We start from the raw sequence: 113,898 nt of genomic DNA on the forward strand, positions 1-113,898 counted from the left end.
GGCCCGGGCCCCGCCCCCCCCCCCCACCCCGCCCCCCCCGGGCCCACCCCCCGGCCCCCCCCCCCCCCCCGGCCGGGGCCCCGCGCCCCCCGGGGGGGCGCCCCCCCGCTTCGGCATGCGGGCCTTCCAGCAGGTGAGGCGGTTCAGCGGGTGAGGCGGTTCAGCGGGAGAGGCGGTGCAGGCGCAGGGCGAGCTGGAGTTCGAGGGCCCGCTCGGGGGTCTGCCAGTCGTCGCCGAGGAGGCGGGCGATGCGGTCGAGGCGCTGGCTCACGGTGTTGACGTGGATGTGCATGCGCTCGGCCGTCCGCGACAGGCTGCCGCCCGTCCCGAAGTAGGCCTCCAGGGTCTGGACGAGGGCCGTGCCGCGCCGCTCGTCGTAGTCGAGTACGGGCCCGAGCGCGCTCCCGAGGAAGCCGGTCACGTCGCGGTCGTCCCCGATGAGCAGGCCGACGAAGCCCAGCTCGGACGCGCCGGCGCCGTCGCCGCGGCGCCCGAGGGACAGCAGCGCGTCGGCGCAGCGCTGCGCCTCCCGGTGGGCGGAGGCGACCCCGCCCGGGTCGCGGACCGGGCCGGCCGCGCCGACCGTCGCGGGCCCGCCGAGAGAGGCGCCGAGCTCCTTGGCCACGCGGCGCGCGGCGTCGCCCGGCCGGTCGCCCGGCAGCAGCAGGACGATCTCCTCCGCGCGCGAGGCGGCCAGGCCGTGCTCGACGGCCGCGAAGGACGAGGCCCAGAAGGCGGCGCGGGGACGGTGCTCGCGGGAGTCGTACTTGGCGCACAGCAGCACGTGCGGGGCGCTCAGGTCGACGCCGACGCGCCGCGCCCGGGCCGTCAGCGCCTCGGCGCCGGTCCGGCGGCCGGACAGCAGGTCGTCCAGCAGCTCGCCGCGCACCCGCCCCTCGGCCTCGGTGGCGCTCCGCTGGAACAGCAGCAGCAGGGCGGTGACGAGGGCCGCGCGCTCCAGGATCCGCTGGTCGGCGTCGTCCACCTCTTCGGCGGTGCGCAGGACCAGCGTGCCGAGCATCTCGTCGCCGGTGGAGACCGAGGCGATCCACAGGTCGCCGCGCCGGACCGTCCGGCCCTGCGCGCGTGCGGAGTGCGCCGAGGCGGAGACCCCGTCCAGCTCGTCGTCGGTAAGGGGCTCCGAAGCGGCGCCGGTCGTCGCGAGCCGGCGGCCGTCGGCGTCCAGGACGTGGAGGGTGCCGCCCAGCAGCTCGGTCACGACGGCGCCGACGTCTTCCACGCCGCCGCCCCGGACCACGACGGCGGTCATCCGGTCGTGCGCGCGCGCCGCCCGCTCCACGGCCGCGCTGCGCGCCTTGACCTCCTCGTTGGCGGTGCTCAGCTCGGCCAGGGCGGTGCGGGTCTCCTCCAGGAGGCGCGCGTTGTCGATGGCGATGGCGGCGTGCGCGGCGAGCGAGCCGAGCAGCGCCACCTCCTCCTGGTCGAACGGGCGCTCGCTGCGGTTCGCGGCCGTCAGCACCCCGATGACCCGGCTGCCCAGCCGCATCGGCACGCCGAGGATCGCGACCAGGCCCTCCTCCGCGACCGCGTCGTCGATGAACCCGCGGTGCTCGAACTGCGCGTCCCCGAGGTAGTGGGCGCTGTTGTAGGGCATCGCGGTCTGCGCGACCAGGCCGACGAGCCCGGTGCCCATCGGCAGCCTCAGCTGCCGGAACGCCGCCGACACCGCCCCGTCGGTCACCCGCATGTAGGTGTCGCCGCGCTCGTCGTCGTTCAGCGTCAGGTAGGCGATGTCGGCGCTCAGCAGCCGCCGCGCCCGGCGGGTGATCGCCTCGAGCACCGAGTCGAGGTCGCGCAGCCCGGCGAGGTCGCCCGCGGTCTCGAACAGCGCGGCCAGCTCGGTCTCCCGCCGGGCGTGCCGCCGCATGATCATCCGGACCCGCAGCGCGGCCAGCTTGGCCGCCTCCAGCTCCTCCAGGACGGCGGGGGGCGCGCCCTCCGCCCGCGCCTGGACGAGGGGACCCTCGAACTCGACGGGGGAGGCCTCCCGGGCCAGCAGTTCGAGGAAGACGCCGCAGGTCATACGGCCCATTCTCAGTGCGCCGTCCAGCCGCCGTCGAGTGCCAGGGACGTGCCGGTCACCATCGAGGCGGGCGGCGAGCACAGATAGGCGACGAGTTCGGCCACCTCGTCGGGCTCGATCAGCCGCTTCACGGCGGCGTGGTCGAGCATGATCCGCTCGACGACCTCGTCCTCCGGCAGGCCGTGCGTGCGCGCCTGGTCGGCGATCTGGTTCTCCACCAGCGGGGTCCGGACGTAGGCGGGGTTGACGCAGTTGGACGTCACGCCGTGCGGGGCGCCCTCCAGCGCGATCACCTTGGACAGCCCCTCAAGGCCGTGCTTCGCCGTCACGTAGGCCGACTTGTACGGCGAGGCCCGCAGGCCGTGCACGGACGAGATGTTGACGATGCGGCCCCAGCCGCGCTCGTACATGCCGGGCAGCGCGTCCCGCACCAGCCGGAACGGCGCCTCCACCATCAGCCGCAGGATCCGCGCGAAGGTCTCCGGCGGGAAGTCCTGGACGGGCGCCACATGCTGGATCCCGGCGTTGTTGACCAGGATGTCCACACCGGCGGCCAGCCCGTCGAGCGCGTCCACGTCGGCCAGGTCGGCCAGGAGCGGGACGCCGTCGAACTCGGCCGCCGTCCGCTCCGCCGCGGCCCCGTCTATGTCGGCCACCACCACCTCGGCCCCCGCCGCCGCGAGCCGCCGGGCGCAGGCGCGCCCGATCCCGCTCGCGCCGCCGGTGACCAGGGCGCGCCTGCCCGCCAGATCCAGCGTCCCCGAAGTCCCCGCGGCAGGCCGCGGTGTCACGCTCGTCATGCGCAGAACCTATGGAGCGCGGCCCCGCGCTCCCATGTGGCCCGCGCACACAATCCACCGCCGGACGGTATGGGGCCGCCGGATTCAGCCGTTTCCCCGCCGTTTCCTCACCCGAGTCCGGGGCCCCGGTCCGGGGGGCTACCGTTGGGCCCGCACGGGCCGCCCATGCCGTGAGGGGTATGAATGCACGAGATCACGCACCGCTACGTCCGGTCGGAGAGCGGCCTGCGCATGCACGTCGCCGAGGCGGGCGAAGGGCCGCTCGTGCTCCTCCTGCACGGCTTCCCCGAGTGCTGGTACTCGTGGCGGCACCAGCTCACCGCGCTCGCCGAGGCCGGGTTCCACGCCGTCGCGCCCGACCAGCGCGGCTACGGCCGGACGGGCGGCCCCGCGGAAGCCGACCAGTACTCGATCCTGCACCTGGCCGGGGACGCGGTCGGGCTCGTCGACCGGCTCGGCGCGGACCGCGCCGTCGTCGTCGGCCACGACTGGGGCGCCCCCGTCGCCTGGGCTGTCGCGCAGATGCGCTCCGACAAGGTGCGCGGCGTGGTCGGCCTCTCGGTGCCGCACCGGCCGCGCAGCAGCAGGCCGCCCGTGGAGTCCATGCGCCGGATGTTCGGCGACGGCTTCTACATGGTCCACTTCCAGCAGCCGGACGTCCCGGAGGCCGAGCTCGACCGCGACCGGGCCGCCACGTTCCGGCGGATGCTGTACGGGGTGTCCGGCGACGGCCCGTGCCCGCCGCTGATCGCTCCGGAGGGCGGCGGCTTCCTCGACGGCCTCCCCGACCCGGAGAAGCTGCCCGCCTGGCTGACCGAGGACGACATCGCCGCCTACGTCGAGGAGTACGCGGAGAGCGGCTTCACCGGCCCCGTCAACTGGTACCGCAACCTCGACCGCAACTGGGAGCTCACCTCCGCCTGGCACCGCGCCCCCATCGGCCCGCCCGCCCTCTACATCGCGGGCGACCGCGACCTCGTCGCCGTCGGCGCCCGCGACGCCGTCGACTCGATGCGCGACTTCGTGCCGAACCTGCGCGAGACCGTCTGGCTGTCCGGATGCGGCCACTGGACGCAGCAGGAGCGCCCCGCCGAGGTCAACGAGGCCCTGATCGCCTTCCTCCGCACCCTCTAGGAGCGCGAGGACCGCCGTACCGGGAGGGACGATCACAGGGACGGCGATATCGTTCCCAAGATCACAACCGGATGAGTACGGGAGCGCTCTGTGGACGCGCTGCGCGACGGCGACCCGCGCCGGATCGGCCCGTACCGGCTGGAGGGGCGGCTCGGCTCCGGCGGGATGGGCGAGGTGTTCCTCGGCGTGTCGGCGGGCGGCCGGCGGGTCGCGGTGAAGATCGTCCGCGCCGAGCATCTGGACCGGCCGGAGTTCCGCGCGCGGTTCGCGCGTGAGATCGAGGCGGCCCGGAAGGTGGGCGGCTTCTACACCGCGCAGGTGGTGGACGCCGATCCGGGGGCGCCTGAGCCGTGGATGGCGACCGCCTACATTCCCGGCCCTTCCCTGCGGGACGTCGGCCCGCTGCCCGCCGCCGAGGTGGCCGGGCTCGGTGCCGCGCTGGCCGAGGGCCTGGCGGCGATCCACGCGAGCGGGCTGGTGCACCGGGACCTCAAGCCCGGCAATGTCATCATGTCGCCGGACGGCCCGCGCATCATCGACTTCGGCATCGCCCGAGCCGCCGACGCGAGATCGCTCACCGCCGACGGCGCCGTCCTCGGCACCTACGCCTACATGTCGCCCGAGCAGGTGCGGGGCGAGCCGTCCGGGCCGCCCACCGACGTGTTCGCGCTGGGCTGCGTTCTCGCCTTCGCCGCGACGGGGCGCAGCCCGTTCGACGCCGCGACGATCCCGGCCATCGTGCACCGCGTCCTCAACGAGCCGCCCGGGCTGGACGGGCTGGCGGAGTGGCTGCGCCCGCTCGTGACGGCCTGCCTGGCCAAGGACCCGGCCGGCCGTCCGGGCACCGATCGGATCCTCGCCCACCTCGCCGACCCGGACGCCGTCCCGCCGGCCGCCGCACGCCCGGCGGCCCGGGACGCCGACCGCACGGTGGAGCGCCGCACGATGCTGTTCACGCGGGTGGCGGATCAGGTCCGGCCCGCCATCGGGACGCCGCGCCGGACGGTGCTGGCCGGCGCGGCGGCGGCCGCCGTCGGGGTGTCGGCATTCCTGCTCGCCCGGGGCGGCGGGCGGTCTCGGGCAGCGCCGTCCGCACCGCCCGGCGACGCCATGCGGCCGCCCACCACGACGCTCACCCGGGACGGGCAGCCGATCGAGGCATTGGCGTTCGGCCCGGACGGCCGCATTCTGGTCTGCGGCGGGACGCGGGGGGAGACCCTGTACCTGTGGGAGTTTGCCGCAGGCCACGTCATCCACGAGCTGCGTGCCCCCACCGGAGTGGACGCCCTGGCGTTCAGCCCGGACGGAAAAGTACTGGCCGTTGGCCATACGAACGCCACCGTCCGCCTCTGGGACGTCGGATCGGCGGACACGCGGCCGCCCCGCCCACTGCGGACGCTCCGCGCCGAGGGCACCCGCGCCAACGCTCTCGCGTTCAGTCCGGACGGCGGGATCCTCACCGGGCCGGACCGGCTGTGGGACGCCGCGACCGGACGCGTCCTCGGCGACCTCCCAGGTGCCGACGGTGTGAACGCCGTGGTGTTCAGCCGGGACGGCCGCCGGGTCATGGCCGGGATGAACGGCTTCCAAGGCCGCGCCGAACCGGGTTCCGTGCGGGTGTGGGACGTCCGCACCCGCAGCCCGATCGCCCACGTCGCCGACCGGGGGAAGAAGACCAGTTCGCTGGCCCTGACCCCGGACGGCCGGACCCTGGTCACCGCAGGGGGCGGGGGCACGATCCGGCTGTGGGACGCCGCTCGCGTCCGCGTCACGGGCGTCCTCGACTCCGGCCTCACCGGGGACGTCGCCCAGGTCGCCGTCAGCGCGGACGGCGGGGTGCTGGCCGCCGCCGGCACCGACCTCACGGCCCGGCTGTGGGACCTGGCGACGCGGCGGGTGACCGCCACCCTGGCCGGGACCGGCGGGCGGATCACGGGACTCGCGCTCTCCCCGGACGGCCGGACGGTGGCCGGCGGCAGCGATCGCCGCGGAGAGGCAGCCGTGAACCTGTGGAGGCTGCGCTGATGGACCCCCTGCGCGACGGCGACCCCCGCCGGATCGGCCCGTACCGGCTGGAGGGCAGGCTCGGTGCGGGCGGCATGGGGGAGGTGTTCCTCGGCGCCACCCCCGGTGGCCGCCGGGTCGCGGTCAAGGTGATCCGCGCCGAGTACGCGCAGGATGCCCGTTTCCGGGTTCGGTTCGCGCGTGAGGTCGAGGCGGCCCGGAAGGTGGGCGGTTTCTACACCGCGCAGGTGGTGGACGCCGATCCGGAGGCGGCCGAACCGTGGATGGCGACCGCCTACGTCCCCGGCCCGTCCCTGCGCGAGGCGGCGCCGCTGGACGTCCCCGCCGTCCGCGCGCTCGGTGCCGCGCTGGCCGAGGGGCTGGCGGCGATCCACGCGAGCGGGCTGGTGCACCGGGACCTCAAGCCCGGCAATGTCATCATGTCGCCGGACGGCCCGCGCATCATCGACTTCGGCATCGCCCGAGCGGCCGGCGCCACCGCGCTGACGTCCACCGGCGCGGTCGTCGGCACGTACGCGTTCATGTCGCCCGAGCAGGTCCGCGCGGACACGGCGGGCCCGGCGTCGGACGTGTTCTCCCTGGGCTGCGTCCTGGCCTTCGCCGCGACCGGGCGCGGGCCGTTCGACGCCGAGAACGTGCCGGGGATCGTCCACCGGATCGTCAGCGCCCCGCCGGACCTGACCGGCGTGCCCGCCGAGCTGCGTCCCGCGATCGTGGCGTGCCTGGCCAAGGAACCGGACCGGCGGCCGGCGCCCGCCGAGGCGGCCCGGCTGCTGGCGGCGCCGCCCGGCCGGACGGGGCGCCGCACCGTCCTGGCGGGGGGAGCGGCGGCGGGCGTCGCGGCCGTCCTCGGCGTGCCCGCGCTGCTGTGGCGGCGGTCGGAAGAGGACGCCGCGCCGCTGAAGGACCCTCGGCCGGTCGTGCTCGCCGGCGGACCGGTCGCGACGTTCCGGCTCGCCTTCACTCCGGACTCGAAGACGCTGGTCTGCGCGGCGGCGGAGCAGATCTGGCGGTGGACGGTCGCGACCGGCCGCGGAACCGTGCACGAGCTGGGCGACGATGGCGCCGACCAGCTCACGGCGCTCAGCGGGGACGGGCGGCTGCTGGCGACGCTGCGCGGGAAGGGCCCGATCCGGCTCTGGGACGCGGCCACCGGCGCCCGCCTCCGGACGGTGATGCCCGCGGGCAGGGCGTTCACCAAGGCGTTGAGCGAGGACGGCCGGGCCCTGGCCACCGTCGGAGCGAACGGCGTCGAACTCTGGGACACCGCGACCGGTCGCCGCACCGGCGTGTTCGCACCGCGCAACGATGCCACCCGGCTGACGTTCGACGCGACCGGCGACCGGATCGCCGTCAGCGGCGGCGGCGACGTCCAGGTCCACGACCTGCGGGCGGACCGGGACGTCGCGAACGCCGTCGCCGGCACCATCAACGTGCTGTTCGCCTTCGCCCCGGACGGGCGGACCGCCGCGACCGACATCTGGGACAGGACGCATCCGGACCGGGCCACATGGGCGATCCGGATCCTGGACCTGCGAGCCGGGAAGCGGATCCGGGACCTGGAAGGACACGAGGGGACCGTCCAGGCACTGGCGTTCAGCCCCGATGGCCGGGCCCTGGCCAGCGCGGCCCAGGACGGAACGATCAGGCTGTGGGACACGCGCACCGGCGACGGGTTCGCAACACTCGAATGGGAGAGGTCGGACGGGACGGCCCTGGCGTTCAGCCCGGACGGCCGGCTCCTGGCCGCCGGAGCCGGCAGCTCCGACGGGAGCGTTCGCCTCTGGCGCTTCTCGTAGCCGGGAATTGTCGGACCCGGGGCGTACGGTCGGCGCGTGAACCGCACCGACCGCTTGTACGCCCTGGTGGAGGAGCTGCGCGCGTGCGCCCCGCGGCGGGTCAGCGCGCGGGAGCTGGCCGCGCGGTACGAGGTGAGCGTCCGCACGATCGAGCGCGACATCGGCGCGCTCCAGCAGGCCGGGGTGCCGATCTTCGCGGACGTCGGCCGGGGCGGCGGCTACACCCTCGACAAGAGCCGGACGCTGCCGCCGCTGAACTTCACCCCCGCCGAGGCCGTCGCCGTCGCGATCACCCTGTCCCGGGCCGGCGGGTCCCCGTACTCCCGGGCCGCCCGCACCGCCCTGCACAAGATCGTCGCCGCTATGTCGGCGGCCGACAGCGCCTCGGCCCGCGAACTGGCCCAGCGCGTCCGCTTCCTGACCCCCGCCGACGGCGACGACCCGGCGTCCGTGCCGAGCGTCCTTGAGGAGGCCATCCGCACGCGCCAGGTGGTCCGCCTCACCTACGTCGACCGGGCGGGCACCGAGACCGAGCGCGACGTCGAGCCGGTCGCCTTCACCGCGTCCGGCGAAGGCTGGTACCTGACGGCCTGGTGCCGCATGCGAGGCGAGCGCCGCGTGTTCCGCACCGACCGCGTCCGCCGCGCCGCCCTCCTGGAGGAGACCGCCCCCGAGCGCCCCGTCGAGGCGATGCACGACGACATCCCGTCCGACTACACCTTCCGCCCCCTGGAACTCATCTGAGCGTCCGTCGCCGTGGTGCGGCCGCCGAAGGATTCCCGGCCCGTCATGTAATCCGCTGCGGCCTTCTCCGACTTCTCGGCGTACCGGTTCCGAGAAGAGAGGAGGTGGCGTGGACGAGCAAGAGGCCCGATTCACCCGCCTCTACGAGACGTACTACCGCAACGTCTTCGGCTACGTCGTGCTGCGGGCCTCCCCCCAGGCCGCCGAGGACCTGACGGGCGAGGTGTTCACCGTCGCGTGGCGGAAGATCGATGAGATCCCCGACCAGGCGCTGCCGTGGCTGCTCGGCGTGGCCAGGAACCTGGTCCGCCAGTCGCACGGCGCGGCGGGCCGGGCGCGCGGACTGGTCGACCGGCTCGCCGGCCTCAGCACCGACGCCGACCTGCACGCCTGGGACGTCGCCGAGCACCTCATCGCCCGCGACCAGGCGCTGGCCGCGCTGCGCGCCCTTCCCGCCAAGGAGGCCGAAGCGGTCACCCTGACCGCCTGGCACGGGCTGGCCCCCGCGGAGGCGGCCCGGGCCGCGGGCTGCTCCCGCACCGCCTTCATCGTCCGGCTGCACCGGGGACGCCGCCGGCTGGCCAGGGCGATCGAGGCGTCCCAGGAAAGCACGACGCGAGCGCACGGACGCGCCCCGCGCCCGCGAGTCATCCAGGAGAAGCAATGAAGCAGGACGATCTCGACAACCTGATCGTCGCCCTGAAGCCCGCGGCGGCCGACGAACTCGCCGACGACGCCTTCGCGCGGCGTCCCGACGTGGCGCAGGTCCGTGCGCGCGCCGCCGCCTCGGCCGAGAACCCGCGCGCGGTGCCGGCGCGGCGGCCGGTCCGGCGGCTGGCCTTCGCCGCCGGCGTGACCGCGGTGGCGGCGGCCGCGACGGCGGTGGCCGTCGGCATGCCGTCGGACGGCCCCGGCGACGGCCCCCGCTCCGGCCATGACGAGGCGATCGACACCCGCGCATTCCTGCTGGCCAGCGCGAAGACGGCCGCCAAGCAGCCCGCCGCCCACGGGACCTGCTGGTACAAGCGGACCCGCATGTGGCAGGACATCATGCCCTTCAAGCCCGGCCCAGACGTACCGACGCCCAAGGGCAAGCCCCGGGGCAGGTCCCAGAACTTCCAGGCGCGGACCGCGAGCAGCTTCGAGGACTGGGCGTGCACCCAGGCCGGCACCGGCATGCGGTTCCGTTCACACGGACCGCTGGACATCGAGCTCACCTTCCCCACGAAGAAGGACGAGGCCGCCTGGAAGGCGGCGGGCTCGCCGGCGCTGGACGTCAACGGCGGCACGACCGCCTCGAAGCCGAGCACGGTCACCTACCGCAAGCGCTCGCACCTGGTGAACCCCGTCATCGGGTCCCATGAGATCGAGTGGAAGACGCTCGCGAAGCTGCCGGCGACCGACACCGCCCTGGAGAGCTACCTGCGCCGGCTGTGGCAGCAGGACCGCCGGGGCGGCGCGCACGGCTACACCGCCCCGGCCGACTTCGGCGAGTACGTTTTCGTCAGCGCCTGGGACCTGTTCATGGCCCCCACCACCCCCGGCACCCGGGCGGCCCTCTACCGGATCCTGGCGCGCACCCCGTCCGTCCGCGTCACCGGACAGATCAAGGACCGGATGGGCAGGCTCGGCATGGCCATCACCGTCCAGGGCACCGGCGCGCGGCTCGTCGTGGACCGCACGAGCGCCCAACTCCTCGACTACGAGGAGCAGGGCGCCGCCCTTCCCGGCAAGGCGGCCGGAGGCGAGTACCTGGCCTTCGAGCGCCAGGGCTGGGTGAACGAGATCGGAGGCGTCCCCGCCCCCTGACCGGACGGCGGCGGGCCCGCACGACAAGAGACGTGCGGGCCCGCGGTCGCGGTCAGCCCGTGTAGTTCGGCATCTTGGGGATGGCCTTGCCGGGGGGCTGGGCGACCGGCGGCCGGCTGGGCGCCGGGGCGCCGGGGCGCGTGGGCGGGAGCGTGGCGCCGGGGCGCGTGGGCGGGGCCGAAACGCTGGGGCGCGGGGTCGGGGCGCTGGGGGAGGCGGACGGGCGGGGAGTGGCGGTGGCGGCCTCGGCGGCGGCCATCCCGGTGCCCGCCAGGCCGACGCCCAGCGCGACGGCCGCGACGAGTGACTTCAGGCGCATCGATGTTCCTTCCGGTGTTGTTTCATTTCTTGACGACGACAGGCGTGCCGATCGCCAGGTTCTTGGCCATCCAGGTGATGTCGTCGTTGCCGACCCGCACGCAGCCGTGGCTGACCCTGCTGCCCAGCGCCGACGCCTTGTTCGTGCCGTGGACGGCGAGCTGCCCGGGGCCGCCCGCGAACGTCTTCAGCGTCGGCGAGAAGCCGCTCAGCCCGAAGGCGTACGCGCCGTAGGCGCCGCCCGGGTTCGGCGGTTTGACCAGCTCGGTGAAGTAGTAGCGTCCGGCCGGGGTCGGGGTGCCGCCCTCGCCGGTGGCGACCTTGCCGGTGCGCAGCACCCTGTCGCCGTCGAAGACGGTGAACGTGAACGCCCTCGGGTCGATCTCCACGCGGTGGGACGTCGACGACAGCGTGACGTCGGACGCCTTGACCCAGCCGGTGCTGCCGTTGGGCCGGACCGGCAGCAGCACTTTTAGCCAGCCGCCGTCCTTGGCCTCGACGAGGAAGACACGGGTGGCGCCCATCGCGTTGGGGCTGGCCAGCGTCTTCCAGGCCGCGCCGTCGCCCTTCTGCTTGTGCACGGCGATCTGGCGGCCGCGCACGGTCGCTATCTCGGCACGCTGCCGCCCTGACCGCTGCGGCTCGGCGGCGACCGGCCGGCCCGTGCCGGACGGGCGGGCCCCCGATCCGCCGCCGTCCGACGAGCCGCAGCCGGCAAGTCCGGCGATCAGCCCGGCAATGAGGCCGGCGGCCAGCAGGGTGCCGGTGTGGATCTTGACTTGGCGCATGCCGCGAGATGCTGGCCGAGGACTGTGAAGAACCTGTGAGGCCGATGTGATGATCCCGTGGTGCCGGCCGGGGTTTGGCTACGCTCACGAGCCATGTGCGCGAATGTCCTGGTCGCGGAGGACGACACGAAGCAGGCGGAGCTGCTGCGCCGCTATCTCCAGCGAGAGGGGCATTCGGTGGTCGTCGTCCACGACGGGCGGGCCGCGCTCGACGAGGCCCGCGCGCGCCGCCCCGACCTCGTGCTGCTCGACGTGATGATGCCGGAGGTCGACGGCCTCGACGTGTGCCGCGGGCTGCGCGCCGAGTCCGACGTCCCGGTGCTCATGCTGACCGCCCGCTCGACCGAGGACGACCTGCTGCGCGGCCTCGACCTCGGCGCCGACGACTACGTCACCAAGCCGTACAGCCCGCGCGAGCTGATGGCCCGGGTGCGCACGCTGCTGCGGCGGACCGGGCGGGGGAGCGGTGAGCCGGTGTACCGGGTCGGCGGCATCACCGTGGATCCCGAACGGCACACGGTCCTCGCGGACGGGCGCGAGGTCGAGTGCACGCCCGCCGAGTTCCGCATCCTGGAGGCGCTGGCCGCGCGGCCCGGCCGGGTCCTCACCCGGGCGCAGCTCCTGGAGCATCTGCACGGCTTCGACCGCTTCATCACCGAGCGCACGGTCGATGTGCACGTGAAGAACCTGCGCAAGAAGATCGAGCCGGAGCCCCGGCGGCCGGTCCGGCTGTGCACCGTGTACGGCGTCGGGTACAAGCTGGTCGGCGACCGTGCGCCATAGCCTGCTCGTCCGGCTGGTCGCCAGCTCGGTGCTGATCGCGGTGTGCTCGATCGTGGCGACCGCGTGGCTGGCGGCGCGCAGCACGTCCGGCGAGATCCGGCAGCGGCGGGGTCAGACGCTCGCCCGCGACGCCCGGATCAACGACGCGCTCCTCGGGTACGCGGCGAGCCACCCGCGCTGGGACGGCGTCGGGGAGACCGTGCGCGGGCTGGCCCGGCAGAGCGGCCAGCGGGTCGCGCTGGCGACGGAGGGCGGCGCCCGGATCGCGGACTCGGCGACCGGCCGTCCGCCGCTGCCGGCGCGGCCCTCGGCGGTCGTCGACCCGCTCGCCGTGGACGTCTCACTGGGGCCGGGCGCGGCCACAGACCGGATCGACGCGCGTGCGGCCGGGCCGTTCCGGCTGCCGGACGCCGAGCGGGTGCGGCTGCGCCGGGAGGTCGACGCGCAGGCGGCGTGCCTGCGCCGCGAGGGCCAGCGCGCCGCGGTCGTCGTCGGGCCGGGCGGCCGCCCGTACCTCCGCCGCGAGGGCGGCCCGGCACCGGGCCAGACCCGTCCGGGCGCACCCGTCGGCGCGCCTTCCGGATACGTCCCTTCCCCGCCGCGAGCGGGGCTCGATCGACCGTCCGGCGGCGGGGCGGTCGTCGTCGCCGTGGAGCCGCCGGCCGGGACCCGTCCGGGTGCACCCTCCGGATACGTCCTTTCCGCGCCGCGAGCGGAGTCTGCACGGTCGTCCGGTGGCGGAGCGGTCCGGCTGGTCGACGCGGTCGTGACGTCGCCGGGCGCGCTCTCGCCGACACCGAAGCCCTCCTCTCCGCCGACCCGGCCGGTGGAGGAGTCGCAGCGGCCGGGGGCCACGCCCGGTGCCACGCCCGGCGTGCCGACCACCGTGCCCGGCCTGCCGAGCAGCGCGCCCGGCGGGCGGCCGGCGGACCGGTCCACCCCGGTGCCGGAGCCCTCGGCGCCGCCCGTGTCGTGCTCGCCGGACGCACCCGGTCCGACCGCCACCGAGAGGCGCGCGCTCGACCAGCTCGCCGCCCTGGTCCGGCGGTGCCGCGGAGGCCAGGTCGACGTGTGGCTGGACGAGACCGGCACGCCGGCCGCTCCGGCGTCGGCCGCCGAGTGCCTGGCCACCGCGCGCCGCACCCAGCTGAAGCCGTACGTCGCGCCGGCCGCGCTGCTCTACATCGGCTCGTCGGACGACCGTGCCCCGGCCATCGACCCGTACGGCATCGCGGGGGTCACCGCGGTGATCCTCGTCCTGGCGGTCGGGGTCAGCGTCCTCGTCGCCACCCGGCTGGCGCGGCCGGTGCGGGCGGTCACCGCGGCGGCCCGGCGGATGCGGGCCGGCGACGGCTCGGCGCGGGTCGCGGTGCGCGCCAAGGGCGAGGTCGGCGAGCTGGGCACCGCGTTCAACGAGATGTCCGAGCACCTGGACCGCCTGGAGCGGCAGCGCAAGGCGATGGTCAGCGACGTGTCGCACGAGCTGCGCACGCCGCTGAGCAACATCCGGGGCTGGCTGGAAGCCGCCCAGGACGGCGTGGCCGACCTGGGCCCGGCGCTGACCGCCTCGCTGGTCGAGGAGGCCACGCTGCTGCAGCACATCGTCGACGACCTCCAGCAGCTCGCGCTCGCCGACGTGGGCAAGCTGCGGCTGCACCCCGAGCCGGTCGACGTGGCCGACCTGGTCGAGCAGATCGCGACCGTCTACCGGGCCGCGGCCGAGGCCGCCGAGCTGGTGCTGACCGCCGAGGTGACCGGCCGGCCGCACCTGGAGGCCGACCCGGTGCGGCTGCGGCAGGCGGTCGGCAACCTGCTCGCCAACGCGGTCCGCTACACCCCGGCGGGCGGGCGGGTGAGCCTGCGCGCGCACGCCGACGGCGACGACGTCCTGATCGAGGTCGCCGACACCGGGCCGGGCATCGCGCCCGAGCACCTGCCGCACGTCTTCGACCGGTTCTGGAGGGCCGAGAAGTCGCGCAGCCGCCAGACCGGCGGCAGCGGACTGGGCCTGGCCATCGTGCGGCAGCTGGCCGAGGCGCACGGCGGATCCGCGGCGGTGCGCAGCGAACCGGGCCGAGGCGCGACGTTCGTCCTGCGACTGCCGGGCTCACCGGACCGCGCCTAGGCGCCGGGCGGCTTCAGCCGTTCTGGTCGGATGCGGTCATGTCGCCCGTCTCGGGTGTGCCTTCGGCGAGGCCGTAGCGCAGGTACACGGTGCCGTTCGGGCTGGCCGCCGGCGGTTCGAGGAGCGTGACGTTCGTGGGCACCTCGCCGCCGTCGAACACCTTCTTCCCGACGCCGAGCACGATCGGGTGGATCCAGAGGTCGAGGCGGTCGAAGAGCTTCTCGTGCAGGAGTGTCTGCACGAGGTTCAGGCTCCCGACGACCTTCACGTGCTCGTGCCGGTCGCGGATCTCGCGGACCGCCCCGGCCAGGTCCGGGCCGAGCTGGGTGGACCCCTCCCACGACAGGTCGGGCCTGCCGCGGGAGGCCACGTACTTCGGAATGCTGTTGAACAGCTTGGCGATCTCGTCGCCCTCGCCGTCCTGGTGCGGCCAGTAGGCGGCGAAGATGTCGTACGTCCGCCGGCCGAGCAGGAGGGCGTCCGTGCCCTCGTACGCGGCGAGGATCTGGCCCCCGGTGACGTCGTTCATCAGCGGCGCCTGCCAGCCGCCGAACGGGAACCCCAGCGGGTCCTCCTCGGGGCCGCCGGGCGCCTGCCCGACGAGGTCGAGGGTCGCGAACATCTCGATATGGATGAGGCCCATGGCTGCTCCCGATGGGTTGCTTTTCTCGGTCATGAGGTAGACCCGCGGGCGCCGCCCGACTCATCGCCGCCCCGGTATCCGGCTTCGTACCCCGCCGGGGTCACTCCGAGTGCAGGACCGCCGCCGTCTTGATCCGGGACGCCCGGCCCGCCGGGATCAGGGCGCCGAGCAGGGCGATCACGACGCCCGCGAGGACGGACAGCAGCATCAGCGGCCAGGGGAAGATCTCCATGAGTCCGTAGGGCAGGACGAGGCGGCCGGTGTCGGCCATGGCCGGCATCACCACATGGTGGGCGGCGAGGCCCAGCGGCAGTCCGATGAGTCCGCCGACCAGGCCGAGCACGGCCATCGAGGCGAGCACGACCGTCAGGACCTGCCTCGGGGTCGCGCCCAACGATTTCAGGACGCCGAAGTCGCGCGCCCGGTCCTGGGTGTTGAGGATCACCGTGTTGAACACCCCGAGCCCGGCGACCGTGGTCAGCCCCAGGGTCAGCAGGGTGAGGAGCCCGAAGAAGATCACCTGGCCGGCCTCGATGCCCTCGGAGGCGGGCTCGGCGAAAATCCCGTCCGTCCTGAGCGCGGCGGCGTAGTCCTCCGGGGAGGTGCCGGGGGTGAGGGTGACCTCCAGACGGGAGGTCACCAAGCGGGTGCGCGGGCCGGACGGCTCCGGGGAGTCCGCCGGCTTCTCTCGGTCGAGGAGCGAGGTGAGGGACGCCCAGTCCGTGAGGACGGTGTCGCCGCCGTCCACGAGCGCCGTCCCGACGATCCGCAGGGCGGCCTTCCTGCCGTCCACGGTCACGACCACGGTGTCACCGATCTTCTTGCCGCCGTTCTTCAGGAACGGGTCGCCCACGACGGCCTCGCCCGGCCCGCCGAGCCAGCGGCCGTGCACCATCCGGTAGCCGTGCCGGTCGGTGATGTCCCCTTGGTAGGCCTTCACCTCCACCGGCCGGTCGAACCCCGGCACGTGGGCCTGCTCGAACCGCGTGACGGCGACCTTGGCGGTGCCGGGCCGGCCGGCCAGCGAGACCGGCTTGCCGTCGTCGAGGGGGACGATGACCTGGACGGTGTCGGTGAGTTCCGAGTCGGCGAGGTAGGCGGTGAGGGACCGGTTGAGGCCGGCGGCGAACGTCACCGCCGCCACTCCGAACGCGACGGCGGTGACGGTCATCGCGGTGCGGCCCGGCCGGGCGAACGGCAGGCCCAGGCCCAGGCTGACGGGGCGCGGCAGCCGCGTCCGGGCCAGCGCCCGCTGCACCCGCAGGGCCCGGCCCCGGCTCGTCGCGGCGCCCGCGCTGACCGCGACCGCCGTCGGGATCCGGCCCGCCCGGACGGCCGGCACCAGTGCGGTGACGACGGCGACGGCGAGCACGCCGGTGAAGGCCAGGACGTCCACCCAGGCCGAGATGCCGCTGGCGGTCGGCAGGTCGAACGAATCACCGAGCGTGGTGGAGAGCATCCCGGCCAGGACGTTGCCGATCACGATCCCGGCCAGGCTGCCCAGCACTCCCGGCACCGCGGTCATCACCACATAGACGCAGGTGACCTGGGCGGGGGTGAATCCGAGGGACTTGAGGACGCCGATGTGCCGGAAGCCCGACACGACCGCGCCGCTGATCACGTTGCCGATGATGAGCACCGAGACGATCAGCCCGGCGATCCCGAACGCGATGAGGAACGGGATGATGGTCGTCCCGGCCTCGGTGGCCTGGCGGCGGGAGACGAGGTAGCTCTGGCTCGCTGTCGCGGGCAGGCCGGCGGTGACCGTGCCGGCCGGGGCGGACGGGTCGGCGAGCCGGTAGAGCATCTGCAGGCCGTCCGGGGCGGTCAGCTGCCCGGGCGCCACCCACGCCTGCGCGGACCGGGTGATCGACCTGCCGATTCCGACGATGGTGAAGCTCCGCCCGTTGCTGAAGGTCACCTTCCGCCCGATCGGGTCGAACGGGAACCGCGCGTAGTCGGTGCCCAGTACGATCTCGCTGGGAGCGGTGGCCCAGCGGCCCTTCCGGAGGGCCAGCCGGTCGACCGGGTCGTCGTCGCGGACGCTCCGCTCGACGACCGTGAGGGGGCCGGGCGGAAGCAGCTCGGGCCCGTCCTCGCGCGTCTCGGGGACGTTCACGACCTGCGAGCGGAACGGGCCGCCCGCCGCCGTCACGCCCGGCCGGGACGCCGACGCCGCGACCTGAGCAGCCGTCGCCTTCGCGGGGTCGTAGGAGACCGTCAGATGGGCGCCGTGCTGCCGCGCGAACGCCTTGTCGTAGGGGCCGTCCACGGTGGCGAGCAGGCCCAGCGCGAGCACGACCGTCCCGGTCGACACCAGCAGCACCAGCGTGATGATGGTCGTCTGCAGCCTGCGCCGCCGCACCGCGAACCGCGCGGCCTGCCACACGGCCCTCACCGGGTCACCTCGGCGGCCACGCGGCCGTCCTCGAACGCCACGACCCGGTCGGCGACCCGGGTGGCGAGCCGCTCGTCGTGGGTGACGATGAGGAGGGTCTGGCCGATCTGGTTGAGGTCCATCAGCAGGTCCATGACCTGCTCCCCGGCCCGCGAGTCGAGCGCGCCGGTCGGCTCGTCGGCCAGCAGCAGGGCGGGCCGGTTCATCAGCGCGCGGGCGACGCCGACCCGCTGCCGCTCCCCGCCCGACAGCACCACCGGGTAGGCGTTGCGGCGGTCGGCGATGCCCAGCTCGTCGAGCAGCTCCAGCGCGCGGCTCTGCGCCTGCTTGCGCGAGGTGCCGAGCAGCTGGGCCGCCAGCATCACGTTCTCCAGCACCGGCAGGTCGTCGAGCAGGTTGAAGAACTGGAAGACCATGCCGATGCGACGGCGCCGGTACCGGGCCAGCTCGGCCTCGCCCATCGCCGTGATGTCCTCGCCGCGCACCACCACGGTGCCCGAGGTGGGCCGGTCCAGGCCGGCGATCATGTTGAGGAGGGTCGACTTGCCCGACCCCGACGGGCCCATCACCGCGACGGCCTGACCGGCCTGGATGTCGAGGGTCACCCCCGCGAGCGCGGCGGTCTCGCCGTACTCCTTGCGTACGTCCATCAGCTGGACCATCGGTTCCATGGCGGTGACGGTACGAGCCCCGCCCCCGCACGCGCGTCGGGTCCTGGAAGTAAGTCCGGGGCCGGGTCAACCGAGGGATGTACGGCTGTGAACCGCCAGAATGATGCGCTCCGTCCGGGTCTGGCGGCAGGATGGGCGGATGCTGCCCGCGTGGCTCGTGCCCCTCCTCGCCGCGATCCCGTCCACATGGGCCCTGTGGGAGCGGCGCAGGCGCCGCGCCGAGCTCGGGGCGCGAACCTGGCTGCTGGAACGTGAACGCGAGGGCGCCGCGCGCCGGGCCGTCGAGGAGGAGCGGGCCCGGGTGGCCCGGGACCTGCACGACATCGTCAGCCACAGCGTCAGCGTGATGGTCGTGCAGGCGGGCGCGGCCCGGCACGGCGTCGACGGCGAGGCCGAGGACGCGCTGCTGGCCGTCGAGCGGACCGGCCGGGAGGCGATGACCGAACTGCGGAACCTGCTCGGCGTGCTGGCGCCCGCCCCCGACGGCGACGGTGAGGCGTTCGCCCCGCAGCCGTCGCTGGCGCACCTGGGGACCCTCGTCGACCGGATCGCGTTCGCGGGCCTGCCGGTCGATGTGACCGTGACCGGCGAACCGTGCCCGCTGCCCACCGGGATCGACGCGACCGGGTACCGCATCGTCCAGGAGGCGCTCACCAACGCCTTGAAACACGGCACCGCCGGGGCGACGGCGGAGGTGACGGTGACCTACGGGAGACGGAACCTGCGGCTTGAGGTGCTCAACACCGGGCCGAGCGTGCTCACCGGAACCGGCCCCGCCCCACCCGAGAACAAGGGCGGCCGGGGCCTCGCCGGCCTGCGCGAACGGGTCGCCGTCTACGGCGGCGACCTCGACGCGCGCCGGCGCCTGGGCGGCGGCTACCGCGTGCGCGCCCGCATTCCACTGGAGCGGCCGTGACCAAGGTGCTGATCGCCGACGACCAGACACTGGTGCGCGGCGGCTTCCGCATGATCCTCACCAGGTCCGGGATCGAGGTCGTCGGCGAGGCCGCCGACGGACTGGAGGCGGTGACCGCCGCACGTCGCCTCCGGCCGGACGTGGTCCTCATGGACATCCGAATGCCCGGAATGGACGGCCTGGAGGCCACCCGCCGGGTACTCGCCGACGATCCCACGTGCCGGGTCCTGATCCTGACGACGTTCGACCTCGACCAATACGTGTACTCCGCACTAGCCGCCGGCGCGAGCGGCTTCCTGCTGAAGGACGTCACCCCCGAACACCTGGTGGCGTCGGTGAAGCTCATCGAGACCGGCGACGCGCTGCTAGCCCCCTCCATAACCCGCCGCCTCGTGGAGCGATTTGCCCGCCCCGCCCCGACGCCCCAGGGCCTGGACGTCCTGACCCCACGCGAGAAAGAGGTGCTCCGCCTGGTAGGCGGCGGCCTCTCCAACACCGAACTGGCCGCCCACCTCCACCTGAGCGAGGCAACGGTCAAAACCCACGTAACCCGAATCTTCGCCAAACTAGGCCTACGCGACCGAGCCCAAGCCGTAGTGGTCGCCTACGAGTCAGGCCTGGTAGTCCCCGGCACCCCCGACTGACCGAACAAGCGCAGAAGGCCTCGATCAGAGTCGGGAAGCCAGACGGCTGAGAGACGGCGAAGCTCCGCCGAGCGAGGGTGAGAGCGAGCTCGCACCGAAATAGATCGCCGTCTTCAACACCGGCCGGGTCTCGTTCCGAGATGCCCGGTTCGCGCGCGGCACGGTCGACTTCGCCACGCCGGTTCGAGGGCGCCACTGCCGCGAGATCTTCCAACTATCTACTCACGTAGAGTCATTAACCAAGTTCGGACGGTCACTAGAGGGGTGTCCCCCGCCCCCAACCCCGAAGAACCATCTCTCCTCAAGGAGGACCCCCATGAACCCCGATCTCCGCACCCCCACAAAGATCCGCCGCGGGACACGGCGGGCATCGGCCGCCCTGGCCGCCTCCGCCATCCTCACCGCGCTGCTGAGCGCCCTCGCCGCCGCACCCGCCAGGGCGGACACCACTCTGAACTGCGAGAAAGGCGACATCGGCGTCAACTACTACGAGCCGTTCTTCGCCGAAGGCTGCACCCACCAAACGTCCGGGGACAGGAGCCCCTACGTCTTCACCGTGAAGACCCTTCGAGTCGGGGGCGTCCCGCACTACAACGTCAAGCTCACCTGCCAGATCGCCTACCTCATCAACCTGAACAGAAAGGCCTGGCAGGGAAGCATCTGCGACCACTGACACCCTCGCCCTGGTCACCCGGCCAGGAAGTCCAGGCCAGGGTGACCAGGGCCCCGACCAAGCAGCGGCAGCGCGAACCCGCGCGGTGAGCGCGCAGGTCTCAAAAACCAACGTTTCTCAACACTGGGACGAGGTGAGTCGGGGGTCGACCAGCATCGGAACGAAAAGTCGCGTTAGCGGGCGTGGCTGGGCCGGGATAGCGCGGATGGTCGTTCCGATGCGTCAGGCTGGCAGGCCCGGGAACTGCTCGGCGGTGGTATCGGTCTGATCTGGTGACGACTGTCGGGCGGTTTGGGGCCGCAGACGCCACAGGGGGAGCCGATGACGCAACCAGAGCCCACGCCGGCACCACCACCCGGCCCGGACGCGGAAACACCGTCCGAACAGACGGCCGCCGGCCCGGTCCCGCCGCCCGTCGCGTACCGCAGACGGTGGCGGCGATCGCGCCGACAGCGTCCGCGGGTGCCTGAGCCGACCGCGGCCGATCTGGCCGCCCTGCCGGTCAAGGACCGCCTTGACCTGCTCAATCAGCAGCGGCAGGCCCGGCACCTGACATGGAACAGCGTCGGCATCCTGTTCGGCGCGGTGTTCACCGCCGCCAGCCTGATCGCCACCGCTCTGACCCTGCAAGCCACGCAGGAAGGGCAGATCACCGACCGCTACGCCAAGACCGTTGAACAGCTCGGCTCCGACAAACGGGAGGTGCGCACCGCCGCCGTCTACGCGCTGGAACGCATCGCCCGCGACTCGGCCCGCGACCGGCCCGCCATCACCGACGTTCTGGCCGCCTACGCCCGCGAACGGGACCCCAAGCCTGCGGCCGAGGACGACAAGCTCCCGTCCGAACCGGACACCGACGTCGCCGCCGCCCTCACCGTCCTGGGACGCTTGCCCCGCCCTCACGCCGGCCTTGGGATCGTCCCTAACGCCCTCGACCTTCACGCCATCCGTGCCCCCGGCAGCCGGCTGGGCGCCGCGAACCTGAACGGCGCGAACCTGAACGGCGCGAACCTGAAGGCTGCGGAGCTGGACCGCGCGAACTTGAACGGCGCGGACCTGCGCGACGCGGACCTGCACGAGGCGGGGCTGGTCGAAGCGCACCTGGTCGGCACGTACCTGATCCGCGCGGATCTGCGCGACGCGAACCTGGTCGGCGCGAACCTGGACGGCGCGCACCTGAACGACGCGGATCTGCGCGAGGCGAATCTGAGCGGCGCGGACCTGTTCGGCGCGGATCTGCACGGCGCGGACCTGCGCGGCGCGGTGGGATTCACGCCGACTGAGCTGAAAAGGATGGCGGACATCGACGAGACCACGCGCTTCTCCTGAGCGGCTGGTCGGCGGCGGTGCGGGTGGTCTGTTGGTCGGTGTAGCCGAGCATGCGGGCGATGGCCAGTGCTGGGGCGTGGAGGACGTGGCGGCGGAGGACGGATGTCCGTCCGTTAGCGCGGATTTTCGCTCCGATGCTCGTCAACCCTTACGACCGTCGTACGTCGCCCCGCGCGGTGGACCGGCGCTCACAGCGTCCACTAACGATGGCGGTCTCAGTGGATCAATGCATCGACCTGGCCGCAAAGGTCAGCGTAAACCTCGTTGGGTGTTCGGTAGCCGTGGATTTTGCGAGGCCGGTGGTTGAGGTCGGCGGCGATGGCGTCCAGGTCTGCTTGGGTGAATGTGCGCAGGTCGCGGTTCTTGAGCCGGTTCATGGCCGACCCTCGGCAGGTGCCGGCGGGGGTGGCCGAGTACCTGGCGGAGCAGTTGGACATCGCGGATGCGTCATGTCTGAAGCTGTACGGGGAGCGTGACGGCACGGCCCGCACGCACGCTGGGGAGATCCAGAAGGCCGAGGGGTGGCGGGACTTCGCCGAGGTCGCCGAGGACCTGCGGGAGCACCCCGAATCCCGACCGTCCGGTCGGCGGGTCGGTGACCTGGTGCTCCTCTACCTGGGGTGGGCGTCGCTCAGGCGGATGCCCCAGCGGCAGGCGGCCAGGAAGGCGTCGCGGCCCGCCGGGAACGACCCGCCTTCTTGCAGGCCCTTCCGGTAGGACTTCTCGCAGTAGTCCGACGGCATTCTCTTTCCCATGATGGCCCGCATGCTCGCGGACGCCTGCGCCATCTTCGTGAACGTGTAGCGCTTGCCCTCCGGATCGATCATCACGATCTGCTTGCTCCGGGGGAGGTCGGAACCGGTGGGGCTGCCCTCCGGGGTCGCGGGAGCGCTTGTGGTCGGCGTGGTGGTGGGCGGCGTCGGCGCGCCGGTGGCCGCGGAGGGCGTGCCCACCGTCGGCGGCGCGGACGGCGGCCGGTCCGCCGTCTTCTTGCCGTCGCCGTTGCACGCGGCGGCGCCGACGAGGAGAAGGCCGCCGAGAGCGAGGCGGATCGCGATCGTCTTGGACACAGGGGCTCCCGGGGGCAAGGAGGGATAACGGGCGGACAGCCACAGAACACGCGTTTGTGTAGACGGCCGTGAACAGGGGATTGTTCGCGCCGCCCGTCAGGGTTTCCGGGTCCGCCGCCAGGCCGACGTTGAGGGGACGCGGGTGCGGGTAGCGGGAGGCCATGGACAGACTGACGCGCGGACGGGCCGCCGGGGCCGCCAGGACCACCGCACTCAACTTGCGTCGTCTCGGTGGCTGGCCGGCCGGCTGTTTCTAGTCGTCTGGTTGGTCGCCGCGGGTGGCGATGGCGTGCACCTCGGGCGGGGTCAGCAAAACCTTGAAGGCGCGGCCGCGGCGCCGCTCGGGGGCGTGGCGCCGACGCGCGGACCCTCGTCCGGGGGCTGGGCGGTGCGCCCCCGAGGCCAGCAGCCTCCAGGCAGCGACGGACCCCCGCGCTGCCTCGGAAACGTTGGCGGTCTCAGTGGATCAATGCATCGACCTGGCCGCAAAGGTCAGCGTAAACCTCGTTGGGTGTTCGGTAGCCGTGGATTTTGCGAGGCCGGTGGTTGAGGTCGGCGGCGATGGCGTCCAGGTCTGCTTGGGTGAATGTGCGCAGGTCGCGGTTCTTGGGCAGGTACTGGCGCAGGAGGCCGTTGGTGTTTTCGTTGGTTCCTCTCTGCCAGGGGCTGCGACGTTTGCAGAAGTAGACGGGCATGGCGGTGTCGGCGGTGAAGCGGGCGTGTTCGGCCATCTCGCGGCCGCGGTCCCAGGTCAGCGTTCGCCGCAGGTGGGGTTCGATCTGCAGAGCGGCGCGGGTGAGATGCGGCCGGACCTGGTGGGCTTTGATCCCGTCGGGGAGCGCGACGAGGCAGACACGGCGGCTGGTGCGTTCGACCAGCGTGGCGATGGCTGAGGGCCGGGTTCCCATGACCAGATCGCCTTCCCAGTGGCCACCGGTCTTGCGGTCGTCCGCTTCGGCGGGACGCTCCCCGATGGGCAGCATGTCGCGGATGCGGCCGCGGCCGCTGGGCTGGCGGGCCTTACGCGGGAGACGCATCAGGCGGCCGGTGCGCAGTTGACGGGACAACTGGCGGTTGATGGCCCGGCGCCTGGGGTCGAACAACGCCAGGTAGATGGTCTCGTGGGAGATCCACATGGTGGGGTCGTCGGGCGAGTCCAGGCGCAGTCGGCCGCTGATCTGCTGTGGTGACCAGCGTCGTGCGAGCAGTTCTTCGACCACGACTCGCAGATCCGGGCGCTCGGCCAGTTTCGCCTTCTTGGGGCGGCGGGCTCGTTGCTCGGCGGCTGCATCGGCTGTGCCGGCGCGGTAGGCCTCACGGCCGCCGTTACGCGCGATCTCCCGGGAGACCGTCGAGGCCGGACGGCCCAGCCCGCGGGCGATGGCTCTGCCGGACATGCCCGCGGCGATGCCCCGGGAGATCTCCTCACGCTCTTCAGCCGTCAGGTGCCGCAACGACCGGCATCGCGGCGGACTCTTCAGTCCACCGGTCTGCAGCAGGAACCGCCGCACATGCTGCAGCTGCGCTCCCATGCCCCTGGCGATACAGCCCAGCGACTCACCACTGCGCCAACGACTCCACAGCTCCTCCTGCCGAGCCGTCGAGAACCCATAGTCCCGCACTCGCACCTCCGAAACGATCAAGATCATCTTCGGTGATGCACTGACCCCTTGAACCCAAGATCAGTTCTCGACAGGCACCGGTGCGCGAGACAAGATCCGTCACAGAAGAGACGGGCCAGGCGACGGCGCGGGACGAGCGGCAGCGTCGCCGTGCCGCTGGCGCGCGTCCGGGCCGGGCCGCGCCGCTAGATGCGAGGACGCCACTCAGGAGCCCGTGAGTCGCTGGTGGGGCCACTCTCTTCGCGGCGGGACGCCAGGTAGGCCCGCGCGGCCTCATCCACCAGATCCTTCTTGGTCGTCCCAAGGAAGTGGGCGCCATCAGTGATCAGCTCATCTTTGGCCCGGTCCGCGATCACGGCTGTGATGCCAGATGGGCCACGAGGCTGGTGAAGTTTTGACGCGTTAGGGTGACGTGTCCGGCCGCCGGGTTCTTCCTGTCGCGGATGCCGATGCGGTTGTTGAGGTCGGCGATCTCGACGCAATTGCCTTCGTCGCCGCCGCTGTGGCTGCTCTTGCGCCAAGCGGGCTGAGGCAGTTCGGGGGTGCTCATGATTGCGACGCTATCTCGTCGATGAGTTCCAGCGAAGAGGTTCTGTTCAGTGCTGCCGAGCGCAACAGTTCGAACGTCTCCTCATGGGCCGCGACCTGTTCCTCGTCCTCCACGAAGATGCTCTGGGCGAACTGATCGACCACGGACACGGTGAGCCGGCCGGGCGGACGCAGGGAGATGAGAAGGTGCGGGCTGCCAAACCACAGGTATTGGCTAGAAGTGCAGGGGAGTACGCGCAGGTCCACGTGGTCAAGCCGAGCGACTTCGGCCAGCCGTTGGAGCTGTGCCCGCATGATCGCGGGATCACCGCCGACCTGGTCGTGGAGAACCGCCTCCGCGATGATCGGCATATAGCAAGGCGGGTCTGAACGGCTGAGTACCCGCTGGCGGGACAGCCGGAAATCAACCAGCGTCTTGGCGTTGCGCGAATGCTTGGCAGGGCCGACGGCGATGAGTTCCCGCATGTACGCGGGGATTTGGAGAAGCCCAGGGACGATGCTGGGCTCGAAGGTGCGGATCTCGGCGGAGTCCTCTTCGAGGCTGGCGAGGTCCAGAGCGGCGGCGGAGATGCGCCCCTTGCGTTCTCGTACCCATGTGCCGGGCTTGTGGGTGGCGAGGTGGAGGAGGGATTCGCGGAGGGGGCCGTCCTCGATCTCGTAGAAGTCGAGTAAGTCGCTGAGTTCCTCTGGGGCGACGAACTGGAGGCCGTTCTCGACCATGCTCAACCAGCCCTGGGAGCGGCCGAAGAGGCGGGCGACGGTGGCGACGGTCAGGTTGTGGCGGTCGCGGGCTTTGCGGAGCGCCGAGCCGATCCGGCGCTGGCGAACGGTGGGGGCGTTCCCGGAAGGCATCTTTCAAGAATGTCACCGAGTGTGGCGGCTCGTGTACGGAAAGGCGGCCCGCTGAACGTTCAGTGGGGGAATGGCGGGGTGATGAGCGGCGACCTGGTCGTGGTCGGCGCGATCACGTTGCCGGGCGTTCCCCGGTCGGTGGCGAACGCGCGGCGGTTCCTTCGGGACATGCTGCCCGGCCCATCCCGCGCTGGACGACCTGATGACGGTCGGGAGCGAGACCGTCTGCAATGCCATCCTCCACACGGCCTCGGGTGACGGCGGCTGGGTGACGGTCAGCCTCCTGGCCGGACGGGGCGTCCACCGCCTGGAGGTAGCCGATGACGGGGCAGACGGCGGGCGTCCCCGCGTCAAGGCGGAGGACGGCGCCGAGAGCGGGCGCGGGATGCGGATCGTCGAAGCGCTCTCGGACCGCTGGGGATACCGGACGGACGGGGACCGCACGATCGTGTGGGCGGAGTTCCGGTTCGCGAACTCGTTCGGAAACTCCGACATGGGGCTGTCGCGGGTCTCTTCCACGCTGATGGCATCAGCGTTCCAAGGAGGAGACCAATGACTGTTCCCGCTTTCAACACCGTCACGTGGTTCCAGGTCGGTACCGACGCGCCGGAGGAGGCCCGCCGCTTCTACGGCGACGTGTTCGGCTGGAAGTTCGCGCTCGACCCCTACAGCGACGGCTACGACCTGGTCACCTACCCGGGCGCCGACATGCCGTCCGGGGGCATCTCCCACGAGCCGGACGCGTCCCGCAACCACGCGATGTTCCTGGTGCTGGTGGAGGACGTCGAAGCCGTCTGCGACCAGACCGTGAAGTCCGGCGGCAAGGTCGCCATGCCTCCGCTGAGCAACGGCAACGGTCTCGAGTTCGCCTACTTGCAGGACCCGTCCGGCAACACCTTCGGCGTCTTCACCCCGCCCGCGCCCTAGGCCTCATCGAGCGGTACGGGGCTTCGCGTGCCGCCCGCGGCGCTCGACCGGTGGATGAGCCGTGCTCAGGCCACGGGAGGCCAGGGGGCCGTCCAGTCCCATGGCGCGGCCTCTTCGAACTGGGCTGACAGCCGCAGGACGACCGCGTCGTGGCCGTGCGGTGCCGTGATCTGGACGCCGATCGGCACGCCCGCGGCGTCGCGCCCGAAGGGGAGGGACGCGGCGGGCTGCCCGGTCAGGTTGGCGATCCGGGTGAACACGGTGTACCGGGCGATCGCGTCGGCCGTGCCGGGGACGGCGGTGTCCAGGACGCCCAGGCGGGGCGGCGGTGCGGGCACGGTGGGGCTCAGCCAGATGTCGTGATCCGCGTAGAACCCCGCGACCGTGCGGTCGAGTTGTTCCGTCTCCTGCAGGGCGTGGAGGACGGCGCTGCCGGTGACGCCGGCCGCCTCCTCGTACTGCCGCCGGGTCATCGGCTCCAGTTCCTCGTCGCCGAGGGCGCGGCCGCGGGCACGGACCACGGTGTCGACCAGGCCGCGCAGCCCGGCGCCGAACAGCACGTCCAGGGCCCTGCCCGGAAGGTCCGGATCGAACGAGGGCCCGGCGGCGCGGACCTCGTGCCCCAGGCGTTCGAACAACGCGGCGGCCTCCTCGACGGCGGCGGCGATCTCGGGATCGACGGGGGTGCCGTCGGGAGCGACCGTGGTGTAGCCGATGCGCAGGCGCGCCGGCGGCCGCCGCACCGCCGCCGAGAAGGGCTCCTCCATGGCGGGGGTCGCGAACGGCGCGCCGGGGACGGTTCCGGCGGTGGCGTCCAGCAGGGCCGCGCTGTCGCGCACCGTCCGGGTCACCGCGTGGGAGACGGCCATCGGGACGGACAGGGCACTGGCCCGCGGACCGTTCCAGACCAGGCCGCGGGACGGCTTCATGCCGAACAGCCCGCAAGCGGAGGCCGGGATGCGGATGGACCCGGCGGCATCGGTGGCGTGCGCGGCGGGCAGGATGCCCGCCGCGACGGCGGCGGCCGCCCCGCCGCTGGAGCCGCCCGCGGAGTAGGCGGGGTTCCAGGGGTTCCTCGTCGGCCCGTGCAGCGCGGGCTCGGTGCTGGCGCTGGCGCCGAACTCCGCCGTGTTGGTCTTGCCGAGGACGGCGAGCCCCGCCGCGCGGTAGCGGATGACCAGGTCGGCGTCCCGCTTCGCGACCGCGTGCTCGAACATCCGGCTGCCGTGGGTCGAGGGCAGGCCGGCCACGTCGCAGTAGAGGTCCTTGATCCCGATCGGGACGCCGCGGAGCGGCCCGTCCGGCAGTCCCCGTGCCACCTCGTCGCGCGCCTCGTCCAGGCGGGTGGCGACGAGGGCGTTGATGTCCGGATCGCGCGTGGCGATCCGGTCGGCCACCAGTTCGAGGACCTCCTTCTCGCGCAGGTCGCCGTTCCTGATCAGTTCGGCGAGCCCGACCGCGTCATAGATGTCGAGGGGCGTGTCGAGGGGGGCCGGTCCGGGTTCCGGTGCCCGGCCCGGGGAACGGTTCGTCATCTCTGCTCTTTTCTCATCTGAGGGGCTTCGGGGCGTGGCGCGGGGGTCAGGCGCGGGGCGCGCGACGGTTCCGCCGCTGCCGGAGCTCCTCGTCGTCCACCAGCGTGAGCATCGGCCGGCCGGGGACGCACATCATCACGGCGACGAACCGGCTCCACCCGTCGGTGAGGTTGTTGGCCGCCTGGTAGTGGATGACGTCGCCGCCGGGTTCCCAGAACGTCTCGCCGGCGCGGACCACCCGCTCGGGCTCGCCTTCGAGTTCGAAGACCATCTCCCCTTCGAGCATGTAGCCGAACACCGGGCCCGCGTGGCGGTGCGGCGGGGTGCCCGGATCGCCGGGAGGCAGTTCGATGAGGACCGTCATCGCGCAAGCCCCGTCAGGGATCGACGGCTGCTGCTCCGCGAGCACCGTCAGGACGGTGCCCGACTCTTGCGTGCTTTCCATGCCCGGCACGCTAGGACCTGATCGGCCCCATCGGATGGGCCATTCGGCGGTCAGATCGTTGGGCCGCTTGGTGTCGCGGAGCCGGGCGCTCCCGTCCGGTCAGCCGGCTCCGAGTTCGCTCAGGCGGCCGACCAGGGCGTCGATCGCGGGCCGGTAGGCGCGTGCCGGCGGGCTGCCGTACCCGACGACCAGCGACGGGGGCCGCGGTTCCCGGTCGAGGGGATCGCGCAGGTAGGCGCCGAGCGCGTGCACGTCGACCGACGCGAGTCGCAGGGCGGCCGTCAGCGCCGCCTCGTCGGGCGGGCCGGACGGCAGTTCGAGGATGGCGTGCAGGCCCGCCTCGATCCCGCGCACCCGCGCGCGGCAGCCGGGAGGCCACCGCCTCGGCGAGCAGGTCGCGGCGGTGGCGGTACGAGCGGCGGACCGTGCGCAGGTGCCGGTCGTAGCCGCCGGAGTCGATCAGGCGGGCGAGGGCGAGCTGTTCGAGCGGGCTCGTCGGTTGCGCCCGGCGCTTGGCCTCGACCAGCGGTTCGAGCAGCGGCGGCGGGCAGGCGATCCAGCCGAGCCGCACCGCCGGGCCGAGGCTCTTGCTGGCCGACCCGGCGTACACGACGCGGGACGGCCGGCGGGCCTGCAGCGCGCCGACGGGCTTGCGGTCGTAGCGGAACTCCCCGTCGTAGTCGTCCTCGACGATCCAGCCGAGGTCCTCGTCCGCCCACGCCAGCAGGTCGGCGCGGCGCGCGGGCGCCATGCTCATCCCGAGCGGGAACTGGTGCGCCGGCGTGCACACGGCGACCCCGGCCCCGGAGGCGGACAGCTCCGCGCAGGACATCCCGTCGGCGTCCACGGCGATGTCGGCCACGTCCAGACGGGAGGAGACGATGCGGACATGGTCGCCGATCGCCGGGTTCTCCATCGCGACGCGGTCCGTCCCGAGCTCGGCGAAGACCTCGGTGAGCAGGGTGAGCGCCTGCGTGAACCCGGAGCAGACGACCACATGGGACGGGTCGACACGGACCCCGCGCACGCGGCCCAGATAGGCGGCCAGCGTCGTGCGCAACTCCAGGCGCCCCCTGGCGTCGCCCCGGGCGAAGGCGTCGGCCGGCGCCTCCCGCAGGACGTGGCGCATGGCGCGGCCCCAGGAGTCGCGGGGGAAGGAGCTGCTGTCCGCCTGGCCGGGACGCAGGTCATGGCGCGGCGCCGCCGGGACCGGGCGCTCCGGCGCGGTGGAGGCCGGCGTGGAGGCCCCGGCCGCGACGCGCGTGCCGGATCCGGAACGCGAGGTGAGCCAGCCCTCGGCGACCAGCTGCTCGTAGGCGGCGGCCACGGTCCCGCGGGCCAGCCCGAGCTGGTCGGCGAGCTCCCTGCTGGAGGGCAGTCGCGTCCCGGCCCTGAGCCGCCCGTCGCGGATCGCGGACCGCAGCGCCTCCTCGACCGCCCGCCGCCGGCCGCCCCGGGGCGGGATCTGCAGGAGCAGCTCCGGACCGAAGCCGGGCCCGAGGGGAGGCGTGAAGCTGTCCAATCTTTCGTCCATGCAATGGCCCAGCCTAGTGGGCTGTTCCGCTCGTAGGTTGGCGGTGCCCGGAGGCCGGGCGGTTCGACCGCCCCGTCATGCCCGGCCACCGGGCTCCATCGAAGATCCGCAGAGAAAGGAGCCCGCCGTGCGCGTCTTCGTCGCCGGCGCCACCGGCGTCGTGGGCCGGTTCTTGGTGCCGCTTCTCCTGGAGGCCGGACACCAGGTCACCGGTACCGCCCGGACCCGGGCAGGGCTGGACCGGTTGCGCACGCAAGGCGCCACTCCCGTCCAGGTCGACGTGTTCGACGCCGACGGCCTGGCCGGGGCGGTCGCGGCCGCATCCCCCGACACCATGATCCACCAGCTCACCGCGCTGGCGAAGGGCACGCCCGCCGACAACGGGCGGATCCGCAGGGAGGGCACGCGCAACCTCGTCGACGCCGCGGTGCGGGCCGGCGTGACCCGCATTGTCGCGCAGTCCGTCGCCTGGGCCTACGCACCCGGGGACTCGCCGGCCGGCGAGGACGTCCCCCTCGACCGGTCGGCCCCTCCGCCGCGGGCGAACATGATCGGCGGCATCACGGCCCTGGAGGAGACGGTCGCCGAACTGGACGAGCACGTCGTCCTGCGCTACGGCACCTTCTACGGGCCGGGAACCTGGTACTCGCCGGACGGTCTCGTCGCCGATGTGCTCCGGGGGGAAGGGGACACCGGCCGGGCCGCCGCGTTCGTCGGCCGGTTGCAGGCCGACGACGGCGTCACCTCCTTCGTCCATGTGGAGGACGCCGCCAGGGCCGCGGTCGCCGCCCTCAACTGGCCGAGCGGCCCGGTCAACATCGTCGACGACGAGCCGGCGGCCGCCCGGGACTGGTTGCCCGTCCTGGCCGCCGCGTTCGGGGCTCCGCCCCCGTCCCCGGGCACCGGCCGCGCGGGCTGGCAGCGCGGAGCGAGCAACGCCCGCGCCAGATCGTTCGGCTGGCAGCCGCGCAATTCCAGCTGGCGGACCGGCTTCACCGCGATGGAGGGGGCCGGGAGGACCTGAGGAGCGGGATCGCTCGGATCGAATTCGTTCGGAAACTCCGACATGGGGCTGTCGCGGGGCTCTTCCACGCTGTTCGGCAGCAGTGTTCCAAGGAGGAGACCAATGACCGTTCCCGCTTTCAACACCGTCACGTGGTTCCAGGTCGGCACGGACGCGCCGGAGGAGGCCCGCCGCTTCTACGGCGACATGTTCGGCTGGAAGTTCGCGCTCGACCCCGACGCCGACGGCTACGACCTGGTCACCTACCCGGGCGCCGACATGCCGTCCGGGGGCATCTCCCACGAGCCGGACGCGTCCCGCAACCACGCGATGTTCCTGGTCCTCGTGGAGGACGTCGAAGCCGTCTGCGACCAGACCGTGAAGGCCGGCGGCAAGGTCGCCATGCCGCCGCTGACCACGACCAACGGCCTCAAGTTCGCCTACTTGCAGGACCCGTCCGGCAACACCTTCGGCGTGTTCACCCCGCCCGCGTCCTAGACCCAGGACATGGCGAGGGCCCCGAGGCGAACCTCGGGGCCCTCACCACGCCGGGGCCCGGCGATGATCGCGGCCTACACCTCCGCGATCACCGTCACCGACACGGCCCTGGCCTCAGCCACCGCCGCGGGTCGGGCGGCTGGAAGGCGCTCTGAGCGCCTGGAAGTCGCACGACCCGCCGAGCCGGGCGACCGCAGCGACACGACGCGAACCCGCACGGGCACGGAAACCTGCACCGTGGCGTGAGGATCGCCCGGCTCGCAACGGGGGGTTCCAGGGGGGTCGCTCCCCCTGGGCAACACAGCTCACGCGTCGCCGCCCGTGTTGCTCTCGGCGCTGCCTACGCCGCCCGCGAAGACGTCGCTGACCTCGGCGTTCAGCTTGTAGCGCTGGATCGCCTCCGTCAGGGTCTCCGGCTTGATCTCGCCGTGGCGGGCGAGGCGGGTGAGCACCGCGAGGACGATCGACGCGGCGTCCACGTTGAAGAACCGGCGGGCGGCGGCGCGGGTGTCGGAGAACCCGAACCCGTCCGTGCCGAGCGAGGTGTAGTCACCGTGGACCCAGGGCGCGATCTGGTCGGGCACGGCGCGCATGTAGTCCGACACCGCGACGATCGGCCCGGCGACGTTGTCGAGGACCCTGCTGACGTACGGGACGCGCTGCTCGGCGTCGGGGTTCAGCAGGTTCCAGTCGTCGCAGGCGCGGGCCTCGCGGGCCAGCTCGTTCCACGAGGTGGCCGACCACACGTCCGCGGCGACGCCCCAGTCCTCGGCGAGGAGCCGCTGCGCCTCCAGGGCCCACCGGCCGCCGACGCCGGACGCGAGGATCTGCGCCCGCGGGGCCTCGCCGTTCCCGGAGGCGACCTCCGGGGCGGCCTTGTGCCGGTACAGGCCCTTGAGAAGCCCGTCGACGTCGAGGTTCTCGGGCTCGGCGGGCTGCTGGTACGGCTCGTTGTAGACGGTGAGGTAGTAGAAGACGTCCTCGCCGTTCGGGTGCTCCTCGGACGACCCGTACATGCGGCGCAGCGCGTCCTTCACGATGTGGGCCAGCTCGAACGCCCACGTCGGGTCGTAGTGGACGCACGCCGGGTTGGACGCCGCGAGCAGTGGGGAGTGGCCGTCGGCGTGCTGGAGGCCCTCACCGGTGAGCGTGGTGCGGCCGGCGGTGGCGCCGAGCAGGAACCCGCGGCCCATCTGGTCGCCGAGCGCCCACATCTGGTCGCCGGTCCGCTGGAACCCGAACATCGAGTAGAAGATGTAGACCGGGATCATGTGCTCGCCGTGCGTGGCGTACGCGGTGCCCGCGGCGATGGTGGACGCCATCGAGCCGGCCTCGCTGATGCCCTCGTGGAGCATCTGGCCGCTTTCGGCCTCCTTGTACGACAGCAGCAGCTTGCGGTCGACCGCGTCGTAGGTCTGCCCGTGCGGCGAGTAGATCTTGGACGTGGGGAACAGCGAGTCCATGCCGAACGTGCGGTACTCGTCCGGGGCGATCGGTACGAACCGGGCGCCGATGTTCTCGTCCTTGATCAGGTCCTTGAGCAGCCGGACGAACGCCATGGTCGTCGCGATGTTCTGCTTGCCGGACCCCTTCTTCAGCTCGCTGTAGACGGGGTCGCCGGGCAGCTTGAGCGGCTTGGCCCGCACGACCCGCTTCGGCAGGAACCCGCCGAGGGCGGCGCGGCGCTCGCGCATGTACTGGATCTCTTCGGAGTCCTCGCCCGGGTGGTAGTAGGGCGGCAGCGGCTGCTCCAGCGCCGAGTCGGGGATGTCCAGGTAGAGGCGGTCCCGGAACTCCTTCAGCTCGGCCTTGGTGAGCTTCTTCATCTGGTGGGTGGCGTTGCGGGCCTCGAAGTCGGAGCCGAGCGTCCAGCCCTTGATGGTGTGCGCGAGGATCACGGTCGGCTGCCCGACGTGCTCGCGGGCCGCCTTGAACGCCGCGTAGACCTTGCGGTAGTCGTGCCCGCCGCGCGACAGCTTGCGCAGCTCGTCGTCCGACAGGTGCTGGACGATCTTGCGCAGCCGGGGGTCGGCGCCGAAGAACTTCTCCCGGATGTACTCGCCGGACTCGACGGTGAACGTCTGGAACTGGCCGTCGGGCGTCGTGTTCATCTGGTTGACGAGGACGCCGTCGACGTCCTGCGCGAGCAGCGGGTCCCAGTCGCGGCCCCAGATGACCTTGATGACATTCCAGCCGGCGCCGCGGAAGAACGACTCCAGCTCCTGGATGATCTTCCCGTTGCCGCGCACCGGGCCGTCGAGCTGCTGGAGGTTGCAGTTGACGACGAAGGTGAGGTTGTCGAGCTCCTCGCGGGCGGCGAGGCCGATCGCGCCGAGCGACTCGGGCTCGCCCATCTCGCCGTCGCCGAGGAACGCCCACACGTGCGAGCGGGACGTGTCCTTGATCTTGCGGTTGTACAGGTACCGGTTGAACCGGGCCTGGTACACCGAGTCGATCGCGGTCAGGCCCATGGACACCGTGGGGAACTCCCAGAAGTCCGGCATCAGCCGCGGGTGCGGGTAGGACGACAGGCCGCCGCCGGGGTGCGAGTGCTCCTGGCGGAACCCGTCGAGCTTCTCCTCGGGCAGTCGTCCTTCGAGGAACGCGCGCGCGTAGATGCCGGGCGCCGCGTGGCCCTGGATGAACACCTGGTCGCCGGACTCGCCGTGGTCCTTGCCGCGGAAGAAGTGGTTGAAGCCCACCTCGTAGAGCGAGGCGGCGGAGGCGTAGGTGGCGATGTGGCCGCCGACGCCGAGTTCGGGGCGGTTTGCCCGCGACACCATGATCGCGGCGTTCCACCGGATGTAGGCGCGGATGCGCCGTTCCACATGCTCGTCGCCGGGGAACCAGGGCTCCGACTCCGGCGGGATCGTGTTGATGAAGTCGGTGCTGCGCAGGCCGGGTACGCCGACCTGGAGTTCACGCGCCCTTTCCAGGAGCCGCAGCATCACGTAGCGCGCCCTGCCGCGGCCCTCGGTCTTGATGACCGTGTCCAGCGACTCCAGCCACTCCCGGGTCTCGTCCGGGTTGATGTCGGGCAGCTGGCTCGGCAGCCCGTCGCTGATGATCGAAAAGCGTTGACGTCCGGAAGCCACGGGGTCCCCTCTGTCCTTACCGTCTGTGCTGGTCAGACCTGGGCCGCCGCGCGGGAGGCCACCGGTCCCGGCAGACTGTTCGTCGCCTCGGTTCGTGATCCATCGTCGCCGCTAATCTCGGCTAACGCATCTCTACCAACCAGTAACCATTGTCCCCGGTCAGCGCGGGGGCCGACCCGGTGCGACCACCTTTTTCACGCTGCCGGGAGATTCCCTCCGGCCGGGTGCGGGGAACGTATGAGGCGGGGAACGTTTGAGGTGGGCAACTTGCGAGGCGGGGAGCGACGAGCGCCCTGGGCGCGAACGAGCGCCCACCCGCCCGGCACGGTCCGCCCCGGCGGCGGACGGGTGAGCTTGGGGGAAGTATGAACGGAAAGATCGGAGACCGGCTGCACGTCCACGGCAACGTGGTGGGGCAGCCCGACCGCATGGGCGAGATCGTCGAGGTGCGGGGCAAGGACGGCGGCCCGCCGTACCTGGTCAGGTTCGACGACGGCCACGAGGCCCTCGTGTACCCGGGGCCGGACGCGGTCATCGAGCCGCGCGCCAAGGCGTCCCGCTAGCCGCGGCGCCCGGCCCCGGATCCGTCCCTCGTGCGGTTCTGTCTCGGCGCGGATGCGTCCGGTGCCGCGGATGGGGTAGACACGGGATCATGGAGAGCACCGTGGTCCGGGTGACCACCGGTACGGGCGAGGCCGTGCACGACATCACGGCGGAATGCGAGCGTTTCGCCGCGTCCGCGGGTGGTGACGGGCTTCTGCACGTCTTCGTCCCGCACGCGACCGCCGGCGTGGCGATCATCGAGCTGGGCTCCGGCAGCGACGACGACCTGCTGGCGGCCCTGGGCGACCTGCTGCCCGCGGACGACCGCTGGCGGCACGCGCACGGCTCCCGAGGCCACGGCCGGTCGCACGTGATGCCCGCCCTCGTACCGCCGTTCGCGACCTTGCCGGTCGTGGGCGGACGCCTCGCGCTGGGCACCTGGCAGTCGGTGGCGTTGGTCGACCTTAATGTCGACAACCCTGATCGGCAGGTTCGGCTGTCGTTTCTCAAAGGATGAGCGGCGCGAACCGGGGGGTGTGGGGGGTCGTCCCCCCACATGGTGCAGGGTTGAGCGGCGCGAACCGGGGGGGTGTGGGGGTCGTCCCGCTACATTCTGTAGGAATGAGCACGGTAAACCGGGGAGTGTGGGAGGTCGTCCTGCCACATGGTGCAGGGTTGAGCAGCGCGAACCTCAAGGTGCGGCCGGACGCCTCTCTGCGGGGTGCGGAGTTGGGCGGGCCGGTATCACGGTCGGTGGGCGTCCGGTGACCGGGATCTTCGTAATCGGGCCAATGGGGTCACCAAAAGCCGGGAAGACACTTGCGCAAGGGGCCCTCACTTGTGTGGACTGTCCCGCAAACACCGCACAGGTGCGGGCGGGCCGCCCGTCCAGGGGGGCCGAGAGCGACAAGGGCTCGAACCGTGCGGACTGACGACAATGGGAGGACTTTCGTGAGCGCGACCGCGGGTCAGGCGCAGTCTGAGCGCAGCCTGGCCGAACGGCTCGGCCTCAAGCCGGGCCAGGTGGTGCAGGAGATCGGCTACGACGAGGACGTCGACGAGGAGCTCCGCCGCTCCGTCGAGGAACTCACGGGGAACGAGCTGGTCGACGAGGACTACGAGGACGTGGTCGACATCGTGCTGCTGTGGTGGCGCGAGGAGGACGGCGACCTGTTCGAAGGCCTGACCGACGCGATGATCCCGCTCACCGGCGGCGGCAACATCTGGCTGCTGACGCCGAAGGCGGGCCGGGACGGGCACGTGGAGCCGAGCGATATCGGCGAGGCCGCGCAGACCGCCGGCCTGTCGCAGACCAGCAGCGTCAGCGCGGCCCGGGAGTGGTCCGGCACGCGGCTGGTCGCCCCCAAGGTGCGCAAGTAGCGCCGGGGCTGGAGAGATCTTGGCGGTCAACGTAGGCGACACCGCACCGGACTTCGAGCTGAAGGACCAGCACGGCACTCCGGTGAGGCTGTCGGACTTCCGGGGCGGCAGGAACGTCGTCCTGGTGTTCTATCCGCTGGCGTTCAGCGGCGTGTGCACGGGCGAGCTGTGCGCGCTCCGCGACGAGCTGTCCAGCCTGGTCGCCGGGGACGGCGCCGGCGACGACGTGCAGGTGCTCGCGGTCTCCGTCGACTCGATGTTCGCGCTGCGGGCCTGGTCCGACCAGGAGGGCTTCCCGTTCCCGCTGCTGGCCGACTTCTGGCCGCACGGCGGGACGGCCCAGCGCTACGGGGTGTTCGACGAGGTCAGGGGCGTCGCGCAGCGCGGCACCTTCATCATCGACACCGAGGGCGTGGTCCGCTGGAAGGTCGTGAACGCGATCCCGGACGCACGTGACATCGACGAGTACCGCAAGGCGCTCGCCGGGCTCTGAGCGAACCGGACCGGTTCCGGCTCATTTCGCGGCCATCCGGACCGGATGGCCGGAACCGGCCCCCGCACCCCTGGAGGTGTGATGCCCTGCTTTCGCTGCGGGGCGCGGCAGACCGACCCCGTGCGCGGGGCGAGCCCGTGGAAGCGCGGGGTCCGGGCGGACCACCAGGTCCTGATCTGCCCCCGGTGCCAGGTCGTCCACGACTGGGCGGACGAGCTGGACCACTGCTCGGAGTGCGGCTCGGCCGCGCTGGTCTGCCGGCTCGGCGAGGTGGAGTGCCGTGACTGCGGCCATACCCGCGACGCCGTCCGGGAGGAGCCCGACCAGGCCGACCTGGTGCACTCGGGCGCCCAGCCGCCCGCCGACGGCGGCCTGTCCGAGGAGGTCGCGGCGGCGCTGTCGCGCGTCCTGAAACGGGGTCCCGCGCTCTGAGGAGACCGGCCGGATCCGGACGCGGACCCCCACTCCGGGCCGACCTGGGGCAACTCCGGATCGTCCAGGCTTGACGCGGCATTTTGCCTGGTGGGACTCTTCGCGGATGCCGATCGTGCTGATGCGCCTGGTGCACCGGATCACCGGGCGGACGTGGCGCGTGCCCGCGCTGGTCCTCCTCACCGCCTTCGTGGCGGGCTGGCTGCTCATCGCGGTGTTCGAGGAGCCCGGCGCCGAGATCAAGAAGCCGCACCAGTACATCTGGTACTTCCTGGTCAGCGGCACGACCACCGGTTACGGCGACCTGGCCCCGGCCACGGTCGGCGGCCGGATCGGCGGGGTGCTCGTCATGATCGCGGGGCTGACCGCGGGGCTGGTGATGTTCGCCGAGCTGACGCTCTGGATGGGGAAGGGACGGGCCATGAGGGCCAACGGCCAGGCGCGGCTGCACAGGCGACGGCACATCGTGATCGTCGGGTACGAGCGCGAGGGGCTGGTCGGCATCATCCGGCAGCTGCGCGCCGATCCGCAGTTCGCGAAGACGCAGGTGGTGACGGTCTTCTGGCCGGGCGAGCTGGCGGGGGAGAACCCCGACCCGGAGCTGTACGACGTGGTCGTGTTCGACGACACCGCCTTCGAGCGGGCCTGCCTGGAGCACGCACGGACGGTCATGGTCGTCGGCCGCAGCGACGACGAGACGGTCCGGGTGATGCTGACCGTCGAGGCCTACCTGCGGCGCAACGGCGACCCGTCCGTCCACCTCCTGGCCGGGGTGCGCGACGGCGGGCGCCGCGCCGAGATCACCGAGGCCCTCCGGCTGGTCGGCGAGAACATCGAGCCGGTCGACATCGACGATCCCGCCGTGACGGCGGCGGCGATCCGCAACCCGGGCATCGCCGCGATCTACCACGACCTGGCGAGCACGCTCGACAGCGACGGCACCCTGTACCGCGTCGACGTCCCCGAGGACGCCGGCGAGTGGACCCGCATCGACGTGGCGGTCTTCCTCCTCCGCCGGGGGAACACGCTCCTTGCCGTGGGCGACTCGCACCGCCCGGACGCCCGCTTCCGCCTGGCGCCCGAGCCCGACGAGAGGATCCGGGGCGGCCAGTCGCTCGCGGTCGTCGCCATCGACCGCCCCGAGATCCCCTGGCACGAGCTGTAGAGAACCGGGAGGGCGCCCCTCGCGCCCGCTTAGGACGCCCTCCCGGCGGCCGCGGACGTGCGGCCCGGGGCACAGGTCCAAGGCCCCGGGGCCTCCCCGCACGCACGCGGAGTCTCAAGCGTTTTGCTTGTGGGGGGCGACCCCCCACACCCCCCGGTTCGCTTCGCTCATGCGTGTTGCTTGTGGGGGGCGACCCCCCACACCCCCCGGTTCGCTTCGCTCATGCGTGTTGCTTGTGGGGGGCGACCCCCCCCCACGCCCCCGTTCGCTCCGCTCAAGCTGCTTGGCGGTGGTCCGCGTCGAGCAGGTGGTAGAGCAGGAGCAACTGGGTGATGGCGAGCGGGTCGCTGGTGCCGGTGTCGCCGATGCGGCCGAGAGCGTCCGGATCGGACAGGGCCGCCCCGGCGCGGGGGCCCAGGCGCTCCCAGATGGCCTTCTTGACGACCTGCGACTCCTCGGGCGAGACGTACCCGTGGACGTGCAGCGCGTCCACGGGACGCCCGTCGGTGTCGCGGTGGAGGCGCAGGTGCATGGCGGTCTCGCCGTCGCCGGGCCCGCTCTCCAGGACGTCGGCCAGCTCCGGGTGGTCGATGGTGGGGCGCAGCAGCAGCTCGGCCGACAGCGGGGTGCCGGGAGGGTCGAGGCGCCCGGCGACGGGCGCGAACCGGACCACGATGTCGGCGTGCTTGCGCTGCGGGCGGATGTAGGCGGCGCTCTCGGGCTCGCGCCGGGCCAGCTCCGCCATCACCTGCTCGGGGCTGTAGCCGCGCTTCTCGCAGTCGCGCCGGACCTTCCAGGATTGCCGCAGCGGCTCGGGCGGGTCCAGGTAGACGGTGATGTCGAAGCAGGCCCGCGCGAGCCGGGTGTGCAGCGGGAGCAGCCCCTCCACGATCACGAAGTCGCGGGGCTCGACCAGCTCCGGCCGGACGAGCTCGCCGGTCGCGTGGTCGTAGACCGGCTTCAGGATCGGCTCGCCCATCGACAGCAGCTGGAGGTGCTGCTCCATGATGTCGATGTGGTTGCAGTCGGGGTGCAGCGCCGTGAACGGCTTCCCGGCGCGCTCGGCGCGGTCGTAGCGGTGGTAGTCGTCCACGCAGACCGCCGTCATCCGGTCCGCCCCCAGGCACCGCACAAGCCCCCTGGTCAGGGTGGTCTTGCCCGCCGCGCTGTCCCCCGCGATGGCGAGCATGACGGGGCGGCGGCCCGACCCGCGCGCCCGGAGCATATGCACGATCCGATGGGGCACTGGCTCCTCCGTCCTGCGGAATTCAGTTTTCGCTGTGCAGCGTAGGCCGGTCGGTGCGGCGGCTCGTCCCCCAATCAGGGGAGAGCGGGGGTGAAACGCGGCACGCCTTCCCCAGTGGGCTACTGGTGAGTAGACCACTGGTTGTTATCGTGCCGGAATGGGTGTCCCCGTACGAGTCGTCCTGGTTGACGACCACGAGATGATCCTCGCCGGGCTGACGGCGATGCTGGCCGGGTTCTCCGGCCGGGTGCGCGTCGTCGGGCAGGCGGGGACGGGGGACGAGGCGACCCGGCTGGTCACCACGCTGCGCCCGGACGTCGTCCTGCTGGACGTGCGGCTCGGCCCCGAGAGCGGGCTCGACCTGTGCCGCCTCATCACCGGGCGCGTCCCGGAGTCCCGGGTGGTGTTCCTGTCGGTGTACGACGACGAGCAGTACGTCTTCGAGGCGCTGCGGGCGGGGGCCGGCGGCTACCTGCTCAAGCGGGTGGACGGCCCGGAGCTCGTCCGGCGGCTGGAGGAGGTCGCGCAGGGCGAGACCGTCGTCGACCCGACGCTCGCCGGGCGGATGGCGGTGACCGCGGCGCGGCTCACCCGCGGCGAGTTCTGGCCCGGCGCCAACCGCGGCCTCACCCAGCGCGAGAGCGAGGTGCTGTCGCTGCTGGTGGGCGGCCTGTCCAACAAGGCGATCGCCGCCCGGCTCGTGCTCAGCGAGGAGACGGTCAAGAGCCACCTGCGCGCCCTGTACCGCAAGCTGGAGGTGGCCGACCGGTCGGCCGCGATCGCCGTCGCGCTCCGCGAGGGGCTGTTCCGGTGACCGGTGTCCGGCCGCTCGAACTCCTCGCCGAGCGGGGGAGCGACCTGCTCGTCCGCGTCGCGGGCGTGGCCTGCTCCGACCGCGAGCTGCCCTGGATGGCCGACAAGCTCGCCGAACTGGTCGTGCGGTCCGCGCGGACGCTGACCTTCTGCGACGTGTACGTCCTGGACGACGAGGAGCGCGTCCTGGAATGGCCCGGCGAACCCGTCCCGCTGGGGGAGGGCGAGGTCGGCTGGGTCGCGGCGCACGGCCGGGCCCGCACGCACCCGGACGGGCGGGGCGCCGCGATCCCCGTGCACGCCGACGGGATCGTGATCGCCGTCGTGGACGTCCGGTCCGCCGGCCCGTGCCCGCCCGACGACGTCGCGCTCGTCACCGCGCTCGCCGGGCTGTTCGGGCCGGTGCTGTCTTCGTGCCGCCGGCTCCGCACGGCCCGCGAGCGCGAGCACGCGGCCGAGCGGTTCGCCGAGCGGGCCGTCGAGGCGCAGGAGGCCGAGCGGTCGCGGCTGAGCCGGGAGATCCACGACGGCATCGCCCAGCGGCTCGCCAGCCTCGGCTTCCACCTGTCGGCCGCCGAGCGGGCGCTGCCCGAGCACCATCCCGAGGGGCTCGCGCAGATCATGATGGCGCGGCGGCTGTGCGAGCTGGCCGCGGCCGAGACCCGCGCGGCGATCGGGGGGCTGCGCCCGCCCGTCCTGGACGACCTCGGCCTGTCGGCGGCGCTCGCCACCCTCGCCCGGGAGGCCGGGGACGGCCCCGGCCCCCTCGACGTGACGGTGACCGTCGAGGGCGAGCTGGAGGACGAGCTGCCCGACCACGTGCAGACCGCGCTGTACCGGATCGCGCAGGAGGCGGTCGGCAACTGCCTGCGGCACGCGTCGGCGAACCGCGTCGACCTGCTGCTGGAGCACTCCAGTGACCGGGTCCGGCTGAAGGTCGCCGACGACGGGGTCGGCTTCTCGATGGGCGACGTCCTCGCGCGGGGCGGCCGGGGCCGCCGTCCCGACTCCTACGGGCTGCGAGGCATGCGGGAGCGCGCCGAGCTGCTCGGCGGCCGGGTCGCGGTGACGAGCCGCCCCGGCGTCGGCACGACCGTCGAGGCGATCATCCCCATCCCCGGCCGCCGCTCCTGAAGTCGGGGCTCAGCCGGCGTCGAGGACGCGGAAGGTGATGCCGGCCTTGACGAGCCGGTCGATCAGCGCGTCGCCCATCGCGGTGGCCGTCGTGACCTGGCCGGACGTCTCGGGCAGGTCGTCGTGGGCGAGGCACAGCGCCGACTCGGCGAGCATCTTCGCCGTCTCGGTGTAGCCGGGGTCGCCGCCCGCGACCTCGGTCACGACGCGCCTGCCGCCGCCCTCCCCGACGAACTTCACGCTGAACCAGTTGCGGGCGCGCCGCTCCTCCGACGGGCCGTCGCCGGGCGTCCGGAGCCGCAGCAGGAGGCTGCGGGTCGGCGGCAGCGTCGCGAGGGCGAGCAGGGCGCCCGAGCCCGCCGCCATCCCCGCCGCCGTGGCGAACCGCTTCACCGCGACGTAGTGGCCGTAGGAGAAGTCGGGGCCGTAGCGGTCGAGGGCCGCAGCCGACCGGACCACGATCTGCGGGTCGATGGTGGGCAGCGGGAGCGTCCAGCCGTCGCCGATGCGGGCCTTCGGCGCCGGGCGGCGGGAGATCCGGACGGTGCGCCCGGCGGGGCGGTCCTCCACCTGGCGGCGCTCGCGCTCGGCGCGGATCATGCCGGCGGTGTCGCCGAAGATGCCGACGGCCGAGTGCAGGGTGCCGCCGGAGGCGTCCCCGCGCACCCGCAGGAACCCCTCGACGTGCAGGGGGACGCCTTCCGGGAGCTGCTTGACCGTGTAGTACGCCCCGAGGTCGTGCGGGATGGAGTCGAACCCGCAGGCGTGGACGATCCGGGCCCCGCTGCGCACCGCGGCGTCGTGGTACTTCACGTACATCCGGTCGACGAACGTGGGCTCGCCGGTGAGGTCGACGTAGTCCGTGCCGGCGCGCGCGCACGCCGCCACCAGGGGCTCGCCGTACTTGACGTAGGGGCCGACCGTCGTGATGACGACCCGCGCCGACTCCGCGATCTCCTCGATGGACGCCGCGTCGGTGGTGTCGGCGTGCAGCAGCGGCAGGTCGGCGCACGCCGGGTCCAGCTCCGCCAGCCGGTCGCGCACGGCCGCGAGCTTCGCCTGGTTGCGCCCGGCCAGCGCCCACCGCGTGCCCGGATCGGCGTTCCGGGCGAGGTACTCGGCGGTGAGGGCGCCGGTGAAGCCGGTGGCGCCGAACAGGACGATGTCGTACGGGCGGTCGGCGGTCATGGAGGCCCCCTTTCACGAGTCCGAACACGATTCTGTCGTGTTCGGGCGCGTTCATGCGCGCGGGCCCGCCGATGTGAGGGACCGCACTCCTCTAGGGTGGCTCCGATGATGCGATTGGTGTGGGTATGACCTGGCTTGCCGTGGCGATGGACGTGGTCGCCGCGGGCTTCCTAGTGGCGCTCGCGGTGCTTGTGAGGCGCCGGAACGAGGCCCCGTCCGGCGAGGGCGGGCGGTCCGTCGCGATGATCCTGATCGCCGTCAGCCTGGGCCTGCTGTCGGTCTCCCTCTGGAGCCTGCCGTAGCCACTGTGCCTGCCGTAGCCACTGCGCCTGCCGTAGCCGTCGCGTCCGCCGTGGCGGGGCGCCAGCCGGGGGCCTCCAGCAGGTGCCGGACGAACAGCAGCGTCGTCGCGGTCGGCGCGGCGCCCGCGACCGCGTGCCACGGCCGGTCCAGCGGCATGCCCGGGGCGTCGACCACCACGAGCCGCCCGGCGTCCAGCTCCGCGCCGACGGCGTCCCGCGAGACCAGCGCCACCCCGAGCCCCGCCGCCGCGCCCGCGATCACCGCGCCGTTCGAGCCGAGCACGAGCCGCGGCGGCGCCGCCTCGCGCTCGGCCAGGTAGGCGTCCGCGCTCGCCCGCGTCCCCGACCCGGGCTCGCGCATCACCCATGGCGTCCGGGCGAGGGCGAAGCCGGCCGCGAGGTCCGGCGCGCCCACCACGACCAGCTCGTTCGGCCGCCTCGCCAGCACGGTCGCCGCGACGTCCGCGGGCGGGCGGCCCGCCAGCACGAGATCGGCCTCGTGCGCGGCGAGGCTGCTCCACACCTGGCGGCGCGGCCCCACCTCAAGGGCCAGCTCAACGTCCGGCCAGCGCGACCGGAACGAGGCCAGCAGCTCGGGGAGGATCTGGTCGGCGGCCGTCGTCACCGCCGCCAGCCGCAGCGGCCCGCGCCCCGGGTCGGCGGCCCCGCGCGCCGCCGCCCGCCCCTCCTCCAGCAGCCCGAGCACCTGCCGCGCGTACCCGGCGTAGACCGCGCCCGCGCCGGTCAGCCGGACGCCGCGCCCCTCCCGCCGGACGAGCGGGACGCCCAGCTCGCGGGTCAGCGCCGCGACCGCCGCCGACACCGCCGACTCGGTCACGTACAGCCGCCGCGCCGCCGACCGCACGGACCCGGTGTCGGCGAGCGCGACGAGCGCCCGCAGCCGCGCCTCCGTCACGTCCGGCCTCCTCGTTCAAACGAATGCTCAACGGTCACCGTAGAACACTTGATGGACATCGCAAGTATCGGGAGGTGAAGCTCGGACGCGTCACGGTTCCACGTGGCCGGGACGCGGCGCTCCACTCCATCCCCTGGGACATGCCGTCCTCCACCGGGGCGGCGCGCCGCGTCCCGCCCATCCAACGCTTCGGCTGAAGGAGAGCGGCGATGAGCGCGGGCAGATGGTCGGCGGGCGTGATCCCCTACGCGGAGATGGGCTACTGGCGTCCGGACTACGAGCCGAAGGACAGCGACATCCTCGCCGCCTTCCGCATCACCCCCCAGCAGGGCGTGCCGCCGGAGGAGGCCGGTGCGGCCGTCGCGGGCGAGTCGTCCACCGCGACCTGGACGGTCGTGTGGACCGACCGGCTCACCTCCTACGAGAACTACCAGGGCAAGTGCTACAAGGTGGAGCCCGTCCCCGGGCAGGACAACCAGTTCATCGCCTACATCGCCTACGACCTCGACCTGTTCGAGGAGGGGTCGATCGCGAACCTGACGTCGTCCATCATCGGGAACGTCTTCGGGTTCAAGGCGCTGAAGGCGCTGCGCCTGGAGGACATGCGGATCCCGACCCACTACGTGAAGACGTTCCAGGGCCCGGCGCACGGCATCGTCATGGAGCGCGAGTACCTCGGCAAGTTCGGCCGCCCGCTGCTGGGCGCGACCGTCAAGCCGAAGCTCGGCCTGTCGGCCCGCAACTACGGGCGCGTCGTCTACGAGGCCCTCCGCGGCGGCCTGGACTTCACCAAGGACGATGAGAACATCAACTCCCAGCCCTTCATGCGCTGGCGCGACCGCTTCCTGTACTGCATGGAGGGCGTCAACCGGGCGCAGGCCGCGACGGGCGAGGTCAAGGGCCACTACCTCAACGTCACCGCCGCGACGATGGAGGACATGTACGAGCGCGCCGAGTTCGCCAAGGAGCTCGGCAGCGTCATCGTGATGATCGACCTCACCATCGGCTACACGGCCATCCAGTCGATGGCCAAGTGGGCGCGCAGGAACGGCGTCATCCTGCACCTGCACCGCGCGGGCCACTCCACGTACACGCGGCAGAAGACCCACGGCGTGAACTTCCGCGTCATCGCCAAGTGGATGCGCCTCGCGGGCGTCGACCACATCCACGCCGGTACGGTCGTCGGCAAGCTCGAAGGCGACCCGAACAGCGTCCGCGGCTACTACGACACCCTCCGCCTGGACAAGGTGGAGGCCGACCCGGTGAAGGGCCTGTACTTCGACCAGGAGTGGGCGTCGATGCCGGGAACGATGCCCGTCGCGTCCGGCGGCATCCACGCCGGGCAGATGCACCAGCTCCTGCACTACCTGGGCGAGGACTCCATCCTCCAGTTCGGCGGCGGGACGATCGGCCACCCGATGGGCATCGCCGCCGGGGCCGCCGCCAACCGCGTCGCGCTGGAGGCGATGATCAAGGCGCGCAACGAGGGCCGCGACTACCTCGCCGAGGGGCCCGACATCCTCCGGGCCGCCGCCAAGCACAGCCGTGAACTCGACATCGCCCTGTCCACCTGGGGCGACATCACCTTCACCTACGAGTCCACCGACACCCCCGACGCCGTCGAGACCCCCGTGAGCGTGTGACATGCGGATCACCCAAGGCACCTTCTCCTACCTGCCCGGCCTCACCGACGAGGACATCGCCAAGCAGATCGCCTACGCCCTGGACCAGGGCTGGCCCTGCTCGGTCGAGTTCACCGACGACCCCCACCCGCGCAACTCCTACTGGGAGATGTGGGGCCTGCCGATGTTCGACCTCACCGACCCGGCCGGCGTCCTGTACGAGGTCAACGAGTGCCGCAAGGCCTACCCCGGCCACTACGTCCGGCTGAACGCCTACGACGCCCGCTACGGGCGGCAGACGACGGCGCTGTCGTTCATCGTCCAGCGCCCGGCCGAGGAGCCCGGCTTCAGGCTCGACCGCGCGGAGACCTCCGACCGGCGCGTCCGCTACACGATGCATCCCTACGCCCTCGACCGTCCCGAGGGCGATCGGTACGGAGCGGGACGTTGAGCGAAAGCCCCGGCGCCGGGACGCGGCAGGGCTTCGGCATGCGGCGGAACGGCTCCCCGGTGGACCTCCAGGAGGCCCCCGCCGCGGAGCCGCTCCCCGCCGACGCCCGCGTCGACCTCGCCAAGGAGCGCGCCGACTCCCAGGTCGACTCCGTCCTCGAGGCCCTCGACGCCGAGCTCGTCGGCCTCGCCCCGGTCAAGACCCGCATCCGGGAGATCGCCGCGCTGCTGCTCGTCGACCGCGTCCGGGCCCGGTTCGGCATCGACTCGGGGCGCCCCAACCTGCACATGTGCTTCACCGGCAGCCCCGGGACGGGCAAGACGTCCGTGGCCGTCCGGCTCGCCGAGCTCCTGCACCGCCTCGGCTACATCCGCCGCGGCCACCTCGTCTCCGTCACCCGCGACGACCTCGTGGGCCAGTACGTCGGCCACACCGCGCCCAAGACCAAGGAGGTCCTGAAGCGCGCCATGGGCGGCGTCCTGTTCATCGACGAGGCGTACTACCTGTACCGGGCCGAGAACGAGCGGGACTACGGACAGGAGGCCATCGAGATCCTCCTCCAGGTCATGGAGAACCAGCGCGACGACCTGGTGGTCGTCCTCGCCGGCTACAAGGACCGCATGGACTCGTTCTTCGCGTCCAACCCGGGAATGAGCTCCCGCATCGCCCACCACATCGACTTCCCCGACTACGAGCCCGCCGAGCTGGAGGCCATCGGCCGCCTCATGATGGACCGCGAGGGCTACACCCTCGCCCCCGAGACCGAGCCGGTCTTCCGCGAGTACCTGGACCGCCGCCGGGCCCGGCCCCGCTTCGCCAACGCCCGGTCCGTCCGCAATGCGATAGAACGCGCCCGCCTGCGGCACGCCAACCGCCTCCTGGCCCATCCCGGCGAAGTGGACCGCGAGGCCCTGACGACCCTCCACCCCGAGGACTTCCTGACCAGCCGAGTCTTCAAGGAAGCCACCTGAGCCGACCGCCGGCCCGCCTTCCCCTCCGCAGCGGGACAGGTGCCGGACGCCCTGACGCCCCGGCACCTGTCCCACCCCAATGGATACTCTTGGGCTGAGGCCAGTAGAGGTGGGGGAGAAGTTGCTTAACCCTGAGGATCTGTACGAGCTCGACTCCGACGTGCCGGAGATGACGGGTCCGGTGCTTCTGCACAGCCTGGACGGCTTCGTGGACGCGGGGTCCACCGGGCAGCTCGTGCGGGAGCACCTCCTGGAGGCACTGGAGCACCGGGTCATCGCCCGCTTCGACGTCGACTCCCTGATCGACTATCGGGCGCGCCGGCCGCCGATGACCTTCGACCGCGACCACTGGGCCACCTACGAGGCGCCCGAGCTGGTCGTCCGGCTGCTGCGCGACGAGGTGGGCAGCCCGTTCCTGCTGCTGTCCGGCCCGGAGCCCGACCGGCTGTGGGAGGGCTTCACCGCGTCCGTCCTGCACCTGGTGAAGCGGCTCGGCGTCGAGCTGGTCGTCGGTTTCCACGGCATCCCGATGGGCGTCCCGCACACCCGTCCCGTCGGCACCACCTCGCACGCCACCCGGCCCGAGCTGATCACCCGCAACTCCTGGTTCGACAAGGTGCAGGTGCCCGGCAGCGTCGCGGGCCTGCTGGAGCTGCGGCTCGGCGAGGCCGGCCACGACGCCGTCGGGTTCGCCGTGCACGTCCCGCACTACCTGGCGCAGTCCGCCTACCCGGCCGCGGCGGTGGCCGCCATGGAGGCCGTCATCGCCGCGACGGGGCTGGTGCTGCCGGTCGACCGGCTCCGCGAGGCCGCCGCCGCCACCGACGCCGAGATCGCCGAGCAGGTGGACGGCAACGACGAGGTCGAGAAGGTCGTCCGGGCGCTGGAGCAGCAGTACGACGCCTTCGCGGGCGCCGCCGAGCGCGACAACCTCCTCGCCGAGTCGCAGGACATGCCGACCGCCGAGGAGCTCGGCGCGCAGTTCGAGCGCTTCCTCGCCGAGCGGGAGGGCCCTGACACACCCGCCTAGCCGGCACGAACATATTCCCGCCCGCCGCTGGGTACGCGAGCCTTCGAGGGAGCCGGGGGAGGAGGTCTCGCATGTCCCAGAGGGTGAACGAAGTGATGACGCCCGTGCCCGTGGCGGTGTCCCCGGACACGAACCTGGTCGAGGTCGGAGACCTCATGCGCCAGCACGGCATCGGCGACGTCCTGGTGGTCCACGATGGGCGGCTGCTGGGCCTGGTCACCGACCGCGACATCGTCGTCCGCGCCGTGGCGGAGCACCGCGACATGGCCCGCACGGCCGTCTCCGACGTCTGCAGCACCAACATGATCACCGTCGAGCCCGCCGCGGACGCCGAGGAGGCCGTGCGGCTGATGCGGGCGCACGCCGTCCGCCGGCTCCCGGTCGTCGACGGCGACCGCCCGATCGGCATGGTGTCCATCGGCGACCTGGCCGTCCAGCGCGACGAGCGCTCGGCCCTCGCCGACATCAGCGCGGAGCCGCCGAACATATGATCACGCTGACGCTGCCGGACGCCGAGCTGCCGGGCGATCTGGTGATCCCGGACGGCGCGCGGGGCGTCGTCCTGTTCGCGCACGGCAGCGGCAGCTCCCGGCACAGCCCCCGCAACCGCGCGGTCGCCGAAGGCCTCAACGCGGCCGGGATCGGGACGCTCCTCATCGACCTGCTCACCGAGCCCGAGGAGGAGGCCGACCGGGTGACCGCGGCCCTCCGCTTCGACATCGACCTGCTCACGCGGCGGCTCGTCGGCGCGGTCGACGGGCTCGCCGAGGGCCTCGAAGCCGCCCCGCACACGGCGGGCCTCCCCATCGGCCTGTTCGGCGCGAGCACCGGCGCGGCCGCCGCCCTCGGCGCCGCCGCGGCCCGTCCCGAGAAGATCGCCGCGGTCGTCTCCCGCGGCGGGCGTCCCGACCTGGCGGGGCCGTCCCTCCCGCAGGTCCAGGCCCCCGTACTGCTGCTCGTCGGCGGGCGCGACACCGAGGTGCTGGAACTGAACGAGCAGGCGCACCGCAGCCTCCCCGTCTCCGAGGTCCATGTGATCTCCGGCGCGACCCATCTGTTCGAGGAGCCCGGAGCGCTCGAAGAGGTCACCGCGCAGGCCGCCGACTGGTTCAATCGGTACCTGTGATGCACGACGTCATCGTGGTGGGCGCGGGCCCCGCTGGCTCGTCCGCCGCGACCCATCTCGCCCGCTCCGGCCTCGACGTCCTAGTGCTGGAGAAGACCTCGTTCCCGCGCGAGAAGGTGTGCGGTGACGGCCTGACGCCGAGGGCCGTCCAGGAGCTGAAGTCCCTCGGTGTGGTTACGACCGGCCCCGGCTGGTTCCCGACCAAAGGCGTCCGCTTACTCGGCGGGGACCGCCGCCTAGAACTCCCCTGGCCGAACGGCGGCCTAGGCCTCACCCGCACCCGGGCCGACCTGGACGAGATCCTGGCCCGCAACGCCGTCCGCGCCGGCGCGACCCTCCGAGAGAACACCAAGGTTACGGCACCGCTGACGGCGAACGGCCGTGTGCAAGGCGTCCGCACCTCCACCGGAACCCACAAGGCACGCCTGGTCATCGCCGCCGACGGAGCCTCGTCCCGCCTCTCGGTAGCGCTCGGCCTGCGTCCACGCCGCGACCGACCCATCGGCATCGCGGGCCGCCGCTACTTCCGCAGCCCCCGCCACGATGACGAGTACCTCGAGATCCAACTCGACCTGGCGCCAGCCGGATACGGCTGGATCTTCGGCATGGGCGACGGCACCTGCAACGTCGGCGTCGCGTTCCTGCGCACCGACCACCCCGACTACCACCAGCTCTGCTCCCGCTGGCTAGCCTCCCTACCCCCGTCCTGGGGCTTCACGGAGGACAACGCGGTCGGCCCCCTACGCGGCGCGGCCCTCCCCATGGGCTTCAGCCGCCGTCCCCACTACCTACCGGGCGTCCTCCTCGCGGGCGACTCCGGCGGCATGGTCAACCCGTCCAGCGGCGAGGGAATCTCCTACGCCCTGGAGGCAGGCCGCCTGGCCGCCGAAGTGATCACATCGGCCTTCCGCTCCCCGTTCCCCGAACACGTCCTGCGGAAGTACCCGGCCGCCGTCAACCGTGCCAACAGCACCCCCTTCGCCCTAGGCCGAGCCTTCACCCGCGCCCTGGAAAACCCCCACCTCATGCGCCTGGCAACCCACCAAGGCCTCGCCCACCCACCCCTGATGCGCACGGCCCTACGCCTCCTAGGCGGCCTACCCACCTGACCCTGACCGCGCAACCAAGGCACTCTGGGACGCTGGGCCGGACAGACTCGTCGACACGGGAGACACCACATGAGCGAGGCATACGACATCGTCAAGGCCCACTACGAGGCCTCGGCCCGCGGCGACCTGGCCGGCATGGTCGAGAAGTTCGCCGAGAGCGTGGCATGGACCGAGATGGCCGGTTTCCCCTACGCGGGCACCTATGTGGGCACGGAAGCCATCAAGGCCGGCGTGTTCGGCCGCCTCGCCAAGGAGTGGAAGGGCTTCCGCGCCGACCCCGACGAACTGATCGACGGCGGCGACGGAACCGTGGTAGCGATCGGCCACTACTCGGGCACCTACCGCGAGACCGGCAAGGGCATGCGCGTCCGCTTCGTCCACGTCTGGCGCGTCCAGGCCGGAGAGATCACCGACTTCGAACAGTTCACTGACACCCACCTGGTCCGCGAGGCCATGGCCTGACCTGCCCCGCCCCCCGCCGCTTCGCGATCGCCCCCAAGAACCAGGTACGCTTTCCCGGCAACGCGGGCGCGTAGCTCAGGGGTAGAGCACTCGCCTTACAAGCGAGTGGCCGCAGGTTCGAAACCTGCCGCGCCCACCAGCCAGAAGACCCCGTTTCCGATCATGGAAACGGGGTCTCGTGCCATTAGCGTGCCATTAGCCCACGATCGCGAGCGCTCCGGCCGCCCCATCGTCGTCATCCGAGTCGGCTTTGTTGATCTTGTCGTCCATCGCTCGGGACGGCCGTGCCGCGCCGGGCCGGGCATCGTGCCGCCGCCGCTCCGTCCGCCAACTGCTGGCGGTCACGGGCCACGCGCCGCCGCTAAGCCGTCCAAGTCAGCGCAAAATCACCGTCATCGAAACCGACTGCAACCCCCTCCAGGAGGCCAGGCCAAGACTGCTCGGGAGCCAGAGAGCGGACGAGGCCGGCCACATACGCCAGCATCGCGTCAGCGCCGTCTTCTGCACGCTCGTTCAAGCCAGTCAGGAATAGGTAGCGCCCCTCTGGCCACCAAGCAGGCTCAGCGGCCCAGTCGCCTGTGTCATCCTCCCGAGCGAACTCCCGACACCCGCCCACATACAGATTCCAACTGGCGCCCTCGGTCCCCGCCAACTCCACGATGCCGAACCACAGCGCCCGGACCGTGGTCACCTCCCGAGCCTGATCAACCAATGAGCGCCACCAGGCACCCAAGACCTCAGCATCGCTCATCCTTGCCCCGTCTCTATCGATCGGCCATTCTGCCTCCGGCGGGGGGCACTCCGGCTCCGGGAAGTAGGGGCGTGTCCGTGACGGTCGCCGCGGGTTGGGGTGTGGGCCTGAGCTTCCCGTCTGCCGTCGTCCCGATCGGGGATCTACCAGACCAGGGCCAGGGGGTGAAGGTCGTTCGTCCGGTGGGGCGCTCCACCTTCACCCCCTTGGCCCTGGCCCGGCGGCGCGGAGCGCGGGACGACGACAGACGGGAAGCTCAGGCGGGGGAGTGGTGTGCGTGCCATGCGGGAGGACGGCCCCGTGCCGCTTGCGTGCCAGACGGGAGCGCAGAAGCTGTGAGGCGTAGCATCTCAGAACCTTGATCAGCCTGTGTGATCTTGCCGTGCGTCCGTGCCATTAGCGTGCCATTAGGTCTGTGGGCAGAGAGCGTGCACCGTCCCGGACGGGTTGTGAACGCCCAGGTGAGCGCCGTCCAGTTGATGATCACGGCTCCTTGCAAGCGAGGAGTCGGCGGTTCGAAACCGTCCGCGCCCACCCACGTCAAGGCCATGATCCGCCCCCGCGGATCATGGCCTTCGATCTTGTGGGTGACCAGCTGAGTGACCAGCCCGGAGAACAGGAACGTTCTTCGGGCCCGGGCAGCCGGACTGAGTAGCCTGCTGCCCGTGACCACCGACGATGAGCGCGACCGTCTGGCGCAGGACTTGCTCCGCCTGAATCTCCCCGAACTGGTCGACGTTCTCCGCCGTGTGCTGCCAGCGCATGGAGAACAAGGCAGCATCACGTCCTCGGTCCTCCTGCTCGCTGAAGTCTCCCGCCCGTCAGTCGGAGAGCCATCGTCGACGCAGCCGTTGATCGAGGCCGTCGCTTGGCCCGACCGTGACTTCTACGACGGCGGCTTCGGCCCCGAGTCGGCACTGTACGAACAGGGCCACTGCCCCGACTGCGGGTTGGACGTCACTGCGACAGCCAAGCGCGCCTTCTGTCCACTCTGCGGGACCCTCTGCCAGCTCACCTAGGATTCGGGGTGAAGAAGGCGTCCATGGAGGCAGCGCCCTTTTTCATTACCGCCCGGGCCTGCAACTGGTGGACGGTCGTGGTCACGGCCGGTCAGCCACGCGACCTGAGTAATACGCACGTCCGGTCCTGGCAAGTGCGGCAGCGTCCGCCTCATACTGCGAGTTCACAGCGTCGTGCGGTGGTCAACGCCGTCAGCGCAGTGAAGGGAGGACGCCTGCCGTCCCGGACGTGTTGCCGAGGTCCAGGTCAGTGCCTCCAGGTTCCATGATCACCTCGCTGCAAGCAAGGAGTCGGCGGCTCGTGCGCTTGCTCAGCCTTCCTTGTCGCGTTCCTTCTCGTCGGCGCGTAGGCGGCGAGCTCGCTCGGCGATGCTGTCCTTTACCGAGTTGGCCCGCTCGAGGGTCTCATTGCCGCGGCTTCTGGCGGCATCGACGCCCTTTGCTCCTGTTTCCAGCGCCCTGTCCCTCACCTCCGTGGCCGCGGCCACCCATCGCCTCGCCTCCGACGACTGGCGACCTGACTCGATCCCGAGCCGCCCCTGAAAGTCATGGACGCTGGTCGCGACATGGTTGCTCGACTGGACTACGGCCGGGGACTTGGTCGGGTGCAGCAGCACCTTCGCGTTGGCCGCGCCGGCGGCCGCATTCATTCGGGCCACCAGATGCTCGGTGCACCGCGAGATGTGTTCCAGCCGGTGCTGCCGGGCGGCCTTCAGTCCGAGGCGATGCCCGTCCAACTCCTCCGGAGACGCGTCCAGCACCCGGTCGAGTTCGAGTACGGCGATCGCGTCCTGCAGTTGGAAGCAGCGAGCCAGAACAGCGAGCCACTCCCGAACCATGGACTCGGCTTCCTTGGCCGTCTCGGCGAGATCACCGATCTTGGTCTTGCGCTCCAGCTTCTCCGCGAGTGCGTCGAGTTGCCGCAGGGCGTACGCCTGGGTCTCCGCGATCGTCGCCGGCGCGGTCTGCACCTTCGACCACGTGACCTCGTCGACCCTGCCCCTCTTCTCTCGGATGGTCATGGCCTCCTCGATGACGAAGCCGACTCCGATCATGCGGGCCAGCACGGCGTCCTTCTGGGCGCGCAGCACGTCGTCGACCTTCTCGTCGATCGTGGCGAGATAGTCGGTGATCTCGTCCATGGTCTGCTGCATCGCGATCTGCGCCATGATCCCCGCAGCGCCGGCAAGGACCGCCGGGTTGGTCAGAAGTGAGCGGGGTGCCTTCACGAATTCGACGAAGCCCCTGATCTGACCCTTCTGGCCCTTCACCACACCCGTGCTGAGACCCGACTTCGAGCTTTCCCTCAGCCCGTACTTCTTGGCGAGTTGTGCCGACTCCCGAGTCAGCTTCACCCAGCGACCGGAGTTGGCGGCGATCTCCGAACCGGCCTGCGCGACCACGGCCCCCGTGCCGACGACGGACTTGAGCCGTTGCAGTCCGAGGTCCTTCGATGGCAGGCCCTCCGAGACGAGGAAGCGTTCGACCTCCGCCGCATCCCCGATGACCGCCAGTCCATCACCGTCACTGATCAGCTGAATCTCGTTGTCCATCGCCTGCTCCTGGAGGATTTGTTGACAGCGGGGTGCGCGCAGCGGTTGCCGGAGTGGAGGGGGATTGTGTTCCAGCGCCTGCTCGCCTTCGTTTATCAGTGGGACAGCATTTGAAGGACTTCCTTGAGTTGGTCGTACATGGTGTTGCCGGCCACGCCGAGGAAGAGTCCTTCACCTGCACGAATCATGACGTTAAGTGCTTGACGCGCCCGGGGGGTGCGGACGTCCCCTTGGAGTATCGCCGCTTGGAGAACGTCGGCCGCAGCCACCAGTTCGGCGGTGTAGTCCGTGAATCTTTGCAACTGCGCCTCGTTTGCGCGGATCAGAGATATGGCTTGCCTGAGCACCTCGTCGATCTCGGCTGAACTATTGTTGATGTACGTGGTCTTGTTGACGTCCCCCGTCACGGATGACTCGGTGAACGAGACGTCGCCGAAGAAGTTGAAGTGCGGGCTGTTGTCGTTCTCCGAGTCCTTCATGTCATTTCCTTTGGGGTGCCGGTCTACTTGGATCCATGCCGTTCCTCGCTCGGTCAACTCCAACTTGCGCAAGGGGAGCGGGTGGAAGCGGTCTGTGAGATGGGCCAAAGAAACAGATTCGTGGAGGGCTCGCTTCAGGGTCATAGGGCGTTTCAGGAGCCCTGCGCTCAGGGCCGCCCGGAGGGCCTGCCCGATCTCGGCCGCGCTGTAGTCGCCGTTCAAGGCATCTATGATCTCCTCTTCGGGTCTGGTGTCGCCTTCCACCAGGTAGAGGAGGTCGGAAAGGCAGGCCGCCATGCGCTCAATGCTTCGCTTGAATTGAGTCCTTCTGGGGCGGCGTTCGAACGCTTCGTCCGGCGCATACGGGCGGAGTTCGCCGTGGGGGGTCGTAAATACCAGCCTCCCGTCCTTCCTGCGGGCCACGAAAAGAACGCAATGGTATCTCTTCCTGGGCTTACCTTCGGGGAAGTAGAATGGTTGGCGATAGAAGTTGCGCTGATCGCCCCATGTCGATTCGTATTGGCGTCTCCGCTCCTTCTCCTTCATTTCATGTTCCTTGAGCGCTTCGGCTCTTCTTTAGCTGTGCTCTTCGAGGGCCAGGCGATGGTCCTCCAAAGAGTGAATGCAGTCACCGGCCACGATCGCTTCGGCTCGCACCTTTTCGCGATTTCCTTGATGGCGGAACAGTCTGTTCGGAGCAGGAAAGCGTGCGGCCACCTCGGCGCCTGCCTGCAATAGATTTTCGCCCGCGGCCTCCCATGCGAGCGCTATGCCGACAACGAGGCCGAACAACAGCGAGTAGTCATGGAACAAGGGGCCCAGAATTATCGCCGTCAGGATGGTCGCAGCGAAGCCGAATATGCCCTTGGTCAAGAAGTGACTGGCCGGCGTTTCGGCCATGACATGGGCTACTATAATTCGCGGATCCAGTCTGAGGTCGTTTTTCTGGTAACGCACCGAAACAGCTTCGCCGACCGCGGGTGCGCAGGTCGCCGGAAGGCGCATACCGGCCGCGACCGCTTTCGGCCAGTTCTTATGTAGTTGGGAGTGCCGCCGAATTGGGCTGGTCGGAGCGAGGGGCCGCCGGCGCTCGGGCGGCTGTCCCCCCGGGGCGTGGGTGCCGGTCGCCGGACGGGTCGTCGGGCCGCGCTTCATACCGCCTCCGCCCTGCCCGCCAGGTGTCACTGGGGCCGCGCTGTTTCTCAGTGCTTTAGTGTTCAGACAAGCCAGCAGCCGAAGCGTGGAGTCGTCGGTGTCCGATGAGCATGCCGTCTTCTTGAACTTCGCCCTGAGCGGCGACGGCTTCGGTGAGGAGGCGGAGCGGGAAGCCGTCTACGCCCTCGAAGACCATCTTGAAGCCGTCCTTGAGGCGGCTGGAAGCGGTGAGGTCGACGGCCACGAGTTCGGCGCCGGGGCTGCGAGGATCTACCTTTACGGGCCGGACGCCGATGCCCTGTTCAGGAGCGTTGAGCCGTTGCTTCGAAGGGCCGGCCTCCCGCCGACCGACGCCGTGCTTCGCTTCGGGTCCGTTGACGATGAAGACTGCCGCGTCGAGGTCGTCCGATTCGGAGAGGAAGACGGCTCCCACGAGGGTCTCTGACTCCCCGGGTGGTCCAGCAGAGGCGCTCTGCCGCTGGGTGGCGGCGCATCCCGTCCTTCATTTCGGACACGATGGCAGGCCAGTTAGGCGATTTCCTTGATTACTGCGTTGCCTGCGGTAGCGGCGCGGGCGTAGAAGTCGCGGACGGTGTCGAAGGCCTTTGCCAGGACGCCTTGTTGCACCATGTCGCCGTCCTCGCCGCTTGGGAGGCGGCCCCAGCCTTCGAAGGAGTAGGGCTGGAGTTCCTTCAGGTGCGCGTGGCGTTCACGGATCAGGGTGTCGCGGTCTAGGTCGCATAGGAAGGCGTCTACCGCTCGTACCCGGTCGGGGCGTAGGAGGCGCGGGACGTGTAGGAGGGAGCCTTTCCCGGGTTCGTTCATGACCAGGCCGCCCATCACCACGTCGCATGCGGGTGGGGCCCCTGAGGCTTGCTCGTAATCCTCGTTCGGGTGGCCGGTCAGCAGGACGTGCAGGGCGTCCCAAGCCCTGTGGGTGTCCACCGCCTCGAGCTTCCTCAAGGAGCCGGACGGGTCGTATCCGAGGCCGACGGGCAGGTCCTCCCAGACGTTGAACAGCCGCTCGAGGCCCGCGTGCAGGCCGTGCGGATGATCTAGCACAGCCGCGACCTCGGCACCGTCGTACCTGGTCAGCCACATCCATTTGCCCATGGTCCTCAGGTCTCACACGCGGAAGCACAGGAGGTCCGCATCATGCCAGGGTGACGCTCATCCCACGCTCGGCCAGGACATCGAGGACTACCGAGAAGAGGCTGTACTCCTCGCCCTCAGGACTCAGGGTGCGGGACAGATGCTCCCGGGCGGTCGCAGCGTCGCGCCAGAGCAGGGTCGAGGGGGCGGTGTAGCCGAAGCCGCCGTACAGGCAGTCGGCCAGGGCGGGCAGGCAACCGCCGAAGTAGCCGCCCGGGCCGTTCACGGCCTCGCCGAGCGCGAGGTAGAGGCCGGGTTCGTCGGTGACGTGCCGACCGTCGAGTTCGTAGGTGTGGCCGGCCGGCCGGGCACGATGGGTGATCTGGCAGCCGCGTTGGCGGACGAGGGTGAGCCAGTCTCCTCGGGGCCCGGTGTCGAGGCCGGTCCAGGCGCCCTTGGAGGCCGGCGGGCCGGTGAACCATTGGTCCCAGAGGGGCCGGGCGCGTTCGTGCACGGGCGTGAAGGTCCCTTCGGCGAGATGGAGGTCGATCAGGCCGGATCCGGGGAACGAGGGCGCCCAGGCACTGATCTTGGGCCACAGCACTTCTTTGAGGAGTAGGGCTCCGTGGTCAGCCCTTACCTCCAGGGTGGCCTCTCCCAGGTTCAGTGCTCGGCGGGTGCCCGTCGCCAGCGCCGTCAGAAGCCGGTCGCTTGGAACGAGGCGCCGCAGGACGAGCGCGGGCACCTCCTCGGCGGGCAGGATCCGGGTGAATTCTCGGCAGGAGCCCAGCCAGCGGTGACCGTTGTGTACTCGGACCGGGCCTCTGTATCCCTCGGGTGGGCCTTCGAATTCGTCCAGGCCCCTCATCACGAGGCTGTCGGCTCCCCGACACCGCCCTAGGTTCTCCACGTCATCCAGGCGCCAGGGGTCAAGCGCCTTGTCGTCGGGCACCAGCCACACCCCGTTGCCAGGCCGGTCTGGAATCTCAGCGCATTCCGGGATCCAGCCGAAGAGTTCGTAAGTCCCGCGTTGGTGGTTTCCGAAGAAACCCTCCACCGTCGGGCATGCTCCCCACACGTGGCCGTTCTCGTCGGTCAGCGTGTACCGCCCGCGATGGTCGCCGTTCTCATGCACGGTGGGAAGCATGCCCGGCCTCGCGCTTCACGTCGAAGCCTTTTCCAGGAGGCCGCGGCGTGTCAGGCGTCCTGGCCGTAGTTGGCTGCTATTTCTTCGGAGCCTGCCCAGCGGGTGTAGGTGGGGGACTGGGGCCAGCCTTCGGGGGCGTCCTGCCATTCTTCCTGGCGGCCGTAGGGGAGCAGGTCGATCAGGGGGAAGGTGTGGCTGAGCTGCTCGGTGCCCCGGCCGTTGGTGTGCCAGGTGCGGTAGACGGTGTCGCCGTCGCGTAGGAAGACGTTGACCGCGAAGCCGCCGCCGGGAGGGGCGCCCACGTCGGTGCCGAACGAGCTGTTCGCGGTGGAGTACCAGGTCATCTTGTTGCCGACGCGCTTCTTGTAGGCGAGGGCCTCGTCGATCGGGCCCTGGGTGACGATGACGAAGCGCGCGTCGTAGGCGTCCAGGAACTCCAAGCGGGTGAACTGGGACGTGAAGCCTGTGCAGCCCGGGCACTGCCACTTCTCGCCAGGGAACCACATGTGGTTGTAGACGATCAGCTGGGACCTCCCGTCGAAGATCTCGGCCAGGCTGACCGGGCCCTCTTCGCCTTCCAGGGTGTACTCGGGCATCTCGACCATCGGCAGGCGGCGGCGCTGGGCGGCGATCGCGTCGAGTTCGCGGGTCGCGGCCTTCTCGCGGGCGCGCAGGTCGTCGAGCTGGCGACGCCAGGTCTCGGCGTCGACGACGGGTGGCAGGGCCTTGGCGGTCATCGCTCCTCCAGGGTTGCGGCAGGGTCTGTACGTGTGGACTCCGCTCGACCGCCGAACTCATCGCACAGAGGCCATGGTTCGCCCCCGCGGACCATGGCCTCTGTGGATGGTGCCTCTTACGGGCGCAGGTAGCGGCCCGGGTGGTGGTAGGTGAAGGACGGGGTCGTGGGGTGCATGCCGGGCTCGGGGTCCATGTCGAACACCGTCTGGTAGTCAGGCGCAAGCGACCCCGCGAAGCGGTTGAGGGTCGCCGGTCGCGTGTCCGGCCAGCGGTGGGTGTTCATCCGGGTGAGCAGCGTCCGCAGCGTGGCGATCTCTTCGGAGGCGGTGAAGGAGCAGTGGTAGCCGCGGTCGACGTAGAGCTGCCTCAGGTTCGCCGGGTTGCGCACGTGTTCGGCGTACCACCGCTGGTTCTCCGGCGGGACGTTGCCGTCGCCCGTCGAGTGCAGAGTGACGACCGGCGAGGGCGTCCGGCCGGTGGGGGTGCCGTACCGGTCGAGGTAGCGGACGGCGGCGGGGTCCGCCTTGACGCGCGGTGCCGCGTTCAGGCGGGCGAGGTCGTCGCGCAGGCTCAGGCCGGCCTCGCGGTAGGCGCGCTTGACCAGGGCCTTCTGGCTGGAGCGGGCGAGGAGCGCCCGGTAGTTCACACCGGTGTTCCAGGACGGGTTGCCGCCCGCGCGCTTCTCGATGTCGGCGCGGTTGGCGCCCCAGAAGGCGCCGCGGTCGTAGGCGGCGTAGTAGACCTGCTGCTCCACCTGGCCGGCGACCGTGTCCGGCGCCGGTGCCCGCGAGGTGTAGCGGCCGGGGATGTCCGCGAGGGCGGCGGCGAGGGCGAGGCGGGCGCGGCCGCCGGGGTCGCCCAGGGCGGTCCCGAGCGCGCGCCGGGCGCTGGATGTGTTGGCCTGCGGGTCCTTGATGCGCACCAGCTCCAGGTCGGGCGCCAGGAGCGTCTTGACCGCGAAGTTGGTGTCGAGGGCGCTGTTGAAGTGGCCCGTCGTGCCGCCGAGCACTCCGCAGAGGGAGGCGACGCCGGCGAAGCGGCCGGGGTTGCGTTCCGCCAGGAGCACCGAGGTCAGGCCGCCGGCGGACGAGCCCGCCGACACGGTGCGCCGGGGCTTTCCGACGTTCGCGGTGAACCAGTCGAGCAGGTCGATCTGGTCCTTCAGCCCGGACTCGACCACCCCCCAGCCCTGCGCGACGCGGAACTGCGAGGCCGCGAGCGCGTACCCGTGGTCGAGCAGCCACTGCCGGGTGGCCGGGTGGTTCGTCAGCGAGATCTCCGAGGGCGCCGGGAACTCCAGGCTGTACGCGCCGTGGCTCCACAGCAGCAGTGTCCCGTTCCAGCGGGCGGGGACCTCGACGCGGTAGGGGACCCCGTTGATGTCGCCCTCGCGGACGCTCGTGCCGTCGTCGGCGCGGACGGGGAGGGCGACCGCGGCCACGGCGGCGAACACCATCAGCGGAACGGCACGGCAGAACAGGCGGAGTCGATTCATGCCCGCACCTTCCAGCACGTTCCGCGCCGGGTGCAATGATTTCAGAAATAGGTTAAATGTCGTATTCTCCGACCCATGCTCCGGCTCTGGCTCGACTATGAGGACCTCACCCGGATTCGCATCACCCCCGGCCTCTCGCCGATCGCCCAGACCGTTCTCGGGGCCCAGGCCCTGCGCGCCGTCGGGCCGGAGCCGATTCCCGGCGGCTGGCGGTCGCGGACGCGCGCCGGGCTCACCGGCCCGTCCCGCCTGCTGCTCGACCTGGTGCCGCCCGGACGCTGGTTCCCCGACTTCCTGACGCCGTACACGGTGGTGCCGGGGTTCGAATCGGAGCTGGACGCCGTCGCCTCGACGCCCGTCCGGCGGATCCGCGACGAGCTGGAGCGCTCGCACGGCCCGCGGCCGCCGGCCTCGTGGCTGCCCCGCCTCGCCGGCGGGGACGGAGAGACCATGCGGGCGCTGGTCCGCGGGCTCCGCGACTTCCACAGCGCCGCGCTGGCCGACTCGTGGTCCGACCTCAGCGACCACCTGTGCGCCGAGGCGTCCCGGCACGCCCGGACGATGGCCCGCGACGGGATCGGCGGCCTGCTCGGGAGCCTGCATCCCGCCATCCGCTGGACGGCCCCGGTGCTTGAGGTCGAGACGTTGCGCGACGGGGACGTCCGCCTCGGCGGGCGCGGGCTCCTGCTCATCCCCTCGGTGTTCGTGACCGGGCCGCGCGTCATGGTCGCCGGCGCCGGCCCCGCGACCGTGGTGGTCCCCTCGTCCCGGCCGCTCACCGGAACGGGCGACACCCTGCCGCAGGTGTTCGGGCGGACCAGGGCCGCCGTGATCCGGCTGGTGGGCGCGGACGGGGAGCTCACGACCGGGACGCTGGCGGCCCGGCTCGGGGTCAGCGCGGCGTCCGCCTCCCAGCACGCCACCGCCCTGCGCGGCGCCGGGCTCCTCACCAGCGAGCGCCGGGGCAAGACGGTGCACCACGCGCTGACGCCGCTCGGGGAGCGGTTCCTGCGCGGCGGAGGCCCGCCGGAGTGAGAGGACCCCGCTCCCGGGTACGGGAGCGGGGTCCTGCCAGTGGCGTCTCCGCTCAGTGGTGGTGCCTGCAGAGGTGGCGCGGGTCCGAGGTCCGGCACTTGTTGTCGCGGAAGCGGTTGGTCCTGCTGCCGCTCCTGTCGACCAGGTCGAACGGAGCGTTCCGCAGGGCGACGTTGTCCTCGATCAGGTTGTACCGGGCAGGGCGGGCGTGGCCGTTCCTCTGGGGCTCGCCCGGAAGGAGGACGATCCCGCCGGACGAGGGCAGCGCCCCGCGGTTGCCCTTCACGACGTTCTTGGCGATCGTGTTGTGCTCACCGCCGATGAGCAGGATGCCCGTGCCGCCGAGCGCGGGGACGTCCTCGTGCGCTTCGCAGGTCCGGTTGTTCTTGACGACCTTGTTCTTCCAGACCGCGTTGTGGCCCTGGCCGCCCACCTGGCCGTCGTCCACCAGGGCGATGCCGACGCAGTTGCCGGCGACCTCGTTGTCGCGGACCACGACGTGGTGGGCGTGACGGACGAGGACGCCGAGGGTGTTGCCGAGGCTGTGGTTGCCGGCGACGACGGTCCCGCGCGCGTCGGGGGTGTCGCCGACGTACAGGCCGGCGTCCTCGCGGTTGTCGATGGTCCAGTTCCAGAGGAACCGGCCGCGCGTGGAGCGGAACTCGGTGATGCCGTACTCACCGTTGTTCTTGGCCAGGACGGCCAGGACGCTGAGGCGGTCGGTGTGCATGCCGTAGACGCCGGTGTTCTTGAAACCCCACACGGTCAGGTTCCGGATCGTCACGCCGTGGACCTTGTGCCGCGGCGTGCCGACCACGCAGATCCCCATGCCGGGCGCCTTGGCCTTCGCGCAGTGGTCGTGGCGGCCCGGGCGCAGGATGGTCCGGTTCCCCTCGCCGCGGATGGTGAGGCGCTTGCGGACGAGGACGCCGCCCTCGTAGCGGCCCGCCTTGAGCAGGATGGTGTCGCCGGGCCGGGCGTGGTCGACCGCCCGCTGGATCGAATGGCCGGGCTTCACCACGTGGACGTGGTGCCTGCCGCCGTCGGCCGCCTGGCTCGCCGGCGCCATGGAGGCGAACCCCGTCACTGCGACGGCCGTGCCCACTGAGGCCGCGAATACTCGCTTCATTCTCTTCCCCCGTTCTACGGCTCCTTGATCGGGACCTTTGCTACGGATCCTCGCTCATCATGAACCGAACTGATCATGCGGCCGGTGTGGAGGAGTTAAAGAAACATGCGAGGGTTCAGCCTGGGCGGGAGATAAGTTTTAGTAAATGGTGGAAAATTGCCTTATTGTCGTGTATCGGATGCTTGGGGGCGCTTCGGTGGGGTGTGTGGGGCGTTCTGGGACGCCCGGGCCGACGTGCGGGCACGTCGTGTGAGGAACGTCTCAGCAGGTCGCGTTGCGTGTTACATGCCGTTCACAAAAGGGCAACAGGTGCGAAATGCCCAGTTGGCACGTTCTGTGAGGCCGAACCCGCAAGGCCCGGCAGCGACGAAGGGACCGACGTTGAGCTACAAGGCCGAGTACATCTGGATCGACGGCACCGAGCCGACCGCCCGGCTGCGGTCGAAGACGAGGATCCTCGCCGACGGGGCCGACCTGCCGGACTGGGGGTTCGACGGGTCCAGCACGAACCAGGCGCCAGGCGACCACTCGGACTGCGTGCTGAAGCCGGTCTTCTCCTGCCCCGACCCGATCAGGGGCGGGGACAACAAGCTGGTGCTGTGCGAGGTCTACCTCGTCGACGGCACGCCCCACGAGACCAACACCCGGGCCAAGCTGCGGCCCGTGGCCGAGCAGTACGCGGCCCAGGACTCCTGGTACGGCATCGAGCAGGAGTACACCTTCTACAAGGACGGCCGCCCGCTCGGCTTCCCGGAGCGCGGCTACCCGGCCCCGCAGGGCTTCTACTACTGCGGCGTGGGCGCGGACGAGGTGTTCGGCCGCGACATCGTCGAGGAGCACCTGGACGCCTGCCTGGCCGCGGGCCTGAAGATCTCCGGCATCAACGCCGAGGTCATGCCCGGCCAGTGGGAGTTCCAGATCGGCCCGGCGGGCACGCTCGAGGTCGGCGACCACCTGTGGGTCGCCCGGTGGCTGCTCTACCGCATCGCCGAGAACCACGACGTGTCCGCGACGCTCGACCCGAAGCCGGTCGAGGGCGACTGGAACGGCGCCGGCGCGCACACCAACTTCTCCACCAAGGCCATGCGCGAGGGCTACGACGCGATCATCGCGGCGTGCGAGGCGCTCGCCGAGAAGGCGCAGGAGCACGTCGCCGGGTACGGCGCCGACATCGAGCGGCGGCTGACCGGCATGCACGAGACGGCCCCGTGGAGCGAGTTCAGCTACGGCGTGTCGAACCGCGGCGCCTCGGTGCGCATCCCGTGGCAGGTCGAGGTGGACAAGAAGGGCTACATCGAGGACCGCCGTCCGAACGCCAACGTCGACCCGTACGTGGTGGCCCGCCTGATCACGGGCACCTGCTGCGCGGCGCTGGAGAAGGCCGGCCTGGTCTGACGGGCCCGCGGGTTCGGCCTGCCGGAACGGACTGAACGGGCCTGGTCCGAGCGGCTTCGGAGCCCCGGGGAGCACCGCGCTCCCCGGGGCTCCGCCGTGTTCTGCCATACGGGGGAACGCGGCCAAACATCTGCAAAATGGTGACGTTGCGCGAATTCCTCCCTAGGGCCCCGGGTAGCACTCCTACGTTCGCACCGGGGGAGGCACCATGCCCGACTCATCCTTCGGGCGGAACTCCGGTGGCCTGCCGGGCAGGCACGCCGGCCGCCCAGCGCCGCGGCCGTGGGAACGCTCGTTCCGCTGTCCCTCCGCGGCGCGGCGGCGCCCGATGGAAGCGCCGCCCAAACGGTACGAGGACTTCATCGCGCTCCACGAGGAGGTCTCCAGGGAAGGGGCCGGACCGCCGCTGCGCCCGCTGTGGTGGACGGGGATCTCCGCCGCGCTGGTCGGCGGGGGCCTCTCGTTCGCCGTGGTGATCGGGCTGCGGTCGGCGTTCGGCGTCGAGGTGCCGGTGTTCGCGGGCGGCCACACCGCCGCCGCGCCCGCCGCGACCAGCTACGCGCTGTGCGCCTCGGCGGCGACGATCCAGGCCACCGCGCTGATGCACCTGCTGCTGTCGTCGGCGGCGCGCCCGGTCCGGGCGTTCGCCTGGATCGGCGGGATCGCGGTGGCGCTGCTGACGATCCTGCCGCTGACGCTGCACGGCAGGCTCGACGCGGCGCTCGCGACGTCCGGGATCAACCTGGCCGGCGGGTCGGCCGTGGTGGCGCTGCTGTGCGCCGTGGTCGCGGCCTCCACCCGGCAGTTCCCGTGGGACGGCCCGTTCAGACGCGCCCGACCATGATCGTCAGCGGGTCGGGGGCCGCCGAGGAGACGACCCGGACGTGCCGGAGCCGCCGCCGCACCTGCACGTCCACCGGCTCGTCCGGGGCCGTCAGCCGAAGCTCGCGCGGGAGGACCTCAGGGCACGACGGTCACCGGCCACCGCCCCGCCTTGACCAGCCGGACGGCGACGGACCCGATCAGCCGGTGCCCGGCCTGCGCCGACGCGCCGACGATCACGGCGTCCGCGCGGGACTCGTCGGCGACGCGGGCGAGCACGGTGTAGGGGTCGCCCATCTCGGTGACGAAGTCGTAGCGGACCTCCCCGCGTCCCGCGGCGGCCTCCAGCTCCCGCTGGATCTGCGCGGAGATCTCGTCGGCGGTCTCGCGCAGCGCGGCGGCCCCGCCCGGGGTGAGGCTGCCCATCGAGGCGACGTGCGCGACGTGCACGACGACGAGCCGGGCGCCGCCGCGGCGCGCGAGCCCCCACGCGTACGCCCCGGCGCGCAGCGACGTCTCGGAGCCGTCCACCCCCGCCACGATCACTTTCGGCCCGTCGACGCCGTACTCGAACGCCTTCATGTGATCACCACGGCACCAGCGTAATCGGGGGTTCAGGGGCGGACGAAGCGGGCCAACAGGTCGTCGAGGCCGAGGGCGCCGGTGCCGAGCGCCGCGTACATCGCGTCGGCGTCGGAGTAGCCGAGGTCGCGGGCGACGGCGAGGGAGTCTCCGCGCGCCTCGGCGGCGAGCAGGTCGACGTCGCGTCCCGCCAGCGCCCGGACGAGGCGGCGCCGTCCGGCCTCGGCGTCCTGCTCGGCGCGGCGCAGGGCGAGGCGCCGCTGGATGTGGAGGCGCGCGGGCACCGAGACGGCGAAGCCGAGCCAGTCCTCGGAGGGGGCGCCCGCCGGGTCGGTGAGGATCTGCACGACGTTGCCGCTGCGGATCTGCACCGACATGGGCGCGAGCCGGCCGTTGACGAGGGCGCCGATGCAGCGGTCGCCGGTGCCGGGGCCGAGCGCGTAGGCGAAGTCGAGCGCGGTGGCGCCCGCGGGGAGCGGGACGATGTCGCCCCGGGTGGTGAACGCGGCGACATGGCCGGCGGCGAGGTCGGCGCGCAGCCGGTCCAGGAACTCCGCGGACGGCGCGCCCGACTGCCAGGCCAGCAGCCGGCTCAGCCACACCAGGTCGCGGCGCTCGGCGACGGTGGGGCCCGTGTCGCCGCCCGCGTCCCTGATGTGCGCGACGATGCCGTACTCGGCGACCGGGTGCATCGCCTCGGTGCGGATGATCACTTCGAACGGGTCGCCGTCCGGGCTGATCACCCGGGTGTGCAGCGAGCGGTAGAGGTTGTCCTTCGGCGTCGCGATGAAGTCGCGGACCTGCCCGGCCACCGGATGCAGCGCGGCGTGGACGGCGCCGAGCGCGATGTAGCAGTCGGCAGTGGAGCCGTCCACCAGCAGCAGGAGCCGCGCCGCCTCGCACGGCCGCAGCCCGGCCAGGCCGCCGCCGAACGCCTGGTGCACCGCGTACAGGTGGGACGGCCTGACCCCCACCCGCGCCTTGACGCCGTGCTCGGCGAGCGAGGGGCGCAGCAGCGCCGTCGCGGGCCCGAACGTCGGGCCCGCCCGGCTCAGCGCCGCCCGGACGGCGAGCCGCGTCGCCTCGTGCTCCGCCGGATGCCGGGCGGCGAAGGCGAGGTCGTCCATCTCCCGCGTGAGCACGTGGATGCCGAGCCGGTCCGCGAACGGGACCAGCAGCTCGTGGGACGCCTGGGCGTAGCGGGCGCGCTTGTGCTCGGGCTGGTGGCGCAGCGTCCGCAGGTTGTGCAGCCGGTCGGCCAGCTTGATCACCAGGACCCGCAGGTCGGCCGCCGCGGCCAGCACGATCTTGCGGAACGTCTCGGCCTCGGCGCGGTCGCCCCAGCGGCTGCCGTCCAGCTTGGTGACCCCGTCCACCAGCACCGCGATCTCGTCGCCGAAGTCGGCGCGGAGCTCCCCGAGCGTGTACGGGGTGTCCTCGACGGTGTCGTGCAGGAGCGCGGCGACCAGGGTCGTGGTGTCCAGGCCCATGCCGGCGAGGATCAGCGCGACGGCCAGCGGATGGGTGATGTACGGGGCGCCGGACTTGCGGAGCTGGCCGCGGTGCATGCGCTCGGCCACCGCGTAGCCGCGCAGCAGCTCGGCCTCGGCGGACCGCGCGGGCAGGCCGCCCGGTCGGCCGGGCCCGGCCCTGTGGGCGGCCCTGTGGGCGGTGCGGTGGGCGGTGCGGTGGGCGGCGAGCAGGGGCGCGAGGGCGGCCCGCACGGGGTCCGGGCCGCCGCCCGCCGCCGCTCGTCGCCGCGCCGGGAGGCGGAACCGTCCCGTCGCCGGATTCAGCGTCGCCATCGCGCCCCCGCCTGGCCCGTCCGCGGCACACCGCCACGGACTGTGATCGCCATTATGCGATATGTGGCGGCGCGGGGGCGAGACCCGCGCAGGGCCATCTCCGGCCCATGCCGTGTCAAGGGACGTTCCAATCTCCTTTGCCGCGCCGCCATACGACCGTTCCCGGGTGTGTCGCCTCCGTGATCGGCAGGTCGCCGACCGTAGTGTTGCGGACCGTTGTTGCGAGCCGCGCCGGTCACGCGCCGGGCCGCGCGGGACGTCGGGGGGCAGTGCATGACGGACAGGGCCGGGCACGACGGGGGCCGGGGCGAGCGGCCCCGGCCCGAGATCATCGGGGTCGCCCCGTCCGGTCGGCCCGCGGCCCGGCTCGCCGTCGCCGTCTGCCGGGCCGGCGGCACGGGGGTGCTCGACCTCGGCGCCGACCGGGCGTCCGCGCTCGCCGCCCTGGCCGACGTCGCCCGCTGGTGGGAGGGCCCGTTCGGCGTCCGCGTGCCCGCCGGGTGCCGGATCCGGCCGGAGGAGATCCCCGAGGCCGCCGGCACCGTCCTGGTCGACGGGCCCCTGCTGTGGACGGACGGCGCGCCGGACGTCGCCGGGTTCGCCCGCGGGCGCCGCCTCCTGGTCGAGGTCGTGAGCCCGGACGAGGCCGCCGCCGCGACCGCCGTCGCGCAGGACCTCGCCCACGACGCGGGGCTCGTCGCGCGGGGCCGCGAGGCGGGCGGGCGCGCCGGCGACCTGACCACGTTCGTCCTGCTGCAGCACCTGCTGGCCGAGCCCGAGGTGCCGGTGTACGCGGCGGGCGGGATCGGGCCGCACGCCGCCGCGGCGGCGGTCGCCGGGGGCGCGGCCGGGGTCGTCCTGGACGTCCAGCTCGCGCGGGTCCGGGAGGCGGAGCCGTCCACCGCCGCGTCCGCCCCGGTGGCGATGGACGGGACCGGGGCCGCGGTCGACGCGCCGCTCGCCGCCGCGCTCGCCGGCCGGTACAAGACCGCCGGGGGAGTGGTGGGGGCCGTCCGGGAGCAGATCGACCTGCACCTGCGGGCCGCCGTGCGGGCCGAGCCGCTCGCGCCGCGCGGCGAACCGGTCGTCGCGCAGGGCCCCATGACGCTGGTCACCGACGGCTCCGCGTTCGCGGGCGCGGTCGCGCAGGACGGCGGCCTGCCGTTCCTCGCGCTCGGCCTGACCGATCCCGGCCGGGTACGAGCGCTGCTGCGCGAGACCGCGGACCGGCTCGGCGAACGGCCCTGGGGCGCCGGCGTGCTCGGGATCGCGCCGCCGGAGCTGCGGGAGGCGCAGCTCGCCGCGATCCGCGAGGCAGCCCCGCCGTACGCGGTCATCGCGGGCGGCGGCCCGGCGGAGGCCGCGCCGCTGGAGGCCGCCGGGACCAGGACGTACCTGCACGCGCCGTCCCCGGAACTGCTGGACCGGTTCCTGGCCGAGGGCGCGCGCAGGTTCGTGTTCGAGGGCGGTGAATGCGGGGGCCGCGTCGGGCCGCGCGCGAGCCTCCCGCTCTGGGACGCGCAGGTCGAGCGGCTGATGGCCTTCGACGGCGACCCGCGCGAGCTCTCGGTGATGTTCGCGGGCGGCGTCCACGACGAGCGGTCCGCCGCCATGGTCGCCGTGCTCGCCGGGCCGCTTGCCGAGCGCGGCGCCGACGTCCGCGTCCTGATGGGCACCGCGTACCTGTTCACCACCGAGGCGGTCGCGGCCGGCGCGATCCCGCCCGGCTACCAGGAGGTCGCGCTCGGCTGCGGCGGGACGGCCCTGCTGGAGTCCGCGCCCGGCCACGCGACCCGCTGCGCCCGCACCCCCTACGTCCAGGTGTTCGAGGAGACCCGCCGCGAGCTGGAGCAGGTCGGCACGCCGCGCGATGAGGTGTGGCGCCGCCTGGAGAAGCTGAACCTCGGCCGCCTGCGCGTCGCGAGCAGGGGGCTGCGCCGCGACACCCCGGTGGACGCGGACGTCCAGCGCTCCGACGGCCTCTACCCGATGGGGCAGGTCGCCGCGCTGCGGTCGGCCACGACCCGTATCGCCGTCCTGCACGAGCAGGTCACCTCCGGCGCGACCGCCTTCCTGGCAGCCCGCGCTGCTGAGCTGGGCGTCGCCGGGCCCGCGGCGCCCGCGGGCGGCGGCCGTCCGGCCGACATCGCGATCATCGGGATGGACTGCGTCCTGCCGGGGGCCTCCGACGCCGCGCGGTACTGGGCGAACATCGTCGGCGGCGTCGACTCGGTCACTGTCGGGGGCGTCGACTCGCCGTCCCAAGACAGGACCTCGTCGAAGTGCGGCGGATTCATCCCCGACGTTCCGTTCGACGCGCTCGCCCACGGGATCCCGCCCGGCGCGCTCGGCCGTGTCGACCCGATCCAGCTCCTGTCTCTGGAGGTCGCGTCCCGCGCGCTGGCGGACGCCGGGTACGCCGACCGCCCGTTCGACCGGTCCCGGACGTCGGTGGTCTTCGGTGCGGGAGCGGGCGGCGACCTCGGCACCGCCTACGGGATGCGCGCGGCGCTCCCGTCCTACTACGGCGAGGTGCCTCCCGGCCTTGACGAGCAGCTCCCGCGGCCGACCGCGGACTCCCTCCCCGGTGTCCTCACCAGCGTGATCGCCGAGCGGATCGCGAACCGGCTCGACCTCGGCGGCACGACCCACACCGTGGACTCAGGCGGCGCCGCGTCGCTGGCAGCGCTCGACGCGGCCTGCAAGGAACTCGCCTCCGGGACGAGCGACATGGTGCTGTGCGGTGGCGCCGATCTGCGCGACGGCGTCCACGACTACCTGCTCCGCGCCTCGGAGGGGGCGCTGTCGCCGTCCGGGCGCTGCGCCGCGTTCGACTCGGCGGCCGACGGCGTCGCGCCCGGTGAGGGCGTCGCGTGCGTGGTCCTCAAGCGCCTCGCGGACGCCGAGCGCGACGGCGACCGGATCTACGCGGTGGTCAAGGCGGTCGCCGGGGCGAGCGACGGCCGTTCCCCCGACCTCGCCGCGCCCCGGCCCGAGGGGCGGCGCCGCGCCCTGGAACGCGCGTACGAGCGCGCGGGCGTGCCACCCGCCGCCGTGGGCCTCGTCGAGGCGGACGGCAACGGCACCGAGGTGGGCGACAGAACGGAGCTGGCGGCCCTCGCCTCGGTGTTCCGCGCGGCCGCGCCGGGGAGCGTGACGCTCGGTTCGGTGAAGTCGCAGATCGGGCACACCGGGCGCGCGGCGGGCCTCGCCGGGCTCGTCAAGACCGCGTACGCGCTGCACACGGGCGTGCTGCCGGGCACCCTGCACCTCGTCCGCCCGAACCCGGAGTGGACGCCGGACGGCCCGTTCGCGTTCGGCGGCGGCGCCCGGCCGTGGGCCGCCGAACCGGGGGAGCGGTACGCGGGGGTGAGCGGCTCCGGCGTCGGCGGCGCGAGCTTCCACGCCGTCCTGTCCGGCTATGACGGCGCTCCCGAGCCGGTGTCCGGGCTCGCCGAGTGGCCGGCCGAGCTGTTCCTGATCCGCGGGGCCGACCGCCCGGCCGCCCGCGCCGCGATCGGCCGGCTCTCGGAACTGCTGACCGGCGGGCCCCGGCTGCGCGACCTCGCCAGGACCGCCGCCTCGCTCGACGGACCGGTGCAGGTGGCGCTGGTCGCCTCGGACCTGGATGACCTCCGGGAGAAGCTGGCGCACGCGGCCGAGTTCCGTCCGGCGCCGGGCGTATTCGTCGGGCCTGATGAGCAGGGCGGGGGCGGGCAGGTCGCGTTCCTCTTCCCGGGCCAGGGCAGCCGGCGGCCCGGCCTGCTCGCCGACCTCTTCGTCGCCTTCCCCCGCCTCCAGCGCCTCCTGCGGCACGCCGGCGGGCGGTACGCGGCCGCGATGTTCCCGCCGAGGGCGTTCACCCGGCCCGAAGGCCGCCGCCTTCGGGCGGAGTTCGCCGACCCGCGCGTCGCGCAGCCCGCCCTCGGCATCGCCGGGCTGGCCGTGCACCGGCTGCTGACCGCGGTCGGCGTGCATCCCGACCTCGCCGCAGGGCACGGCTGCGGCGAACTCGTCGCGCTGTGCGCCGCCGGCGTGTTCGAGGACGCCGACATGATCGGCCTGAGCGCCGCGCGGGCCGAGGCGATCCTGTCCGCCGCCGGGGCGGAGGCGGGCGCGATGGCGGCGGTGAGCGCGACGCCCGCCCAGGTGCGCGCGGCGCTGCCGGACGCGGGCGTCGTCGTCGCCCAGCACAACGCGCCCCGCCAGGTCGTGATCTCCGGGACCTCCGCGGGAGTCGACCTGGCGTTGGGCGCCCTGGCGGACGCGGGCCTGCAGGCCGAGCGGCTCCCGGTCGCGTGCGCCTTCCACAGCCCGCTCGTCGCCGCCGCCTCGGCGGGCCTGCACACCGAGCTGCTCGGCCGCGACCTGCGCTCGCCCGCGTTCCCGGTCTGGTCGAACGCGACGGCGGCGCCGTACGAGAGCGACCCGTCCGAACTGGCCGGGATCCTCGCGGGGCAGCTCGCCGCGCCCGTCCGCTTCGTCGAGCAGATCGAGGCGATGTACGCCGCGGGCGCCCGCACCTTCGTCGAGGCGGGCCCTGGGCGGGTCCTCACCGGCCTCGTCGGCAGGATCCTCGGCGACCGGCCGCACACCGCCGTGAGCTGCGACGTGCCCGGCGAGAACGGCCTGGCGGCGCTGCTCCGCGCGCTCGCCCGGCTGGCCGCCGCCGGCGTCCCGGTCGACCCGCTACCCCTGTTCGCCGGGCGCGACGCCCGCCCGCTCTCCGGACCCGTCCCGGCGCCGGGGTGGGTCGTCGGCGGCCGTCGCGTCCGCACCGCCGACGGCGGGTACCCGGCGGGCGCGCTCCGCCCCGCCGAGCGCATCCCGGGTCCCGGCCCGAGTGCCTCGGAGGCCGCCGTCCTGGAGTACCTGCGCACGAGCCGCGAGGTGATCGCGGCGCAGCGCGAGGTGGTCCTGCGGCACCTGGCGGCCGCGGGCCCGGCTCGGGCAGGAAGAGACACGGAGGGCCGGGACACGGCGGGACGGGACACGGCACCGCATCCCGTCCCCGCGCCGCGGCCCGTCCTGCCGGGGGAGACGCTGCCGAGGGAGGCGGCGCAGGCGGAGGAGCCGGACGGGGAGCAGCCCGCGGAACGGCCGGGCGCCGGGGAGCGGGCCGAGGCCGCGCGGGACGTGCCCGCCGCCGCCCGCGCCGTGATCAGCGCCCGCACCGGGAGCGACCGCGAGGACGCGCCCGCGGAGCCGCCGCGCCCCGCCGTCCCAGAGCCCTCCGCTCTGGAGCCCGCCGTTCCGGAGTCTGCCGTTGCGGAATCCGCTGTTCCAGAGCCCGCCATTCCAGAGCCCGCCGTTGCGGAGCCTGCCGCTTCGGAGCCTGCCGTTACGGAGTCCGCCGTTCGGGAGTCCGCCGTTCCGGAAGCCGCCGCCCTGGAGCCTTCCGTTGCGCGTCCCGCGCGTCCCGGGGGCCATGCGGGGACCGCGCACCTGCCCAAGGTCCCGACCGCGCCGCGGGTGGTGCGTCAGGTCCCGCGGGTCGTGGAGCTGGACGCCCTGCCGGTCCCGCCCGAGTCGGGGACGGTGTTCGCGGGCAGGCGGTTCCTGGTCGTGGACGACGGGTGCGGCGTCGCGCTCGAACTGGCCGACCTGCTGGAGCGGCACGGCGCGCGGGTGCGCGTCGCGCCGGACGTCGACGGGCCCTGCGACGGGCTCGTCCATCTGGCGGCGCTGCGGCCCGGAGCGACGCGCGCGCTGCCGCGGGCGTTCGGGGGCGTCCGGCAGGCGCTGGTCGGCGGGCTGCGGTGGCTGGTGCTCGCGAGCGGCGCCGGGGAGGCGTCCGGGCGCCGGTCCGGCGGCGGCGCCATCGGCGACCCGGGACCGGGCGCGGGCCTTCGCGGGCTGGCCCGGACCGCCGCGCTGGAGTATCCGGAGACGCTCGTCCGCGCGCTGGACGTCGACACCGAGGCCACCCCCCGCGTGATCGCGCAGCGGATCCTCGCCGAGCTGCTGGCCGCCGAGGCGCCGGTCGTCGTCGGCTACGAGGGCGGCCTGCGCCGCGGCCTGGACCTGGTCCCCGCCGAACCGCCCGCCGGGGACGCGCCGGACCTCGGCCCGGACGGCGTCGTCCTGCTGACCGGGGGCGCGCGGGGCATCACCGCGCGGGTCGCCCTGGAGTTCGCCCGGACGAGCGGCTGCCACATCGAACTGGTGGGCCGCACCCCGGAGCCGGCGGGCGCCCCGGAGTTCCCCGTCGCCGAGGACGAGGCCGGGCTGCGCCGGGCGCTCGTCGCGCGCGGGGAGGAGCGCCCCGCCGAGATCGAGGCGACGGTCCGCAGGATCCTCGCCGAACGCGGGATCCGCCGGACCCTGGCCGCCCTGCGCGAGCACGCCGCGTCCGTCCGGTACCACGCGGCGGACGTTCGGGACCCGGCCGCCGTGCGGGCCGTGGTGGACGACGTCTACCGGCGGCACCGCCGGCTGGACGGGGTGGTCCACGGCGCCGGGGTCGCGGAGGACCGGCTCATCCGCGACAAGACGCCCGAGTCGTTCGCGCGGGTGTACCGGACGAAAGTGGACGGCGCCGCCGCGCTCGTCCAGGCCGTCCACCCCGGTCTCGGGTTCTTCGTCGTCTTCGGCGGCCTCGCCGGCGTGCACGGCCACCCCGGGCAGGCCGACCGGGCGGCGGCGGGCGACGCGTGCGGCACGCTCGCGCATGTGTGGCGGACGCGGCTGCGCGGGCGGGTGCTCGTGGCCGACTGGGGGCCGTGGGCGGGCGACGGCATGGGCGGCGGCACGGGCGGCGCGGCGTCGCCCGAGCTGGTGCGCGAGTACGCCCGGCGCGGCATCGGGCTGATCGACCCGGGCGCCGGGGCGGCCGCCCTGCTCAGGGAGATCGCGCATGGGGACGGGACGCGTGTCGTGCTGACGGGGGCCGTCCGGTGAGCGACGCGGGCGAGCCGATCGCGATCGTCGGGGCCGGGGCGGTGTTCCCGGGCGCGGGGTCGGCGGCCGAGCTGTGGCGCAACGTCCTCGACGGGTTCGACGCGATCGGCGACGTGCCGCCCGGACGCTGGGACCCCGCGCTCTACTACGACCCGGACGCCTACGGGCGGGAGCCGGAGAGCGACAGGTTCTACTGCCGGCGCGGCGGGTTCGTCGACGACCTGGCGGTCGTCGACCCGGCCCGGTTCGGCATCCCGCCCGCGGCGGTGCGGGGCATGGAGCCCGACCACCTGCTGGCGCTGCGCGCGGCGGGGGACGCGATCGCGGACGCGGGCGGCGACGAGCGGCTGCCCGACCGGTCCCGGATCGGCGTGGTCCTCGGGCGCGGCGGCTACATCACCCCGGGCGCGGCGCGGTCCGACCAGCGGGTCAGGACGTCCCACCAGGTCGCCGGCATCCTCGGCGAGCTGGTGCCCGAACTCGGGCCGCGGCGGCTGGCGGAGATCCGCCGGGCGTTCTGCGAGCGGCTGGGCCCGGACGGGCCGGACGCCGCCGGGCCGCCGCCGGGCTTCGCCGCGGCCCTCATCGCCGACCGGTTCGACCTGCGCGGACCCGCCTACACGCTGGACGCGGCGTGCGCGTCGTCGCTGCTCGCGGTCGAGCACGCGGTTCGGGCGCTGCGTACCGGGCAGACCGACGCGATGCTCGCAGGCGGCGTCCACCACGCCCACCACCCGACCGTGTGGAGCGTCTTCAGCCGGCTCCGCGCGCTGAGCCCGAGCGAGACGATCCGGCCGTTCGACCGGGGCGCCGACGGGACGCTCCTGGCCGAGGGGACGGGCGTCGTCCTGCTGAAGCGGCTGGCGGACGCCGTGCGGGCCGGGGACCGGATCCACGCGGTGGTCCTCGGTGCGGGGTCGTCCAGCGACGGCCGCGCCGCGAGCGTCCTGAGCCCGCCGGTGGACGGGCAGGTCCTGGCGGTCGAGCGGGCGTGGCGGGACGCGGGCCTCGCCCCGGCCGCCCCTGGCGCGGTGGGGCTGATCGAGGCGCACGGCACCGCGACCCCGGCGGGTGATGCGGCCGAGCTGGCGACGCTGCGCCGGGTCTTCGGGACCGACGGCCCGCCGATCGGGCTCGGCACGGTCAAGTCGATGATCGGGCACGCGATGCCGGCCGCCGGGATCGCCGGGCTGCTCAAGGCGGCGTTCGCGCTGCGCGACGGCGTCCTGCCGCCGACGCTGCACGCGGACGACCCGCATCCGGCGCTGGAGGGCGGCCGGCTGCGGCTCGTCCGGGAGGCAGCGGAGTGGGCCCGGGACGGCGGCCCCCGCAGGGCGGCGGTCAACGCGTTCGGGTTCGGCGGCGCCAACGCGCACGTGGTGCTGGAGGAGCCGCCCGCCGCGCGCAGGCCCCGGCGGCGCCGGCTCGACGCGCCGCGGTCGGAGGAGGGCGCCCTGCGGCTGGCCGCGCGCACGACCGAGGAACTGGCCGAGGCCCTGTCCGCCTCCGACGGGGAGCTTCTCGCCAGGGTCGGCGACGACGCCCCCGACCTTCCGTGCCGGCTCGCCATCGTCGGCCCCACGGCGCGCAGGCTCGACCTGGCGCGGGCCGTCGTCCAGCGCGGGACCGCCTGGCGCGGCCGCAGCGACGTGTGGTTCTCGCCCCGCCCCCTCCTCGCGGACGGCGGACGCCTCGCGTTCCTCTATCCCGGCTTCGAGCCCGCCTTCGACCCGCGCGTGGCCGACGTCGCCGCGCACTTCGGCCTGCCCGAGCCCGAGCTGACCGGCCGCACCGACCTGGCCGGGCACGCGGCCGACGTGATCCGCGTCGGCCGGCTGCTGACCGCGGCGCTCGCGGAGCTCGGTGTCGAGCCGGACGCCGCGGCGGGCCACGGCCTCGGCGAGTGGGCGGCGATGGCCGCCGCCGGGGTCTGCGGCGCGGACGCGGTCGAGGCGCTCCTCGGCGCCCTCGACGGCGAGGCCCTCGAAGTCCCGGGCCTCGTGTACGCGGCGCTCGGCTGCGGCGCGGACCGCGCGCGGGAGGCCGCGGGCGGGCGGTCCGGCGTCGTGGTCAGCCACGACGACTGCCCGCACCAGTCGGTGGTCTGCGGGCCGTCCGGGGACGTCCGCGAGCTGCTGGGACGGCTCGCCTCCGAAGGGGTGCTCGGGCAGGAGCTCCCGTTCCGGTGGGCTCTCCACACCCCGTACGCCGAGGCCTACGAGAAGCGGGTGCGGCGCGCGTTCGAGGCGCTGGACATCCGCGAGCCCCGCGTCCCGCTGTGGTCGGCGACGACGGTCGCGCCGTTCCCGCGCCGCCCGGCCGACGTGCGCGAGCTGGTCGGGCGCCACCTGCGCGAACCCGTCCGGTTCAGCGAGCTGGTCGAGGAGCTGTACGGCACGGCGCACGTGCGGGCGTTCGTCCAGGTCGGGCCGGGCGGCCTCACCGGCTTCGTCGCCGACCGCCTCGGCACCCGCGAGCACCTCGCGATGGCCGTCAACGTGCCGAAGCGCGACGGGATGGCCCAGCTCCGCCGCGTCGTCGCCGCGCTGTGGGCCGAGGGCTACGGCGCGTCCCCGCCGTCCCCGCCGCCCGCCGCGGGTATGCGCCTGGACCTCGGGACTCCGCTGGTGAGGCTGGACGGGGCGGTGGAGCCCCTCCGGCTCGCCCGGGACCTGCCGCGGCTGCCGGCCGACGATCCCGTGCTGGCCGAGCTGGAGGCCCTGTTCGACGACGCGACGAGCGGGGCGCAGTCGGTGCTGGAGGCGCTCGGCGGGGGACCGGCGCCCCCGGCCGTGCCGGGCGAGAACGCGCAGGGCGAGGACGCGCCCGGCGAGTCCGCGCAGGGGGAGGACGTGTCGCCGGTGGCCGCGGAGCTGAACACCTCGCGCGTCTTCTCGGTGGAGACGATGCCGTGGCTGAGGGACCACTGCCTCGTCCCGCTGCCTCCCGACTGGCCGGACATGTCGGACCGGTTCCCGACCGTGCCGCTGGCCGTGCTGCTGGAGGTCATGGCCGAGGCGGCGCGCGAGCTGCTGCCCGGCCTGGTGGTCGTCGGGTTCGAGAACGTCCGCGCGGTCCGCTGGCTCGTCGCGGCGCCGCCGACCGCCGCCGACATCCGCGCCTACCTCATCCAGGCGGCCGGACGCCCGCGCAAGGTGAAGGTCGTCGTCCACGGCCACGCGGACGGGACGGTCCTGCTCGCCGAGCGCCACCCGGCGCCGCCCCCGCCGGACCGCACGCCGCTGACCATCGAGGGGCCGCCCATCGTCACCGCCGAACGGCTCTACGAGGAGCGGTGGATGTTCCAGGGGCCGCTCTTCCGCGGCGTCGCCGAGATCACGGCCCTCGCGGAGGACGGTGTGCGAGCCGTCCTTGCCTCCCTGCCCACGCCCGGTGCGCTCCTGGACGGCGCAGGGCAGCTCTGCGCCCACTGGCTCCAGGTGTACGGCGACACCAACCAGACCGTGTTCCCCGTCGGGATCGAACGGGTCGCCTTCTACGGGCCTCCACCCTCCCCCGGGGAGCACTTGGACACGACCATCTGGAACCAGTCCCTGACCGACACCACCATGCGCTGCTCGGCGGAGCTGGTCAGAGAGAGCGGGGTCGCGGAGAACGGGACGGTGTGGTGCCGCATCGACGGTTGGACCGCCCACCGCTTCTACACCGACGAGGCGCTCTGGCGGATGAAGTTCACCCCGGAGGTCTCCGGAACGGCGGAACCGCAACCCGGCGGCTGGTGCCTGGCCCGCAGGCGGTGGGACGGCACCGCGTCCCGCGACCTGCTGATGCGCCAGTACCTCTGCGCCGGCGAGCGCGCCGAGTACGAGGCGCTCCCGCCGTTCGAGCAGGGGCCGTGGCTGCTCGGACGGATCGCCGCCAAGGACGCCGTCCGCCACCACCTCTGGCGCGAGGGGCACGGGCCGCTGTTCCCGGCCGAGCTCACCGTCCGGGACGGGCCGGTCGTCACGGGACCGTTCGACGAGCCGCTCACCCTCGCGATCGCCTCGGACGCCGACCTGGGCGCGGCCCTGGTCAGACCCGGCCGCGAGGAGGCCGGCATCGGGCTCGCCCCCGAGGGCGAGGACGCCCGGATCCGCGCGGCCAAGCAGGCGGTGCTGCAGGCGCTGCTGCGGGGAGCGGGCCCCGGAGCGGAACGTCCGGAACTGGTCGTGACCGTCGCCGACGCCGAACGGCTCCTGATCGCCGCCGGCGGCACGGTCACCACGGTGGAGACCCGCGAACTCGAAGGACACGTCGTGGCCTGGACCGCCGCGTCCGGCACGGCCGACATGGAGGAGACGCGAGCATGAACGACGTCGAGCACACCGGCGGCCAGACGACCGCGGGGGCCGGGCGGTGAGCGGGCGCCGCGTCCGCGTCCCGTCCCTGCTCGGCGACCCGGGGGTCGCGCGGGCGCGCACCCCGTCGCGCCGCTTCCTGTTCGCGGTGCCGCCGCCGGCCCGGGGCGGGGCCGGGCGGGTCGCTCCGGCCGCCGCGGTCGCCGCCGAGCTCGCCCGCCGCGGCCACAAGATCGCTTGGACGGGCCACCGCCCGTCGCTCGAACCCCTGCTGCGCTCCGGTGCGCGGATCTTCAGCGCAGGCGACGACGCCACGGCGCGGCTCCGGCCGGAGGGCCCCGACGCACTGCGCTCGCTCTGGGAGGAGTTCGCCGTCCCGCTCGGCCACGCGATGATGCCCGGCGTCGAGACGGCGATCGACCGGTTCCGCCCGGACGTGGTCGTCAGTGACCAGCTCGTGCTCGCCGCGCCCGTGGCCGCCCGGCGCCGCGAGATCCCCTGGGCCACCTGCGCGGCGACGCCGGTCGAGTTCACCCGGCCCCTCGCCGACCGGCCGGAGGACGAGGAGCGGGTGCGCGAGCGGATCGGCGGGTTCCAGCTCGACCACGGCATCGACGACCTGCTCGACCTGCGCTTCTCCGACCACCTCGTGCTGGTCTTCGCCACCGGCGCGCTGCTCGGCGACGTCTCGTTCTTCCCCGACCACTTCGCCTTCGTGGGGCCCGTCCTCGGCCGTCCCGCGCCCTGCGCGTTCCCGTGGGACCGGCTGGACGGCCGTCCCGCCGTGCTGGTCACCGGCGACGATTCGTTCGGCGAGCGGTTCCTCCGGGTCGCCGCCGAGGCCGTCCGCGACCTGGCCGTCCAGGCGGTCCTCGCGGCGCCGCCCGGGGCGGTGGGCGAGGCGCCGCCGAACGTCATCGTCCGCGAGCACGTCCCGCGGCCCAAGCTGCTCGAACGGATGTCGGCGGTCGTCTGCGACGGCGGCTACGGCACCGTGTGCGAGTCGCTGTCCCACGCCGTCCCGCTGGTGGCGGCGCCGATCAGGGACGACCAGCCGGTCATCGCGGGGTTGGTGGAGCGCGCCGGGGCGGGGATCTCCGTCCCGTTCGACCAGGTCCGGCCGGACGAGCTGCGGGACGCGCTGGCCGCCGTCCTGGCCGACGGCCCGCACCGGGCCGCCGCCGGGCGCGTCCGGGAGTCGTTCGCCGAGGCGGGCGGCGCCGCCGAGGCAGCCGACCGCTTGGAGAAGCTCGCGTGACCGGCCCGGCCGCCGAAGGCAGGCGAACCCGAACATAAGTCGGTAGCGTGCCGCCATGACGGACATCTTCGACGACCTGGCCGCGGAGTACCGTCGGCTGGACGCGGTGCTGGCGTCCCTGACGGCCGAGCAGTGGGACCGGCCGTCCGACGCCGAGGGCTGGAGCGTCTCCGACGTCGTCCTGCACCTCGCCCAGACCGAGGAGATGATCAGCGGGCCGTCCGAGGGGCAGGAGGCCTTCCTGCCGTCCGCCGAGACCTCCGTGGACGGGATGGCCGCGGACCTGGTCGCCGCCGAGCGCGGCGCCCCCGCCGCCGACCTGCTGGCGCGCTGGCGCGCGGCCGCCTTCGCCACCCCGGGCGCCCTGCGCGCCCATCCGCCGGGCACGCGCCTGCCGTGGGTGCGGACGTCGCTGTCCCCGCGCACCCTCGCCACGACCCGGCTCGCCGAGCACTGGGCGCACGCACTGGACATCACCGTCCCGCTGGGCGTCCCCTACCCCGACACCGAGCGGCTCCGCCACATCGCCTGGCTGGCCCACCGCACGCTGCCCTACGCCTTCGCCGTCGAGGGACTGCCGGACGCGCCCGTCTTCTGCGAGCTCACCGCCCCGGACGGAACGCGGTGGCCGCTCGGCGACCCCTCCGCCCCGTCCCGGATCACCGGCCCGGCCTCGGACTTCTGCCGGCTCGGCGCACGCCGCCTCACGCCCGCGCAGACCGGCCTCACCGCCGAGGGCCCGCACGGCGCCGACGCCCTGCGCGTCCTCCGCAACTACGCCGCCTGACCCGGCGAAGGGGCCGGAGGGCCGGGGGCCCCATAATCTCGACCATGACGGAACGACGCGCGATCCTCAGCGGTTCGACGTTCGAGGAGCAGATCGGCTACGCCCGCGCCGTGGTGGACGGCGACCGGGTGCACGTCTCGGGCACGACCGGGTTCGACTACGCCACCATGACGATCTCCGACGACGTGGTGGAGCAGGCCGAGCAGTGCCTCCGCAACATCGAGGCCGCGCTCGCGGAGGCGGGCTGCACGTTCGCCGACGTCGTGCGCGTCCGGTACCTGCTGCCCGACCGCGCGGACTTCGAACCCTGCTGGCCGGCGCTGCGGCGCCGCTTCGGCGAGGTGCGGCCGGCCGCCACGATGCAGGTGTGCGGGCTCGCCGACCCCCGCATGAAGATCGAGATCGAGGTCGACGCGCGGCGGGCGAAGGAGTAGCGGCGGGCGGCTACCCGGTGGACAGGCAGGCGTCGAGCAGGCCGCCGAGGTCGCCGAAGCCGGACGTCGCGTCGCGGAGGCGGTCGGGCCAGTCGGGGTCGTCGCGCTGGGCGCCCACCACCGTCTCCAGCGTCCGGGCGGTGCCCCAGACCGCCAGGTCGCGGGCGGAGAGGTCGCGCTGGTCGCGGGTCCACCAGGCGTTGACGGCGCGGAACTGCTCGGTGAGCGTGCCGCCGGGGATCGCGCGTCCGTGGCGGGCCTCCCATTCCCCGCTCATCGGATGGCGCTCTCCCTCGGGGTCCGCCTTGTGGGCCTCGCCGAGCTGCTCCAGGACGAGGCACCAGCGGTAGGGGGCGGCGAAGAACCCCGTCTCGTCCCCGGCGCACGGCTCGCCTCGCAGCATCGCGGACAGATGGTCGGCCAGCACGGCGGGCGCGGCCCGGGACGCGACGGCCGCGTCCACCGCGTGGGAGGCGGCGCAGTCGCGGAGCCGGGGCGGCAGGCCGTCCAGCACGGAGGACGGCGGGTGCGGGGCGCCCCAGCCGGTCAGGTGGGCGGCGGCCGCGAGCTCCGCCCACACCACGAGCTCCGGACGGTCGGCAAGGGCGCGCTGGGCGGCGCGCATGTCCCGCAGCGTGCAGGGTGAGTCGCGGCAGTCCTGCCCGCACGTGCCGCTGCGGGGGGCCACCAGCACGCGGGGCGAGGCCGTCGGCGGCGCGGCCTCCTCCAGGTGCGAGCCGTCCGGCATCCGGACCAGGTGCGGGTAGTCCATGCCGTCGGTGAACACCGCGCCCTCACCCGGCGTGAGCGTGACGAGGAACTGCGACTGCGCGTCGGTGATGTTCATGGTGGCGCCGACCGCGTCCCGGTCGTCCTGCGCCGGCAGCCGGTGGACGATCTTGACGGCGGTGTTCTTGATGACGTCCGGGACGAGCTTGGAGGGGATCTGCTCCGCCACGATCAGCCCCTCGCCGTACGCGCGGATCTCCGCCAGCAGGCTCGCGAACGTCTCCACGGCGTGGGACGCGGGCCCCGCCTGCTCGCTGCGGCGCAGCAGCCGGTGCGCCTCCTCGAACACGCTGAGGTGCCGCAGCCCGGTCGGGGCGCCCTGGCGCTGCCGGAGCCGCAGGTGCTCGACCAGCCGGACCAGCACGGTGCCCATCAGGAACGCCTTGTCGCGGTCGTCCCCGACGTCCTCGATCTCCAGGACGACGTTGCGGGCGAGCAGCGCGTCGAAGTCGATCGGATGGCCGCCCTCGAAGAACCGCCCGGTGGTGCCGAGCCGCAGGCTGGACAGCCGGACCCGGATGAAGCCCCGCACGTTGTCGGTGATCTCCTGCCCGTAGCCGATCTCGTCGACGACCTGCTCGGCGGTGGCCTGCAGGTCGGCGAGCGTCGGGTAGCGCGGCGACGTGCCCGGCGCGGCCGGCTCGCCGAGCGCGAGGTCCCAGCCGAGCCGCTCGTAGCAGCGGGTCAGCGCCCCCGCGAGCACCTGCGGGAACGGCTCGTCGGCCTCGAACGCCGCGAGGAACAGGGCGCGGACGAGGTCGGCGTGCGTCTGGAGCGGGAACGGCCGCCCGTCGGGCCCGGTCGAGGGTTCGAGCGGGTTGATGCCGGCCGCGATCGCCTCCGCGTCCCCGGGGCGGATCGTGACGACCTCCGCGTCCGGGAGGCGCGCCGCCATCAGCCGGTACTCGGCCTTCGCGGGCTCGACCACCAGCCACGGCAGGCCCGCCGCCGACGCGGCCGTGAGCAGCGACCGGACGGTCTGCGACTTCCCGGCGCCGGTCGCGCCGCACACGAACGTGTGCCGGTTCAGGCTGGACAGCGGCAGCGACATCGGGCCCACGTCGCGGCGGTTGCGGTCCAGGACACGTCCCAGCCGGACCCCGGTGTCGGGCGACTCGGGCGTGACGTCGAAATCCGGCCGCATCACGAACCGCACCCCGGCCACCTCCCGGACGGGCGGACGGGCCAGCGCCGCGACGAGCTGCGTGCTCGCCTCGAACGGCCCCGCCGCCCCCGGGACCAGCGCGTACGGCAGGCGGCCGAGGTCCGCCGACGCGCACACGAGCGCCGCGACCCGGGCGGCGGCCCGGGGCGTGGCCGCCCCGGCCGCCAGGTGCACCCGCCAGAGGCCGGACGTGGCGGCCTGGCGCAGCTCGCGGTGCCGCTTCTCCAGCCGGTCGGCCGCGACCGAGTCCTCCGGCGACATCTCCGCCATCGCCCGGGCGCGCTGCTGCCGGTCCGCGAGGTCGTCGGCGAGGCGCCGCGCCTCGTCCGGGTCGACGGGCTCGGCGACCAGCATCCAGGCGAACGGCTGCATCCACACCGAGAGCAGGCCGTCCTCCAGGGACGGCCTCGCGGGCTCCTCCGGCGGCGGGTCGTCCACGAGCAGGCCGTCGGCGATGCCGCCGATGCTCACCCAGTGCGCCATCGAGTCCTCGGCGAGGCCCTCGGCCAGCAGCGTCCCGCGCCCGCCCGCGGGGAGGCTGAGGGTCGCGGCGCTCCCGTCGCGGTCGGCGACGAGCCCGTCCCCGCCGACGAACACCTCCGTGGGGCCGAACGCCTCCGCGCGCCGCCAGCCGACGAGGACCGGCTCCTTGCCCGCGTGGTAGGCCGACACCAGCGCCGCGAGCCGCTGGTCGCGCCACTCGTCCCGTCCGTCCGTCTCGTCCGGGCGGGGGACCTCCGTCAGCCGGCACACCGGAAGGCCGCGCACGACGTCCCACATGGTCAGCGGCCCCGGCGTGGTCCGGCCGCGCGGCGGAGGGGGGAACGGCCGGCGTTTTCCGCGATCCCGTCTCGGTCCAACGTCATGGGCAGTCAGGCTATTGAGCAAGGTCACCTTTGGGAAGGCCGATTCCTGACGTTGGGCCTGACAAGTTCCGTGTCAATCTGCTTGGGTTGTTTGCGGCATCACGAGCGGGCCGGGACAGGCGTGGCCCGCGCGCCGGCACCGGGGAGAGGACGGGGTTCAGATCGTGAGGGGCGGTCCGGTCGACCACGGAGGATTGCTGTCGCGCCGCGAGAGGCTCTTCACCCCCGACCCCCGTCTCGGCTGGGTGTTCCGCGACCGGTGGTGGTTCCTGCGCCCGTTCCCGGAGGCGCCGCCCCAGCAGCAGGTGCTGCCGGAGTACCTGGCGCGCCGGGTCGCGCAGACCGAGCAGCTCGCCCAGCGAAGGCTGAACCGGACGCTCCCGGTGAGCGCGGCGATCGCGATGGTCCTCGTGCTGTTCGCCGCCTGCTCGGCCAGCGGCACCCAGACGGTGCGGTCGCCCCTCTCCATCGGCTCGCTCCTGCTGGCCCTCATCGCACTGGCCCCCGGCGCGGCGCTGACGTGGTGGGCCGTGCGGCAGCGGCAGAGCGCCCGGCAGGCCCACGAGCTGGCCCAGCAGCAGATCATCGGCGGCTACCAGGACCAGGCGCGGCAGTGGCACGCGCGCAAGCAGGCGCACGACGCCGCCGAGCGCGCGCGGCTGGACGGGCTGCCCGAGTGGGGCGCGGCCCCGCGCCCCGGCCGCCGCCTGGACGTGTTCGGCGGGACGCTCTGGGCGTGGGAGGCCCTGCTCACCACGTACGGGACGTCCACCCTCGCCGTCCAGCCGCTGCTGGTCCTCGACCTGTCCCGCGAGGTCGTCAGCCGCGAACTCGTCGAGCTGGCCCAGGCCGCGTGGGTGGGCGTCGACGCGCAGCTGCTGCCCAGCCGCCAGGCCTCGTCCGGCCTGCTGGCCGACATGCCGCCCCGCGACCTGGTGGACGCGATCGTCGAGTCCATGCACGGCGGGACGCCCGACGCCGCGCGGGCCGACCGCAGCATGGACGACCGGATCCTGACCAAGGTGTGCGGCGCGCTCGGCGGGAACGTCACGCTCGGCCGGATCGCGGCGGCCCTGCGCGCCCTGATGGGCGAGCCCGACGACGGCGACGCGCTGACCCGCGAGGAGCGGCGGCACATCGCCAACGAGCTGTTCACCGTCGAGTACCGGCGGCAGGCCCACGCGAACCTGTCGCGGATCGAGTCCTACGTCCACCCGCTGGAGGACCTCGGGACCGAGCCCGCCGAGAAGGAGGGGGCCGGCTACCTGACCTGCGTCGCGCTGGACAGCCAGGCCCGCAACGTCCGCTCCGAGCTGCTCACCGACCTCGTCGTCCAGTGGGTGACGCACCGCATCACCGCGTCGCAGGACTCCACCCCCGCCCTGGTCGTCGCCGGCGCGGACGAGCTGGCCCGCCGCCACCTGGAACGGCTGTCGGACGCCTGCGAGCGGCGCGGCGTCCCGCTGACCCTGCTGTTCCGGCGGCTGCGGGAGACGTCCGCGGAGATGATCGGCGGGGGCGCCGTCGCGTTCATGCGGCTCGGCAACCACGAGGACGCGGCCCGCGCGGCCGACTTCATCGGGCGCGACCACCGGTTCGTCCTGTCGCAGATCACCAAGAACGTCGGCGGGAACGAGTCCCACACCACCACCGACACCGAGGGCGCGGGCGACTCCGAGACCCACAGCACCAGCCGCACGACGGGGACGTCCCGCAGCTGGGGGACGAGCCGCTCGTCCGGCACCACCTACTCGGGCGGCGAGATGTTCGGGCTCTTCCCGGACCGCTCGACGTCCTACCAGCGCGGCAGCAACCGGGGCGGCTCCACCAGCCGCAGTGACACCGAGGGCACCTCCACCTCCACGTCGCGGAACTGGTCGGCGGCCTACTCCTACGCGGAGGGCACCAACTGGAGCGACGCCGACACCACGCAGCGCGTGTACGAGTACGTCGTCGAACCCGTCACGCTCCAGCACCTGCCCGACCACGCCCTGCTGCTCGTCGAGTCGGCGCCCGGCGGCGGCCGCACGATCACACCCGTCGAATGCGACCCGGCCATCATCACGCTCGACCGCGTCACCACCGGCCCCCTCCCGGACCCGCCCGCCCCGCAGCAGGCGCTCCCCGCCTCTGGCGCGGCCCTGACCGCGCCAGGCCCGCTTACGCAGGCCCAGCCCCAGGTTCAGCAGTGGGGGACGCCGTCCGCTCCGCAGTGGGCCACCCCGCCCGCGCCGCCCCCGCCGCGCGCGCCCCTCACGTCCCAGCCCGGTCCGCCGCCCGGGCAGCAGACCGGCCCGCGGACGCCCGGCGATCCCCGGCAGGGGCCGCCGCCGCTGTTCGGCGGGAAGGGCTGACCGGCTCAGCCGAGCCGGCGGCGCAGCGCCTGGGCCCGCCGGACGAGGGGGAGCGGCAGCCCGTCCGGCTGATGCTCGATGCGGTGCTCCACGGCCGCGACCAGGTCGGCGCCGAACCCCATCCGCACCGCCGCCGCGTCCGCCCGCGCCTCGCCCGCGGCGCTCAGCAGGCGCGCCCCCAGCGAGGCGGCGTAGGCGAACGCCGCCGGTAGCGCGACCACGACCGTCATGACCACGGCGACCGCGGCCAGCAGGAACACTCCCAGGAAGCCGATCGGCCGGTGCCACTCGACGGCCCGCTTCCACATCGGGCCGATCGGGGACCACACCGTGCGCAGCGCCCACTGCAGCACGCGGTGCGGAAGCGTCACCTGCGCGTGCACGAACGCAGGCACCGCCCGCCACCCCTGGAGATGCCCCAGTTCGTGGGCGAGGACGGCGGCCAGGCCCCCGGGCGGCAGCTCGCGCGCCGAATGCGACGTGACCGCCACCGTGCGAACCGAGGGCCTGCACGCGTTCAGCCCGTCCGACTCGACGACCACGAGCCGGTAGCCGCTGACGCCGGCGTGATGCTGCACGTAGCGCCACGCGTGCTCCAGCCTGGCGCGCTCGGCCTCGTCCGGCTCCCGGTACCCGTACGAGCGCCGGGCCGTCAGGGGCGCCAGAAGCAGGATCCCCCAGAAAACGATCAGCGCAAGGGCGCCCCAACCAGGCCAGATGGAACGCAACCCGAAGGCCACGGCCGCGACCACGACCCCCTCGATTGCCACGACCAGCCCGATCGCGACACCGGCCCGTCCGGACGGCGTGCCCTGCGGCCGCCCCGGCGGGAGGTAGCGCTGGACCGGCTCGTCCACCGGCGTCCGGCCACCTGCGGCCGCGCGCGGCACCTGCGACGGCAGCCGACGCACCGGCCCGGCGGAACGCGGCACGGAGACCTGCGGGGAGTGCGGCTTACGAAGCCCCGCCGAAGGAGGCGCCGACGTCTCCATCCGAGCCTCTTCCAACGGCGTCTCCCCAGGCAGCGGCGGCGCCGTCGCCGAACCCGGAGCTTCCTGCCGCGGCGGCGGCGTGCGGGGCCGCCCGAGCCTCGGCGGAGGAGCCGCAGGCGCTTCGAACCGCGCTTCCTCCAAAGGCGGCGGCTGGGCAGGTCGGGGTGGGGGAGTGGTTGCGGATCGGGGCGGTGGTGGGGGCGGGGACGGTGCGGGAGGCCTTGGTGTGGGTGGGGTGCTGAGGCTTGGTGGGGGAGGCGCGGGTGATTCGCTCCGAGCCTCTTGTGAGGGCGGGCGCGGGGTCTCGGCCGCGGGTCGTGGGGGAGGCGGAGACGGAGGGGGCGCCGCGGGGTGGGGCGGCTCAGGGGCTGAGCGCGGTGGCTGGGAGAAGGGTGGTGCCTCTGGGGTTGCCGGGGCGGGGGTCTGCGGGGAGAGCGGCGGCTGAGGGGAGGGCGGGGGTGACGGGGGAGGCGGGGGCTCGGGGCGGGGTGCGGGTGGGCGCGGGGGCGGGGTGGGGTCGGCTTCGGCGTTCAGGGAGGCGCGGCGGCGGGCGCGGGGGCTGTAGGGGCGCGACTGGTCGGTCCACGTCTGGCCGTCCCAGTAGCGTTCGCGGCCCATCAACTCCGGATCTGGGTACCACCCAGGTGGTGCGCTCACCGGAACCCCGCCTCCCGTAAGGAACAGATCAAGGCTTGCGCACGGCGCGACACAGCGTCAACACGCCGGTCACAGCTTGGGGGTGAAGGGGCGGCGATGGGTGGGATCGTCCGGCTCGGCGAGGCCGCGCAGGGCCGTCTCGACGAGTTCGATCGCGTGGAGGAGGGCGACGAGGCGGGCGCCCTCGCGGCGGTAGGCCTCCAGGACGGACTCGATACCGTGCGGGGGGACGACGGCGCCGAGGTCGACGCGCGCCGTGCGGAAGCCCTCCCGGGCCGCCTCCACGGACGCGTTCACGTGGTGGCGGGCCATCCGGGCGAGGGCGAGGGGGTAGCGGCGCAGGACGCCGTAGCGCCGGTACTCGGGCGGGACGAGCTCGAGCAGCCAGGCGAGGGCGGTGTCCTCGAAACGGTCGGTGCCCGGTGGATGCACCTGCGAGGGCCAGCCGGGCGGAACGTAGGTGCTCACGAGGGCAGGATAACCCGGATTCGAACCTATGTTCGAGAGCGATCCGGTGAGCTCACGGTGCCGGCGGCGTGCGCCGGATCCGGATCTTGCCCGAGTCCAGGTCGTCGCGGACGTTGCCGGATCCGGTCTGCTCGTGGTCGTCCTGGCGGAGCACCTTCTGCCGCTCCTGCTCCTCCTGCTTGACCTTCTTGGAGCCCTCGAAGGCGGAGGCGAGGTCCTCGAACATGCCGCCGCCGAAGCCGGCGCCGGTCTCGCCGTCGCCTCGGATGGCCCCCATCAGGGACGACTTGCCCGTCCCCTCGCGGGGCCACTCGATGGTCTCCGGCTCGGCCGCCTCCGGGCGGTTGCCCATCGGACGGCCCTTGACGCGCTTGCGGCGGCGAAAGGGTGACTTCACACACTCTCCAACGCGATGAGTCTCCAGAATGATCCCAGCGGACATTCAGGTTACGAACGACCACCGGGTGGGAGAACCGGTGAAATCTCCCTGGCGGAGCCCGAACACCGACTGTGGGCGCACCGCGACGGTGGCGTTCACCTCCGGGTCCAGGAAATCGACACGATAGCGCGTGGCGTACTTGGAGTTGACCAGGTCGATGAACCGCTGTAGATCGCGCGGATCGGTGAGGATCTCGGCGCGGCCCTCGATGACCACCGGGTTCTCGGCCTCCTCCGTGGTGACCACGACCTGCGGGTTCGCCCGCAGGTTCACCATCTTGCGGGACGGGGCCGCGCTGCTGAACAGCAGGGCCTCGCCCGACCAGGCGCCCCAGACCGGCATGGCGTGCGGACGTCCGTCCGGCCGCACCGTGCACACCCAGAAGTTGCGGGCGGCCCGCAGCCGCTCCACGGCCCAGGACCACGGCAGCAGGCCGCTGCCCTCGTGCGGTCCCTGGATGCCGTAACCCGGCATGTACGGACGTTCCGCCTTGGGCTCGACGGTTCGGATGGGCTGGATGGGCTCCGGTTCCGCGGCGGCGCCGGCGGCCGACATGGCGTTCCTCCCTCGGTCGTGCACTGTCCGTCCCATATCGTTACAGACCTTGGCGTCTCGGGGTGACGCTCGGTGGCTCGTTGGGAGCGCCCAGGCGCGGTAGCCTGCGGGACGTGCGCCTATCCCATGTCATCTCCGCTTTGGAGGAGCTCTACCCACCCGCGTGGGCGGAGTCCTGGGACGCCGTCGGCCTCGTCTGCGGAGATCCCGCCCAGGAGGTACGGCGGGTGCTGTTCGCGGTCGACCCCGTCGCCGCCGTGATCGACGAGGCGCTGGAGTGGGAGGCCGACCTCGTGGTCACGCACCATCCGCTGCTGCTGCGCGGGGTGCACTCGGTCGCCGCCACCACGCCGAAGGGCCGGCTCGTCCACCGCATGATCACGAATGGGATCGCGCTGCACACCGCGCACACCAACGCCGACCGGACCGCCCCCGGGGTGTCGGACGCGCTGGCGCGGGCCGTCGGCCTCACCGGCGAGCTGCGCCCGATGGTCCCCGCCGACGACGATCCGCGCCGCGGCCTCGGCCGGATCGGGGAGCTGGACGAGCCGGTCGCGCTGCGGGAGTTCACCCGGCGCGCCGCCGCCGGGCTGCCGTCCACCGCCTGGGGGGTGCGGGCGGCCGGGGATCCGGACCGTCCCGTCCGCACGGTCGCCGTCTGCGGCGGCGCGGGCGACTCCCTGCTCGGCACCGCGCGGGCCGCCGGTGTCGACGCCTACCTCACCGCCGACCTGCGCCACCACCCCGCGTCGGAGTTCGCCGAGCACGGCGGCCCCGCCCTGGTGGACGCGGCGCACTGGGCGACCGAGTGGCCCTGGCTCGCCGACGCCGAGCGGAGCCTCGCCAGGTCGTCCCCGGAAGCGGGCAAGTTGGAGACACGGGTGTCCACGCTCGTCACCGACGCGTGGACCCTTCACGACGAAGGAGCACAGTGAAAGCCGCACCGCAAGCCCAGCTTCGCCTGATCGACCTGCAGGACCTCGACAGCTCCCTCGACCGGCTGGCGCACCGCCGCCGCACCCTGCCCGAGTTGGCGGAGATCGAGCGGCTGGAGGGCCGCCTCACCGAGCTGCGCGACGCGATCGTGGCGGCCGAGACGGAGGTCGGCGACCTGCGGCGGGAGCAGAAGAAGGCCGAGCAGGACGTCGACCAGGTCCGCACCCGCGCCGACCGCGACCAGAAGCGCCTCGACTCGGGGCAGGTGACCTCGGCGAAGGACCTCAGCAGCCTGCAGGCCGAGATCGAGTCGCTGCAGCGCCGCCAGTCCGACCTGGAGGAGGTCGTGCTGGAGATCATGGAGCGGACCGAGGAGGCGGAGGGCCGGGTCTCGGCGCTGCGGTCCGAGCAGGCCGCCGCCGAGCAGGAGCTGGCCGCGCTCGCCGAGCGCCGCGACGCCGCCCAGCGCGAGATCGACGACGAGGCCGGGGCGTCGAGCGCCGCGCGCACCGCCGTCGCCAAGGACGTCCCGGACGACCTGCTCGGCCTCTACGAGAAGCTGCGCGGCCAGTTCGGCGGCGTCGGCGCGGCCAAGCTGTTCCGCGGCGCCTGCCAGGGCTGCCACCTCGCGCTGAACACCGTCGACCTGAACCGCATCCGGGCCGCCGCCGAGGACGAGGTCATCCGCTGCGAGGAGTGCCGCCGCATCCTCGTCCGGACGCCCGAGTCGGGTCTGTGAGCGCCGGCCGGAAGCTGGTCGTCGAGGCCGACGGCGGCTCGCGCGGCAACCCCGGCCCCGCCGGGTACGGGGCGCTCGTCCGCGACGCGCTGACCGGCGAGGTGCTCGCGGAGGTCGCCGAGTCGATCGGCCACGCCACCAACAACGTCGCCGAGTACCGGGGGCTGATCGCCGGGCTGGCCGCGGCCGCCGGGATCGACCCGTCCGCCCGCGTCGAGGTCCGGATGGACTCCAAGCTCGTCGTGGAGCAGATGTCGGGCCGCTGGAAGATCAAGCACCCGGACATGGTGCCGCTGGCGCTGGAGGCCCGCGAGCTGGCCGCCGCGCTGGGCTCGGTGTCCTACGGCTGGATCCCCCGCAACCGCAACGCGCACGCCGACCGGCTCGCCAACGAGGCCATGGACGCCGCCGCCCGCGGCGAGCACTGGACCCGCAAGGTCGAGGAGACGCCGGGCGAGCCCGAGCCGCCGCCCCGGCCCGTCTCGTCCACGCCGACGACCACGCTCCTGCTCCGGCACGGCGAGACGCCGCTGTCGATCGAGAAGCGCTTCGCAGGGATCGGCGACGTCCCGCTCACCCCGAACGGCCTCGCCCAGGCCCGCGCCGCCGCCCTCGCCCTCAAGGACCGCGGGATCGACGCGATCGTCACCTCGCCTCTTTCCCGCTGTCGCGACACGGCCGCCGAGGTCGCCGCCGTCACCGGTCTGGAGGTCCGGGTCGAGGACGGCTTCCGCGAGACCGACTTCGGCGACTGGGAGGGCCTCACGTTCGCCGAGGCGGGCAAGGGCTGGCCGGGCGAGTTGAAGGCGTGGCTCGCCGACCCCGAGGCCGCCCCGCCCGGCGGGGAGAGCTTCGCCCAGGTGTCGCGCCGCGTCCGCACGGCCCTGGACAAGCTGAAGGTCCGCTACCGCGAGCAGACGGTCCTGGTCGTCTCGCACGTCACCCCGATCAAGCTCCTGGTCAAGGATGCCCTGGGCGCGCCCATGCCGTCCCTGTACCGGATGCACCTCGACGTGGCGGCGCTGACGTCCATCGACTGGTACGGCGACGGCCCCGCGACTCTTCGGTTCTTCAACGACACCCACCATCTACCGGCCTGACCTCTGGTTTTACGGTTCCCGGCCCCCTACCCTGCGACCCAGGGAGGGGACTATGAACACGAAGATCCTGCTGGACGAGTCGAGGCTTCCGACCCGCTGGTACAACGTCGTCGCGGACCTGCCCGCGCCGCCGCCCCCGCCGCTGCACCCGGGGACGCGCGAGCCGGTCGGGCCGGACGACCTGGCGCCGCTGTTCCCCATGGACCTCATCGCCCAGGAGGTCAGCGGCGAGCGCTACATCGACATCCCCGAGGAGGTCCGCGAGGTCTACCGGCTCTGGCGGCCGACCCCGCTCATCCGGGCCCACCGCCTCGAACGCGCCCTCGGCACCCCCGCACGCATCTACGTCAAGTACGAGGGCGTCTCACCCGTCGGCTCGCACAAGCCGAACACGGCCGTGCCGCAGGCCTACTACAACGCGCGCCAGGGCGTCCGCCGCCTGACGACGGAGACCGGTGCGGGCCAGTGGGGGAGCGCCCTCGCGTTCGCCTGCGCCCAGTTCTCCCTGGACTGCGAGATCTGGATGGTGCGCGCCTCCTACGACCAGAAGCCGTACCGCCGCTCGATGATGGAGTTGTTCGGCGCGCAGGTGCACGCCAGCCCGTCGCCGCTCACCTCGTCCGGCGCGAAGATCCTCGCGGACGACCCGGACTCGCCCGGCTCCCTCGGCATCGCGATCAGCGAGGCCGTCGAGTCGGCCGCCCCCGACGACACCCGGTACGCGCTCGGCAGCGTCCTCAACCACGTCCTCCTGCACCAGACCGTCATCGGCGAGGAGGCCCTCGAACAGCTCGCCCTCGTCGGCGACACCCCGGACCTGATCGTCGGCTGCACCGGCGGCGGCTCCAACTTCGCCGGGCTGTTCTTCCCGTTCCTCCGCGAGAAGCTCCAGGGCCGCATGGACCCCGTCATCCGCGCCGTGGAGCCCGCCGCGTGCCCGTCCTTCACCCGCGGCCGCTACGCCTACGACTTCGGCGACACCGCCGGCTTCACGCCCCTGATGAAGATGCACACGCTCGGGCACGACTTCGTCCCCGACCCCATCCACGCGGGCGGCCTGCGCTACCACGGCATGGCCCCGCTGCTCTCCCACATGTACGAGCTCGGCATCTTCGACGCGACCGCGAAGCCCCAGAGCGAATGCTTCGAGGCCGGCGTCCTGTTCGCCCGCACGGAGGGCATCGTCCCGGCCCCCGAACCCACGCACGCCCTGGCCGCCGCCGTCGAAGAGGCCCGCCGCTGCGCCGAGACCGGCGAACCCAAGGTCATCCTCACCGCCCTGTGCGGCCACGGCCACCTCGACATGGCCGCCTACGACCGCTTCCTCGCCGGCCAGATGGAAGACCACACCCTCCCCGAAACCCGCCTGTACGAAGCCCTGAGCACCCTGCCCTAGGCCCGTGAGCCGACTTGCGCACCCTTGATCAGCCGGGGTGCGCAAGTCGCTCACGCACCCGCTAACCTTGGTGGACGGCGGACGAGCCGGCCGGGCGGCCGCGTCGGGGAGCGATCCCCGTCGAGGAAAGTCCGGGCTCCACAGGGCAGGGTGGTCGGTAACGCCGACCCGGGGTGACCCGCGGGACAGTGCCACAGAAAGCAGACCGCCACCGGTCCGCCGGTGGTAAGGGTGAAACGGTGAGGTAAGAGCTCACCAGCGCCCACGGTGACGTGGGCGGCTAGGTAAACCCCACCCGGAGCAAGGTCAAGAAGGGGCCCCGCAAGAGGCCCCGCGCAGGTGCCTGAGGGCGGCCCGCCCGAGCCTGCGGGTAGACCGCTGGAGACCGCCGGCAACGGCGGCCCGAGATGGATGGCCGTCACCCGCCGCCCCGCAAGGGACGACGGGCACAGAACCCGGCTTACAGGCCGACTCGTCCGCCCCCAATGCCCCTGACCAGGAGCGCAATCGGGCTCAAGATCGCCCAGGGCACTTTCAGGGCACATCGAGCACCGACTTGAACGCCCGATCAAGGCGTCCCGACAATCGGGCTGCACCAAGACGAAGACCAGTCACGGGGTTGAGCTAGCCGCGCCCGTGCCGCTGGCCGCTTCCCGCCTTGCGCGGGGACCCCCGCGCGGGGCATCACGACGGGCCAATGCGGGCGGGCGGCAGCGCCAGCCCGCCCGCCGGTCCAGGCTACGGGGCCCCGCCCCCACGCAAGTCCGAAATCGGCCAGGTATTGCCTTCGCTGTTCGCTCCTCTTTCCACTGGAATGCCTGGCACAATGAATTTATGTCGTCAGCATACGGCTCTCTTCTCGCGCAAGTAATTCCCGTTATTGCACTTGCTTTAGTTTTGGAGTTGAGGGCAATCATAGCAGCTGGCAAAGAAGAAAAGAGGCGTGTTGATGAATATAATGAAAGGATGAGAAAATATCGGCAAAGCCAGGCTTCTTCTCGAAATCCTCTTAAGAAATTGGCAAATTTTTGGCGCCGGAATCGTATGCCAATGGAGTCGACGGCGCCAATTAGAAGGAATGGCCTCAGTGATTTCGACACCACCGGTTTTGTCGTAATCTATGGCGCCCTGTTGACTCTTCTTGCCCGAGAAGAAATAGTTGCCCTTATGGCGGCACAAGAATACAAGATCCCATATTTCGAGCGACTGCTGGCTAACATTCTAGTATCAGTCTGTCTATTTGCTGCATTTTGTGTACCGGCCGGCCTTGAATTGTATCATAACTTCAACGGCATCGCTTGGAGCCATCGCAAATGGGCTGCAATAGCATTTCTCGGCTTCGTTGCAGCGATATTTACGACTGGGACGACCTGGCTATATATAAAATGACCAGTCAACAAGTTCAATAAAACGCCATCAAGTGTGTCGTGCTCCAACGCCAAGCTGGGCCCTGCTGTCCCAAAAACTGGTGATCAGAATGTTTGGCTCGAAATGCACGGAAGTTCGGTGGGGGCCACCGAATACCTTGGATGTCGGGGCCGTCCTCGGAGCGTGGGTGGTCTTGAGGTGGTCTTCTACCGGGCTGATCGGGTGACTGGGAGTGTGGCGGACCCTGATCGGTTTCGAGATCGGCGGGAACGCAAGTACGGGTACGACTTCATCGACGAGGTGCTGGTGAAGTGCCCCAGGTGTGAGGGATGTGCTGTCGTCCTGCCGCATCCTGAGGTGGTCGAGAACGCCGAGGCTGGTTCGGGTGGGTTCATGGGCCTCCGTCGGCGGTTGCGGTGTGCGGCGTGTGGCTACTTCAAGGACGAGACGGTCAGCTCCGCTGTCGTTGGGGGACCGGTGGATCCCTTCTTTCAGCGGCCGGTGTGGTTGCAGGCGAGTTGCTGTGGACATGTGCTGTGGGCCTACAACGTCCGGCATCTCGAACTGCTGGAGGCCTATGTGGCCGCGAAGCTGCGCGAACGCGGAGATCTTGTCGCCTAGGCTCCTGCGAGCCTGGTGGAGCGCCTGCCCACGTGGCTCAAGACGGCCAAGAACCGCGCCGAGGTCTTGAGGACGATAAGCCGCCTGCGTTCGACGTTGCCCGGTCAGTGGGCGGAACCATGATGTCGGCGTTGTTGTAGGCCATGCCGAACCGTCCGACGTTCGCATTGGGTTACTTCTTCGCGCGCTGCCACATTTCCAGGTACGCCTCGGCGCCCTTGGCCATGTCGTCGGTGATCCGGCGGCCGCCGACGTGCCGGAGGTCGGCGATCCAGTCCGGGACGAGGCCGTAGTTGGCGACGCCGTCGGTGTTGAGGTCCCACGTCCGCACGCCGGTCTTCTGCTTGGTGAGCGTGACACCGGGGTCGACCGGGGACCTGAACGGATACTCCAGCGGGTCCTCGGCGGCGGTGGTCCGCGGCGCGGGCAGCGGGCCCATCCCGTTGGCGTCCAGGCCGTACCCGTAGCCGAACAGGTACCCGGGCGCGGCCTGTGCCCTGGCCTGCTTCCATCCCGCGATGAACTGCGGGGCGGACGAGGCGTAGGAGGTGACCATGCCGCCGAGCCGGTAGACGCGGCTCAGGTAGTGCTCGTCCGACCAGCTGTGCGAGGAGATCACGCCGGAGTAGTGCGCCTTCTCCAGCAGGTCCAGCGAACGGCCGGCCGCCTTGGCGCTCATGTGGTCCAGCTCGACGATCATCTTTCGCCTGATCATGCTGCGCAGCGTGTACGCGCCGAGGTCGGTGAGCCCCTTGGCGTTGCACAGCGGAGCGCTCGGATACACCGGCACCGTCACGCCGAGCCCGCGCAGCCCGCTGAGCGGCCCGGCGAGCAGGTCGCCGAGCTGCCCGGACGGCATGATCGGATTGTCGTGCTCGGGCGCCGTGCAGCGGTCGGCCTGCCAGAACTGCCCCGACCCGACGAACTGGCCGAGGTTCATGATGACGCCCGTGGCGTCGGAGTCGTACCGGACGCCGCACAGCGCGTTGTCGAACTTGTGGCACAGGAACATCGACGAGACGCCGAGCTTCTGCACCTCGTCCAGGCCCCTGTCGATGTCGGCCTTGGTGCACCGGGGCTTGCCGTACACCTCGCGGCAGCCGAACGGCTCGGAGGTCTCGATGCCCAGCACGACGGCGAGCTTGCCCTGTTCGATGACGCGCCGCGCCTGCTGCGGGCTGGTCACCACGCGGAACCAGCCCTTGCCCGCGCCGCCGTTCTCGCGGTCGACGAAGTCCTGGAGGGCGTAGGTGGCCGCGGCCTGGCGCCGGATGGTCTCCATCTCGTCACACGGGTACTTCTTCAGCGGGTAGATCTCGCAGAGCGTCCGGTTGTCGACGAGTTGGTTCACCAGGACGCGCTGCCCGGCCCGCCACGACCGCTCGACCCACTTGTACCAGGCCTGCTGGTGCGTGTACGAGTCGCGGGCCGGCCAGTCCCTGAACGTCGGCCACCCGGTGGTGTCGTGGGAGCCGATCGGGGTGCCCTTGCGGGTGAAGTTCTCGAACCAGGCGGGGACGCCGTTCGGGCTGTGGTCCGGGCAGTCCTCGAGGGCGGCGGCCGGACCGCCCGGATCGAACGTCTCACCGCACATCAGCGACCCGCCGAAGCCCAGGTAGGACATCAGATGGCTGTGCGCGTCGAGGTATCCGCGCACCTGCCCGCCGGCGGTGGTGCCCGTGAACGGTGCACCGGTCGCGCCGACGTCCACGACCGGGGTGTCGCCCGCGGCCGCGGACGGCGTCGGCGCCACGAGCAGGGCGACCGACAGTACCGCGAGCACGGCGCGGAGGCGGGGGAGGGGCATTCGTCACACCTTGGGGGAGAAGTGCCTTTGGGTCTGCACAAGATCAGTACCAGACGGGGCGCCGAAAGTGAATACTTTTCATTTTTGGGTGCCGTGTGCTTGAGTCCCGCCGTGCCGGGGGTGGTCGGGGCCGTGCGTCGACACCTCCCGCGCATCCTTCATTGATCCGCTCAGCCTCGGGTCCGCGTGAGCTTCCGGAGGTTCCTCGCTCGACCGGATCGCTGACGGGTGCTCGCTCTCCGAGCGGGGGTCTGGCAAACATGAGTTTTGTTCATGTATTTTGACGTTCCCCGGTGCTAGGAGATCGCATGGGTTCGCGGCGGCTCGTGCCGACGGTCGTGGGTGCCGTCCTGATGCTCGTCCTCGGCGGGGCGCTGATCGACCCGGTCGGGTACTTCGCGTTGCTGGGGACGCCCGGCCGCTGGATCCCCGCCACCCGTTGGCAGGCCGTACCCCTGGTGGTCTACGTTCCCTTGCTGCTCCTTGGCACGGCGCTGGTCACCGCGGCCTTCGGGCATCTGGGACGGCGGGCGCGGTTCGCGACGGTCTGGGCGGGGTTCGTCCTGGCCGCCGTGGTCGCGAAGGCCGTCATGTCGGTGGCGGCGACCGCACCCGGGCCGAACGTCGCGGACGTGCTGTGGGCGACGAGCTTCACCGTTCCGAAGGCGGCCCTATACGGGCTGGTCCCCGCGGCGGCGACCCTGCCCTGGCGGACGGGGGAGCGCGGCGGCAGGGAGCCCGCGCACCGGGCGCACTGGCCGCTGGCGGCCGTCAGCGTGGCGGGTGTCGCCGTGACCGGACCATGGATCGCGTCGCACTGGTCGCGCGATCTGCCGCACGGGCTGCCGTCCGCGTCCCCGCAGGGCGGAGCGGCCGGGCTCGCCGCCGGCCTGCTGGTCCTCCTCCTCGCGCTCGCCCGCACCCAGCGGACCTTCGCACGCCGCTCCCGCGGGGCCGCCGGGGCCTTCCTCGGCGGGTGGCTGGCCGCGATGTGGGCGGGCGTCGTGCTCGGCGCCGTCCAGGTCGCCGGGCTCGTGATCCTGGACGGGCCCGGCGCTCCGCTGCAGACGCCGGCCGCGTTGTGGGTCAGGCTCGCCGAAGGCGCGTCGCTCGGCATCGCCTTCGGATGGCTGCCCGCTCTGCTCGCCCTCCTCGCCGCCCGCGGCGCTCTCCGCCGGCCGGTGAAGCGGACGGTCCCGGCATTCGCCCTGTTCGCGGCGGTCGTCCTGGCCGGTACCGCGGGAGTGGTGGCCTTCGCGCGGCCGAGGCCGGCACCCGCCGTCCGTACGCCGGCCGCCGCGGGTCCGGCCGCCGCCCGCGGGACGGAGCTGTCGCCGCTCCGGGTCGTCCGGGGAAAGCGGCCCCGCATCGTCGACGGTGCGGGGCGGCAGGTTCTCCTGCGCGGGGTGAACGTCAACCAGCTGGTCGACTTCTACGCGCCGCGCCCGGGCGTCCCGGCCGTACTGCCGCTCAGCGAAGACGACTTCGCGCAGATGGCCGCGCTCGGCCTGAACGTGGTGCGCCTCGGGGTCTCGTGGTCGCGGATCGAACCGCGCCCCGCCCAGTACGACGAGGGCTACCTGCGCCAGATCGACCAGGCCGTGGCCTGGGCGAAGCGGCATGGGCTGTACACGGTGATCGACATGCATCAGGACGGCTGGAGCAAGGCGCCCACCCCGGCCGGAACCTCCTGCCCCCTCGGCACGTCCAGGATGGACGGCTACGACGGCGCGCCCGCATGGGCCACCAAGACCGACGGCGCGCCCCGCTGCCAGTTCACCGGGCGCGACATCTCGCCTGCGGGGAACCGGGCGTTCACCAACTTCTACTACGACCGCGACGGCGTGCAGAGCCGCCTGGTGAAGGCGTGGGGGATGCTCGCCGCACGCGTCGGCGCCGATCCCGCGGTCGCCGGGTTCGACCCGCTCAACGAACCGGGCTTCGGCGAGCAGGCGCCGCTGACCTCGACGCTGCTGCTCGGCCGGTTCTACGACCGCGTCCTGCGGGCGGTCCGCGCCGCCGAGACCCGGCCCCATCCGCTGTTCGTCGAGCCGAGCATCTTCTGGTCCGGGACCGGGTTCGACGCGCTGCCGCGCGGCTCCTTCACCTCCGATCCCGACATCGTCTTCGCACCCCACCTGTACGCCGAGTCGATCACCATGGACGCCTCGCTCGGCCTGCCCGTCATGACCTCCGTCGAGCACGGGTTCGTCCTTGCCCGGCGGGCCGCCCGCGACATGCCGGTATGGAGCGGCGAATGGGGCTACTGGGGGGACGACGGCGCGGTGGCCGGGAAGCTGCGCCGGTACGCCCGCCAGGAGGACGACGACCGGCTCGGCGGCGCGTTCTGGGTGTGGAAGCAGGCGTGCGGCGATCCGCAGAACGGCGTCGAGCCGACCGGCAACGGACTGAACAACCTCGACTGCGCGACGGGACGGTTCCTGCCACGCGACGCGGTGGCCGTCCAGGAGATCTCGCGCGCCTACCCGCGCGCGGCCCCGGGCGTCCTCATCTCCCTGCGTTCCGTGCCCGGCGGCAGGCCGGGGGAGAAGGCCGCGGGGCCCCGGGAGTTCGCCCTCACTGGGAGGGCGTCGGGCGGCGCCTGCGACCTGGACGTCTGGGTGCCCGGCGAGGACCGGCCCGTCCCCGCGGGATCCGGCGTCGACCGCATCGAGACCCGGCGGGTCGAGGGCGGCTGGCGGGTCACCGGCTGCGCCCGCGGCTCGTACCGCCTGACGATCGGCTGAGGCCGGAGGCGGGCCGGCCGTCCCCGTGTGTGATTTCCCGTGGTGGTGAGGTGGGGACGGAGACTCTCTTGAAACGGGTCACACGACACAGAGGGTTTCATACGGGGCGCTTACCGTTCGGGTAAGAGCTGATCGCCCTGATCGGTGACGGCGGCGGGGCCGGGTGCTGAGCCCCGTGGAAAGGAGCGATGGTGATCGTCATCGTGTTCGTGGCCATCGTGGTCGCCGGGATGCTGGGCAGCCTGGTGTACCTGTGGGACTTCTCGCGCGCCAGCCGGCGCGACGCGCTGTTCCTTCCGGCGTCGGACCGGCGTTCGCGCCGGGCGCGCCGTGTGACGGGGATGTACGTGCGGGATTACGGGCGCGGCGACGAGGAGCTCGTCGGGCGCTGGTAGGAAGCTTGGGCGCGGGTCGTCCGGCCGGGGACGACCCGCGCTTTCACGTGAGGGACCCGGGCTGCGGGGCCTCGTCCAGGACGGGGGCGAAGCCGCCGCCGGCCTGGTCGAAGACCTCGACGGTGGCGGTGCCGAGGTCCAGGTAGAGGCCCACGAGCTCGATCTCGCCGGCCTCGACCCGCTCCCGGAGCCACGGATAGGTCAGCAGGTTGTCGAGCTGCTGCATCACGTTGATCTTGCAGAGGCGGGTGAGGGGCTGCTCGTCGCCGGACGGCTTCTCGGCCAGGAAGCGGGCGAGGCTGTGGTTGCCGTGCTTCAGCCAGCGGGACAGGCCCTCGAGGTGCTCGACCTCGGCGCCGCCGGCGAGCAGCGCGGCCATCGCACCGCAGTTGGAGTGGCCGCAGACCGTGATCGTCTTGATGTCCAGGACGTTGACGGCGTACTCGACGGTGGCCGCGACGGAGTCGTCGGGCGTGCGGGAGCCGTGCCGGGGCACCAGGGCGCCGACGTTCCTGTTGATGAACAGGTCGCCGGGGCCGCTCGCGGTGATGATGTTGGGCACGATGCGCGAGTCGACGCAGGTGATGAACAGGTGCTGCGGTTTCTGCTCCATCGCGAGCTCGGCCATGATCGGCCGGACCAGCCGGGCCGTGCGCCCGTGGTACTCGCGGACGCCGTTCAGCAGGACGTCCGCGGGGGACATCTCGGGTGCGTCGAGCTCGGTCTCGGAGCGCCGCCGCCGATTCGACCACGGCGCCCACCAGCGGGCAGGGAGCGGAGTCTTTGCCGGTTGGGACATATCGCCTGTCACAGCTCTTTCATACCAAGCCTCATGTACCTCGTCGATGTCGACCCTCCCTCCTTGGCGTTCGTGCGCCAGCCGCCAGCGGTGGACGGCGTCGAACGCTGCGTGATCCATGAAGTCGACGTTGAGGTCCAGATCGACGCTGCCGTCCGCCGGGATCCGCTGGAGCGCCCGGGCCACGCGGGGGACGCCCAGGAAGGTGAACGTGCCCTCGACGACCACGTGCCAGCGGGGCGGGGCGAGGGCGTCCGCGGGGTCGGGGACGAGCTGCTCCGTCCGGACCGAGAGCCGGGTCAGCCGGCGCAGGGCCAGCACCGCCATGACACCGACGCCGAGCAGGACGCCCTCGCCGAGTCCGAACAGCACGACGCCGCCGAGGGTGACGAAGTAGGCCGGCGCCTCCCGGTGGTGGCGCAGGTCGCGGACCCGGGACAGGTCGGCCAGCCGGACGCCGAGCACGACCAGCAGCGCGGCCAGCGCCGCCAGCGGGACCTGCTCGATGAGCGGCCCGCAGGCCAGGGCGAGGACGAGGACCCAGACGCCGTGCAGGACGGGGGACAGCCGGGTGCGGCCGCCCGCCTCGACGTTGGCGGTGCTGCGGACGATCACGCCGGTGACCGGCAGGCCGCCCAGCACGCCGGAGACGGCGTTCGCGGCGCCCTGGCCGAGCAGGTCGCGGTCGAGGTCGGCGGGCGGGACGCCGGCGGGCCGCGCGCGGTCGACCGCGACGCTGCACAACAGGGACTCGACGGCGGCCACGAGCGCCACGGAGAGGACCGCGCCGGTGATGCCGAACAGCGTCCCCTGCGGCATGACGGGCGTGCTCCAGTCGTCCAGCAGCGAGGACGGCAGGTCGACGCGCGGCACCCGCCAGTCGAGGGCCCACGCGACGGCGGTGGCCAGGACGACGGCGGGCAGCGGGCCCGGAACGAGGCGGAACGCCGCGATCCGCGGCAGCCGGGACCAGCCCAGCACGACGAGGACCGTCAGCCCGGCGACGAGCGCGGACTGGGTGTGCGGCCGCGCGAGCTGCCCGGGGAACTCCAGCAGGTTCGTGACGGCCGACTCCTGGGGGCTGCCTCCGAGGACCACGTGCACCTGGGCGAGGACGATCAGGATGCCGACCCCGGCGAGCATCCCGTGCACGACGGCGGGGGAGACGACGAGGGCGGCGCGCGCGACCCGGCTCGCGCCGAGCAGGATCTGCACCAGCCCGGCGAGCATGGTGATCGTGCAGGTGGCGCGCCAGCCGTAGGTCTGCACGAGGCCGGCGACCAGCACGGTCAGCCCGGCGGCCGGGCCGCTGACCTGGAGCGGCGAGCCGCCGATCAGGCCCGCGACGATGCCGCCGGCGACCGCGGCGATCAGCCCGGCCGCGACGGGCGCGCCGGAGGCGACGGCGATGCCCAGCGAGAGCGGGATCGCGACCAGGAACACGACGAACGAGGCGAGCAGGTCGCGCCGCACGGTGGACACGCTCGGTGGCTTTTTAGTCACACAACGTATTCAATCAGAACCGGCGGTGCTCGGCCCCGACAAGACGAGGGCCGCCGGACGGATCCGGCGGCCCTCGGTCGACTGTGCGGGTCGATTGTGCGGGTCGGATGCGCGGGTAGAACGCGCGGTGGTCAGCGGCGGTAGTTCTCCCAGTCGTCGGCCTGCTGGCGGGAGCCGTACGGGGGGTTGTCGTTCTGCTGGCCGCCCTGCGGGTAGCCGCCGCCCTGCTGCTGTTGCTGGGGCGTGCCGCCGTAGTAGCCCGACCCGTACGCCTGCGTGGCGTTCGGGTCGGGGTAGCCGCCGGTGCCCTGGTCGTGCGGCGCCGCCAGCGGGTCGTTTCCGCCGTTGTAGCTGCTGCCGCTGAAGTCGCCGTAGGCGCCGGAGCCGCCGGAGCCGCTCTCGCCGCCGCCTCCGCCGAACCCGCCGAGCGGGTCGTCGTAGCGCTGGGAGTCGCCGTAGGCCGGGGCGGTCGGGTAGCCGTCGCTCTGCTGGCCCTGCCCGTACCCGGACGGAGCGCCCATCCCGGAGTCGTAGCCCTGGCCGGACCCGGCTCCCGGGTCATAGCCGCCCTGACCGCCGGACGGCGCCGGCCACGGGCCGGTGTTGCCAGTGCTCGGCGCGCCGGTAGAACTCGTCCCGTACGAGCCGGTGCCCAGCGGGTCGCTCAGCGGGTCGTTCAGGGAGCCGCCGTAGGAGCCGCCCGGGTCGGACGACGGCGCCGGGCCCGTCGACCGCTGGCGGTCGGACTGGATGCGCTGGAGCAGTTCGTCGACGGTCGGGAGCTTGTGGCCGTCGGTGTCGGAGCCTCCGCCGGGGCCGCCGTGCGACGCCGGTGCGGGCGCGGAAGGGGCCGGCGGCGCGGGCGGCGCCGGCGGCTCCTCGGGACGGCCGAGGGGCAGCCCGAGCGGGTCGCCGCCGAGGGCCCCGCCGGGACCGGACGGGCCGAGCGGCATGTCGTAGTCCTGGCGGCCTCCGGGCGGCGGGCCGGCGGCCGGACGGCCGCCGCCGAGCGGGTCGGAGGTGTAGTCGCCGTAGGACGGCTCCTGGGTGCCGTACTGCGGCTGCTCGGGGACGCCGTACTGCGGCTGGTCGCCGCCGTACTGGTCCTGGCCTCCGCCGTACTGGTCCTGGCCGCCGTACTGGTCCTGGCTCCCGTACTGGTCCTGGCCGCCGTAGGAGGAGTCGCCGGGGCCGTAGTCGGCGGCGCCGTACGCGGGCTGGGGCTCCTGGCCGCCGTACACCGGCTGGTCGGGCGCGCCGGGGCCGCCGAAGGGGCCCTGGACGCCGGAGCCGCCCGGCCCGGCCAGGTCGGCCGGGATGGGGTCGAGCGACGTCGCGCCCGGGTCGTTGCCCGGGAACGGGGAGCCGCCCTGGAAGCCGCCGGGGCCCTGGGGAGCCTGCTGCGGGCCGGTCCCGCCGCCGAGGCCGTTGAGGACGGTGCCGTCGGCGCCCAGCGAGACGGGCTGGGTGAGGCCGGGCGGCTCGACGGCCGGCTGCTCGGGCGGAGGGGCCTGCGGCGCGTTCAGGGGGTCGGCGGCCGGGTCGGGCTCCTGCCGCGCGCCGCCCTCGTCGTGCTGCCAGGGGAACTTGGGCTTGTCGAAGGTGATCGTCGCCCAGTAGTCGTCGTCCTCCATCTCGTCGGACGCGTGGCCCGGCGGCGGGGGAGGCGGGGCGGACGGGGGCGGGCCGGAGGTGGGAGCGGCGAGCGGGCCGCCTCCGCCGCCGGCGACGCGGCGGTCGGGGACGGGCTCGGGCGCGCGGTCGTAGCCGCCGTCGTAGCCCTCGTCGTAGCCGGGGCCGTACTCGTCCGGGCCGCCCATCGGCTCCTGCGGCGGGGGGATTCCTCGGCGGCCGCGCGGCTGCTTCTGCGGCTCGTCGTCCATCCAGTCGTCGTCGTCATCGCCTCCCGCTCTGCTGGCTCGCAGGCCGAGGGCCACGAGGACGACCACGAGGACGACGACCACAATGAGGCCGAAGACCACGATGTAAGAAGTCATGCCACCACCCAATGCCTTGGCCCGGCGAGAGTCGCCAGCGCGGACCGCGGGTCCGTCCCGATTGTCGCCAGCGTCCGGATAGTCACGGGTTTCCGCCGCCTTGGCTTACCCCGATTCTGTCCGACCGCTATGACCGTTGTCACACCCTTCGCGCACATTTACCCTCACACGGCGCGTGCCGATCGGCCAACTCCGCCGATCCGCACACCCCTGACAGCTCCGCCCCCTGAGGGGCCCCGCCCTGACCCTGTGCTCTCAGGCTCCACGGTCAACGCGCCTGCTCGCCGCCGAAGTTCCCGGTGATCCGCCCGCGGCCCACCGTGTGCTTGGCGATCGCGGGGAGCGAGTCCTTCAAAGCCGCGCCGTTCTTGAACGGTGCCGGATCGTCCAGCGCGTAGATGCTGAACCGGTACCGATGCTTCTCTCCCTTGGGCGGGCACGGGGGCGCGTAGCCCGCCTTCTTGCCAGTGTTCAACCCCACGACGGTCCCGTCCAGCCGGGCGCCTTCGACCAGCTCGTTCACGGTGCCGTCGATGCCCGCGATCACCCAGTGGACCTTGGCGCCGCCGGAGGCGTCCGGGTCGTCCATCACGATCGCGAACGACTTGGTCCCGGCGGGCGCCGACCACCGGAGCGGCGGGGTCTTGCCCTGCCCGCCAGGGTACGTCGTGCAGCCGTATCTCGGGGGCAACTCCCGCCCATCGCGGAAGACCGGGCTGGTCACGGTGAACCACTCCGACAGCTCGGCGCTCTCGTTCTCCGGCTGGCCGATCAGCCCGCAGCCGCTGAGCGCCCCGGCGAGTGCGAGGGCGCCCGCCGCGGCCATGATCGAACGCCGGTCTCTGCTCATCATCGATACGCTCCAGGGCGAGATCGTACGCCGCGCGCCGCCGGGCCGCCGTCGTCTCGGCCCCCGGTTCTCGGCCGCGTGCGTCCCGCCGCCGGCGCCCCCTTCCTCGTCCGCCCCAACCATAGGGCTTTCTCGGGGGTGGGACGGGCGGTTCGCCGCGCCCCGGGGAGGCGCCGTCCGGCAGGGCGGCCTGTGACGTTCGTCATGCGTACTTTGCCCCGTTCCATCCCGTGTTTGGGGAAGGAGTGGCGGGTTTCACACCCGATACGGGCCCTTCGTTTACCCGCACGGGAAGTTCATCGGTTCTTTCCTGGTTCCTGGTTGGTGAAGGGCACGTTCCATCCGCTAGTTTGTGAATGTCTTCACAAGCCGACCGTGACATTGGAGGGCCGCAATGGCCAGGACCGCCGAGGGAACCCCTGGCGCTCCCCACATCCTCATCGTGGGTGGCGGCTATGTGGGCATGTACACCGCTCTTCGCCTGCAGAAGAAGCTGAAGCGGGAGCTGAGGAGGGGCGAGGTCAGGGTCACCGTCGTCGACCCCAACTCGTACATGACGTACCAGCCGTTCCTGCCCGAGGCCGCCGCCGGGAACATCTCCCCGCGGCACGTCGTCGTCCCGCTGCGCCGGGTGCTGCCGAAGTGCACCGTCCGCAAGGCGCGCGTCACCGAGCTGAACCACGACGAGCGATGGGCGATCGTCCAGCCCCTGGCCGGGCCGCCCGAGCGGATCTCCTACGACTACCTGGTCATGGCGGCCGGCGCGGTGCCGCGGCTGCTGCCGATCCCCGGGCTCGCCGAGAACGGCATCAGCCTGAAGACCGTCGGCGAGGCCATCCACCTGCGCAACCACATCCTGGAGCAGCTGGAGATCGCCGAGTCGACCGACGACGTCGAGCTGCGCCGCAAGGCGCTGACCTTCGTGTTCGTCGGCGGCGGGTTCGCCGGCGTCGAGGCGGTCGCCGAGCTCGAGGACATGACCCGCGACGCGACCAAGTACATGCGCAAGGTCACCCCGCAGGACCTGCGGTTCATCCTGGTCGAGGCGACCGGCCGCATCCTGCCGGAGGTCGGCCCCGACATGGGCAAGTGGACCGCCGAGCAGCTGCGCGGGCGCGGCATCGCCGTGAAGATGAACACCTTCCTGCAGTCGGCGGTGGACGGGCAGATCGAGCTGTCGGACGGCAGCAGCTTCCCGGCCGGCACCCTCGTGTGGAACGCGGGCGTCAAGCCGTCGCCGGTCGTGCGGCACGGCGACCTGCCGCTGGACGAGCGCGGCCGCGTGAAGGGCACCGAGTACCTCACCATCGAGGGCCTCGTCCGCGCGTTCACCGCGGGCGACAACGCCGCGATCCCGGACCTCACCGAGGACGGCCAGTTCTGCCCGCCGAACGCCCAGCACGCCGTCCGGCAGGCCAAGCTGCTCGGCGACAACATCGTCCGGTCGCTGCGCGGCAAGACCCTCAAGCCGTACGTGCACGGCAACCTCGGCGCCGTCGCGGGCCTCGGCCTGCACAAGGGCGTGGCCAACCCCCTCGGCATCAAGCTCAAGGGCTGGCCCGCGTGGTTCTTCCACCGCAGCTACCACGGTGCGATGGTCCCGACCTTCAACCGCAAGATCCGCGTCATCGCGGACTGGACGCTCGCGCTGTTCCTCAAGCGCGAGACCGTCTCGCTCGCGACCATCGAGCAGCCGCGCGCCGACTTCCAGCTCGCGGCCCTCGACGACGCCAAGGCGAAGGCGAAGGCCGACCAGAACGCGGCCTGACCCGGTCGAACGCACCTCGGTTCGCCAAGAACGCCCCGGCGGTCACCCGACCGCCGGGGCGTTCCCCGTTTCCAGGCCCGGTTCTCAGGCGCGCTGCTTGAAGGCGCGCAGGGACAGGGGGGCGAACACCAGCGAGATGCCCACGCCCCACGCGAGCGCGATCCAGGCGTGCTGCAGGACGGGGCCGCCGACCAGCAGGCCGCGCATCGCCTCCACGAGCTGGGTCACCGGGCTGTTGTCCATGCAGAACGCCAGCCAGCCGGGGATGCCCTTCGTGGACGGGATGAACGCGGTGCTGAGGAAGCTCAGCGGGAAGATCACCACAAAGCCGAAGATCTGCACCTTCTCCGGCTCGTTGACCTTCATCGCGATGAAGACCGACGTCCAGGAGAACAGGATCGCGAAGGCCAGCAGCAGCAGGAACGCGCCGCCCACCGCCAGCACGTTGGTCTCCACCCGGAAGCCGATCGCGAACCCGACCAGCAGCAGGATCGTCATCGACCACGCCTGCTTGACGGTGTCGGCGATGATCCGCCCGGCGAGCGGGGCGCTGCGCGCGATCGGCAGGCTCCGGAACCGGTCGAACACGCCCTTGGTGATGTCGGTGTTCAGCCCGAATCCGGTGCTCATCCCGGCGAACAGGGCGTTCTGGGCGATGATGCCGGGGATCACGATCGGCAGGTACGCCTCGACGCTGCCCTTCATCGGCGGGCCGAACACGTAGGCGAACAGCAGCACGAACATGATGGGCTGGATCGACAGGTCGAGCAGTTCCATCGGGTTGTGCTTGATCTGGACGAGGTTGCGCCAGGCCAGCGTGACCGTGTTGCGCAGGGCCGTGGCGGGCGCGACCCGCTTGGACAGCTCCTGCGGCGCGAGCGTCGCGGTGGTCATGCGGAGGCACCTTCCTTGTCGGCCTGCTTCTCCAGTTCGCCGGCCTCGGCGTCGATGTCGTCGGTGTGGTGGCCGGTGAGGGCGAAGAACACCTCGTCCAGGCTGGACTTGCGCAGCGACAGCTCGCCGACGGCGACGCCCGCCTCGTCGAGGCGGCGGACCACGGCCGGCATCAGCTGCGGGTCGGTGATCGGCGCGCTGACCAGGTCGTCGCGGACCTCCGGGACGGCCTCGGCCAGCTCCCCGACGATCCGCTCCACCGCGGCCACGTCCGCCGCGTCGACCGGCCTGACCTCCAGCACCTGCCCGCCGACCTGGGCCTTCAGCATGTCGGACGTGCCGTGCGCGATGGCCTGGCCGCGGTCGATGACGATGATGTCGTCGGCGAGCTGGTCGGCCTCCTCCAGGTACTGCGTGGTGAGCAGCACGGTGACGCCGTCGTCGGTCAGGCCGCGGACGATGTCCCACAGGCCGTTCCGGCTGCGCGGGTCGAGGCCCGTGGTCGGCTCGTCCAGGAACAGGATCTGCGGGCGCCCGACGAGGCTCGCCGCCAGGTCGAGGCGGCGGCGCATGCCGCCCGAGTACGTCTTGGCGGCGCGCTCGGCGGCATCGGTGAGCTGGAAGCGCTCGAGCAGTTCGGCGGCGCGCGCCCGGGACTCCCGGCGCGGCAGGCCGAGCAGCCGCCCGATCAGGACGAGGTTCTCGGTGCCGGTCAGCATCTCGTCGACCCCGGCGTACTGGCCGGTCAGCCCGATCAGCTGGCGCACCTTGTGCGCCTCCTTCACCACGTCGTACCCGCCGACCTGGGCGGTGCCGCCGCTCGGCTCGATCAGCGTGGCGAGGATCCGGGTCATGGTCGTCTTGCCGGCGCCGTTCGGCCCCAGCACGCCGAGGACCGTGCCGGCTTCGGCGGTGAGGGAGACGCCGTCCAGCGCCCGGGTCTCACCGAACCGCTTCTCCAGGCCGTCGGCCTGGATCGCGTAGGTCATGGGATCTCCTAGGACTCGGTTGCCGGACGCCGGTGCCCCCCGGCCGGGGAGTCAGCAAAAGTAGACGGAGTCCGGGTCAGGTGCATCCGAATTTCACGCCGCCCGGGCACAGCACAGCCGGCGGCGTGAACCACGCCACAAACCTCGCATGCCCCACTGACAAACCCGCGATTCCGACGATCTCGTGCGCAGCGGATCTCCTTGCTCTCCCGACAATCTCGCACGCGCTACTGACAGAAACGTCGCCGCGCCGGGAATCGTGCCGCCCGCTCCTTGGCCGTTCCCGGCCCGCGGCACGGCGGAAGGGCCCCTCCGGGGTTCTAGACTCGCGGTGTGACGTCGGTGCGGCGCGGTCGCCGGAGGGACGGCGGGGGGCCGCACCCGCCGCGGCTGCGGCCGCCCGAGCACCGGGTCTCGCCCCGCGCGATCGCGCACTGGGCCATCGAGTACCTGCTGCTGTGGGGCCTCGCGTTCGGCCTCGCCCTCGGCGTGGCCGCCTGGGTCGGCGACGCCGGCTGGGACGCGCCGCCCGGCTGGCTGACCGGCCGGATCGGATGGCTGCCCTACATCGTCGGCGGCGCGGGGCTGCTCATGGTCGCGGTCGCGCCCGTGTGGCGGTACCGCGTCCACCGCTGGGAGGTCAGCGCCGACGTCGTCTACACCCGCACCGGCTGGTTCAGCCGCGAGTGGCTGCTGGTGCCCGTCGGGCGCATCCAGACCGTCGACAGCAAGCAGGGCCTGATCGAACGGATGCTGGGCCTGGCGACGATCGAGGTGAACACCGCCTCCCACGCCGGCTCCTCGGAGGTCTCCGGCCTGCCCGTGGACGTGGCGACGCGGCTCGCCGAAGACCTCGCGCACCGCGCGCACGACCTCCGCGACGACGCGACGTGACCGCACGCCTGCACCCGCTCACCTTCGTCGTCGGCGCGGTCCGCGAGCTCATCGCCCTGCTGGCCGCCGGTGCGACGGGCCTGCTCGTGGGCGGGCTGTCCACGGCGTTCTACTTCACGCTCGTGGGGCTGGCCTTCGGCCTTCTCTTCCACGTGGCGAACTGGGTGACGTTCACCTACGTCCTGCACGACGACCGGATCGAGTTCCGGCGCGCGCTCATCGGCCGGTCGGTCAAGAGCATCCCGCGCGACCGGATCCGGGGCGTGGACATCAGCGCGTCCCTCCCGCACCGGCTGCTCGGGCTGGCGGTCGTGCAGATCGACGCCGGCGCGGACGGCGGGGAAGGGGAGCTGAACGCGGTCTCCCGTGCCGAGGCGGAGCGGCTGCGCGGCGTCCTGCTGGCGCGCGACGTCGAGGTGCCGCCGCGGCGCGTGCTCGGCCGCATGCGCCGGCGCTGGTACCTGTACGCCCCGCTCAGCGGCGCCTACCTGCTCACGCCCTTCGCGCTGGCGGGCAGCCTCCTCGGCACCGTCTACAACCTCGGCGACGACCTCGGCCTCATCACGCGGGAGCGCGTGGAGAGCCTGGGGCACGACGTGGTGGGCCTCCCCACCGCCCTGGTCCTCGCGCTGATCATCCTGACGCTGATCGCGATGCCCGTCATGTCGGTGATCGCCTTCACCCTCTTCAACTGGGACTTCACCGTCCACGAGCGGGACGGGTCGGTCGTCGCCGAGCGCGGCCTCGTCACCCGCCGCAGCGTCTCCCTCGAACGCCGCCGCCTCCGGGGCGTCGAGCTCGCCGACAACCCGTTCGAGCGGGCGGCGGGCGTGACCCGCCTCGGCGCCCTCATCACCGGGCTCGGGGACGCCGCCCAGCGGGGGCGGCTGATGCCCGCCGCGCCGCGGTCCGCCGCCGAGGCCCTCGCCGCGCGCGTCGTCGGGAACGTCCCGGGGCCGCTGACCGCCCACCCGCCGGCCGCGCGGAGCCGCCGCGTCGTCCGCGCCATGGCGGCTCCGGTCGGCGTCGGCGTGCTCGCCGTCCTCGCGGGACAGCCCTGGGTCGCCTACGCGTGCGCGGTCCTGGCCGTACTCGCGGTGCCGCTTGGCCTGGACCGCTACCGCCAGCTCGGCCACGCCACCGACGGGGAGCGCCTCACGGTGCGGTCGGGCTCACTGCGCCGCCGCCAGGTCGTCGTCGAGCACTCGGCCGTCATCGGCTGGCGGATGCGCCAGACGCTCTTCCAGCGCAGGCTGGGCCTCGCCACCCTCTTCGCCGCCGTGGGCGCGGGCGACGGGGGCTGCTCGGCGACCGACATGTCCGAGGACGACGCCGTGGCCCTCGCCGCCGCCATCACGCCCGAGTGGCTGACCCCGTTCCTGGACGGGACGCCAGGTGCCGACGCCGAGCCTATTCGGGCCGGCGGGCACCGAACATGATCTCGTCCCAGGACGGGACGGAGGCGCGCTTGCCCTTCGCCTTGCGCCGCCGGGCCGGACGCTGCGCGGCGGGGGACTCCCCGGCCGCCGCCGCGGCGGCGGGCGAGCCGGTGGCCGGCTTGTCCTGAGCGGCGGGCATGGCGGGCCGGCCCGCCGGCTTCTTCTTGGCGGGCGGCCGCGCGGGCTGCCGCTGCGGCGCGGCGGGCTTGCTCTCGGCGGCGGGCTCGCGGGGCGGCGCGGGCTTGCGGACCGGCGCGGCCTCCCGCTCCTCCTCGGGGGCGCGCGGCGCGTCGGCCTCGACCCGGGGCCGGGCGGCGGGAGGCGCCTGCGGGGCCCCGGCGGGCCCGGCCGGGGCAGGCGGCTCCGGCGCGGCCTCGACCGGCTCGGCAGGCGCGGCGGACGCCGCGGCCTCTGGTGCTTCGTCGGCCTCGGGCGTGTCGTCTGCCTTGTGCGCTTCGTCGGCCTCGTGGTCGTCGCGTGCCTCGGGCGCCTGCTCCGGGAGATCCGTCTCCGCCGGTTCCGCGGAAGCGTGCTCCTTTTCCCGAGCCTCTCCGGGGCCCTCCGCGTCGAGCGCTTCGGTCTCCTCGGAGGCGGCGGCCTCGTCTTCCCGCTGCTGGACGTCCTCGGCAGGCCGCGCCGCTTCGGCGGCGGCCTCGTCGGCGGTGCTCTCGGCGACCGTCTCGGCGGTCTCGCCGGGCTCGGCGGTCTCGTGCGCCAGGGCGTCCGCGCTCTCGTCGTGCCCCTCGGCGGACGCGGGGGCCTCGGCGGGCTCCGCCGTCCCGGCCCCGGCGGCGCGCGGCTCCTCGCTCTGGGCGGGCGTGACGGCCTCGTCGGCGGGCGTCTCGGCGGAGGGTGCGGCCTGACCCGCGTCCTCGGCCGGCGGGCCGGGACGGGACGCCTCACGGCCGTGCGCGGGCCGGCCGGGCTGCGTGGCCTCGCGCAGCGACGGCGTCTCGGACGCCTCGCGGAAGGCGGGCCGGGGGTCGACCATGCGGCCGCGCTCGACGATGTACGCGCGGGGCTCCGCGGCGCGCAGCGGCTCGGGGGCGCCGGGCTGCTCCGGCTCGGCGGGCAGGCCCCGGGCGGTGAACTCGCGGCCGCCGGGGGCGATGCCGCGGTCGTAGGGCGCGGTGTCGCGGTCGCTGGAGACGACCTTCATCGCGGGACGGCGCGGGACGAGCGGGGTGACGGTGTCGGAAAGCGCGTCGTCGTCCCACTCGACGGAGGTGAGCCGGGCGGCGACCTCGTCCAGCGGGGAGACGTGCCGGCGGCGCGGGTCGAACGTCCACTCGGCGGCGTGCGGGCGGCCGCCCTCGAAGAAGGACAGCCGGACGCGCCAGGTGTTGTCCTCGCACTTCCAGGAGTCCCACTCGACCTCTTCCAGGTCGACGCCGCCGCGGCCGAGGCGCTCCTCGACGGTCTCGCCGAGCGGCGGGCCCGGGGTCGACTCGCCGGGACGGCGGACGGCGACGCGCTGCGCCTGCTGGGCCATGTATTCGCGTTCCTGCAGGACCGGGCCCTCGAACCAGCGGACGCGTTCGACCGGGATGCCCGCCGACTCGGCGATCTCCTCCGCGGTCTCCCCGGACCGGATGCGGGCCTGGATCTCCTTGGGGCGCAAGGGACTCTCCACTTCGATCTCGAACTGGCCGAGGCGGGAGAAGTGCCCACGGACCGCGGCGCGGAGCCGGTCGTCGACGGGCAGGGTGAACCGGGTGCCTCGGCCCGCGGTGGCCAGGACGAGGTACGTACCGTCCTCGCTGACCGCGACGAGGCGCAGCTCCTGCATGCGTGTCCTTCCTGCCCTGTCCTGACGGCACGGAGGACGCCGGACCGCGCGACCGTGCTCTCACCGGTCGGCCGTCCGATGCCCACCGAGGGCGCATGCGTGCCCTTCCCCCGGGTTCCCGAGTCTCTCTTTCGGACACACCTGCTGCCAGCACCGTACCCGGCATGTCCGAACATCGCCGCTCTCGAAGCCCTCTTCACGAGGTCGAAGAGGGCACCTGCCCAAGCTTGCCGGTGCCGCGACCGGCGAGGGGGCGCTCTGCGCGATTCTTGTCCATCCTTTTCCACACCGTTCCTGACGGGCTCGCGAACGCCCCGCGGATCCGACGTTGCGAGCGTCACGTCGTGGGCAGGAACACCCGCGTGCTCCCGATCGGTTTCTCTTCGGGGTGTCCGTGGCGAGAGGGAACAACAGGAAAGGGGTGAGTCAGGCGATGCCGCGCAAGCTGCCGGATGTGAGCACGACGCAGCTGATCGCGAGTGCGGCGGCGACGGCGGTCGCCGCGCTGGGGGCGTCCTACCTGGGCGTGTACGGGACGATCATCGGTGC

At 72.8% G+C, this 113,898-nt stretch carries 98 protein-coding genes, 1 tRNA gene, 1 other RNA gene and 2 pseudogenes (1 of these 102 only partly in view); 59 read left to right on the forward strand and 43 right to left on the reverse strand.

The features are described 5' to 3' along the window. Positions 1-160: 160 nt before the first annotated feature. Positions 161-2,044: a helix-turn-helix domain-containing protein gene (locus ABWI07_RS23840; protein WP_353819838.1), complete on the reverse strand. Its 1,884-nt coding sequence runs from the start codon at positions 2,042-2,044 to the stop codon at positions 161-163. Between the two features lie 11 nt (positions 2,045-2,055). Continuing rightward, the gene (locus ABWI07_RS23845) at positions 2,056-2,844 is read right to left on the reverse strand and encodes a 3-hydroxybutyrate dehydrogenase (RefSeq protein ID WP_149262203.1); all 789 of its coding nucleotides are present in this window, start codon (positions 2,842-2,844) and stop codon (positions 2,056-2,058) included. Positions 2,845-3,027: 183 nt separating this feature from the next. Here ABWI07_RS23845 and ABWI07_RS23850 point away from each other — a divergent pair, with 183 nt between their 5' ends. The 6 genes from ABWI07_RS23850 to ABWI07_RS23875 all read left to right on the forward strand — a co-directional run bounded on the left by ABWI07_RS23850 (position 3,028) and on the right by ABWI07_RS23875 (position 10,355). Next, positions 3,028-3,978 carry an alpha/beta fold hydrolase gene (locus ABWI07_RS23850; RefSeq protein ID WP_149262204.1) on the forward strand — a complete coding sequence of 317 codons (951 nt, stop codon included), beginning with the start codon at positions 3,028-3,030 and terminating at the stop codon, positions 3,976-3,978. 90 nt (positions 3,979-4,068) lie between these two features. After that, positions 4,069-6,003, forward strand: coding sequence for a WD40 repeat domain-containing serine/threonine protein kinase (locus ABWI07_RS23855; protein WP_353819839.1), 1,935 nt, complete (start codon positions 4,069-4,071; stop codon positions 6,001-6,003). Beyond that, complete coding sequence (locus ABWI07_RS23860) at positions 6,003-7,802, forward strand: WD40 repeat domain-containing serine/threonine protein kinase (RefSeq protein WP_353819840.1); 1,800 nt, start codon at positions 6,003-6,005, stop codon at positions 7,800-7,802. The genes ABWI07_RS23855 and ABWI07_RS23860 overlap by 1 nt, the downstream gene beginning before the upstream one ends. Before the next feature lie 36 nt (positions 7,803-7,838). Further along, a complete protein-coding gene (locus ABWI07_RS23865; protein WP_149262207.1) occupies positions 7,839-8,546 on the forward strand; it encodes a helix-turn-helix transcriptional regulator in 708 nt (235 codons plus the stop codon). 109 nt (positions 8,547-8,655) lie between these two features. After that, positions 8,656-9,213: an RNA polymerase sigma factor gene (locus ABWI07_RS23870; protein ID WP_353819841.1), complete on the forward strand. Its 558-nt coding sequence runs from the start codon at positions 8,656-8,658 to the stop codon at positions 9,211-9,213. Further along, on the forward strand, positions 9,210-10,355 hold the full coding sequence (locus ABWI07_RS23875) for a hypothetical protein (RefSeq protein WP_149262209.1): 1,146 nt from the start codon (positions 9,210-9,212) through the stop codon (positions 10,353-10,355). The genes ABWI07_RS23870 and ABWI07_RS23875 overlap by 4 nt, the downstream gene beginning before the upstream one ends. Before the next feature lie 52 nt (positions 10,356-10,407). Here the strand turns inward: ABWI07_RS23875 and ABWI07_RS23880 are convergent, their stop codons facing one another. Then, the gene (locus ABWI07_RS23880; RefSeq protein WP_149262210.1) at positions 10,408-10,674 is read right to left on the reverse strand and encodes a hypothetical protein; all 267 of its coding nucleotides are present in this window, start codon (positions 10,672-10,674) and stop codon (positions 10,408-10,410) included. 22 nt (positions 10,675-10,696) lie between these two features. Continuing rightward, positions 10,697-11,461, reverse strand: coding sequence for a L,D-transpeptidase (locus ABWI07_RS23885; RefSeq protein ID WP_353819842.1), 765 nt, complete (start codon positions 11,459-11,461; stop codon positions 10,697-10,699). Positions 11,462-11,554: 93 nt separating this feature from the next. Here ABWI07_RS23885 and ABWI07_RS23890 point away from each other — a divergent pair, with 93 nt between their 5' ends. Beyond that, positions 11,555-12,244 (forward strand): response regulator transcription factor, encoded by a 690-nt coding sequence (locus ABWI07_RS23890; protein WP_149262212.1) that lies wholly within the window; start codon positions 11,555-11,557, stop codon positions 12,242-12,244. Further along, the gene (locus ABWI07_RS23895) at positions 12,234-14,369 is read left to right on the forward strand and encodes a sensor histidine kinase (RefSeq protein WP_353819843.1); all 2,136 of its coding nucleotides are present in this window, start codon (positions 12,234-12,236) and stop codon (positions 14,367-14,369) included. Before ABWI07_RS23890 ends, ABWI07_RS23895 begins: the two co-directional genes overlap by 11 nt. Before the next feature lie 13 nt (positions 14,370-14,382). On the opposite strand, the gene ABWI07_RS23900 is transcribed toward ABWI07_RS23895, so the two are convergent. The 3 genes from ABWI07_RS23900 to ABWI07_RS23910 form a co-directional block, all read right to left on the reverse strand. Next, positions 14,383-15,012, reverse strand: a complete 630-nt coding sequence (locus ABWI07_RS23900) for a dihydrofolate reductase family protein (protein ID WP_353819844.1) — start codon at positions 15,010-15,012, stop codon at positions 14,383-14,385. A 100-nt stretch (positions 15,013-15,112) separates the two neighbouring features. After that, entirely contained in the window at positions 15,113-17,410 is a 2,298-nt protein-coding gene (locus ABWI07_RS23905) for an ABC transporter permease (RefSeq protein ID WP_353819845.1), read from the reverse strand. Further along, the gene (locus ABWI07_RS23910; protein ID WP_353819846.1) at positions 17,407-18,081 is read right to left on the reverse strand and encodes an ABC transporter ATP-binding protein; all 675 of its coding nucleotides are present in this window, start codon (positions 18,079-18,081) and stop codon (positions 17,407-17,409) included. Before ABWI07_RS23910 ends, ABWI07_RS23905 begins: the two co-directional genes overlap by 4 nt. A 139-nt stretch (positions 18,082-18,220) precedes the next feature. On the opposite strand from ABWI07_RS23910, the gene ABWI07_RS23915 reads away from it, so the two are divergent. From ABWI07_RS23915 to ABWI07_RS23930, 4 genes are all read left to right on the forward strand, one after another. Next, on the forward strand, positions 18,221-18,997 hold the full coding sequence (locus ABWI07_RS23915; protein WP_353819847.1) for a sensor histidine kinase: 777 nt from the start codon (positions 18,221-18,223) through the stop codon (positions 18,995-18,997). Continuing rightward, entirely contained in the window at positions 18,994-19,641 is a 648-nt protein-coding gene (locus ABWI07_RS23920) for a response regulator transcription factor (protein WP_353819849.1), read from the forward strand. The genes ABWI07_RS23915 and ABWI07_RS23920 overlap by 4 nt, the downstream gene beginning before the upstream one ends. Before the next feature lie 316 nt (positions 19,642-19,957). Next, positions 19,958-20,314 carry a hypothetical protein gene (locus ABWI07_RS23925; RefSeq protein ID WP_353819850.1) on the forward strand — a complete coding sequence of 119 codons (357 nt, stop codon included), beginning with the start codon at positions 19,958-19,960 and terminating at the stop codon, positions 20,312-20,314. 462 nt (positions 20,315-20,776) lie between these two features. After that, positions 20,777-21,643: a pentapeptide repeat-containing protein gene (locus ABWI07_RS23930; protein WP_353819851.1), complete on the forward strand. Its 867-nt coding sequence runs from the start codon at positions 20,777-20,779 to the stop codon at positions 21,641-21,643. A gap of 215 nt (positions 21,644-21,858) precedes the next feature. On the opposite strand, the pseudogene ABWI07_RS23935 reads toward ABWI07_RS23930, so the two are convergent. Next, positions 21,859-22,008, reverse strand: a pseudogene (locus ABWI07_RS23935) (IS30 family transposase); the annotation flags it as partial. Between the two features lie 10 nt (positions 22,009-22,018). Here ABWI07_RS23935 and ABWI07_RS23940 point away from each other — a divergent pair. Further along, positions 22,019-22,360, forward strand: coding sequence for a DUF4158 domain-containing protein (locus ABWI07_RS23940; protein ID WP_353819853.1), 342 nt, complete (start codon positions 22,019-22,021; stop codon positions 22,358-22,360). Here ABWI07_RS23940 and ABWI07_RS23945 read toward each other — a convergent pair. The 4 genes from ABWI07_RS23945 to ABWI07_RS23960 all read right to left on the reverse strand — a co-directional run bounded on the left by ABWI07_RS23945 (position 22,255) and on the right by ABWI07_RS23960 (position 25,736). Continuing rightward, positions 22,255-22,713: a hypothetical protein gene (locus tag ABWI07_RS23945; protein ID WP_353819854.1), complete on the reverse strand. Its 459-nt coding sequence runs from the start codon at positions 22,711-22,713 to the stop codon at positions 22,255-22,257. The two genes, ABWI07_RS23940 and ABWI07_RS23945, sit on opposite strands and share 106 nt — an antisense overlap. Before the next feature lie 458 nt (positions 22,714-23,171). Further along, positions 23,172-24,335 carry an IS30 family transposase gene (locus tag ABWI07_RS23950; protein ID WP_502912849.1) on the reverse strand — a complete coding sequence of 388 codons (1,164 nt, stop codon included), beginning with the start codon at positions 24,333-24,335 and terminating at the stop codon, positions 23,172-23,174. A 352-nt stretch (positions 24,336-24,687) separates the two neighbouring features. Further along, complete coding sequence (locus ABWI07_RS23955) at positions 24,688-24,885, reverse strand: DUF397 domain-containing protein (RefSeq protein ID WP_353819855.1); 198 nt, start codon at positions 24,883-24,885, stop codon at positions 24,688-24,690. Beyond that, positions 24,882-25,736 (reverse strand): helix-turn-helix domain-containing protein, encoded by an 855-nt coding sequence (locus tag ABWI07_RS23960; RefSeq protein ID WP_353819856.1) that lies wholly within the window; start codon positions 25,734-25,736, stop codon positions 24,882-24,884. The genes ABWI07_RS23955 and ABWI07_RS23960 overlap by 4 nt, the downstream gene beginning before the upstream one ends. 202 nt (positions 25,737-25,938) lie before the next feature. On the opposite strand from ABWI07_RS23960, the gene ABWI07_RS23965 reads away from it, so the two are divergent. Then, positions 25,939-26,292 (forward strand): ATP-binding protein, encoded by a 354-nt coding sequence (locus ABWI07_RS23965; protein WP_353819857.1) that lies wholly within the window; start codon positions 25,939-25,941, stop codon positions 26,290-26,292. Continuing rightward, positions 26,289-26,663, forward strand: coding sequence for a VOC family protein (locus tag ABWI07_RS23970; RefSeq protein WP_353819858.1), 375 nt, complete (start codon positions 26,289-26,291; stop codon positions 26,661-26,663). Before ABWI07_RS23965 ends, ABWI07_RS23970 begins: the two co-directional genes overlap by 4 nt. A 65-nt stretch (positions 26,664-26,728) precedes the next feature. On the opposite strand, the gene ABWI07_RS23975 is transcribed toward ABWI07_RS23970, so the two are convergent. Genes ABWI07_RS23975 through pdxR form a run of 3 tightly spaced genes read right to left on the reverse strand, consistent with a single transcriptional unit; the run spans position 26,729 to position 30,177 of the window. Continuing rightward, positions 26,729-28,198: an amidase gene (locus tag ABWI07_RS23975; protein ID WP_353819859.1), complete on the reverse strand. Its 1,470-nt coding sequence runs from the start codon at positions 28,196-28,198 to the stop codon at positions 26,729-26,731. A 46-nt stretch (positions 28,199-28,244) separates the two neighbouring features. Continuing rightward, positions 28,245-28,643: a cupin domain-containing protein gene (locus ABWI07_RS23980; protein ID WP_353819860.1), complete on the reverse strand. Its 399-nt coding sequence runs from the start codon at positions 28,641-28,643 to the stop codon at positions 28,245-28,247. Between the two features lie 10 nt (positions 28,644-28,653). Further along, positions 28,654-30,177: a MocR-like pyridoxine biosynthesis transcription factor PdxR gene (gene pdxR / locus ABWI07_RS23985; RefSeq protein ID WP_353819861.1), complete on the reverse strand. Its 1,524-nt coding sequence runs from the start codon at positions 30,175-30,177 to the stop codon at positions 28,654-28,656. Between the two features lie 127 nt (positions 30,178-30,304). On the opposite strand from pdxR, the gene ABWI07_RS23990 reads away from it, so the two are divergent. After that, positions 30,305-31,201: an NAD-dependent epimerase/dehydratase family protein gene (locus ABWI07_RS23990; RefSeq protein ID WP_353819862.1), complete on the forward strand. Its 897-nt coding sequence runs from the start codon at positions 30,305-30,307 to the stop codon at positions 31,199-31,201. Positions 31,202-31,303: 102 nt separating this feature from the next. Then, positions 31,304-31,678, forward strand: a complete 375-nt coding sequence (locus tag ABWI07_RS23995; RefSeq protein ID WP_353819863.1) for a VOC family protein — start codon at positions 31,304-31,306, stop codon at positions 31,676-31,678. 305 nt (positions 31,679-31,983) lie between these two features. On the opposite strand, the gene aceE is transcribed toward ABWI07_RS23995, so the two are convergent. Then, the gene (gene aceE / locus ABWI07_RS24000) at positions 31,984-34,773 is read right to left on the reverse strand and encodes a pyruvate dehydrogenase (acetyl-transferring), homodimeric type (RefSeq protein ID WP_353819864.1); all 2,790 of its coding nucleotides are present in this window, start codon (positions 34,771-34,773) and stop codon (positions 31,984-31,986) included. Positions 34,774-35,138: 365 nt separating this feature from the next. On the opposite strand from aceE, the gene ABWI07_RS24005 reads away from it, so the two are divergent. The 6 genes from ABWI07_RS24005 (at position 35,139) to ABWI07_RS24030 (ending at position 38,786) form a co-directional block, all read left to right on the forward strand. After that, positions 35,139-35,336: a DUF1918 domain-containing protein gene (locus ABWI07_RS24005; RefSeq protein ID WP_149262235.1), complete on the forward strand. Its 198-nt coding sequence runs from the start codon at positions 35,139-35,141 to the stop codon at positions 35,334-35,336. Between the two features lie 89 nt (positions 35,337-35,425). Next, a complete protein-coding gene (locus tag ABWI07_RS24010) occupies positions 35,426-35,833 on the forward strand; it encodes a YjbQ family protein (RefSeq protein WP_149262236.1) in 408 nt (135 codons plus the stop codon). Positions 35,834-36,267: 434 nt separating this feature from the next. Next, the gene (locus ABWI07_RS24015) at positions 36,268-36,696 is read left to right on the forward strand and encodes a DUF3052 domain-containing protein (RefSeq protein WP_149262237.1); all 429 of its coding nucleotides are present in this window, start codon (positions 36,268-36,270) and stop codon (positions 36,694-36,696) included. 19 nt (positions 36,697-36,715) lie between these two features. Next, positions 36,716-37,189 carry a peroxiredoxin gene (locus ABWI07_RS24020; RefSeq protein WP_149262238.1) on the forward strand — a complete coding sequence of 158 codons (474 nt, stop codon included), beginning with the start codon at positions 36,716-36,718 and terminating at the stop codon, positions 37,187-37,189. 81 nt (positions 37,190-37,270) lie between these two features. Further along, entirely contained in the window at positions 37,271-37,621 is a 351-nt protein-coding gene (locus ABWI07_RS24025) for a hypothetical protein (RefSeq protein ID WP_149262239.1), read from the forward strand. Between the two features lie 106 nt (positions 37,622-37,727). Further along, positions 37,728-38,786, forward strand: a complete 1,059-nt coding sequence (locus ABWI07_RS24030) for a potassium channel family protein (protein WP_353819865.1) — start codon at positions 37,728-37,730, stop codon at positions 38,784-38,786. 274 nt (positions 38,787-39,060) lie between these two features. Here the strand turns inward: ABWI07_RS24030 and ABWI07_RS24035 are convergent, their stop codons facing one another. Further along, positions 39,061-40,011, reverse strand: coding sequence for a phosphoribulokinase (locus ABWI07_RS24035; protein WP_353819953.1), 951 nt, complete (start codon positions 40,009-40,011; stop codon positions 39,061-39,063). A gap of 178 nt (positions 40,012-40,189) precedes the next feature. Here ABWI07_RS24035 and ABWI07_RS24040 point away from each other — a divergent pair, with 178 nt between their 5' ends. Both ABWI07_RS24040 and ABWI07_RS24045 read left to right on the forward strand, forming a co-directional pair. After that, positions 40,190-40,846: a response regulator gene (locus tag ABWI07_RS24040; RefSeq protein WP_149262242.1), complete on the forward strand. Its 657-nt coding sequence runs from the start codon at positions 40,190-40,192 to the stop codon at positions 40,844-40,846. Then, positions 40,843-41,979, forward strand: a complete 1,137-nt coding sequence (locus ABWI07_RS24045; protein WP_353819866.1) for a GAF domain-containing sensor histidine kinase — start codon at positions 40,843-40,845, stop codon at positions 41,977-41,979. The genes ABWI07_RS24040 and ABWI07_RS24045 overlap by 4 nt, the downstream gene beginning before the upstream one ends. 9 nt (positions 41,980-41,988) lie before the next feature. Here ABWI07_RS24045 and ABWI07_RS24050 read toward each other — a convergent pair whose 3' ends face one another. Then, positions 41,989-43,167 carry a saccharopine dehydrogenase family protein gene (locus ABWI07_RS24050; protein ID WP_353819867.1) on the reverse strand — a complete coding sequence of 393 codons (1,179 nt, stop codon included), beginning with the start codon at positions 43,165-43,167 and terminating at the stop codon, positions 41,989-41,991. Between the two features lie 125 nt (positions 43,168-43,292). On the opposite strand from ABWI07_RS24050, the gene ABWI07_RS24055 reads away from it, so the two are divergent. Then, positions 43,293-43,469, forward strand: a complete 177-nt coding sequence (locus ABWI07_RS24055; protein WP_160161069.1) for a hypothetical protein — start codon at positions 43,293-43,295, stop codon at positions 43,467-43,469. Here ABWI07_RS24055 and ABWI07_RS24060 read toward each other — a convergent pair. Continuing rightward, positions 43,426-44,385 (reverse strand): LysR substrate-binding domain-containing protein, encoded by a 960-nt coding sequence (locus ABWI07_RS24060; protein WP_353819868.1) that lies wholly within the window; start codon positions 44,383-44,385, stop codon positions 43,426-43,428. The genes ABWI07_RS24055 and ABWI07_RS24060 overlap by 44 nt on opposite strands. Before the next feature lie 209 nt (positions 44,386-44,594). Here ABWI07_RS24060 and ABWI07_RS24065 point away from each other — a divergent pair, with 209 nt between their 5' ends. From ABWI07_RS24065 to ABWI07_RS24105, 9 genes are all read left to right on the forward strand, one after another. Further along, a complete protein-coding gene (locus tag ABWI07_RS24065) occupies positions 44,595-46,028 on the forward strand; it encodes a form I ribulose bisphosphate carboxylase large subunit (protein WP_149262245.1) in 1,434 nt (477 codons plus the stop codon). A 1-nt stretch (position 46,029) separates the two neighbouring features. Beyond that, positions 46,030-46,458, forward strand: coding sequence for a ribulose bisphosphate carboxylase small subunit (locus ABWI07_RS24070; RefSeq protein WP_149262246.1), 429 nt, complete (start codon positions 46,030-46,032; stop codon positions 46,456-46,458). Then, on the forward strand, positions 46,455-47,429 hold the full coding sequence (cbbX, locus tag ABWI07_RS24075; RefSeq protein WP_235037135.1) for a CbbX protein: 975 nt from the start codon (positions 46,455-46,457) through the stop codon (positions 47,427-47,429). Before ABWI07_RS24070 ends, cbbX begins: the two co-directional genes overlap by 4 nt. A gap of 121 nt (positions 47,430-47,550) precedes the next feature. After that, positions 47,551-48,459 (forward strand): PAC2 family protein, encoded by a 909-nt coding sequence (locus tag ABWI07_RS24080; RefSeq protein WP_200842183.1) that lies wholly within the window; start codon positions 47,551-47,553, stop codon positions 48,457-48,459. 71 nt (positions 48,460-48,530) lie between these two features. After that, on the forward strand, positions 48,531-48,950 hold the full coding sequence (locus tag ABWI07_RS24085; protein ID WP_353819869.1) for a CBS domain-containing protein: 420 nt from the start codon (positions 48,531-48,533) through the stop codon (positions 48,948-48,950). Beyond that, the gene (locus ABWI07_RS24090; protein ID WP_149262249.1) at positions 48,947-49,585 is read left to right on the forward strand and encodes a dienelactone hydrolase family protein; all 639 of its coding nucleotides are present in this window, start codon (positions 48,947-48,949) and stop codon (positions 49,583-49,585) included. The genes ABWI07_RS24085 and ABWI07_RS24090 overlap by 4 nt, the downstream gene beginning before the upstream one ends. Beyond that, entirely contained in the window at positions 49,585-50,694 is a 1,110-nt protein-coding gene (locus ABWI07_RS24095; protein WP_353819954.1) for a geranylgeranyl reductase family protein, read from the forward strand. Before ABWI07_RS24090 ends, ABWI07_RS24095 begins: the two co-directional genes overlap by 1 nt. 69 nt (positions 50,695-50,763) lie before the next feature. Further along, positions 50,764-51,156, forward strand: a complete 393-nt coding sequence (locus ABWI07_RS24100) for a nuclear transport factor 2 family protein (protein WP_353819870.1) — start codon at positions 50,764-50,766, stop codon at positions 51,154-51,156. Between the two features lie 64 nt (positions 51,157-51,220). Next, positions 51,221-51,295 (forward strand) — tRNA-Val (locus ABWI07_RS24105). 222 nt (positions 51,296-51,517) lie between these two features. Here the strand turns inward: ABWI07_RS24105 and ABWI07_RS24110 are convergent. Continuing rightward, positions 51,518-51,907, reverse strand: coding sequence for a hypothetical protein (locus tag ABWI07_RS24110; protein ID WP_353819871.1), 390 nt, complete (start codon positions 51,905-51,907; stop codon positions 51,518-51,520). Between the two features lie 665 nt (positions 51,908-52,572). Here ABWI07_RS24110 and ABWI07_RS24115 point away from each other — a divergent pair. Then, entirely contained in the window at positions 52,573-52,926 is a 354-nt protein-coding gene (locus ABWI07_RS24115; protein WP_353819872.1) for a hypothetical protein, read from the forward strand. A gap of 311 nt (positions 52,927-53,237) precedes the next feature. On the opposite strand, the gene ABWI07_RS24120 is transcribed toward ABWI07_RS24115, so the two are convergent. The 3 genes from ABWI07_RS24120 to ABWI07_RS24130 form a co-directional block, all read right to left on the reverse strand. Further along, on the reverse strand, positions 53,238-54,479 hold the full coding sequence (locus ABWI07_RS24120; RefSeq protein ID WP_353819873.1) for a hypothetical protein: 1,242 nt from the start codon (positions 54,477-54,479) through the stop codon (positions 53,238-53,240). A gap of 95 nt (positions 54,480-54,574) precedes the next feature. Next, entirely contained in the window at positions 54,575-55,504 is a 930-nt protein-coding gene (locus ABWI07_RS24125; RefSeq protein ID WP_353819874.1) for a hypothetical protein, read from the reverse strand. Positions 55,505-55,534: 30 nt separating this feature from the next. Next, complete coding sequence (locus ABWI07_RS24130; RefSeq protein WP_353819875.1) at positions 55,535-55,858, reverse strand: hypothetical protein; 324 nt, start codon at positions 55,856-55,858, stop codon at positions 55,535-55,537. Positions 55,859-56,210: 352 nt separating this feature from the next. Here ABWI07_RS24130 and ABWI07_RS24135 point away from each other — a divergent pair, with 352 nt between their 5' ends. Further along, positions 56,211-56,558 (forward strand): hypothetical protein, encoded by a 348-nt coding sequence (locus ABWI07_RS24135; protein WP_353819876.1) that lies wholly within the window; start codon positions 56,211-56,213, stop codon positions 56,556-56,558. Between the two features lie 83 nt (positions 56,559-56,641). On the opposite strand, the gene ABWI07_RS24140 is transcribed toward ABWI07_RS24135, so the two are convergent. The 4 genes from ABWI07_RS24140 to ABWI07_RS24155 all read right to left on the reverse strand — a co-directional run bounded on the left by ABWI07_RS24140 (position 56,642) and on the right by ABWI07_RS24155 (position 60,585). Then, positions 56,642-57,226 (reverse strand): DUF1877 family protein, encoded by a 585-nt coding sequence (locus ABWI07_RS24140; protein ID WP_353819877.1) that lies wholly within the window; start codon positions 57,224-57,226, stop codon positions 56,642-56,644. 40 nt (positions 57,227-57,266) lie between these two features. Further along, positions 57,267-58,340, reverse strand: a complete 1,074-nt coding sequence (locus ABWI07_RS24145) for a barstar family protein (protein WP_353819878.1) — start codon at positions 58,338-58,340, stop codon at positions 57,267-57,269. A gap of 62 nt (positions 58,341-58,402) precedes the next feature. Next, on the reverse strand, positions 58,403-59,089 hold the full coding sequence (locus ABWI07_RS24150; RefSeq protein ID WP_149262255.1) for a DUF899 domain-containing protein: 687 nt from the start codon (positions 59,087-59,089) through the stop codon (positions 58,403-58,405). A 116-nt stretch (positions 59,090-59,205) separates the two neighbouring features. Continuing rightward, the gene (locus ABWI07_RS24155; RefSeq protein WP_353819879.1) at positions 59,206-60,585 is read right to left on the reverse strand and encodes an alpha/beta hydrolase family protein; all 1,380 of its coding nucleotides are present in this window, start codon (positions 60,583-60,585) and stop codon (positions 59,206-59,208) included. A gap of 75 nt (positions 60,586-60,660) precedes the next feature. Here ABWI07_RS24155 and ABWI07_RS24160 point away from each other — a divergent pair, with 75 nt between their 5' ends. Further along, a complete protein-coding gene (locus ABWI07_RS24160) occupies positions 60,661-61,620 on the forward strand; it encodes an ArsR/SmtB family transcription factor (protein WP_149262257.1) in 960 nt (319 codons plus the stop codon). A 52-nt stretch (positions 61,621-61,672) separates the two neighbouring features. Here the strand turns inward: ABWI07_RS24160 and ABWI07_RS24165 are convergent, their stop codons facing one another. Then, positions 61,673-62,749: a right-handed parallel beta-helix repeat-containing protein gene (locus ABWI07_RS24165; protein WP_353819880.1), complete on the reverse strand. Its 1,077-nt coding sequence runs from the start codon at positions 62,747-62,749 to the stop codon at positions 61,673-61,675. Between the two features lie 381 nt (positions 62,750-63,130). Between ABWI07_RS24165 and glnII the strand changes: the two genes are divergently transcribed. After that, a complete protein-coding gene (glnII, locus tag ABWI07_RS24170; protein ID WP_353819881.1) occupies positions 63,131-64,144 on the forward strand; it encodes a glutamine synthetase in 1,014 nt (337 codons plus the stop codon). Positions 64,145-64,352: 208 nt separating this feature from the next. Continuing rightward, positions 64,353-64,988, forward strand: coding sequence for a hypothetical protein (locus tag ABWI07_RS24175; RefSeq protein ID WP_353819882.1), 636 nt, complete (start codon positions 64,353-64,355; stop codon positions 64,986-64,988). 116 nt (positions 64,989-65,104) lie between these two features. On the opposite strand, the gene ABWI07_RS24180 is transcribed toward ABWI07_RS24175, so the two are convergent. Together ABWI07_RS24180 and ABWI07_RS24185 are read right to left on the reverse strand one after the other, a co-directional pair. Next, the gene (locus tag ABWI07_RS24180; RefSeq protein ID WP_149262260.1) at positions 65,105-65,548 is read right to left on the reverse strand and encodes a universal stress protein; all 444 of its coding nucleotides are present in this window, start codon (positions 65,546-65,548) and stop codon (positions 65,105-65,107) included. A gap of 32 nt (positions 65,549-65,580) precedes the next feature. Further along, the gene (locus tag ABWI07_RS24185) at positions 65,581-67,353 is read right to left on the reverse strand and encodes a RelA/SpoT family protein (protein WP_353819883.1); all 1,773 of its coding nucleotides are present in this window, start codon (positions 67,351-67,353) and stop codon (positions 65,581-65,583) included. A 273-nt stretch (positions 67,354-67,626) separates the two neighbouring features. On the opposite strand from ABWI07_RS24185, the gene ABWI07_RS24190 reads away from it, so the two are divergent. The 5 genes from ABWI07_RS24190 to ABWI07_RS24210 are packed head-to-tail and all read left to right on the forward strand — an operon-like array spanning position 67,627 to position 81,033. After that, positions 67,627-74,253, forward strand: coding sequence for an SDR family NAD(P)-dependent oxidoreductase (locus ABWI07_RS24190; RefSeq protein WP_353819884.1), 6,627 nt, complete (start codon positions 67,627-67,629; stop codon positions 74,251-74,253). Then, positions 74,250-78,566 (forward strand): beta-ketoacyl synthase N-terminal-like domain-containing protein, encoded by a 4,317-nt coding sequence (locus ABWI07_RS24195; protein ID WP_353819885.1) that lies wholly within the window; start codon positions 74,250-74,252, stop codon positions 78,564-78,566. Before ABWI07_RS24190 ends, ABWI07_RS24195 begins: the two co-directional genes overlap by 4 nt. A 46-nt stretch (positions 78,567-78,612) precedes the next feature. Then, the gene (locus ABWI07_RS24200; protein WP_353819886.1) at positions 78,613-79,812 is read left to right on the forward strand and encodes a glycosyltransferase; all 1,200 of its coding nucleotides are present in this window, start codon (positions 78,613-78,615) and stop codon (positions 79,810-79,812) included. A gap of 55 nt (positions 79,813-79,867) precedes the next feature. Next, positions 79,868-80,599 carry a maleylpyruvate isomerase family mycothiol-dependent enzyme gene (locus ABWI07_RS24205; RefSeq protein WP_353819887.1) on the forward strand — a complete coding sequence of 244 codons (732 nt, stop codon included), beginning with the start codon at positions 79,868-79,870 and terminating at the stop codon, positions 80,597-80,599. Between the two features lie 44 nt (positions 80,600-80,643). After that, complete coding sequence (locus tag ABWI07_RS24210) at positions 80,644-81,033, forward strand: RidA family protein (protein WP_353819888.1); 390 nt, start codon at positions 80,644-80,646, stop codon at positions 81,031-81,033. A 10-nt stretch (positions 81,034-81,043) separates the two neighbouring features. Here the strand turns inward: ABWI07_RS24210 and ABWI07_RS24215 are convergent, their stop codons facing one another. Next, positions 81,044-83,755: an ATP-binding protein gene (locus ABWI07_RS24215; RefSeq protein ID WP_353819889.1), complete on the reverse strand. Its 2,712-nt coding sequence runs from the start codon at positions 83,753-83,755 to the stop codon at positions 81,044-81,046. A 262-nt stretch (positions 83,756-84,017) separates the two neighbouring features. On the opposite strand from ABWI07_RS24215, the gene ABWI07_RS24220 reads away from it, so the two are divergent. After that, positions 84,018-86,207 carry a hypothetical protein gene (locus ABWI07_RS24220; protein WP_353819890.1) on the forward strand — a complete coding sequence of 730 codons (2,190 nt, stop codon included), beginning with the start codon at positions 84,018-84,020 and terminating at the stop codon, positions 86,205-86,207. 5 nt (positions 86,208-86,212) lie between these two features. Here the strand turns inward: ABWI07_RS24220 and ABWI07_RS24225 are convergent, their stop codons facing one another. The 5 genes and pseudogenes from ABWI07_RS24225 to ABWI07_RS24245 all read right to left on the reverse strand — a co-directional run bounded on the left by ABWI07_RS24225 (position 86,213) and on the right by ABWI07_RS24245 (position 89,318). Next, the gene (locus ABWI07_RS24225) at positions 86,213-87,064 is read right to left on the reverse strand and encodes a M48 family metalloprotease (RefSeq protein WP_353819956.1); all 852 of its coding nucleotides are present in this window, start codon (positions 87,062-87,064) and stop codon (positions 86,213-86,215) included. A gap of 696 nt (positions 87,065-87,760) precedes the next feature. After that, positions 87,761-87,856, reverse strand: a pseudogene (locus ABWI07_RS24230) (DUF2510 domain-containing protein); the annotation flags it as partial. Positions 87,857-87,925: 69 nt separating this feature from the next. Further along, complete coding sequence (locus ABWI07_RS24235) at positions 87,926-88,324, reverse strand: hypothetical protein (protein ID WP_149262269.1); 399 nt, start codon at positions 88,322-88,324, stop codon at positions 87,926-87,928. A gap of 52 nt (positions 88,325-88,376) precedes the next feature. Next, the gene (locus ABWI07_RS24240; protein ID WP_149262270.1) at positions 88,377-88,721 is read right to left on the reverse strand and encodes a DUF6191 domain-containing protein; all 345 of its coding nucleotides are present in this window, start codon (positions 88,719-88,721) and stop codon (positions 88,377-88,379) included. Between the two features lie 45 nt (positions 88,722-88,766). Beyond that, positions 88,767-89,318, reverse strand: coding sequence for a pyridoxamine 5'-phosphate oxidase family protein (locus ABWI07_RS24245; protein WP_149262271.1), 552 nt, complete (start codon positions 89,316-89,318; stop codon positions 88,767-88,769). A gap of 113 nt (positions 89,319-89,431) precedes the next feature. Here ABWI07_RS24245 and ABWI07_RS24250 point away from each other — a divergent pair, with 113 nt between their 5' ends. The 7 genes from ABWI07_RS24250 (at position 89,432) to ABWI07_RS24280 (ending at position 95,478) form a co-directional block, all read left to right on the forward strand. Further along, positions 89,432-90,253: a Nif3-like dinuclear metal center hexameric protein gene (locus tag ABWI07_RS24250; RefSeq protein WP_353819891.1), complete on the forward strand. Its 822-nt coding sequence runs from the start codon at positions 89,432-89,434 to the stop codon at positions 90,251-90,253. Further along, a complete protein-coding gene (locus tag ABWI07_RS24255; RefSeq protein WP_149262273.1) occupies positions 90,250-90,993 on the forward strand; it encodes a zinc ribbon domain-containing protein in 744 nt (247 codons plus the stop codon). Before ABWI07_RS24250 ends, ABWI07_RS24255 begins: the two co-directional genes overlap by 4 nt. Further along, the gene (locus ABWI07_RS24260) at positions 90,990-92,093 is read left to right on the forward strand and encodes a bifunctional RNase H/acid phosphatase (RefSeq protein WP_353819892.1); all 1,104 of its coding nucleotides are present in this window, start codon (positions 90,990-90,992) and stop codon (positions 92,091-92,093) included. The genes ABWI07_RS24255 and ABWI07_RS24260 overlap by 4 nt, the downstream gene beginning before the upstream one ends. Positions 92,094-92,145: 52 nt before the next feature. Beyond that, positions 92,146-93,489 (forward strand): TrpB-like pyridoxal phosphate-dependent enzyme, encoded by a 1,344-nt coding sequence (locus tag ABWI07_RS24265; protein ID WP_353819893.1) that lies wholly within the window; start codon positions 92,146-92,148, stop codon positions 93,487-93,489. A gap of 82 nt (positions 93,490-93,571) precedes the next feature. Continuing rightward, positions 93,572-93,968, forward strand: an RNA gene (gene rnpB / locus ABWI07_RS24270) — RNase P RNA component class A. A 355-nt stretch (positions 93,969-94,323) separates the two neighbouring features. Next, entirely contained in the window at positions 94,324-94,878 is a 555-nt protein-coding gene (locus ABWI07_RS24275; protein ID WP_353819894.1) for a hypothetical protein, read from the forward strand. A 162-nt stretch (positions 94,879-95,040) separates the two neighbouring features. After that, positions 95,041-95,478, forward strand: coding sequence for a hypothetical protein (locus tag ABWI07_RS24280; RefSeq protein ID WP_353819895.1), 438 nt, complete (start codon positions 95,041-95,043; stop codon positions 95,476-95,478). Between the two features lie 172 nt (positions 95,479-95,650). Here the strand turns inward: ABWI07_RS24280 and ABWI07_RS24285 are convergent, their stop codons facing one another. After that, positions 95,651-97,285 (reverse strand): Coagulation factor 5/8 type domain-containing protein, encoded by a 1,635-nt coding sequence (locus ABWI07_RS24285; RefSeq protein WP_353819896.1) that lies wholly within the window; start codon positions 97,283-97,285, stop codon positions 95,651-95,653. A gap of 308 nt (positions 97,286-97,593) precedes the next feature. Between ABWI07_RS24285 and ABWI07_RS24290 the strand changes: the two genes are divergently transcribed. Continuing rightward, positions 97,594-100,032, forward strand: coding sequence for a glycoside hydrolase family 5 protein (locus ABWI07_RS24290; RefSeq protein ID WP_353819897.1), 2,439 nt, complete (start codon positions 97,594-97,596; stop codon positions 100,030-100,032). Positions 100,033-100,220: 188 nt separating this feature from the next. After that, positions 100,221-100,427 (forward strand): hypothetical protein, encoded by a 207-nt coding sequence (locus ABWI07_RS24295; RefSeq protein ID WP_149262279.1) that lies wholly within the window; start codon positions 100,221-100,223, stop codon positions 100,425-100,427. 43 nt (positions 100,428-100,470) lie between these two features. Here the strand turns inward: ABWI07_RS24295 and ABWI07_RS24300 are convergent, their stop codons facing one another. The 3 genes from ABWI07_RS24300 to ABWI07_RS24310 form a co-directional block, all read right to left on the reverse strand. After that, complete coding sequence (locus ABWI07_RS24300) at positions 100,471-102,729, reverse strand: SulP family inorganic anion transporter (protein ID WP_353819898.1); 2,259 nt, start codon at positions 102,727-102,729, stop codon at positions 100,471-100,473. A 131-nt stretch (positions 102,730-102,860) separates the two neighbouring features. Next, the gene (locus ABWI07_RS24305; RefSeq protein ID WP_353819899.1) at positions 102,861-104,726 is read right to left on the reverse strand and encodes a hypothetical protein; all 1,866 of its coding nucleotides are present in this window, start codon (positions 104,724-104,726) and stop codon (positions 102,861-102,863) included. A 268-nt stretch (positions 104,727-104,994) separates the two neighbouring features. Beyond that, entirely contained in the window at positions 104,995-105,579 is a 585-nt protein-coding gene (locus tag ABWI07_RS24310) for a YbhB/YbcL family Raf kinase inhibitor-like protein (RefSeq protein ID WP_353819900.1), read from the reverse strand. Between the two features lie 391 nt (positions 105,580-105,970). Here ABWI07_RS24310 and ABWI07_RS24315 point away from each other — a divergent pair, with 391 nt between their 5' ends. Continuing rightward, positions 105,971-107,344: an NAD(P)/FAD-dependent oxidoreductase gene (locus tag ABWI07_RS24315; protein ID WP_149262282.1), complete on the forward strand. Its 1,374-nt coding sequence runs from the start codon at positions 105,971-105,973 to the stop codon at positions 107,342-107,344. A gap of 84 nt (positions 107,345-107,428) precedes the next feature. Here ABWI07_RS24315 and ABWI07_RS24320 read toward each other — a convergent pair whose 3' ends face one another. Continuing rightward, positions 107,429-108,238, reverse strand: a complete 810-nt coding sequence (locus tag ABWI07_RS24320) for an ABC transporter permease (protein ID WP_149262283.1) — start codon at positions 108,236-108,238, stop codon at positions 107,429-107,431. Next, on the reverse strand, positions 108,235-109,227 hold the full coding sequence (locus tag ABWI07_RS24325; protein WP_149262284.1) for an ATP-binding cassette domain-containing protein: 993 nt from the start codon (positions 109,225-109,227) through the stop codon (positions 108,235-108,237). The genes ABWI07_RS24320 and ABWI07_RS24325 overlap by 4 nt, the downstream gene beginning before the upstream one ends. A 333-nt stretch (positions 109,228-109,560) precedes the next feature. Between ABWI07_RS24325 and ABWI07_RS24330 the strand changes: the two genes are divergently transcribed. Together ABWI07_RS24330 and ABWI07_RS24335 are read left to right on the forward strand one after the other, a co-directional pair. After that, a complete protein-coding gene (locus ABWI07_RS24330; RefSeq protein ID WP_353819902.1) occupies positions 109,561-110,121 on the forward strand; it encodes a PH domain-containing protein in 561 nt (186 codons plus the stop codon). Continuing rightward, on the forward strand, positions 110,118-111,560 hold the full coding sequence (locus tag ABWI07_RS24335) for a PH domain-containing protein (protein ID WP_149262285.1): 1,443 nt from the start codon (positions 110,118-110,120) through the stop codon (positions 111,558-111,560). The genes ABWI07_RS24330 and ABWI07_RS24335 overlap by 4 nt, the downstream gene beginning before the upstream one ends. Here the strand turns inward: ABWI07_RS24335 and sepH are convergent. Next, a complete protein-coding gene (gene sepH / locus ABWI07_RS24340; RefSeq protein WP_353819903.1) occupies positions 111,532-113,349 on the reverse strand; it encodes a septation protein SepH in 1,818 nt (605 codons plus the stop codon). The genes ABWI07_RS24335 and sepH overlap by 29 nt on opposite strands. A 454-nt stretch (positions 113,350-113,803) precedes the next feature. Here sepH and ABWI07_RS24345 point away from each other — a divergent pair, with 454 nt between their 5' ends. Continuing rightward, positions 113,804-113,898, forward strand: partial view of a hypothetical protein gene (locus ABWI07_RS24345; RefSeq protein ID WP_353819904.1) — the beginning only. It continues 823 nt past the right edge of the window; the window shows 95 of its 918 coding nt (coding positions 1-95); its start codon is at positions 113,804-113,806; its stop codon lies beyond the right edge, outside the window.

This window comes from Actinomadura sp. NPDC000600 (assembly GCF_040492135.1).
Classification (GTDB): domain Bacteria; phylum Actinomycetota; class Actinomycetes; order Streptosporangiales; family Streptosporangiaceae; genus Spirillospora.

Excerpts from the sequence above, each read along its gene's own strand:
- ABWI07_RS24065 (WP_149262245.1), top strand. The coding sequence starts at position 44,595 with ATGAGCGCGGGCAGATGGTCGGCGGGCGTGATCCCCTACGCGGAGATG.
- ABWI07_RS24295 (WP_149262279.1), top strand. The coding sequence starts at position 100,221 with ATGGTGATCGTCATCGTGTTCGTGGCCATCGTGGTCGCCGGGATGCTG.
- ABWI07_RS24090 (WP_149262249.1), top strand. The coding sequence starts at position 48,947 with ATGATCACGCTGACGCTGCCGGACGCCGAGCTGCCGGGCGATCTGGTG.
- ABWI07_RS24050 (WP_353819867.1), bottom strand. The coding sequence starts at position 43,167 with ATGACCGCCGACCGCCCGTACGACATCGTCCTGTTCGGCGCCACCGGC.
- ABWI07_RS23970 (WP_353819858.1), top strand. The coding sequence starts at position 26,289 with ATGACTGTTCCCGCTTTCAACACCGTCACGTGGTTCCAGGTCGGTACC.
- ABWI07_RS23995 (WP_353819863.1), top strand. The coding sequence starts at position 31,304 with ATGACCGTTCCCGCTTTCAACACCGTCACGTGGTTCCAGGTCGGCACG.
- ABWI07_RS23850 (WP_149262204.1), top strand. The coding sequence starts at position 3,028 with ATGCACGAGATCACGCACCGCTACGTCCGGTCGGAGAGCGGCCTGCGC.
- ABWI07_RS24120 (WP_353819873.1), bottom strand. The coding sequence starts at position 54,479 with ATGGACAACGAGATTCAGCTGATCAGTGACGGTGATGGACTGGCGGTC.
- ABWI07_RS24110 (WP_353819871.1), bottom strand. The coding sequence starts at position 51,907 with ATGAGCGATGCTGAGGTCTTGGGTGCCTGGTGGCGCTCATTGGTTGAT.
- ABWI07_RS24325 (WP_149262284.1), bottom strand. The coding sequence starts at position 109,227 with ATGACCTACGCGATCCAGGCCGACGGCCTGGAGAAGCGGTTCGGTGAG.
- ABWI07_RS24165 (WP_353819880.1), bottom strand. The coding sequence starts at position 62,749 with ATGAAGCGAGTATTCGCGGCCTCAGTGGGCACGGCCGTCGCAGTGACG.
- ABWI07_RS24140 (WP_353819877.1), bottom strand. The coding sequence starts at position 57,226 with ATGGGCAAATGGATGTGGCTGACCAGGTACGACGGTGCCGAGGTCGCG.
- ABWI07_RS23910 (WP_353819846.1), bottom strand. The coding sequence starts at position 18,081 with ATGGAACCGATGGTCCAGCTGATGGACGTACGCAAGGAGTACGGCGAG.
- ABWI07_RS24285 (WP_353819896.1), bottom strand. The coding sequence starts at position 97,285 with ATGCCCCTCCCCCGCCTCCGCGCCGTGCTCGCGGTACTGTCGGTCGCC.
- ABWI07_RS24095 (WP_353819954.1), top strand. The coding sequence starts at position 49,585 with ATGCACGACGTCATCGTGGTGGGCGCGGGCCCCGCTGGCTCGTCCGCC.
- ABWI07_RS24125 (WP_353819874.1), bottom strand. The coding sequence starts at position 55,504 with ATGAAGGAGAAGGAGCGGAGACGCCAATACGAATCGACATGGGGCGAT.
- ABWI07_RS23890 (WP_149262212.1), top strand. The coding sequence starts at position 11,555 with ATGTGCGCGAATGTCCTGGTCGCGGAGGACGACACGAAGCAGGCGGAG.
- sepH (WP_353819903.1), bottom strand. The coding sequence starts at position 113,349 with ATGCAGGAGCTGCGCCTCGTCGCGGTCAGCGAGGACGGTACGTACCTC.
- ABWI07_RS24305 (WP_353819899.1), bottom strand. The coding sequence starts at position 104,726 with ATGACTTCTTACATCGTGGTCTTCGGCCTCATTGTGGTCGTCGTCCTC.
- ABWI07_RS23965 (WP_353819857.1), top strand. The coding sequence starts at position 25,939 with ATGACGGTCGGGAGCGAGACCGTCTGCAATGCCATCCTCCACACGGCC.
- ABWI07_RS24210 (WP_353819888.1), top strand. The coding sequence starts at position 80,644 with ATGACGGAACGACGCGCGATCCTCAGCGGTTCGACGTTCGAGGAGCAG.
- ABWI07_RS23960 (WP_353819856.1), bottom strand. The coding sequence starts at position 25,736 with ATGCCTTCCGGGAACGCCCCCACCGTTCGCCAGCGCCGGATCGGCTCG.
- ABWI07_RS24055 (WP_160161069.1), top strand. The coding sequence starts at position 43,293 with ATGACCTGGCTTGCCGTGGCGATGGACGTGGTCGCCGCGGGCTTCCTA.
- ABWI07_RS23980 (WP_353819860.1), bottom strand. The coding sequence starts at position 28,643 with ATGGAAAGCACGCAAGAGTCGGGCACCGTCCTGACGGTGCTCGCGGAG.
- ABWI07_RS23900 (WP_353819844.1), bottom strand. The coding sequence starts at position 15,012 with ATGGGCCTCATCCATATCGAGATGTTCGCGACCCTCGACCTCGTCGGG.
- ABWI07_RS24100 (WP_353819870.1), top strand. The coding sequence starts at position 50,764 with ATGAGCGAGGCATACGACATCGTCAAGGCCCACTACGAGGCCTCGGCC.
- ABWI07_RS24180 (WP_149262260.1), bottom strand. The coding sequence starts at position 65,548 with ATGAAGGCGTTCGAGTACGGCGTCGACGGGCCGAAAGTGATCGTGGCG.
- ABWI07_RS24155 (WP_353819879.1), bottom strand. The coding sequence starts at position 60,585 with ATGAATCGACTCCGCCTGTTCTGCCGTGCCGTTCCGCTGATGGTGTTC.
- ABWI07_RS23940 (WP_353819853.1), top strand. The coding sequence starts at position 22,019 with ATGGCCGACCCTCGGCAGGTGCCGGCGGGGGTGGCCGAGTACCTGGCG.
- ABWI07_RS23925 (WP_353819850.1), top strand. The coding sequence starts at position 19,958 with ATGAACCCCGATCTCCGCACCCCCACAAAGATCCGCCGCGGGACACGG.
- ABWI07_RS23885 (WP_353819842.1), bottom strand. The coding sequence starts at position 11,461 with ATGCGCCAAGTCAAGATCCACACCGGCACCCTGCTGGCCGCCGGCCTC.
- ABWI07_RS23975 (WP_353819859.1), bottom strand. The coding sequence starts at position 28,198 with ATGACGAACCGTTCCCCGGGCCGGGCACCGGAACCCGGACCGGCCCCC.
- ABWI07_RS24310 (WP_353819900.1), bottom strand. The coding sequence starts at position 105,579 with ATGATGAGCAGAGACCGGCGTTCGATCATGGCCGCGGCGGGCGCCCTC.
- ABWI07_RS24160 (WP_149262257.1), top strand. The coding sequence starts at position 60,661 with ATGCTCCGGCTCTGGCTCGACTATGAGGACCTCACCCGGATTCGCATC.
- ABWI07_RS24150 (WP_149262255.1), bottom strand. The coding sequence starts at position 59,089 with ATGACCGCCAAGGCCCTGCCACCCGTCGTCGACGCCGAGACCTGGCGT.
- ABWI07_RS24185 (WP_353819883.1), bottom strand. The coding sequence starts at position 67,353 with ATGGCGACGCTGAATCCGGCGACGGGACGGTTCCGCCTCCCGGCGCGG.
- ABWI07_RS24190 (WP_353819884.1), top strand. The coding sequence starts at position 67,627 with ATGACGGACAGGGCCGGGCACGACGGGGGCCGGGGCGAGCGGCCCCGG.
- ABWI07_RS24265 (WP_353819893.1), top strand. The coding sequence starts at position 92,146 with ATGAACACGAAGATCCTGCTGGACGAGTCGAGGCTTCCGACCCGCTGG.
- ABWI07_RS24290 (WP_353819897.1), top strand. The coding sequence starts at position 97,594 with ATGGGTTCGCGGCGGCTCGTGCCGACGGTCGTGGGTGCCGTCCTGATG.
- ABWI07_RS23955 (WP_353819855.1), bottom strand. The coding sequence starts at position 24,885 with ATGAGCACCCCCGAACTGCCTCAGCCCGCTTGGCGCAAGAGCAGCCAC.
- ABWI07_RS23845 (WP_149262203.1), bottom strand. The coding sequence starts at position 2,844 with ATGACGAGCGTGACACCGCGGCCTGCCGCGGGGACTTCGGGGACGCTG.
- ABWI07_RS24130 (WP_353819875.1), bottom strand. The coding sequence starts at position 55,858 with ATGGCCGAAACGCCGGCCAGTCACTTCTTGACCAAGGGCATATTCGGC.
- ABWI07_RS24035 (WP_353819953.1), bottom strand. The coding sequence starts at position 40,011 with ATGCTCCGGGCGCGCGGGTCGGGCCGCCGCCCCGTCATGCTCGCCATC.
- ABWI07_RS24030 (WP_353819865.1), top strand. The coding sequence starts at position 37,728 with ATGCCGATCGTGCTGATGCGCCTGGTGCACCGGATCACCGGGCGGACG.
- ABWI07_RS24040 (WP_149262242.1), top strand. The coding sequence starts at position 40,190 with ATGGGTGTCCCCGTACGAGTCGTCCTGGTTGACGACCACGAGATGATC.
- ABWI07_RS24205 (WP_353819887.1), top strand. The coding sequence starts at position 79,868 with ATGACGGACATCTTCGACGACCTGGCCGCGGAGTACCGTCGGCTGGAC.
- ABWI07_RS24275 (WP_353819894.1), top strand. The coding sequence starts at position 94,324 with ATGTCGTCAGCATACGGCTCTCTTCTCGCGCAAGTAATTCCCGTTATT.
- ABWI07_RS24070 (WP_149262246.1), top strand. The coding sequence starts at position 46,030 with ATGCGGATCACCCAAGGCACCTTCTCCTACCTGCCCGGCCTCACCGAC.
- ABWI07_RS23875 (WP_149262209.1), top strand. The coding sequence starts at position 9,210 with ATGAAGCAGGACGATCTCGACAACCTGATCGTCGCCCTGAAGCCCGCG.
- ABWI07_RS23860 (WP_353819840.1), top strand. The coding sequence starts at position 6,003 with ATGGACCCCCTGCGCGACGGCGACCCCCGCCGGATCGGCCCGTACCGG.
- pdxR (WP_353819861.1), bottom strand. The coding sequence starts at position 30,177 with ATGGACGAAAGATTGGACAGCTTCACGCCTCCCCTCGGGCCCGGCTTC.
- ABWI07_RS23880 (WP_149262210.1), bottom strand. The coding sequence starts at position 10,674 with ATGCGCCTGAAGTCACTCGTCGCGGCCGTCGCGCTGGGCGTCGGCCTG.
- ABWI07_RS23915 (WP_353819847.1), top strand. The coding sequence starts at position 18,221 with ATGCTGCCCGCGTGGCTCGTGCCCCTCCTCGCCGCGATCCCGTCCACA.
- ABWI07_RS23840 (WP_353819838.1), bottom strand. The coding sequence starts at position 2,044 with ATGACCTGCGGCGTCTTCCTCGAACTGCTGGCCCGGGAGGCCTCCCCC.
- ABWI07_RS24005 (WP_149262235.1), top strand. The coding sequence starts at position 35,139 with ATGAACGGAAAGATCGGAGACCGGCTGCACGTCCACGGCAACGTGGTG.
- ABWI07_RS24315 (WP_149262282.1), top strand. The coding sequence starts at position 105,971 with ATGGCCAGGACCGCCGAGGGAACCCCTGGCGCTCCCCACATCCTCATC.
- ABWI07_RS24010 (WP_149262236.1), top strand. The coding sequence starts at position 35,426 with ATGGAGAGCACCGTGGTCCGGGTGACCACCGGTACGGGCGAGGCCGTG.
- ABWI07_RS24320 (WP_149262283.1), bottom strand. The coding sequence starts at position 108,238 with ATGACCACCGCGACGCTCGCGCCGCAGGAGCTGTCCAAGCGGGTCGCG.
- ABWI07_RS24025 (WP_149262239.1), top strand. The coding sequence starts at position 37,271 with ATGCCCTGCTTTCGCTGCGGGGCGCGGCAGACCGACCCCGTGCGCGGG.
- ABWI07_RS24085 (WP_353819869.1), top strand. The coding sequence starts at position 48,531 with ATGTCCCAGAGGGTGAACGAAGTGATGACGCCCGTGCCCGTGGCGGTG.
- ABWI07_RS24245 (WP_149262271.1), bottom strand. The coding sequence starts at position 89,318 with ATGTCGGCCGCCGGCGCCGCCGCGGAACCGGAGCCCATCCAGCCCATC.
- ABWI07_RS24175 (WP_353819882.1), top strand. The coding sequence starts at position 64,353 with ATGCCCGACTCATCCTTCGGGCGGAACTCCGGTGGCCTGCCGGGCAGG.